This window comes from Quadrisphaera sp. INWT6, assembly GCF_015390235.1.
Classification (GTDB): Bacteria; Actinomycetota; Actinomycetes; order Actinomycetales; family Quadrisphaeraceae; genus Quadrisphaera.
In genome coordinates this window covers 1-115,343 of the sequence record NZ_VUOH01000001.1, presented here as the reverse complement: position 1 = coordinate 115,343, position 115,343 = coordinate 1, and the positions used below count along the sequence as shown (strand labels likewise).

At 74.7% G+C, this 115,343-nt stretch carries 86 protein-coding genes, 1 tRNA gene, 6 rRNA genes, 1 pseudogene and 1 riboswitch (1 of these 95 running past the window's edge); of the genes and pseudogenes, 32 read left to right on the top strand and 62 right to left on the bottom strand.

What is annotated here, in order from left to right:
* Positions 1–596: the 5' portion of a hypothetical protein gene (locus F1641_RS00465; protein WP_194902548.1), read on the bottom strand. Its footprint begins 133 nt before the window's first position; the window shows 596 of its 729 coding nt (coding positions 1–596); its start codon is at positions 594–596; its stop codon lies beyond the left edge, outside the window.
* Between the two features lie 201 nt (positions 597–797).
* Here F1641_RS00465 and F1641_RS00460 point away from each other — a divergent pair, with 201 nt between their 5' ends.
* Genes F1641_RS00460 through F1641_RS00440 form a run of 5 tightly spaced genes read left to right on the top strand, consistent with a single transcriptional unit; the run spans position 798 to position 5,491 of the window.
* Positions 798–1,754, top strand: coding sequence for a beta-propeller fold lactonase family protein (locus tag F1641_RS00460; RefSeq protein WP_194902547.1), 957 nt, complete (start codon positions 798–800; stop codon positions 1,752–1,754).
* Positions 1,661–1,960, top strand: coding sequence for a hypothetical protein (locus F1641_RS00455; protein ID WP_194902546.1), 300 nt, complete (start codon positions 1,661–1,663; stop codon positions 1,958–1,960). Before F1641_RS00460 ends, F1641_RS00455 begins: the two co-directional genes overlap by 94 nt.
* Positions 1,957–3,360 carry an amino acid deaminase gene (locus tag F1641_RS00450; RefSeq protein ID WP_194902545.1) on the top strand — a complete coding sequence of 468 codons (1,404 nt, stop codon included), beginning with the start codon at positions 1,957–1,959 and terminating at the stop codon, positions 3,358–3,360. The genes F1641_RS00455 and F1641_RS00450 overlap by 4 nt, the downstream gene beginning before the upstream one ends.
* A complete protein-coding gene (locus tag F1641_RS00445) occupies positions 3,357–5,027 on the top strand; it encodes a D-aminoacylase (protein ID WP_309225284.1) in 1,671 nt (556 codons plus the stop codon). The genes F1641_RS00450 and F1641_RS00445 overlap by 4 nt, the downstream gene beginning before the upstream one ends.
* A 59-nt stretch (positions 5,028–5,086) precedes the next feature.
* Positions 5,087–5,491: a RidA family protein gene (locus F1641_RS00440; protein WP_194902544.1), complete on the top strand. Its 405-nt coding sequence runs from the start codon at positions 5,087–5,089 to the stop codon at positions 5,489–5,491.
* 66 nt (positions 5,492–5,557) lie between these two features.
* Here the strand turns inward: F1641_RS00440 and F1641_RS00435 are convergent, their stop codons facing one another.
* Both F1641_RS00435 and F1641_RS00430 read right to left on the bottom strand, forming a co-directional pair.
* Positions 5,558–6,673 (bottom strand): Gfo/Idh/MocA family protein, encoded by a 1,116-nt coding sequence (locus tag F1641_RS00435; protein WP_194903250.1) that lies wholly within the window; start codon positions 6,671–6,673, stop codon positions 5,558–5,560.
* The gene (locus F1641_RS00430) at positions 6,673–7,578 is read right to left on the bottom strand and encodes a sugar phosphate isomerase/epimerase (RefSeq protein WP_194902543.1); all 906 of its coding nucleotides are present in this window, start codon (positions 7,576–7,578) and stop codon (positions 6,673–6,675) included. The genes F1641_RS00435 and F1641_RS00430 overlap by 1 nt, the downstream gene beginning before the upstream one ends.
* A 224-nt stretch (positions 7,579–7,802) precedes the next feature.
* Here F1641_RS00430 and F1641_RS00425 point away from each other — a divergent pair, with 224 nt between their 5' ends.
* The 7 genes from F1641_RS00425 (at position 7,803) to F1641_RS00395 (ending at position 16,079) form a co-directional block, all read left to right on the top strand.
* Positions 7,803–9,413, top strand: coding sequence for a M81 family metallopeptidase (locus tag F1641_RS00425; RefSeq protein ID WP_194902542.1), 1,611 nt, complete (start codon positions 7,803–7,805; stop codon positions 9,411–9,413).
* Between the two features lie 134 nt (positions 9,414–9,547).
* Positions 9,548–10,861, top strand: coding sequence for an extracellular solute-binding protein (locus F1641_RS00420; RefSeq protein WP_194902541.1), 1,314 nt, complete (start codon positions 9,548–9,550; stop codon positions 10,859–10,861).
* A 59-nt stretch (positions 10,862–10,920) separates the two neighbouring features.
* Positions 10,921–11,865 (top strand): carbohydrate ABC transporter permease, encoded by a 945-nt coding sequence (locus tag F1641_RS00415; RefSeq protein WP_206690350.1) that lies wholly within the window; start codon positions 10,921–10,923, stop codon positions 11,863–11,865.
* Positions 11,862–12,794, top strand: a complete 933-nt coding sequence (locus F1641_RS00410) for a carbohydrate ABC transporter permease (protein WP_194902540.1) — start codon at positions 11,862–11,864, stop codon at positions 12,792–12,794. Before F1641_RS00415 ends, F1641_RS00410 begins: the two co-directional genes overlap by 4 nt.
* A complete protein-coding gene (locus tag F1641_RS00405) occupies positions 12,791–13,876 on the top strand; it encodes an ROK family protein (protein WP_206690349.1) in 1,086 nt (361 codons plus the stop codon). Before F1641_RS00410 ends, F1641_RS00405 begins: the two co-directional genes overlap by 4 nt.
* 98 nt (positions 13,877–13,974) lie before the next feature.
* Positions 13,975–15,285 carry an ROK family transcriptional regulator gene (locus F1641_RS00400; protein ID WP_194902539.1) on the top strand — a complete coding sequence of 437 codons (1,311 nt, stop codon included), beginning with the start codon at positions 13,975–13,977 and terminating at the stop codon, positions 15,283–15,285.
* Positions 15,282–16,079 (top strand): copper homeostasis protein CutC, encoded by a 798-nt coding sequence (locus F1641_RS00395; protein WP_194902538.1) that lies wholly within the window; start codon positions 15,282–15,284, stop codon positions 16,077–16,079. Before F1641_RS00400 ends, F1641_RS00395 begins: the two co-directional genes overlap by 4 nt.
* A gap of 361 nt (positions 16,080–16,440) precedes the next feature.
* Here the strand turns inward: F1641_RS00395 and F1641_RS00390 are convergent, their stop codons facing one another.
* The 5 genes from F1641_RS00390 to galU are packed head-to-tail and all read right to left on the bottom strand — an operon-like array spanning position 16,441 to position 20,279.
* The gene (locus tag F1641_RS00390) at positions 16,441–17,037 is read right to left on the bottom strand and encodes a GNAT family N-acetyltransferase (protein ID WP_194902537.1); all 597 of its coding nucleotides are present in this window, start codon (positions 17,035–17,037) and stop codon (positions 16,441–16,443) included.
* Positions 17,034–17,558: a molybdenum cofactor biosynthesis protein B gene (locus F1641_RS00385; RefSeq protein ID WP_194902536.1), complete on the bottom strand. Its 525-nt coding sequence runs from the start codon at positions 17,556–17,558 to the stop codon at positions 17,034–17,036. Before F1641_RS00385 ends, F1641_RS00390 begins: the two co-directional genes overlap by 4 nt.
* On the bottom strand, positions 17,542–18,060 hold the full coding sequence (gene moaC, locus F1641_RS00380) for a cyclic pyranopterin monophosphate synthase MoaC (protein WP_194902535.1): 519 nt from the start codon (positions 18,058–18,060) through the stop codon (positions 17,542–17,544). The genes F1641_RS00385 and moaC overlap by 17 nt, the downstream gene beginning before the upstream one ends.
* Positions 18,057–19,292: a gephyrin-like molybdotransferase Glp gene (gene glp, locus F1641_RS00375; protein ID WP_194902534.1), complete on the bottom strand. Its 1,236-nt coding sequence runs from the start codon at positions 19,290–19,292 to the stop codon at positions 18,057–18,059. Before glp ends, moaC begins: the two co-directional genes overlap by 4 nt.
* Before the next feature lie 9 nt (positions 19,293–19,301).
* Positions 19,302–20,279 carry a UTP--glucose-1-phosphate uridylyltransferase GalU gene (gene galU, locus F1641_RS00370; protein WP_194902533.1) on the bottom strand — a complete coding sequence of 326 codons (978 nt, stop codon included), beginning with the start codon at positions 20,277–20,279 and terminating at the stop codon, positions 19,302–19,304.
* A gap of 63 nt (positions 20,280–20,342) precedes the next feature.
* Here galU and F1641_RS00365 point away from each other — a divergent pair, with 63 nt between their 5' ends.
* From F1641_RS00365 to F1641_RS00350, 4 genes are all read left to right on the top strand, one after another.
* A complete protein-coding gene (locus F1641_RS00365; protein WP_206690348.1) occupies positions 20,343–20,960 on the top strand; it encodes a 5-formyltetrahydrofolate cyclo-ligase in 618 nt (205 codons plus the stop codon).
* 95 nt (positions 20,961–21,055) lie between these two features.
* Entirely contained in the window at positions 21,056–22,621 is a 1,566-nt protein-coding gene (locus F1641_RS00360; RefSeq protein ID WP_194902532.1) for a potassium/proton antiporter, read from the top strand.
* Between the two features lie 144 nt (positions 22,622–22,765).
* The gene (locus F1641_RS00355) at positions 22,766–23,143 is read left to right on the top strand and encodes an FmdB family zinc ribbon protein (RefSeq protein ID WP_194902531.1); all 378 of its coding nucleotides are present in this window, start codon (positions 22,766–22,768) and stop codon (positions 23,141–23,143) included.
* 140 nt (positions 23,144–23,283) lie between these two features.
* Positions 23,284–24,051, top strand: coding sequence for an RcpC/CpaB family pilus assembly protein (locus F1641_RS00350; protein ID WP_194902530.1), 768 nt, complete (start codon positions 23,284–23,286; stop codon positions 24,049–24,051).
* A gap of 19 nt (positions 24,052–24,070) precedes the next feature.
* Here F1641_RS00350 and F1641_RS00345 read toward each other — a convergent pair whose 3' ends face one another.
* Together F1641_RS00345 and F1641_RS00340 are read right to left on the bottom strand one after the other, a co-directional pair.
* Complete coding sequence (locus tag F1641_RS00345; protein ID WP_194902529.1) at positions 24,071–24,373, bottom strand: hypothetical protein; 303 nt, start codon at positions 24,371–24,373, stop codon at positions 24,071–24,073.
* A complete protein-coding gene (locus F1641_RS00340) occupies positions 24,366–28,304 on the bottom strand; it encodes a hypothetical protein (RefSeq protein ID WP_194902528.1) in 3,939 nt (1,312 codons plus the stop codon). The genes F1641_RS00345 and F1641_RS00340 overlap by 8 nt, the downstream gene beginning before the upstream one ends.
* A gap of 169 nt (positions 28,305–28,473) precedes the next feature.
* Here F1641_RS00340 and F1641_RS00335 point away from each other — a divergent pair.
* Positions 28,474–28,548, top strand: a tRNA-Arg gene (locus F1641_RS00335).
* A gap of 76 nt (positions 28,549–28,624) precedes the next feature.
* Here the strand turns inward: F1641_RS00335 and F1641_RS20545 are convergent.
* The 6 genes and pseudogenes from F1641_RS20545 to F1641_RS00310 form a co-directional block, all read right to left on the bottom strand.
* Positions 28,625–28,750: a hypothetical protein gene (locus F1641_RS20545; RefSeq protein WP_255513823.1), complete on the bottom strand. Its 126-nt coding sequence runs from the start codon at positions 28,748–28,750 to the stop codon at positions 28,625–28,627.
* A gap of 109 nt (positions 28,751–28,859) precedes the next feature.
* The gene (locus F1641_RS00330; RefSeq protein WP_219729462.1) at positions 28,860–29,963 is read right to left on the bottom strand and encodes an FAD-dependent monooxygenase; all 1,104 of its coding nucleotides are present in this window, start codon (positions 29,961–29,963) and stop codon (positions 28,860–28,862) included.
* Between the two features lies 1 nt (position 29,964).
* Positions 29,965–30,510: an isoprenylcysteine carboxyl methyltransferase family protein gene (locus F1641_RS22665; RefSeq protein ID WP_194902527.1), complete on the bottom strand. Its 546-nt coding sequence runs from the start codon at positions 30,508–30,510 to the stop codon at positions 29,965–29,967.
* Positions 30,507–31,636 (bottom strand): annotated as a pseudogene (locus F1641_RS00320) (type III polyketide synthase). Before F1641_RS00320 ends, F1641_RS22665 begins: the two are co-directional and overlap by 4 nt.
* A 107-nt stretch (positions 31,637–31,743) precedes the next feature.
* Positions 31,744–32,106, bottom strand: coding sequence for a hypothetical protein (locus tag F1641_RS00315; RefSeq protein WP_194902526.1), 363 nt, complete (start codon positions 32,104–32,106; stop codon positions 31,744–31,746).
* 45 nt (positions 32,107–32,151) lie between these two features.
* A complete protein-coding gene (locus F1641_RS00310) occupies positions 32,152–33,090 on the bottom strand; it encodes a Ku protein (RefSeq protein WP_194902525.1) in 939 nt (312 codons plus the stop codon).
* Positions 33,091–33,172: 82 nt separating this feature from the next.
* Between F1641_RS00310 and F1641_RS00305 the strand changes: the two genes are divergently transcribed.
* From F1641_RS00305 to ligD, 3 genes are all read left to right on the top strand, one after another.
* On the top strand, positions 33,173–34,771 hold the full coding sequence (locus tag F1641_RS00305) for a molybdopterin-dependent oxidoreductase (protein WP_194902524.1): 1,599 nt from the start codon (positions 33,173–33,175) through the stop codon (positions 34,769–34,771).
* Between the two features lie 224 nt (positions 34,772–34,995).
* The gene (locus F1641_RS00300; protein WP_309225283.1) at positions 34,996–35,670 is read left to right on the top strand and encodes a fasciclin domain-containing protein; all 675 of its coding nucleotides are present in this window, start codon (positions 34,996–34,998) and stop codon (positions 35,668–35,670) included.
* Positions 35,671–35,783: 113 nt separating this feature from the next.
* A complete protein-coding gene (ligD, locus tag F1641_RS00295) occupies positions 35,784–36,752 on the top strand; it encodes a non-homologous end-joining DNA ligase (RefSeq protein WP_194902523.1) in 969 nt (322 codons plus the stop codon).
* Positions 36,753–36,799: 47 nt separating this feature from the next.
* Here ligD and F1641_RS00290 read toward each other — a convergent pair whose 3' ends face one another.
* The 16 genes from F1641_RS00290 to F1641_RS00215 form a co-directional block, all read right to left on the bottom strand.
* Entirely contained in the window at positions 36,800–38,734 is a 1,935-nt protein-coding gene (locus tag F1641_RS00290) for a gamma-glutamyltransferase (RefSeq protein WP_194903244.1), read from the bottom strand.
* Positions 38,735–38,795: 61 nt separating this feature from the next.
* Positions 38,796–39,752, bottom strand: coding sequence for an OmpA family protein (locus F1641_RS00285; RefSeq protein ID WP_194902522.1), 957 nt, complete (start codon positions 39,750–39,752; stop codon positions 38,796–38,798).
* A 23-nt stretch (positions 39,753–39,775) separates the two neighbouring features.
* Entirely contained in the window at positions 39,776–40,405 is a 630-nt protein-coding gene (locus F1641_RS00280; protein ID WP_194902521.1) for a hypothetical protein, read from the bottom strand.
* 108 nt (positions 40,406–40,513) lie between these two features.
* Positions 40,514–41,185, bottom strand: coding sequence for a hypothetical protein (locus tag F1641_RS00275; protein ID WP_194902520.1), 672 nt, complete (start codon positions 41,183–41,185; stop codon positions 40,514–40,516).
* Entirely contained in the window at positions 41,178–41,408 is a 231-nt protein-coding gene (locus tag F1641_RS00270) for a hypothetical protein (RefSeq protein WP_194902519.1), read from the bottom strand. The genes F1641_RS00275 and F1641_RS00270 overlap by 8 nt, the downstream gene beginning before the upstream one ends.
* Positions 41,409–41,532: 124 nt before the next feature.
* A complete protein-coding gene (locus tag F1641_RS22660; protein ID WP_194902518.1) occupies positions 41,533–42,228 on the bottom strand; it encodes a response regulator transcription factor in 696 nt (231 codons plus the stop codon).
* The gene (locus F1641_RS00260) at positions 42,225–43,496 is read right to left on the bottom strand and encodes a histidine kinase (protein WP_194902517.1); all 1,272 of its coding nucleotides are present in this window, start codon (positions 43,494–43,496) and stop codon (positions 42,225–42,227) included. The genes F1641_RS22660 and F1641_RS00260 overlap by 4 nt, the downstream gene beginning before the upstream one ends.
* Positions 43,493–44,395 (bottom strand): type II secretion system F family protein, encoded by a 903-nt coding sequence (locus tag F1641_RS00255; protein ID WP_194902516.1) that lies wholly within the window; start codon positions 44,393–44,395, stop codon positions 43,493–43,495. The genes F1641_RS00260 and F1641_RS00255 overlap by 4 nt, the downstream gene beginning before the upstream one ends.
* A gap of 1 nt (position 44,396) precedes the next feature.
* Positions 44,397–45,362 (bottom strand): type II secretion system F family protein, encoded by a 966-nt coding sequence (locus tag F1641_RS22655; protein WP_194902515.1) that lies wholly within the window; start codon positions 45,360–45,362, stop codon positions 44,397–44,399.
* Entirely contained in the window at positions 45,359–46,666 is a 1,308-nt protein-coding gene (locus tag F1641_RS00245) for a CpaF family protein (RefSeq protein ID WP_219729459.1), read from the bottom strand. The genes F1641_RS22655 and F1641_RS00245 overlap by 4 nt, the downstream gene beginning before the upstream one ends.
* Positions 46,667–46,742: 76 nt before the next feature.
* Positions 46,743–47,111: a TadE/TadG family type IV pilus assembly protein gene (locus F1641_RS00240; protein WP_194902514.1), complete on the bottom strand. Its 369-nt coding sequence runs from the start codon at positions 47,109–47,111 to the stop codon at positions 46,743–46,745.
* Entirely contained in the window at positions 47,108–47,464 is a 357-nt protein-coding gene (locus tag F1641_RS00235) for a hypothetical protein (RefSeq protein WP_194902513.1), read from the bottom strand. Before F1641_RS00235 ends, F1641_RS00240 begins: the two co-directional genes overlap by 4 nt.
* Positions 47,461–49,323: an AAA family ATPase gene (locus tag F1641_RS00230; RefSeq protein WP_194902512.1), complete on the bottom strand. Its 1,863-nt coding sequence runs from the start codon at positions 49,321–49,323 to the stop codon at positions 47,461–47,463. The genes F1641_RS00235 and F1641_RS00230 overlap by 4 nt, the downstream gene beginning before the upstream one ends.
* The gene (cpaB, locus tag F1641_RS00225) at positions 49,323–50,060 is read right to left on the bottom strand and encodes a Flp pilus assembly protein CpaB (RefSeq protein WP_194902511.1); all 738 of its coding nucleotides are present in this window, start codon (positions 50,058–50,060) and stop codon (positions 49,323–49,325) included. Before cpaB ends, F1641_RS00230 begins: the two co-directional genes overlap by 1 nt.
* Positions 50,057–50,869 (bottom strand): hypothetical protein, encoded by an 813-nt coding sequence (locus F1641_RS00220; protein WP_194902510.1) that lies wholly within the window; start codon positions 50,867–50,869, stop codon positions 50,057–50,059. The genes cpaB and F1641_RS00220 overlap by 4 nt, the downstream gene beginning before the upstream one ends.
* Before the next feature lie 194 nt (positions 50,870–51,063).
* A complete protein-coding gene (locus tag F1641_RS00215; protein ID WP_194902509.1) occupies positions 51,064–53,034 on the bottom strand; it encodes a hypothetical protein in 1,971 nt (656 codons plus the stop codon).
* A 152-nt stretch (positions 53,035–53,186) separates the two neighbouring features.
* Here F1641_RS00215 and F1641_RS00210 point away from each other — a divergent pair, with 152 nt between their 5' ends.
* On the top strand, positions 53,187–53,588 hold the full coding sequence (locus tag F1641_RS00210) for a DUF192 domain-containing protein (RefSeq protein WP_206690347.1): 402 nt from the start codon (positions 53,187–53,189) through the stop codon (positions 53,586–53,588).
* Between the two features lie 16 nt (positions 53,589–53,604).
* Here F1641_RS00210 and F1641_RS00205 read toward each other — a convergent pair whose 3' ends face one another.
* The 5 genes from F1641_RS00205 to F1641_RS00185 form a co-directional block, all read right to left on the bottom strand.
* A complete protein-coding gene (locus F1641_RS00205; protein ID WP_194902508.1) occupies positions 53,605–54,105 on the bottom strand; it encodes an HNH endonuclease in 501 nt (166 codons plus the stop codon).
* Between the two features lie 277 nt (positions 54,106–54,382).
* The gene (locus tag F1641_RS00200; RefSeq protein WP_194902507.1) at positions 54,383–55,204 is read right to left on the bottom strand and encodes a C40 family peptidase; all 822 of its coding nucleotides are present in this window, start codon (positions 55,202–55,204) and stop codon (positions 54,383–54,385) included.
* 53 nt (positions 55,205–55,257) lie between these two features.
* Positions 55,258–55,443, bottom strand: a riboswitch (cyclic di-AMP (ydaO/yuaA leader).
* A gap of 136 nt (positions 55,444–55,579) precedes the next feature.
* On the bottom strand, positions 55,580–56,260 hold the full coding sequence (locus F1641_RS22365; RefSeq protein ID WP_194902506.1) for a metal-dependent transcriptional regulator: 681 nt from the start codon (positions 56,258–56,260) through the stop codon (positions 55,580–55,582).
* A gap of 70 nt (positions 56,261–56,330) precedes the next feature.
* Positions 56,331–57,248, bottom strand: a complete 918-nt coding sequence (prpB, locus tag F1641_RS00190; protein WP_194902505.1) for a methylisocitrate lyase — start codon at positions 57,246–57,248, stop codon at positions 56,331–56,333.
* Positions 57,248–58,783, bottom strand: coding sequence for an MmgE/PrpD family protein (locus tag F1641_RS00185; RefSeq protein ID WP_194902504.1), 1,536 nt, complete (start codon positions 58,781–58,783; stop codon positions 57,248–57,250). Before F1641_RS00185 ends, prpB begins: the two co-directional genes overlap by 1 nt.
* Before the next feature lie 89 nt (positions 58,784–58,872).
* On the opposite strand from F1641_RS00185, the gene F1641_RS00180 reads away from it, so the two are divergent.
* Complete coding sequence (locus F1641_RS00180; protein ID WP_194902503.1) at positions 58,873–60,252, top strand: deoxyribodipyrimidine photo-lyase; 1,380 nt, start codon at positions 58,873–58,875, stop codon at positions 60,250–60,252.
* Positions 60,253–60,359: 107 nt separating this feature from the next.
* Here F1641_RS00180 and rrf (F1641_RS00175) read toward each other — a convergent pair.
* The 7 genes from rrf (F1641_RS00175) to F1641_RS00145 form a co-directional block, all read right to left on the bottom strand.
* Positions 60,360–60,476, bottom strand: a 5S ribosomal RNA gene (gene rrf / locus F1641_RS00175).
* 133 nt (positions 60,477–60,609) lie between these two features.
* Positions 60,610–63,723: ribosomal RNA gene (locus F1641_RS00170) — 23S ribosomal RNA — on the bottom strand.
* A gap of 560 nt (positions 63,724–64,283) precedes the next feature.
* Positions 64,284–65,796 (bottom strand): 16S ribosomal RNA (locus F1641_RS00165).
* A 1,604-nt stretch (positions 65,797–67,400) separates the two neighbouring features.
* Positions 67,401–67,517: ribosomal RNA gene (rrf, locus tag F1641_RS00160) — 5S ribosomal RNA — on the bottom strand.
* A 133-nt stretch (positions 67,518–67,650) separates the two neighbouring features.
* Positions 67,651–70,764: ribosomal RNA gene (locus F1641_RS00155) — 23S ribosomal RNA — on the bottom strand.
* Between the two features lie 560 nt (positions 70,765–71,324).
* Positions 71,325–72,837 (bottom strand): 16S ribosomal RNA (locus F1641_RS00150).
* Together the 16S, 23S and 5S rRNA genes form the textbook arrangement of a ribosomal RNA operon.
* 451 nt (positions 72,838–73,288) lie before the next feature.
* Positions 73,289–74,590, bottom strand: coding sequence for an MFS transporter (locus tag F1641_RS00145; RefSeq protein ID WP_194902502.1), 1,302 nt, complete (start codon positions 74,588–74,590; stop codon positions 73,289–73,291).
* Positions 74,591–74,877: 287 nt separating this feature from the next.
* On the opposite strand from F1641_RS00145, the gene F1641_RS00140 reads away from it, so the two are divergent.
* Entirely contained in the window at positions 74,878–75,636 is a 759-nt protein-coding gene (locus F1641_RS00140; RefSeq protein ID WP_194902501.1) for a PIG-L deacetylase family protein, read from the top strand.
* 42 nt (positions 75,637–75,678) lie between these two features.
* On the opposite strand, the gene pdxH is transcribed toward F1641_RS00140, so the two are convergent.
* On the bottom strand, positions 75,679–76,473 hold the full coding sequence (gene pdxH / locus F1641_RS00135; RefSeq protein WP_309225281.1) for a pyridoxamine 5'-phosphate oxidase: 795 nt from the start codon (positions 76,471–76,473) through the stop codon (positions 75,679–75,681).
* A 20-nt stretch (positions 76,474–76,493) separates the two neighbouring features.
* On the opposite strand from pdxH, the gene serC reads away from it, so the two are divergent.
* Entirely contained in the window at positions 76,494–77,654 is a 1,161-nt protein-coding gene (serC, locus tag F1641_RS00130) for a phosphoserine transaminase (RefSeq protein ID WP_309225280.1), read from the top strand.
* Positions 77,655–77,790: 136 nt separating this feature from the next.
* On the opposite strand, the gene F1641_RS00125 is transcribed toward serC, so the two are convergent.
* The 8 genes from F1641_RS00125 to F1641_RS00090 form a co-directional block, all read right to left on the bottom strand.
* Complete coding sequence (locus F1641_RS00125) at positions 77,791–81,399, bottom strand: ABC transporter ATP-binding protein (RefSeq protein WP_206690346.1); 3,609 nt, start codon at positions 81,397–81,399, stop codon at positions 77,791–77,793.
* Positions 81,400–81,595: 196 nt separating this feature from the next.
* Positions 81,596–82,891 (bottom strand): SAM-dependent methyltransferase, encoded by a 1,296-nt coding sequence (locus tag F1641_RS00120; protein ID WP_194902500.1) that lies wholly within the window; start codon positions 82,889–82,891, stop codon positions 81,596–81,598.
* On the bottom strand, positions 82,891–84,363 hold the full coding sequence (locus F1641_RS00115) for an MFS transporter (protein ID WP_194902499.1): 1,473 nt from the start codon (positions 84,361–84,363) through the stop codon (positions 82,891–82,893). Before F1641_RS00115 ends, F1641_RS00120 begins: the two co-directional genes overlap by 1 nt.
* Positions 84,360–84,824 (bottom strand): MarR family transcriptional regulator, encoded by a 465-nt coding sequence (locus F1641_RS00110; protein WP_194902498.1) that lies wholly within the window; start codon positions 84,822–84,824, stop codon positions 84,360–84,362. The genes F1641_RS00115 and F1641_RS00110 overlap by 4 nt, the downstream gene beginning before the upstream one ends.
* Positions 84,825–84,919: 95 nt before the next feature.
* A complete protein-coding gene (locus F1641_RS00105) occupies positions 84,920–86,212 on the bottom strand; it encodes a CapA family protein (protein WP_194902497.1) in 1,293 nt (430 codons plus the stop codon).
* Entirely contained in the window at positions 86,209–89,445 is a 3,237-nt protein-coding gene (locus F1641_RS00100; protein ID WP_206690345.1) for a sacsin N-terminal ATP-binding-like domain-containing protein, read from the bottom strand. Before F1641_RS00100 ends, F1641_RS00105 begins: the two co-directional genes overlap by 4 nt.
* 66 nt (positions 89,446–89,511) lie before the next feature.
* On the bottom strand, positions 89,512–90,321 hold the full coding sequence (locus tag F1641_RS00095; protein ID WP_194902495.1) for a DUF3027 domain-containing protein: 810 nt from the start codon (positions 90,319–90,321) through the stop codon (positions 89,512–89,514).
* 4 nt (positions 90,322–90,325) lie between these two features.
* The gene (locus tag F1641_RS00090; protein ID WP_194902494.1) at positions 90,326–90,709 is read right to left on the bottom strand and encodes a cold-shock protein; all 384 of its coding nucleotides are present in this window, start codon (positions 90,707–90,709) and stop codon (positions 90,326–90,328) included.
* Between the two features lie 192 nt (positions 90,710–90,901).
* On the opposite strand from F1641_RS00090, the gene F1641_RS22650 reads away from it, so the two are divergent.
* From F1641_RS22650 to F1641_RS00075, 3 genes are all read left to right on the top strand, one after another.
* Positions 90,902–93,322, top strand: a complete 2,421-nt coding sequence (locus tag F1641_RS22650; RefSeq protein ID WP_194902493.1) for a helicase-associated domain-containing protein — start codon at positions 90,902–90,904, stop codon at positions 93,320–93,322.
* A gap of 62 nt (positions 93,323–93,384) precedes the next feature.
* On the top strand, positions 93,385–94,071 hold the full coding sequence (locus F1641_RS00080; protein ID WP_194902492.1) for a hypothetical protein: 687 nt from the start codon (positions 93,385–93,387) through the stop codon (positions 94,069–94,071).
* Between the two features lie 55 nt (positions 94,072–94,126).
* Positions 94,127–95,788, top strand: a complete 1,662-nt coding sequence (locus tag F1641_RS00075) for a DNA repair helicase XPB (RefSeq protein ID WP_194902491.1) — start codon at positions 94,127–94,129, stop codon at positions 95,786–95,788.
* 42 nt (positions 95,789–95,830) lie between these two features.
* On the opposite strand, the gene F1641_RS00070 is transcribed toward F1641_RS00075, so the two are convergent.
* Complete coding sequence (locus F1641_RS00070; RefSeq protein WP_194902490.1) at positions 95,831–96,343, bottom strand: zf-TFIIB domain-containing protein; 513 nt, start codon at positions 96,341–96,343, stop codon at positions 95,831–95,833.
* A gap of 386 nt (positions 96,344–96,729) precedes the next feature.
* Here F1641_RS00070 and F1641_RS00065 point away from each other — a divergent pair, with 386 nt between their 5' ends.
* Both F1641_RS00065 and F1641_RS00060 read left to right on the top strand, forming a co-directional pair.
* Complete coding sequence (locus F1641_RS00065) at positions 96,730–98,601, top strand: thiamine pyrophosphate-requiring protein (RefSeq protein ID WP_194902489.1); 1,872 nt, start codon at positions 96,730–96,732, stop codon at positions 98,599–98,601.
* 115 nt (positions 98,602–98,716) lie between these two features.
* Positions 98,717–100,372 (top strand): S1C family serine protease, encoded by a 1,656-nt coding sequence (locus F1641_RS00060; RefSeq protein WP_206690344.1) that lies wholly within the window; start codon positions 98,717–98,719, stop codon positions 100,370–100,372.
* 89 nt (positions 100,373–100,461) lie between these two features.
* Here the strand turns inward: F1641_RS00060 and F1641_RS00055 are convergent, their stop codons facing one another.
* The 7 genes from F1641_RS00055 to F1641_RS00025 form a co-directional block, all read right to left on the bottom strand.
* Positions 100,462–102,903 carry a glycoside hydrolase family 3 N-terminal domain-containing protein gene (locus F1641_RS00055; protein WP_194902488.1) on the bottom strand — a complete coding sequence of 814 codons (2,442 nt, stop codon included), beginning with the start codon at positions 102,901–102,903 and terminating at the stop codon, positions 100,462–100,464.
* A 153-nt stretch (positions 102,904–103,056) separates the two neighbouring features.
* Positions 103,057–104,190, bottom strand: a complete 1,134-nt coding sequence (locus F1641_RS00050; RefSeq protein ID WP_194902487.1) for a Gfo/Idh/MocA family protein — start codon at positions 104,188–104,190, stop codon at positions 103,057–103,059.
* A complete protein-coding gene (locus F1641_RS00045) occupies positions 104,187–104,936 on the bottom strand; it encodes a ThuA domain-containing protein (RefSeq protein WP_194902486.1) in 750 nt (249 codons plus the stop codon). The genes F1641_RS00050 and F1641_RS00045 overlap by 4 nt, the downstream gene beginning before the upstream one ends.
* Before the next feature lie 11 nt (positions 104,937–104,947).
* Positions 104,948–105,733 (bottom strand): carbohydrate ABC transporter permease, encoded by a 786-nt coding sequence (locus tag F1641_RS00040; RefSeq protein WP_375541456.1) that lies wholly within the window; start codon positions 105,731–105,733, stop codon positions 104,948–104,950.
* A gap of 181 nt (positions 105,734–105,914) precedes the next feature.
* Positions 105,915–106,856: a carbohydrate ABC transporter permease gene (locus F1641_RS00035; protein ID WP_194902484.1), complete on the bottom strand. Its 942-nt coding sequence runs from the start codon at positions 106,854–106,856 to the stop codon at positions 105,915–105,917.
* A 9-nt stretch (positions 106,857–106,865) separates the two neighbouring features.
* A complete protein-coding gene (locus F1641_RS00030) occupies positions 106,866–108,206 on the bottom strand; it encodes an ABC transporter substrate-binding protein (protein ID WP_194902483.1) in 1,341 nt (446 codons plus the stop codon).
* Between the two features lie 145 nt (positions 108,207–108,351).
* Positions 108,352–109,713, bottom strand: coding sequence for an extracellular solute-binding protein (locus F1641_RS00025; RefSeq protein ID WP_194902482.1), 1,362 nt, complete (start codon positions 109,711–109,713; stop codon positions 108,352–108,354).
* 307 nt (positions 109,714–110,020) lie between these two features.
* On the opposite strand from F1641_RS00025, the gene F1641_RS00020 reads away from it, so the two are divergent.
* Positions 110,021–111,097 (top strand): LacI family DNA-binding transcriptional regulator, encoded by a 1,077-nt coding sequence (locus F1641_RS00020; protein ID WP_194902481.1) that lies wholly within the window; start codon positions 110,021–110,023, stop codon positions 111,095–111,097.
* 12 nt (positions 111,098–111,109) lie between these two features.
* On the opposite strand, the gene F1641_RS00015 is transcribed toward F1641_RS00020, so the two are convergent.
* Positions 111,110–112,342, bottom strand: a complete 1,233-nt coding sequence (locus F1641_RS00015) for an ROK family protein (protein WP_206690343.1) — start codon at positions 112,340–112,342, stop codon at positions 111,110–111,112.
* Positions 112,343–112,461: 119 nt separating this feature from the next.
* Between F1641_RS00015 and xylA the strand changes: the two genes are divergently transcribed.
* Both xylA and xylB read left to right on the top strand, forming a co-directional pair.
* Positions 112,462–113,667 carry a xylose isomerase gene (xylA, locus tag F1641_RS00010; RefSeq protein ID WP_194902479.1) on the top strand — a complete coding sequence of 402 codons (1,206 nt, stop codon included), beginning with the start codon at positions 112,462–112,464 and terminating at the stop codon, positions 113,665–113,667.
* A 1-nt stretch (position 113,668) separates the two neighbouring features.
* A complete protein-coding gene (xylB, locus tag F1641_RS00005) occupies positions 113,669–115,129 on the top strand; it encodes a xylulokinase (RefSeq protein ID WP_194902478.1) in 1,461 nt (486 codons plus the stop codon).
* Positions 115,130–115,343 lie beyond the last annotated feature (214 nt).

Here is a 115,343-nt window from a genome sequence, read left to right as displayed (position 1 = left end):
GCCGCCTGGGCGGCGACGGCGGCCCGGCTCTCGTCGGCGCGGCGGTGGGTGGCGCGGACCTGGGCGGCGCGGGTGCGGGCCTGGGCCGCGCGCAGCGAGGCGGTGCGGGCGCGGCGCTCCTCGACCACGGCGCGGCGGCGCAGCACGCCGACCGCGGCGACGAGGAGCAGCAGGCCGGCGGGGGCGGCGCTCAGCGGCAGCAGCCCGAGCACCGCGAGAACGGCGGGCGCGGCGGCCACCAGGCCGGTGGCGAGCAGCGCGGCGACGGCCGGCAGCGCGCCCGGGGCGCGGCGCGCGCGGTCGGCACGGCGGGGCTGGGCCACCGGTCGGCTCCCCTTCCCCGTGGAAGCCGGACCGGCGGCGGTCTGGGGGGCCACCGCTGCGGTGCGCGGCGCGGCGAGCAGGCGCCCGGCGCTGCTGGCCGGGACGGAAGAGCTGCGGGAGAGCTCGCGGCGCTCCAGCAGCCTCAGCTCGTCGTCGCTCGCCTCCGCGCGCCAGGCAGCCGCCAGCTGCTCGCGGCGCTGGACCCAGTGCGGGACCGCGCCGAACGCCCAGAGCGCGACGATCCCCAGGAGGAGGAATCCGCTGCCGCCCACGCCGATACTGTAGAGGTTCAGGGGACTCCCGTGAACCACGTTGCTGGCGTGTCTTGTGTGACTGGTGTGACTGGAGTCCGTTTCGCCCCACCCCCACGGGGTCGAGAGCGCTCCGTGACCCACCTGTGACCGGGTCGCGACCACCCCGTCAGCGGCCCACGCGGACCCGGCGGTGGTGCGGCGCCGTCCTAGGCTCCCGGGATGAGCGACCTCCTCGCCGTCGGCTCGTACACCCCGGCGACCGGCGGGAGGGGCGCCGGCATCGGCCTGGTGGCCCGCGACCCCGCCACCGGGCGCCTCGGCGCGGACGCCGTGGTGCTCCCCGCGGCGTCGCCGTCCCACCTCGCCCCCGCCGGCCCCGTCAGCCCCGTCAGCCCCGCCGGCGGCGCTGGCGGCGCTGGCGGCGCGGCCGCCGCGGAGGTGCTGGTCCACGCGGCGCACGAGCTGCCCGAGGGGCTGCTCTCGACCTGGCGCCTGCGGCGCGGCGACGCCTCCCGGCGCAGCGCCCCCGGCGGCGAGCAGCTGGCCGAGGTGCCCTCGGGCGGCGCCCACCCCTGCCACGTGGCGGTGCACCCGAGCGGCCGCCTCCTCGTGGTCAGCGACTACGGGGGCACCACCGGCGTGGTCGCCGCCGAGGGCGGGGTCGCCCGGCGGCTGGTGCAGGTGCTCGAGCCCCGCGGCTCCGGCCCGCGCAGCGACCGGCAGGAGGGTCCGCACCCGCACTCGGCGTCGTTCCTCGACGACGGGCACGTCGTCGTCGCCGACCTGGGCACCGACGAGCTGCGCGTCCACGCCGTCGTCCTCGGCGCCGGCGGCGCTCCCGCCCGGCTCGACCCCGACCCGGTGCAGGTGGTGGCCGCTCCCCCGGGCAGCGGGCCGCGCACCGCGCTCGTGCGCCGGCGCGGTGGAGGTGCGCGGCTGCACGTCACCGGTGAGCTCGACGCGACGCTGCTGGCCGCGGACGCCGTCGGCGGGCGCCTCGGTGAGCTGCACGCGGTGCCGCCCAGGCGGCCGCCCCCTCCCCCGGCGGGAGCTGGACGGGGTCGCCGCCCCAGCCCTCGGAGGTGGCGGCCCTCGACGACGCGCTGCTCGTGGCGGTGCGCGGCCTCGACGTGCTCGGGGTGCACCGCCACGGCCGGGTCGTCGACGTCCCGCTGACCGGCGGCTCGGACACGGCTGACCGCCCGGAGGCGCGCAACCCGCGGCACGTGGCCGTCGTCGGGCACCACGCGTACGTCAGCGCGCAGGACTCCGACCTGGTGCTCCACCTCGAGCTCGCGCTCGACGACGCCGGGGGCGGGCCGCGGGTGGTGGCGTGGAGCGCGCTGCGCACGGGCTCCCCGACCGTGGTGCTGCCGCTGTGAGCCCGGGGCTGCCCGAGTACGACGCCGCTGCCACCGGCCCCCTCGGTCCCTGGGCCAAGGGGGTCCCGGTCAGCGCCTGGGGGCGGGACGGCGCCGGGTGGGTCGCCTCGGGCCCGCACCTGGCGGACCTGCCGACCCCGGTGATGACGCTGGACGCCGCGGCGGTGGCCGCCAACCTGGCGGCGATGGCGGGCTGGGCCGCCGGTGCCGGCGTCGACCTGGCCCCCCACGGCAAGACGAGCATGGCGCCGGCGCTGTGGCGGGCCCAGCTGGCGGCGGGTGCCTGGGCCGTCACGGTGGCCACGCCCTGGCAGCTGGCCGTGGCGCTCGACGCCGGCGTGCCGCGGGTGCTCGTCGCGGGCCCGCTGCTGGACGCCGACGTGCACGGGCTGGTCGCCCGCACGACGGCGCCGGCAGCGACCTCGCCAGCGAGCTCGCCGGCGACCCCGGCGGCGCGCGTGCTGGCGTGGGTGGACGGCGAGGACGTCGTCGCCGCGACCGCGGCGGCGCGCGCCGAGGGACTGGCGCGCACGGATCAGGACCCGGCCGGGACCCGACCGCTCGACGTGCTGGTCGAGCTGGGCGCCCCGGGGGCCCGCACGGGGGCGCGGTCGGTGGCCGCGGCCCTGGCGGTGGCGCGCGCCACCGCCGCCGCCCCGGGCCTGCGGCTGGCCGGGGTGGCGGGCTACGAGGGGGCGCTGGCGCACGACGCCTCCCCCGCCTCGATGGCCGCCGTGCGCGCCTGGCTCCGCGACCTGCGCTCCCTGCACGAGCAGCTGCTGGGGCTCGGCCTGCTGGACACCGCGTCGGTCCCGGACGACGCGGCCGTCGTGTCCGCCGGGGGCAGCGCGTACTTCGACGTCGTCGCCGAGGAGCTGGCCGACCTGCACGACCCCGCCGGCCAGCACGGTCCCGGGGTGCGCGTGGTGGTCCGCGCCGGCGCGAGCGCCGCCCACGACGACGGCTTCTACGCCGGCATCACGCCCGCCACCCGGGGCACGGGCCCGGAGCTGCGGGCCGGTCTGCACGCGTGGGCGCGCGTCATCTCCCGGCCCGAGCCGGGGCTGGCGCTGCTCGACGCCGGGCGGCGCGACCTGCCCTTCGACGAGGGCCTGCCCGTGGTGCGCGCCCGGCGGCCCGGCGGCCGCGGCCCGGCGGAGCCGCTGGAGCCGGGTGCCGCCGTCGTCACCGCGGTGAACGACCAGCACGCCTTCGTGCGCCTGGCCGCTGGCCGTGCTGGTGGCGGAGGGGCCGAGCACCTCGCTGTCGGCGACGTGCTGCAGCTGGGGCTCTCCCACCCGTGCACCGCCTTCGACAAGTGGGGGCTCGTCCCGGTCGTCGACGACGCCTCGCTCCCCCAGCCGCGGGTGGTGGACCTGCTCCGGACGGTCTTCGGGTGACGCCCTCCGGGGGCGCGGGCAGCGGTGAGAGCCGCGACCTGCTGGTGCGGGGCGCGCTGCTGGTCGACGGCACCGGCGCACCGGGCCACCGCGGAGACGCCCTGGTCAGCGGAGGCGTGCTGCGTGCGCTCGGCGACGTGCCGCGCCACGCGGTGCCGGCCGGGGCGCGGGTGCTCGACGCCGACGGGCTGGTGCTCTGCCCGGGGTTCGTCGACCTGCACGCGCACTCCGACGTCGCCGTCCTCACCGACCCGGCGCACCTCTCGCGCGCGCTGCAGGGCGTCACGACCGAGGTGCTGGGGCAGGACGGCCTCTCGTACGCGCCGGTCGACGACGCCGCGCTCGCCGTCCTCGACGCCCAGCTCGCGGGGTGGAACGGGCGGCTGCCGGCGGGGCTGGTGACCTGGCGCGACGTCGGCGGCTACCTCGACCGGATCGACGCCGGGACCGCGGTGAACGCCTGCTACCTCGTGCCGCAGGGCACGGTCCGGCTGCTGGTGGTGGGCGTCGAGGACCGCCCGGCGACCCCCGCGGAGGTCGCGGCGATGCGGGCGCTCGTGCGCGCGGGGATGGCGCAGGGCGCGGTCGGGATGTCCAGCGGGCTCACCTACACCCCGGGCATGCACGCCTCCGCGGACGAGCTGGCGGCGCTGTGCGAGGAGGTCGCCGCAGCGGGCGGGTACTGGGCGCCGCACACCCGCTCCTACGGGGCGGGGGCGCTGGAGGCGTACGCCGAGGCCCTGGAGGTCGGGCGGCGCAGCGGGGCGGCGGTGCACCTGACGCACGCGACGATGAACTTCCCCGTGAACCGCGGGCGCGCCGGCGAGCTGCTGGCCCTGGTCGACGCCGCGGTGGCCGCCGGCCAGGACGTCACCCTCGACAGCTACCCCTACCTGCCCGGCTCGACGACGCTCGCGGCGCTGCTCCCCAGCTGGGCCGCGGCCGGCGGGCCGGAGGCGCTGCTCGCCCGGCTGAGCCAGCCGCACGACGGCGAGGAGCTGGCGCGGCTGCGCCACGACCTGGAGGTGCGGGGCGCCGACGGGTGCCACGGCGTGCCTGTCGACTGGGCGTCGGTGCAGGTCAGCGGGGTGGCGACGGCGGACGACCCGTGGCTGGCGGCGGCGGTGGGCTCGACGGTCGCGGAGCTGGCGCAGCGGGAGGGGCGCGCGCCGTTCGCCGTCGCCGTCGACCTGCTGGTCCGCGACCGGCTCGGCACCACGGTGCTGCAGCACGTCGGTGACGCGGCCAACGTGCGGGAGGTGGTCGCGTCGCGGCACCACAGCGTCGGCAGCGACGGGCTGCTCGTGGGCGCCCGGCCGCACCCGCGGGCGTGGGGGGCGTTCGCGCACCTGCTGGGGCCCTGCGTGCGCGAGGGGCTGCTGACCGTCGAGGAGGCGGTGGCGCGGATGACGCTGCGGCCGGCGCGGCGGCTGGGGCTGGCCGGGCCCGGCCCGGGGGCGCGGGGCGTGCTGCGGGTCGGGGCCGTGGCCGACCTGGTGCTGTTCGACCCGGAGACCGTGGAGGGCGCGACCTTCGACGAGCCGCGGCGACCGCCGTGCGGGGTCCCGCACGTCTGGGTGGCGGGCGTGCCGCTGGTCAGCGACGGGAGACGCACCGGGGCGACCCCCGGTCGCTCCCTGCGCCCCCTCCTCCCCTCCCCGCCGTGATCATGGGCGTCCGCCACCCCGGCGGTCGCGAAGACCGTCACGGGGCAGGATCGGTCGGCATGACGAAGCGCACCGCCCTCACCACCTCCGACGCCCCGGCCGCCGCCCACTCCTTCTCCCAGGGGGTGCGCGCCGGGAACGTCGTCCAGGTCTCCGGACAGGGCCCCGTCGACCCCGCCTCCGGCGAGTACCTGCACCCCGGCGACGTCGCCGCGCAGGTCGAGCGCACGCTCCTCAACGTCGAGGCCGTGCTGGCAGCGGGCGGCGCCACGTTCGACGACGTCGTGATGCTGCGCGTGTACCTGACCACCCGCGCCCACTTCGCCGCGATGAACGACGCCTACGAGGCGTTCGTGACCCGCCGGGTGCGCGGCGGCGTGCTACCGGCGCGCACCACGGTGATGGTCGAGCTGCCGCGCGAGGAGATGCTCGTCGAGATCGACGCCCTCGCCGTCGTCGCCTGAACCCGCCGCGGGTGGCGGACGCCCATGATCACCGTGATCATGGGCGTCCGCCGCCCTCTCGCAGGGTCAGAGGGTGATCTCGGCGCCCCGTGCGGCGGACTCGTAGACCGCGGTCACGATCTTCGTCATCTCCAGGCCGTGCGACGCCGGCGCCACCGACGGCTCCAGGCCGCGGGCGGCCCGCACGAACCCGTCGATCTCGTTCTGGAACGCCGGCACGATGTCGAAGCTGCGGCTGTCGACGTGCGGCACCACCTCGGTGATCGTGTCGTGCTGCTCGGTGAACAGCGTCAGCGCCGGCTCGAGCTCCGCCCCGCCCCGCTCCCCGAACAGCGCGAGCCCGATCTGCGGGCGCCCGTGCAGGGAGTACGAGACGTCGAGGTGCAGCACCGCGCCGCCCTCGAAGCGGACCACCGCACCGGCGAGGTCCTCCACGGAGTTCTTCGAGACGTCGTAGTCCGCCGACTTCCACCGCGTCAGCGACTCGATGTTGCCGCGGTTGCCGAGCCGGTCGGAGGTGTAGCCGCTGACCGCCACGGCCCTCGGCGCGCCCATGAACCACCAGGCCAGGTCGAGGAAGTGCACGCCGACGTCGATGAGCGGGCCCCCGCCGGAGATCGAGCGGTCGGCGAACCAGCCGCCGGGGTTGCCGGCCTGGCGCAGGCAGGTCGCCTTCGCGTAGTAGACGGCGCCCAGGTCACCGGCGTCGGCGAAGGTCTTGAGCACCTGCGCGTTGGGCGACCAGCGCCGGACGTACCCGACCTGCACCACGCCGTCCGAGGCCGCCTCGGCGGCCACGATCGCCTCGGCCTCGGCCACGGTGCGCGCCATCGGCTTCTCCACCAGCGCGCTGCGGCCGGAGGCGAGCACGTCGACGGCGATCGGCGAGTGCGTGTCGTTGCGGGTGCAGACCGACACGGCCTGCACGTCGGCGTCGTCCAGCAGGTCGGTGTGCGAGGCGTAGGCCCGCACCGGCTCGTGCTGCCGGCCCGACGCCGCCGCGAGAGCGGTGTGCTCCGCGGCGCGAGCCGTCGCCCGCGCCAGGTCGACGTCGGCGACCGCGACGACGCGCACGTCGGGGTTGCGCACGTACGAGCTCAGGTGCCACTCGGCGATGGACCCGCCGCCGACGACGCCGACGCCGAGAGGTGCGCCGCCAGCGGGCGGCTGAGCGGCAGCCATCACGCGGCCTCCGCCCAGAGCTGGCGCGCGTGCGCCAGGCCGGCGGCCACGGCGGCGTCGTCGTCCTCGGGGCCCTCGAACTCGATGGTGACCGGGCCGTCGAAGCCGGACGCGCGCACCTCGCGGACGATCGCGGCCAGCGGCAGGTCGCCCTCGCCGACGACCGAGCCGAGCAGGCCCGCGCCGCCCACCGTGCGCAGCCAGCCCTCGGCCGCCGGGTCGCCCGGCGGCTCCAGCTGCGGCCTGACGCGGAAGTCCTTCAGGTGCACCACCGACGCCGTCGGCAGGCTCGTGCGCACGGCGGCGAGCGGGTCGGCGTCGACGCAGAGGAAGTTGCCGACGTCGACCAGCGTGGAGAAGTTCGGCCTGTCGACGGCCGCCACCAGGGCCTGCACGCGGGCCGGGTCGTTCATGAAGAAGCCGTGGTTCTCGACCATGGTGGCCAGCCCCAGCTCGGCGGCGCGGTCGGCGACGCGCTGGCACGGGCCCACCACCAGCTCGGCCACCTCGCGGGCCTCGGCCTCGGAGCCCTCGCGCCACGCCCACGCGACGACGTCGTGCCGCACGCGCTGCACGCCCAGGCGCCGGGCCGCCTCGAGGTGGCCGAAGACGCGCTGCACCTCGGCCTCCAGGTCTCCGGCGGCGTGCGCGGAGCGGAAGTCGGCGGCGATGACGTAGCTGGTCAGCGGCAGGCCGCGCTCCGCGGCGCGGGCGGCGATCGCGTCGGTGAGGGCGGGGTCGTCGGGCAGGTCGGGCCCCCCGGCGCCGGCCTGCGCGATCTCGAGGTGGTCCGCCCCGGTGGCGGCGACCCTGTCGACGACGCCGAGCAGGTCGAGCCCTCCGGCGGCGATGGTCGAGGCATAGCTGTAGGAGCTGACGCCGAGCTGCACGGTGCGGTCCTCCATCGGATCGGGGTGTGGCGTGCCGCGACGCTAGGCGCGGTCGGGCGCCTCGCGCCAAGGGGCGGCGATCGGCCAGCCGCGAATTAACCGAAGCGCAACCTTCGGCCGTGGCGCCGCGCCGCCGGGACGTGCGTGGATGACGCCCACACCGCGGCAGGCGGACCTCGGGGCGTGCAGCGCAGCGCGCCCGCGGCTGCCCCGCGACCCGCCCCGTCGAAGGAAGCCCCGTGCCCGACAGCACCACCCCCACCACCTCACCCGCCGCACCCCCGCAGACCCGCAGGCCCCGCGTCGCCGTCCTCGGCGCGAGCCTGGAGGCCAGCACCCACTCCCCCGGGGCGACCCTCGTCGGCGACTTCGTGCGCCGCGACGGCGAGGACCTGCTCGCGGCACGCCCCTGGCTGGCGGCAGGGACGCCGCTGCGCGAGGCCGCCGACTGGGTCGGGCTGACGCACTACCGCACCTTCGCCGGAGCCCCCGTGCCCGCCGCGGACTGGGCGGAGATGACGGAGGTGCTGCTCGGCGGGCTGCGCAGCGCCCTCGAGGACGGCGCGCTCGACGGCGTCCTCTTCGACGTCCACGGAGCCATGAGCGTGGTCGGCACCGACGACCCGGAGGGAGAGCTCGCCGCCGCCGTCCGCGCCCTCGTGGGGCCGGACACCCTCGTCAGCACCGGGATGGACCTGCACGGCAACGTCTCGCCGCTGCTCGCCCGCGCCTGCGACCTGCTCACCTGCTACCGGATGGCCCCCCACGAGGACGCCGAGGAGACCAAGGAGCGGGCCGCCGCCAACCTCGTCGAGCGGCTGCTCGCGGCGCGGCGGGGCGAGGTGCCGCTGCGCCCGCTGAAGGCGCGCATCCAGGTGCCGGTGCTGCTGCCCGGGGAGAAGACCAGCACCCGCGTGGAGCCGGCGGCGTCGCTGTACGCGCTGGTCCCGCAGGTGGAGGCCCGCGACGGCGTGCTCGACGCCGGCATCTGGATCGGCTACGCCTGGGCCGACCTGCCCCGCAGCTCGGCGTGCGTGGTCGTCACCGGCGACGACGCCGCCGCCGTCACCGCGGGCGCCGAGGAGCTGGCCCGGGCGATGTGGGCGGTCCGCGACGACTTCGCGTTCGTGGCCCCCACGGGCAGCCTCGACGAGTGCCTCGACGCCGCCGCGGCGAGCGCGGCCGCCGGCGTCCGCCCCTTCGTCGTCTCCGACTCCGGCGACAACCCCACCGCGGGCGGCACCGGCGACGCCACCTGGACGCTGGCGCGCCTGCTGGAGCGGCCCGAGGTCGCCTCCGGGCGGCTCGAGGTCGTGTACGCGTCGATCCCCGACGCGGAGGGCGCCCGGGCCGCAGCCGCCGCGGGGGTCGGCGCCCGGGTGCAGCTGGAGGTCGGGGCGCGGGTCGACGACGTGCACCAGCCCCCGGTGCCCGTCGACGCCGTGGTGGAGCACGTCTGCACCGACGACCCGGTGGCCCGCACCGAGGTGGTGCTGCGCACCGGAGGGCTGCGGCTCCTGCTCACCGAGCGCCGCAAGCCGTACCACCTGGAGGGCGACTTCACCCGCAACGGGATCGACGCGCGGGCGGCCGACGTCGTCGTCGTCAAGATCGGCTACCTCGAGCCGGAGCTCTACGCCATGGCCGCCGACTGGCGCCTGGCGCTGACGCCCGGCGGGGTCGACCAGGACCTGCTTCGCCTCCCCCACGACCGGATCTCCCGCCCGATGCACCCCTACGACGCGTTCGGCGGGCCCGGCGGGGCCCCCGAGCCGGCGCTCGTGGCCGAGCTCGTCGGGCAGCTGGACGAGCAGCTCGACGGCGCCGTCGAAAGTTCGTGGCCGAAGTAAGTCGAAGGTTCTTTCGCACCCGCTCAGAACCTGCTCTCCTCTCCCCTCACCAGCACCGACGAGCACGACACCGGCGTCAGCTCGACAGCACCACCCCGCCGTCCCACCCGCCTTCGCGACCCCAGGAGCACCCCGTGGCCTCTCCGTTCCCGACCCCGTCCCGCCGCGCCGTCCTCGGTGCGGGGGGTGCCCTCGGCCTGGCCGGCCTGCTCGCCGCGTGCGGCGGCTCCTCCGGCTCGGGCAGCTCCTCCGGCGGCGGAGGCGCCTCCAGCGGCGACCTGCGCGTCTGGTTCATGAAGGACTCCGTCAGCGACACCGCCATGGAGTGGCTCAAGACCACCTTCGAGCAGCAGAACCCCGGCTCCACGCTGACCTACGAGATCCAGGTGTGGGACGGCATCGTCCCCAAGCTGCAGACGTCCCTGGCCAGCGCCGACTCCACCCCGGACATCATCGAGCTGGGCAACACCCAGGCCCCCACGTTCTGCGCCGTCGGCGCGCTGGAGGACCTGTCCGACCTCAAGGCCGACCTGGGCGGGGACCAGCTCACGCAGTCGCTGGTCGACCTGGGCTCCTTCGAGGACAAGATGTACGCCGCGCCGTTCTACGCCGGCAGCCGGATCTTCTTCTACCGCAAGGACATGTTCGAGGCCGCGGGCGTCGCCGTCCCGACCACCATCGACGAGCTGACCGCCGCCGCGACCACCCTGCAGCAGGCCAACGCCGCCACCACGGGCTTCTCGGGCCTGTACCTGCCGGGCATCAGCTGGCAGAGCTGCATCGCGTGGCTGTTCACCAACGGCGCGCTGCTCGCCTCGCAGGACGGCGACACCTGGAAGGGCGGGCTGTCGACGCCCGAGGGGCAGGCCTCGCTGACCCAGCTGCAGCAGCTGTGGAAGACCGGCTCGACGTCGGGCACCGTCACCGACTCCACCACCGCCAGCCAGCCGTTCGTGCCGTTCAACACCGGTGAGACCGCGATGTTCTTCGGCTTCAACTGGCACCTGAGCTCCATCGACAAGGCCCTGGTCGACGCCGGCAAGGTCGGGTACTTCGGCTTCCCGCCCGTGACCGCGGGCGGCGTGGGCAAGCCCTTCGCCGGCGGCTCCAACGTGGCCATCTCCGCCAGCTCCTCGAAGAAGGACCTCGCCAAGAAGGCGATGCAGCTCATCTTCGCCAAGGAGTTCCAGGAGTACTTCGCCACCGAGGGCGGCTGGGTGCCCGGCAACCTGCAGTACGCCTCCGCGCTCGGCTCCGACGAGCTCTCCACGCTGACCACCGAGGCCGTGAAGAACTCCGTCGGCACCCCGGCCGCCAAGAACTGGGCCCTGGTCGAGGGCGCCAAGACCGTCGACGACTTCTACGTCGCGATGGGCGCCGGCAAGGACCCGGTCTCGCTGGCCGCCGCGGCCGACGCCGCGATGGAGAAGGTCCTGAACGCGTCCTGACGCCGGCCTGCCACCCTCCCCCGCCACCCCCTCGCCCCCCGCCGCAGAGGAGCCCGACCGTGTCCCTCGCCCTGAGGCGACGACCGCCCGCCCGCCGCGCGGCGGTCCCCCTGAGCAGCCGCTCGGACCGGCGGCTCGCGCTCCTCCTGCTGGTCCCGGCGACGGCGACCGTGCTGCTGGCCCTCGGCTACCCGCTCGTGCGGCAGCTGGGCATGTCCTTCCAGCGCTTCGGCCTGGAGCAGCAGTTCGGTCGCCCGCCGGAGTTCGTGGGCCTGGCCAACTACCAGGCGATGCTCACCGACCCGACCTTCTGGGCGGTGCTCGGCCGCTCGGTCGGGTTCTGCCTGCTGGTCGCGGCCATCACGATGGCGGTGGGGACGGCGGGCGCGCTGCTGCTGACGGCGTGCTCGCGCCCCGTCGCCGTCGCCGTCCAGGTGGTGATGCTCCTGGCCTGGGCGATGCCGGTGCTCAGCTCGCTGCAGGTGTTCCAGTGGATGTTCGACTCGCGCTCCGGCGTCGTCGACCACACCCTGGCGGCGCTCGGCTTCGACCAGATGCTCGGGTTCAACTGGTTCGCGCAGCCCTCGACGTTCTTCGCCGTCGCAGGGCTGCTGGTCACGTGGATGAGCGTGCCGCTGGTGGTCTTCATGGTCTACGCGGCGGTCACGCAGATCGACTCCTCCGTGCTCGAGGCCGCCGCCCTCGACGGCGCCGGCCCGGCGCAGACCTTCCGGCACGTGGTGGCCCCCTCCATCGCCCCCGTGCTGGCGCTGGTGACGCTGCTGCAGATCATCTGGGACCTGCGGGTGTTCACGCAGTTCCACGTCCTGCAGTCCAACGGCGGCATCACCGAGCAGACCAACGTGCTCGGCACCTTCATCTACCAGGTGGGCCTGGCCGGCGGCGACTACGGCTCGGCGTCGGCCGCGGCCATGCTCCTGCTGCTGCTGACCCTGCTGATCGCCGCCCGCTACATCGCGCTGCTGCTCAAGGAGCCGGCATGACCACCGTCGCCCCCCCGCCCACCCCGCCCGCCGCCGGCCCGGCCACGGGCGTGCGCGCCCCCGGCCTGCGCACCGCCCCGCCCCGGCTGGGAGCCCGCCGCCCCGGCCGCCGCGGCCTGTCGGTGGTGGCCAACGCCGTCGCCGTCGTCTTCGGCCTCGCGTGGCTCTTCCCGGTGTACTGGATGCTCAACACGGCGTTCCTCACCGACCGCCAGATCCAGCAGCGCGTGCCCGTGCTCTTCCCCGTCGGGGGCACCGGCTCGCACTTCGCGCAGGTGCTCTCCTCGCCCGCGTTCTGGTCGGCGATGCGAATGAGCCTCGCCATCGCGCTGGTCGTGGTGCTGGGCGCGATGGTCTTCGGCTTCTTCGCCTCCCTCGCCCTCAGCCGCTTCCGGTTCCGCGGGCGCACCCAGCTCATCGTCGCCGTGCTGGTGGTGCAGATGATCCCGGCCGAGGCGCTGTTCATCTCGCAGTACCGGATGCTCGACGGCTGGGGCCTGCTGAACTCCGTGGCCGGCATGAGCCTGCTCTACCTCGGCGCGAGCATCCCCTTCACCATCTGGATGCTCAAGGGCTTCGTCGACGGCGTGCCCGTCGAGCTGGAGGAGGCCGCGATGCTCGACGGCTGCTCCCGCATGGGCGCGTTCCTGCGCATCACCTTCCCGCTGCTGGGCTCGGGGCTGGTGGCCTCCTCGATCTTCGCCTTCCTGGCCTCCTGGAACGAGTACACCCTCGCCCTGGTGGCCCTGACCAGCGACGACTCCCGCACCCTGCCGCTGTGGCTGACCAGCTTCAGCGGGCAGAACCAGGTCACCGACTGGGGCGCGATCATGGCCGGCTCCACGCTGATGGCCGTGCCCGTCGTCATCCTGTTCATGACGGTGCAGAAGCGCATGGCCTCCGGCCTCACGGCGGGCGCCGTCAAGTGAGCGCGGGCAGCACGGCCGCACCGGCGCGGACCGGCCGGGAGCGCTTCCCCCGCCTGGAGCTGCGCGCCGGCCGTCCGGTGGTGGCCGTCGACGTCGGCGGCACCCTCACCAAGACCGCGCTGGTCGACGCCGACGGCGAGGTCCGCGCGGTGCGCTCCGAGCCGACGGCGCTGGGCTCGGCGGACGCGCTGCTCGACCAGATCGCGCGCGCCGTCGCCGAGGCCGGCGCGGGCTCCCCCGACGCACCGCTCGACGGGCCGGTCGCGCCTGCCGCGGTCGGGGTGCACGTCCCGGGCCTGGTCGACGACACCCGCGGCGTGGTGCTCCTGGCGGAGAACCTCGGCCTGCGCGACGTGCCCCTGCGGGAGGAGCTGCGCGCCCGCACCGGCCTGCCGGTCTCCCTCGGCAACGACGCCCGCGGCGCGGGGTTCGCGGAGTTCCGCATGGGCGCGGCCCGCGGCGCGCGCACCGCCGTCGTCATCAGCATCGGCACCGGCATCGGGGCCGCCGTCGTGGTCGACGGCCACCTCCACGACGGTGACGGCTTCGGCTGCGAGCTGGGGCACATGCCGCTGCTGCTGCCCGGCCGCGACGGTCCGGCGCGCTGCGCGTGCGGCGGTGCCTCCTGCCTGGAGCAGTGGGCCTCCGCGGGGGGCGTGGCGCGCAACTACGCGCGGGCCACCGGCGTGCCCGTCACCGGGGCGCGCGAGGTCTTCGAGGCCGCCGCAGCCGGTGACGCGACCGCAGCGGCCGTGGTGGACGACGGCGTCGACGCCCTCGCCCTGGCGGTCGCGCAGCTGGCCACCGTGCTGGCGCCGGAGGTCGTGGTGGTCGCGGGCGGCCTCTCCCGCGCCGGTGACGCGCTGTTCGTGCCGCTGCGGGAGCGGGTCGAGGCGATGCTCACCTTCCACCGCCGTCCCCGCGTGGAGCCCGCCCGCTTCGGCGACGGGGCCGGCGTCATCGCCTCCGCGCTGCGCGCCGACGAGCTGCTCGAGCGCCACCGCCTCGAGGCCGCCGCGCTGGCCGGCTCCCCGGTGGACGGCGTGGACGGCGTGGACGGCGTGGACGGCGGCGGCTGGTGAGCCCGCTCTCCCCCGCGCGGTCGGTCGCCCCGCGGGCGCAGACGGCTCCGGTGCGGCCGGTGCCGACGCGCTGGGCGGCACCGGGCACCATCACCCCCGTGGGAACGGGCACGGGCGCCGGCGCGACCTCGAGGCCGGCCGGGCGCGCCGGTCAGAGCCACTCCGCGGGCGGCTCGGGCGGCACCGGCGGCTCGGGGCACCACGGCCCCCAGCGCGACGCCGAGCAGGCCGGCGGCACGTCGTCGGCCATCCTCGCGGCGGTGGCCAGCGGCGTCGCCACCGACCGCGCCACCCTCGCCCGCCGTCTCGGCCTGGCGCCGTCCACCGTCACGGTCAAGGTCGGCGAGCTCATCGCGGCGGGGGTGCTGGCCGAGGCCGGGGCCGCCTCCGCCACCGGCGGCCGCCCGGCCCGCGTGCTGCGGCTGACCCCGGGGGGCGGCTGCATCCTGGCCGCGGAGCTGGGCCGCCACCACGCCCGCATCGCCCTGCTCGACATGTCCGGCGCCCTGGTGCGCTCGGCCGACCTGGCCCTCGACGTCGCGGCCGGCCCCGAGCCGGTGCTGGAGGAGCTGGTCACCGCGTGGACCGAGCTGCGCGGGGCGATCCCCGCCGACGCCGTCCGCGCCGTGGGGGTGGCGCTGCCCGGACCGGTCTCCAGCCGGTCCGGCGCCGTCGACTCCCCCGCCGCGATGCCCGGGTGGCACCGCTTCCCCGTCGGCGCGCACCTGTCGCAGCGCCTGGGGCTGCCGGCCGTGGTGGAGAACGACGCCAACGCGATGGCGCTCGGCGAGTGCACGGCCCTGGCCACCGCCCCGCCGGCCGCCGAGGCCGACGGGACCGCCGGCGCGGGTGCACCAGCGACCGGGGGCCCGGCCAACCTGCTCTTCGTCAAGGCGGGCTCGTCGGTCGGGTGCGGCCTCGTCCTGGACGGACGGCTCTACCGCGGGGCCACGGCGCTGGCCGGTGACCTCGCGCACGTCGTCGTCGGCGCCACCGGCGACGCCCCCTGCAACTGCGGCAACCGCGGCTGCCTCGACACGGTGGTGGGCGGCTCGTACATCCTCGCCGACCTGCGCGCCCGCGGCATCGAGGCCCACCAGCCGCTCGACATCGCCCGGCTCGTCGGAGACGGCGACGCCCAGGCCACCACCCGGGTGCGGGCCGCGGGCCGCCTGCTGGGGCAGACGCTCTCGGCGGTCGTGAACTTCGTCAACCCCGACGCCGTGGTGCTGGGCGGGCTGCTGTCGACGCTGGAGCCGTTCGTGGCGGCGGTCCGCTCCCAGCTGTACGAGAACTGCCACCCGCTGGCCACCCGCGACCTGCGCATCGAGCAGAGCGCGGCGGGCGCCGACGCGGGGGTCCTGGGTGTGGGGCAGCTGGCGCTGCGCCAGGCGATCGTCGCGCTGTGACGGCCGGGCACGGAGACGGTCACCGCGTCCAGCTCGAGGTCACCGTCGACTCCCCCGCCGGGGTGCTGGCTGCGGCGGCGGGCGGGGCCGACCGCGTCGAGCTGTGCGCGGCGCTGGAGCTGGGCGGGCTGACGCCCTCGCCCGGTGCGCTGGCGCGCTGCCTGGAGGCCGCGGACGGAGCGCTCGGGGTGCACGTGCTGGTCAGGCCCCGGCCCGGGGGCTTCGTCTACGACGCCGACGAGCTGCTCACCGGCCTGCGCGACGTCGAGGCCGCTGCCGCGGCGGGGGCCGCCGGCGTGGTGGTCGGGGCGCTGCGCGACGACGGCGGCCGCCTCGCCCTCGACGGGGCGTTCCTCGCCGAGGCGGCGCAGCGGGCCCGGGCCGCGAGCCCCCTGGGCGCCGCGCTGCAGGTGGTGCTGCACCGCGCCGTCGACCAGCTGCCCTCCGTCGCCGCTGCGGTGGCGGGGCTCGCGGCGCTCGGCGTCGACAGGGTGCTGACCTCGGGTGGGGCGCCGCGCGCCGTCGACGGGCTGGCCGAGCTGGGTCGCGCGTCCGCCGCGGGCCGGGCGTGCGGGGTCGAGGTGATGGCCGGCGCCGGGGTGCGGCCGGGGCAGGTCGCGGCGCTGGTGGGGGCGGGGGTGCACGCGGTGCACCTCTCGGCCCGTCGTCCGGCTCCTCCGAGCGCCGGTGGTGGTCGGCGGGTCTCCGTCGGCACCGCCGACGACGGCGGTCACGCCGTCACCGACCCCGCCCTGGTGGCCCGGGTGCGCGCCGCCCTCGACGCCCTCCCCTGACTCCCAGGCCTCCCAGCCCCCCTCAGAACCGCAACCAGGCGCCCGACTGCGCTTCCAAGCCCCCTCAGAACCGCAACCGAGCGCCCGGCTGCGCTCCCAGGCCCCCTCAGAACCGCAACCAGGCGCCCGGCTGCGCTCCCAGACCCTGGGCCATCACCGCGCCCTCCCGACCCACGCGACGATCACGCACCTGAGCGCCACATCCCTACCGCCGCGGCTGGCGGCGTGATGTGTCGCATCCCTGGCGCGACGTGTCGGAACGGAGGTCGGGTTCCGACAGGTCGTGGCGGGGTTCCGGCACCTCGGGCCAGCAGGTGGCGCTCAGGTGCGTGATCGTCGCGGGAGGCGGCGGAGGGGCGGGTCAGCGGGGGGAGGAGGTGCGGTACCGGGCCAGCAGGCCGTGGGGCAGCTCGTCACGGGTCAGCGCGAAGGTGAGGTGGTCGCACCAGGCGCCGTCGATGTGCAGGAACCGCTCGCGCAGCCCCTCGGGCCGGAACCCCAGCTTCTCGACCACCCGCAGGCTCGCGGCGTTCTCGGGGCGGATGTTCACCTCGAGGCGGTGCAGCCCGGTGCGCAGGCAGTGGTCGGTGACCAGCGCGACCGCCGTCGGGACGTGCCCGCGCCCCGCGAGCCGCCCGTCGATCCAGTAGCCGATGTGCGCCGAGCGCATCGCGCCCCAGGTGATCCCGCCGACCGTGACCTGCCCGGCGAGCGCGCCGTCGACCTCGAGCGCGAACGGCATCGCCGTCCCCGACCCGCCCTGGCGCGAGAGCTCGCGCACCAGGCCGCCGAAGGTGCGGACCGGCGGGGTGCCGTCGGGGTCGGTGGCCTCCCAGGGGCGCAGCCAGGTGGCGTTCGCGGCGCGCACCGACCGCCACGCGGTAGCGTCGCCGCGGCGCAGGGGGCGGAGGACCAGGTCGCCGTCGCGCAGGACGGCAGGCCACCCGGGAGCGCTCACGTGCGGGGGTGGTCGCCGCCGCGGCGCTGGTCGACGGCGTGCGGGAGCACCGCGGCGAGCAGGCCGACGGCGTCGCGGCAGGCGCCCGGCGAGCCGGCGACGTTGACGACCAGCGTGCGCCCGGCCATCCCCGCCAGGCCCCGCGAGAGGACGGCGGTGGGCACGCCCCCGGCGAGACCGGTGGCGCGCAGGGCCTCGGCGATGCCGGGCACCTGGCGGTCGAGGAGCGGCGCGGTCTGCTCGGGGGTGGCGTCGTGCGGGTTGAGGCCCGTGCCGCCGGTGGTCACGACGACGTCGTACCCGGCGGCGACGGCCGCACGCAGCGCGGCGCCCACCGGGTCGCCGTCGCGGACGACCTGGGGGCCGTCGACGTCCAGCCCGGCCTCCCGCAGGCCTGCGACCAGCACCGGACCGGCGGTGTCCTCGTAGACGCCGGCCGCCGCGCGGTTGCTGACGGTGACCACCAGCGCCCTCGGCGCCGCCCCGCCCGCGGCGGGGGCGGGGTCAGCGGTGCCAGTCACCGGAGCGCCCCCCGCTCTTCGCGACCACGCGCACGCCCGTGATCTCCGCGCGCCTGTCGAGGCCCTTCACCATGTCGACCAGCGCCAGCCCGGCGACGGCGACGGCGGTGAGCGCCTCCATCTCGACGCCCGTGCGGTCGGCGGTGCGGACCGTCGCCATCAGCGCCACGCCGGGCCGTGCGGCGTCGGCGCTGACCTCGGCGACGACGTCGACGGCGTGCACCGCCACCGGGTGCGCCAGCGGCACCAGCTCGGGGGTGCGCTTGGCCGCCTGGATGCCCGCGATGCGGGCGACGGCGAGCGCGTCGCCCTTGGGCACCGTGCGGTCGAGCAGGGCCGCGACGACCTCGGCGGAGCAGACCACGAACCCCTCGGCGCGGGCCTCGCGGACCGTCACGTCCTTGGCGCTGACGTCGACCATGCGGGCGTTCCCGCCGACGTCGAGGTGCGGGAACCCCTTCTGGCTGGGCTGCTGGCCCTGCGGGCCGGGCTGGTGGCTCACGGCCGGCCCCGCTCCAGCAGGATGCAGCGCACCACGCCACCGGGCTCCACGGCGGTCGTGTCCTCGCCGGTCACGGCGAGGGCGTTGGCGCCGGCCATGCCGGCCACCAGGTGCGACCCGGGTCCGCCGGCGGGCCGCACGCGGGGGCGGCCGTCGTCGTCGCTGGTGACGACGGCGCGTGTGAACTGGCGCTTCCCCGGCGGGGACGCCCAGCCCTGGGTGGCGGTGGCCACCACCGTCGGCCGGTGCAGCTGCGACTCCCCCATGACCTTCCGCAGCGCGGGCCGCACGAAGACCTCGAAGGACACGTACGCGCTGACGGGGTTGCCCGGCAGCGTGAAGATCGGCACCGACCCGTTGGTCGACGACGTGATGCGCCCGAGCCCCTGCGGCATGCCCGGCTGCATCGCGACCTTGGTGAACTCGACGGTGCCCATCCGCGTGAGCACCTCCTTCACCACGTCGTACGCGCCGGCGCTGACGCCGCCGGAGGTGATGACCAGGTCGGCCTGGCCCAGCTGCCCCTCCAGCACGCGCAGGAGGCGCTGCGGGTCGTCGTCGACGATCCCGACCCGCGTCGCCCGCGCGCCCGCGTCGAGCGCTGCGGCCGTGAGCATCGTGGAGTTGGCGTCGACGACCTGCCCGAAGCCGGCGGGGCGTCCGGGCTCGACCAGCTCGCTGCCGGTGCTCAGCACGGCCACGCGGGGCTTCGGGAGGACCTTCACCCGCTCGCGGCCGGCGGCCGCCAGCAGTGCGACGTGGCGGACGGTGAGCCGGGTGCCCGAGGGCACCAGGGTGGCGCCGGGGCGCACGTCCTCGCCGGCGCGGCGCACGTGCTGGCCGTCGCGTGCGGCGCGGCGCACGAGCACCGTGGCCACGCCGCCGTCGGTGTCCTCGACGGCGACGACGGCGGTGGCCCCCGGCGGCACCGGGGCGCCGGTCATGATGCGCGCCGCGGCGCCGGCGGCCAGCGGGGTGACCTCGCGGACGCCGGCGGGCAGGTCGGCCACGACCGGCAGCGAGACCGGCGCCTCCGGGGAGGCGCCGGCCACGTCAGCCGCGCGGAGCGCGTACCCGTCCATGGCGGAGCCGTCGAAGGCCGGCAGGGACGACGTCGCGACGACGTCCTCGGCCAGGACGCAGTCGACGGCGTCGAGCAGGGCGGTCTCGACGGGGGCGAGGGGGGAGACGGCAGCCAGGCACGCAGCCAGGTGCTCCTCGACCGTGCGCATCGGCTCTGCTCAGGCCTTCGCTGACGGGGCGTCGGGGCGGGCGTGGGTCGGCTGCTCGGTGTCGAAGCCCGAGGCCACCCACTCGCCCAGCCAGGCGTTGAACTCGGCGCCGACGTCCTCGCGGCCCGACGCCAGGCGCACGACCGTCTTGAGGTAGTCGAGCTTGTCGCCGGTGTCGTAGCGGCGGCCGCGGAACACGACGCCGCGCAACCCGCCGCCGGCCTCCGCCGGCATGCCCGCGAGGGTCTCGAGGGCGTCGGTCAGCTGGATCTCGCCGCCCTTGCCGGGGGCGGTGTTCTCGAGCACCTCGAAGACGGCCGGGCTGAGCACGTAGCGGCCGATGACGGCGAGGTTGCTGGGCGCGTCGGCCGGGTCCGGCTTCTCGACCATGCCCTTCAGGCGCACCACGTCGTCGTCGCCCTCGCTGGCCTCGTCGGGGGCCAGGTCCGCGCAGCCGTACATGTTGACGGTCTCCTGCGGCACCTCCAGCAGCGCCACGACGGAGCCGCCGTAGGTCTGCTGCACCTCGACCAGGCGGGCGAGCAGCGCGTCGCGCTCGTCGATGAGGTCGTCGCCGAGCAGGACGGCGAAGGGCTCGTCGCCCACGTGGTGCTTGCCGGCCAGGACGGCGTGCCCGAGGCCCTTGGCCTCGTGCTGGCGCACGTAGTGGACGTCGGCGAGCTCGGTGCTCCGGTGGACGAGCGCGAGCTTCGTGGAGTCGCCCTTGGCCGCGAGGTTGGCCTCCAGCTCGGGGACGACGTCGAAGTGGTCCTCCAGCGGGCGCTTGGTGCGGCCCACGACCATGAGCACGTCGGTGATGCCGGCGGACACGGCCTCCTCCACCACGTACTGGATGGCGGGCTTGTCGACGACCGGGAGCATCTCCTTCGGCGTCGACTTGGTGAAGGGCAGGAAGCGCGTGCCGAGTCCCGCTGCGGGGACGACGGCCTTGCGGACTGCGCGGGACTGCGGACCAGCAGGGCTCATGGGCCACGAGGCTATCGGGCGGGCGCTGCGCCGCACGGCTCGCGCGCAGGGGACCATCAGCCGGTGGGAGCAGCCGGATCGCCGTCGACCACCGGACCGGACGCCAAGCGAGGGCTGCGCGCCGGGGTGCGCGCCGCCCGCCGGGCGCTGGACGACGACGAGCGCGCCGCCCTCGACGCCGACCTGGCCGCGGCGGCGCTGGGTCCGGGGTCCCCGCTCGCGGCGCTGACGGCGGGGTCGGTGGTGGCGCTGTACGACGCGACGCCGACCGAGCCCGGCACGCGAGGGCTGCGCGCGGCGCTGGCGGCGCGGGGCGTCGTCGTCGTCCTGCCGGTGGTGGTCGGGCCCGACGCTCCCCTGGCCTGGCGGCTGGACGTCGCCGCCGCCGACGGGCCCGGCGCCGCCGGCGGCGAGACCCACCGGCCCGAGGGGGTCGACGACGCCGCGGTGGTGCTGCTCCCGGCGCTGGCGGTCGACGGCGCCGGCACGCGCCTGGGCCAGGGCGGCGGGCACTACGACCGGACCCTGGCCCTCCTGCCCCCCACCCGCCCGGGGCGGCCGGTGCTGGCGGCGGTGGTCCGCGACCCCGAGCTCCTGCCCGCCGGGTCGCTGCCGCGTGAGGCCCACGACGTCCCGGTCGACGCGGCCCTCACGCCGTCGGGGTGGCACGACCTGCGGTGATCCACACCCCGCGGGTGACCTCGCGCCGGTAGCGTGCGGAGCCCATCACCTCGCGCGCCCCAGGGTCGCCGCCGGAACCTCGACGGGAGGGCCCCTTGACGGTCGACGACCTCAACACCGCCGTCCTGCTGGGCGCCCTCGTGCTGGTGGCCGCGGTGTTCGCCGTCCGCCTCTCGGTCGGCACCGGCACCCCGTCGCTGCTGCTCTACCTGGCCCTGGGCGTCGCCATCGGCGAGGACGGGCTGGGCATCCAGTTCGACGACTACGACCTCACCCAGGTGCTCGGCTACGCCGCGCTGGTGCTGATCCTCGCCGAGGGCGGGCTGACCACGCGGTGGTCGTCCATCCGGGGGGCCATCGCCCCGGCGGCCCTGCTCGCGACGCTGGGGACGGTCATCTCGATCGTCGTCATCGGCACGGTGGCGCACCTGCTCCTCGACGTCGGGTGGGCCACCGGGATGCTGCTCGGCGCGGTGGTCTCCTCCACCGACGCCGCCGCGGTGTTCTCCGTGCTGCGCCGCGCCCCGCTGCCCAGCCGCCTGGGCGGCCTGCTGGAGGCGGAGTCGGGCTTCAACGACGCCCCCGTCGTCATCGCGGTCGTCTCCCTCACCACCGTGCTCGGCGGTGGGGGCGGTGAGCACTCCTGGTGGTTCCTCGGGGTCGAGGCGGCCGGTGAGCTGCTGGGCGGGGCCGCGATCGGCCTGGCCCTCGGGGTGCTCGGGGCGATGGGCCTGCGGCGCGTGGCGCTGCCCGCCTCCGGCCTGTACCCGATCACCGTGCTGGGCGTCTGCGCGCTCGCGTACGGGCTGTCGGCCGAGCTGCACACGTCGGGGTTCATCGCCGTGTACCTGGCCGGGCTGGTGCTCGGCAACGCCGAGCTGCCCCACCGCCCGGCCACCCGCGGGTTCGCCGAGGGCGTCGGCTGGCTGGCGCAGATCGGCCTCTTCGTGCTGCTGGGGCTCCTGGTCTCGCCCCAGGACATCCCGTCCCAGGTGGTGCCGGCGCTCGTCGTCGGCTTCGCGCTGCTGCTGGTGGCGCGGCCGCTGTCGGTGCTGCTCTCGGTCTCGTGGTTCCGGGTGCCCCTGCGCGACCAGGTCATCCTCAGCTGGGGCGGGCTGCGCGGCGCGGTGCCCATCGTGCTGGCCACGGTCCCGGCGGCGGCGGGGGTGCCGGGCACCGAGGGCGTGGTCGAGATGGTGTTCGTGCTGGTCGTGGCGTTCACGCTGGTGCAGGCCCCGACCCTGCCGTGGCTGGCGCGGCGCCTGGGCATCAGCGAGCCCGCGGTGCGCGACCTGGAGGTCGAGTCCAGCCCGCTGGAGGAGATCGGCGCCGACGTCCTGCAGGTCAAGGTGGGGCCCACCTCGCACCTGCACGGCCTGGAGGTGTTCGAGCTGCGCCTGCCGGAGGGCGCCGAGGTCTCCCTGGTGGTCCGCGACGGCCGCGCCCGGGTGCCCGACCGCTCGACCACGCTGCGCCACGGCGACGACCTGCTCGTGGTGGCGGTGGCCGGCGTCCGCGAGGCCACCGAGGACCGGCTGCACGCGCTGTCGCAGCGCGGTCGCCTGGCCGGGTGGACGACGCCGGGCGCCACCCGCCTGCCGGAGCTGCGCCCCGCGCCGGGGCGCGACCGCAACGGGCTGCAGCACCAGCCGCCCCGCTGACGCCGCGCTGTGCGCCCGCGCGGTGGAACCGGCCGCCACCAGGCGGGCGGTCCGTGCGACGGCGGTAGCATTGGCACTCGGATCGCGCGAGTGCCAACCGGCCGCGCGGACCGACGCCGCCGTGACCTGCTCGAGGAGCCTGCCGTGCCCACGTACGCCTACACCTGCACCGCCTGCGCCCACAGCCTCGAGGCGAAGCAGTCCTTCACCGACGCCGCGCTGACCGAGTGCCCGGAGTGCGGCGGCCGCCTGCGCAAGCGCTTCGACGCCGTGGGCGTCGTCTTCAAGGGCAGCGGCTTCTACCGCACCGACTCCCGCAGCGACGGCAAGAGCGGCGGCTCGTCCAGCGGCTCGAGCGCCTCGGGCTCGTCGTCCAGCGGCTCCAGCTCCAGCAGCTCGGGGTCCAGCGACAGCTCGTCCAGCAGCTCGACCTCCTCGACGGGCGGCTCGTCGAGCTCGGGCTCGTCGTCCAGCGGCTCGGGCTCGTCCAGCGCGCCGTCGACGTCCAGCTCCTCCAGCTGACCCGCTGCTGGTCTCGTGACCGGCTGACCGGTCGCCCGAGCGCCCGCCGCTCCGCCCCCGGGCGGGCCGGCGGGCGCCTCTGTCCACAGACCCGCGCCCGCCACCAGCGGCGACCCGCCCCGCCGCGGCACGCTGCGGCGATGACCTCCGCTCCGTGGCGCCCGGCGCCCCCCTGGTCTCCTCCTCAGCCCCGGCGCCCTGGCACCGGAGCCGTCGGCCGCTCCCCGGGCAGCACCGGTGACCGGGCCGCCGCGGCGTGGCGGCGCCTGAGGCGCACCGCCCGGCGCGCGCGGCGCCCGGTGGCGGCCCTGCTGCTCGCCTCGGCCACGGCGCTCGTGGTCCACGCCGCCGTGCGCCCGCCCGCGGTCTCCGGTGCCGCGACGGTGGTCGTCGCCACCCGCGACCTGCCTGCGGGCGCCTCCCCCGCCTCCGGCACCCAGGTGGTCCGGCTGCCGGCCGAGGCGGTGCCCGAGGGGGCGCTGACCCCGTCGAGCCCGGCGCTGGCCGACGGGTCGCGGCTGGCCGCCCCGGTGCGCCGCGGCGAGGTGCTCACCGACGTCCGCCTCACCGGGGCCGCGGGCCTGCTGGCGTCCCTGGGGCCCGGTGAGGTCGCGCTGCCGGTGCCGGTGGCCTCTCCCCTCCCGGAGGGGCTGGTCTCCCCCGGTCAGCGCGTCGCGGTGCTGGCCGGCGAGGCGTCCGGCGGGTGGGCTGCCGACGGGGTGGCCCCGCCGGAGCCGCTGGTCGGCAGCGCCCTGGTGCTCGCCGTGAACCGCGACCCCGTCGCCTCGGGGCTGCTGACGCGCAGTGGCGGGTCCACCGCGGTGGTGCTGGCGCTGGCGCAGGACGACGCCGCGCGCGTCGCCTCGGCGGCGGCCGGCGGCGGCGTGGTGCTGGCCGTCACCGGCTGACCGGCACGACCCGGCGGCGTCAGCCCCAGTGCGGCGGGCGGTCGGCCAGGAGCCGCTCGGCCTCGGCGGCCCAGGCCCGCTCGTCCGCCACCCCGCCACCCCGCGCCACCGTCCCGCTGTCGCTCCCGGTCACCGGGCCGGGGGCCGGGGCGGCGGCGGGCACGCCCTCGTCGTCGGACCCGCCGGCCCAGGTGGGCAGCCGGTCCTCGAAGGCGTCCCCGGGCGCTCCCGTGGGCGCCGCGACGACGCGGCGCGGGCGCGACCCGGGCTGCCGGGAGCCGCGCGCCCCCGCCGGCCGGTGGGGGTCGCGCGGCTCAGCCACGGGTCGACAGCTCCCGCAGCACCGCGGCGACGGGACCGGTCGGGTCGTCGAACAGCTCGCGGGCGCTCACCCGCACCGTGCGCCACCCCAGGTGGCCGAGCTGCTCGGGGACCACCAGCTCGCGCTGCACCAGGTCGCCGACGGGGTCGTCGTCGGTGGCGGTGGGCAGGTCGGTCAGGACGGCGACGGCGGGGCCGTCGGCGTCCGCGGGGAGCACGACCAGCTCGGGCACGGACCCGGTGGTGAGCGGCCGGGCCCCGCGCGCGGCGAGGCGCTCGGCCAGGCGCGCCAGCAGCGGGTCGACGGCGGGTGCCCCGTCCCCGCTGGGCACGGCTGCTGCGGCCCGGCGAGCCGCGGCCCGCCCGCCGGGAGCGGCGGAGCCGCGACGCCCCGGACCGCCGTCACCGGGCGCTGCGGTGGTGGGCGAGCCCGCCGGCAGCGCCGTGCGGGCGCGCGCGGCCCGCAGGGCGTCGAGCGCGTCGGCCGAGGGCGGCTCCTCCAGGGCCAGGAGCAGCTCGCGCAGCGCCACCGCTCCCGGGGACGTCAGCTTGGCCGGCTCCAGCACCTCGCCGGCGACGCAGCTGACCACCGTCAGGCGGCGCCGGGCGCGGGTGAGGGCCGCCGCCAGGGCGCGGTGGCCGTCGGCGTCGTCCAGGGGTCCGAAGCGGTGCACGAACTGCCCCAGCGGGGAGACGCCCAGCCCGACGGAGAGCACGACGGCGTCGCGCACGGTGTCGGCGCAGCGCTCGACGTCGGTGACCACGAAGCTCTCGCGGCGCCGCTGGCGCAGGAACGCCGCGAGCTCGGGCCGGTGGGGCAGGGCCGCGCGGACGGCGTCGGCGATGCGGCGGGCGTGGGGGCGGGTCAGGGCCACGACGGCCAGCGACTCGTGGGGGTGCTCGCGCACGTGCGCGAGCACCAGGTCGACCACGGCCGCGACCTCGCCGTCGGGGCTCTCCACCACGCCCTGGGAGTCGGGGCGGCCCGTGACGTCGCTGACGCGCCGCAGGCGCACCGGCGGCCGGCCGGGCGGGCAGGGCACCGCGTGCTCACCGGTGGTGGTGCCCGGCACCACGCGCGAGAGCGCCGCCAGCTGCAGGGGCATCCGGTGCTGCCAGGCGAGGCGGACGGTGGGGAGCACCTGCTCGAGGGCGTCGAAGACGCTGCGGCGCGAGCCGCGGGGCAGGGGGGCCTCGTCGGAGCGCCGGGGCGCCACGCGCACCGGCGTCGGGCCGCCGGGGTCGCCGACCACCACGAGCTGCGCGCCGGCGGAGGCCGCCAGCACCGCCTCGGGCACGCCGACGCGGTGGGCGGCGAGCACGAGCACGACGTCGTAGGTGCGGCCCGAGGCGAGCTCGGCGGACAGCGCCAGCGGGCCCGTCACGCGGCAGGGGGCCTCGGCGGCCAGCGCGGTGGTGCCCCGCACCCGGTGCACGGCGGTGGCGCGGCGGCGCTTCTCCTGCGCGGCGAGGGCCTGGGCGGCGGCCGCGTGCCCGACGGTGTCGAGGCCGGCCAGCGCGCTGTCGGCGGCGGTGAGGGTGTCGAGCACCGAGCGCCACCACGAGCGCTCCAGCTCGACGACGGCCTGGTCGGGGTCCAGGCCGCGGCGGCGGGCCTCCTCGAGCAGCGGCACCAGGCCGCGCCGCTCCAGGGCGGCGAGCAGGGAGGCGCGCTGGGGCAGGTCCTCGAGGGCGCCGGAGTCGGCGGCGAGCGCGCCGAGCCGCTCGCCGAGGACGTGCCAGGGCTCGTCCGCCAGGCCTCCCCCGCCGGTGGTGGGTGCGAGCACGGCGGACAGGGCCGTGACCTGGGCGACCACCTGCTGGAGCACGACCTCAGCGGCCGGCACCCCCTGCGGGACGCGCGGCGGGGCGCCGGCGGCGTCCTCGGCGCGCCACGACTCCCAGTCGAGGCGGGCCCGCTCGGCCCGCACCAGGGCGCCGTGCAGGTCGTCGACGAGGACGCCGGGGCGCAGCAGCTCGCGCGCGGCGCGCTCGAGGCGCCGGCGCTCGAACATGCCGTACCGCGGACCGGCCGCGCGGGCGCCCGGAGGCGCCGTCGCGTCGATGAGCTGGCCCAGGGGCCGCTCGAAGACGGCGGGGAGGAAGGAGTCGAGGCAGTCGCGCACCCGGGCGAGCAGGTCGAGCTGGGCCTGCACGTCGGCGACGCAGCCGGGCACGCGCAGCCCGCTGCCGCCGGCGAGGGCGGTGGCCTGGCGGCGCAGGGCCGGGAGCAGGTCGTCGCGCAGGGCGGTGACCTCGTCGAGGGCCTCCACCGCCTCGGCGCGGCTGCCGAGGGCGGCCCCCGACCAGGCGGTGTCGCCGGCGCGGGCGGCCAGCGCCCCGAGCTCGACGGCCTCGCGCAGCTCGACGGCCGCGGCGTCGCGGGCGGAGGGGTCCATGGCGCGCAGCGCGGCCGGCGCCAGGCGCACGGGGTCGGGGCCGGGGGGCAGCACGGCGAGGGCGGCCATCGCCTGCAGGGCGGAGACCCCCCACGGGCCGCGCCGCAGGTGCAGCGCCGCGCGGTGGCGCCCGAGGGCGGCGACGACGTCGTCCTGACCCGCTGCGGCGCTCGCACCGGGGGTCGTGCCGCCGGTGGGGACGACGGGCGGCTCGACCGGGACCACCGGCAGCGGCCCGGTGGCGTTGTGGTCGACGGCGCCGGTGGCGTCGGCGAGGAGGTCGCCCAGGCCGCGGGCGGCGAGGCGGCGGGCGACGTCCTCGGCCTCCTGCTGCTGGCCGGCGACGAGGAGCACGCTGCGCCCGGTGGCGGCCAGCGCCGCGACCGTCGTGGCCGCGACCTGGGTGGCTCCCGTGCCGGGGCCGGCCTCCACCCGCACCGAGCGGCCGGAGAGCACGGTGTCGAGCACGCGGCGCTGGGAGGCGTCCAGCGGGAGCACCTGCACGTCGTCCGGGTCGACGCCGCGCGCACCGGCGGGCAGCGCCGTGGTGGCCGAGGGCTGCTGGAGGCGCGCGCGGGCGGCGGTGTCACCGGACAGGGCGAGCACCACGTCGGAGGACCCGAGCCGCTCGGAGACCCTGTCGAGGTCGGCGACCAGCGACCTGGCGACGTCGACGAGCACCGTGACCAGCAGACCGGGCTTGACCTGCACGTCGGGCGCGGAGACGCGGGTGAGGGAGCGCAGGCGCTCCAGGGCGGGCGCCGGGTCGAAGCCGTGCGTGTGCACCGACAGGGCGGCGAGCGCCACCGGGTCGACGGGCACGCCGCGGCGCTCCAGCTCGCGCACGAGGGCGGGGTTGGTGCGGACCGGCCCGCCGAGCCCGATCTCGTAGTCGACGGGGCCCGCGCCGCGCGCGTGGAGCTCGGCGGGGCGCAGGAGCAGCGGGGTGCTGACGGTGGCGCCCGTGGCCTCGTCGCGCCAGGACGCGAGGCCCACGGCGAGCACGCAGGCCTGCAGCCCGTGCTCGTCGGCGAGGGCGGCGGCCTCGCCGCGGATGGCGCGGGCCCGGCGGCGGGCCTCGTCGAGGGCCCCGGGCTCGCGGAACAGGTGCGACAGGCGGGTGGGGCGGCCGGCGAGCAGCATCGCGCCGCCGGAGGGGTGGGCGGCGCCGAGGTCGAGGGAGCCCTCGCGCAGGTCCTCGGCGTCCATGAGGGGCTCGGGGCCGCCCAGGGAGGCCAGCTCGTTGCGCCAGCCGGCCACGGCCCCGGCCAGGCCGCGCACGGGGGCGCGACGCGCCGCGGGCCTCGGCTCGTCGCGCGGCTGGCGGTCCTGGGGCGCAGGGGACTCCTGCGGACGCCGGACGTCGACCGCGTCGTCGTCACCGGGCGTGCCGGGTGTGCCGGGCGCCGCGGAGGCGGCTCCGGGGGCTCGGTCGGGCTGCTGCCCGCCGGCGGCCCCGGCGCGGGGACCGCCGCCCGCGGCGCCAGCAGCACCAGCAGCGTCGCCAGCCACGCCCATCAGCCCTTGAGTCACCCGGAAAGGCTAGTGCGCCGCGCCGGTGGTCAGCACGGCCGCGCCGGTCGCCGCGCCGGGTCGGGCGCCGGGGCGTCTGCCGGGGGTGGGACGGGCCCGCACCGGCGGGCTCACCGGCCCGGCTGCGGCCGCCGCGCCCCGCGGCTGCTCCCGGCTACCCTGGACCCGCGCCCTGGTAGCTCAGCGGAAGAGCAACCGCCTCCTAAGCGGTAGGTCGCGGGTTCGAGTCCCGCCTGGGGCACCACGTGCCGCCCACCGCCCCGCCAGCCCCTCCCGGGGCGCGGGGCGGGGTCGGGGCCCCCAGCCGCGCAGCCGGTCGCTCAGTCGGCCGCTGCGGCGGCGCGCTCGGCGCGGGGCGACGCCGTCAGCATCTTCGCCTCGTACCGGGAGAAGCCCAGCAGCGCGGGGAGCAGCAGCGGGGGGAGCACGAGGGCCAGCCACATCATGACCGTGAGGGTGCCCACGTCCGCCGGAGCCGAACCTCGCCGTGTCCGTTTCGTGACCCTTGCAACACAATCGTTACACCAGCCCCACCCGTCACACGAGTCACACGCGTCACTGCGCGAGGCGGTCGACGACCGCCCCGAAGACCGGCGGGGCCGCCACCGCCAGCGGTACGAGCCCGGCGCGCAGGGGCGCTGGGCGCGACGCCGCCAGCAGGGCCGCCGTCACCACCCGGAACGAGCGCGTCTCCCGGCGCCAGGCGCACTCGTAGGCGTCGGCGACCCAGCGCGAGCGGCCGGTCGTGAGCGCCCGCACGGCAGCCTCCGCCGCCGCCAGCCCGACCCGCAGCCCCTCCCCCGTCAGGGCGTCGACGTAGCCGGCGGCGTCACCCGCCAGCAGCACCCGGCCGCTCGCCACGCCGCGGGCGCGCTGGCGCAGGGGGCCCGCCCCGCGCGCCGCCGTCGTCCAGCCAGCCCCCTGCAGCCGCTCGACCAGGCCGGGCAGCTGCGCGAGCCCCGCCTCGAAGGAGGTGCCGCGCGGACCGAGCACGGCCACCCCGACCTCCTGCGGCCCGACGGGCGTGACGTAGCCCTCGACGTCTCGCCCCCAGTGCACCTCGACGCGGGAGCTCCACGGCGCCACCGCCGCGTGCCTCCTGACCCCGAACCGCGCTGACCAGCGCGCTCCGGGGCGCCCGGCGGCCACCTCCAGGCCCGCCGCGCGGCGCACCGCCGAGTGCAGCCCGTCGCAGCCCAGCACCCAGCGCCCCCGCACCGGCCCGTCGTCGGTGGCCAGCTGCACCCGCGCGCCGTCCTGGGCGAGGTCGAGCACCCGGGAGCGCCTGACCGGCACCCCGACCTCGAGGACCCGCGCCGCCAGCGCGGCGTGGAGCGCGGTGCGGCGCACGCCCCGCCCGGGCCCCGCGGCGAAGTCGTGCTCGGCGCGCCAGGCGCGGCCCCCCGGCCCCTGCGAGGAGTAGGCGATGCCCGTCAGGAGCGCCCCCGGCGGGTCCACGCCCAGGTCCCGCACGGCAGCGAGCGCTCCGGGCAGCAGGCCCTCGCCGCACGCCTTGTCCACCGGTGCCGCCGGGTCGACGCCCCGCGGCTCGAGGACGACGACGTCCAGACCCGCCGCGGCGGCCCGCAGCGCGCCCGCCAGGCCCACCGGCCCGCCGCCGACCACCACGAGGTCGTGCACGGGACCGCCGGGAGGCACCTCAGGCCCCGGCGCGGGCGTCGCGCAGCCGCGCGAGGGCCGCGTCCTCCGCGGGGATCCGGTAGCGCAGCAGCAGGACCCCGTTGAGCACCGTGAAGACGACGGCGGTGACCCACGCGCCGTGCACCAGCGGCAGCGCGACGCCCTCGACGGCCACCACCAGGTAGTTCGGGTGCGGCAGCCACCGGTGGCGGTAGGGGCCGCCCGTGACCCGGGGCAGCCCGGGGACCACGACCACCCGGGTGTTCCACTGCCGGCCCAGCGCGTGCATGCACCACATCCGCAGCGCCTGGGTGAGCACGAGCACCACCAGCATCGTCCAGCCGAGCGCCGGCACGAACGGCCTGTCGAGGGCCACCACCTCGACCAGGCACCCGGCCAGGAAGGCGGTGTGCAGCGCGACCATCGCCGGGAAGTGCCCCTGGCCGCTCTCGACGCCGCCGCGCTCCAGCGCCCAGGCGAGGTTGCGGCGGCTGACCGCCAGCTCGACGAGCCGCCACAGCCCCACCGCGAGGAGGAGGAGGGCGTACCACCCGGTGCTGCTCACGCGACGTCCTCCTGGTCGGTCGAGGGTCCGGTCCACTCCAGCAGCACCAGCTCGGCGCTGAACCCCGGGCCGAGCGCGAACAGCACGCCGCGCTCCCCCGCTCCGGGCGGCTGCGCCCCGTCGCGTCCGGCCAGGACGTCGGCGAGCACGTGCAGCACCGACGCCGACGACATGTTGCCCGCCCTCGCGAGCGACGCCCAGGAGGCGCCGAGCGCGCCGTCGTCCAGCGCGAGCGCCCGCTGCGCCGACTCGAGGACCTTGGGGCCGCCGGGGTGGGCGAACCAGCGGGTGACGCCGCCGGGGTCGAGGCCGTGCGGGGCGAGCAGCGCCTTCACGTCGTCGGCGAGGTGCGCCTCGACCACGTCGGCCAGCGACGCCGACAGCACGATGCGGAAGCCCGTGCCCCGACGTCCCAGCCGAGCAGGTCGGTGGTGCCCGGGTAGAGGTGGCTGCGGGTGCCGGCCACGCGGGGGTGCGACGGCCCGTCCAGGCCCAGCGCCGCGGCCCGGCGGTCGCCCAGCAGGACGGCGGCGGCCGCGCCGTCGCCGAAGAGCCCCGAGGCGACCAGGTTGGCGGTGGAGGCGTCGTCGCCCTGGACCGTCAGGGAGCAGAGCTCGACGCTGAGGAGCAGGGCGACGTCGTCGGGGTGGCCGACGAGGTGGTCGTGCAGGCGGGCCAGGCCCGAGGCCCCCGCGACGCACCCCAGGCCGAACAGCGGCAGGCGCTTGACGTCCTCGCGCAGCCCCAGCGGACCCACCAGGCGGGCGTCGAGGGAGGGCGCCGCGACGCCCGTGACCGTGGTGAACAGCACGACGTCGACGTCGTGCGGCTCCAGCCCGCACTGCGCGAGGGCGTCGCGGACGGCCCGCTCACCGAGGGCAGCCCCCTCGCGGAGCCAGGCGCCGTTGGCGAGCGTGAAGCCGCCCAGGTCCCCGTAGGCCTCCAGGGGCAGGGCCAGGTGGCGGCGCTCGACGCCGCCGTTGCGGTGCAGGCGGCGCAGCAGGGGCGCCCGGGCGCCGGCGGCGGTGCCGGGCGGGCAGACCAGGTCGACGAGCGCCTCGGTGATCTCCGCCTGCGGGTAGGACCGCTCGGGCAGCACCGGCGCCACCGCCACCACCCGCGTCACCGCTTCGCCCCCACCGCCTCACCCTCCCCGCAGGGGCGGCCTCCCGCCACCCACCCCACCCCACCTCCCCCGTGATCATGGACCTCCGGGGCACTCTCCGGTCGTGATCATGGGCGTCCGGAGCAGGCGCCGACGAGGGCGTCGGTCGCCACCGCCCGGGTCTCCCGCGGCACCCGCACCCGGACGGGGACGGCGGGGGCTCCGTCGAGGGAGAGCTGCAGCTGCGGGCTCGAGCCGCGCTCGTCGTCGGCCAGGGCGTGCGCGTCGCAGCGGGCGGGCTCGAGCACCACGGTGACGTCGGCGCACTGCTGCACGAGGTCGGCGCTCAGCCCCGGGACGCCCGACGACGACGTGGCCGGCGCTGACGCACTGCCCTCAGCGCAGCACCCCGAGCAAGGACGACCCTGCGCACCCCGACCACCGCTGCACCACAGCACGCCGCCCACGGTGCTCGAGACGCCCATGATCACGAGGGGATGGTGCTCCGGACTCCCATGATCACGCGGGGAGGCGGGTCAGGCGGACTTCGGGGACTTCGCCGACGTCGACGAGCGCTTCGCGGGGGCCTTGGCCGCGGCCTTGGTGGGGGCGCCGCGCTCGCGCGACGTCGAGCGCGTGGGCACCGGCTCGGCCGGGGCCTCCTGGCCCGAGGAGGCGGCCTCCCCGCGGCGGGCCTTGGCCCGCTCCACGCTGCGCTGCAGCGCGGCCATGAGGTCGACCACCTCGCCGTCGCCGTCCGCGCCGCCCTCGGAGGCCGCCGCGGGCGCCCGGCGCACCTCGCCGGAGGCGATCTTCTCCTCGACCAGCGCCTGCACCGCCTGGCGGTAGCCGTCGGCGTACTGCGACGGGTCGAAGTCCGCGGCGAGCGACTCCACCAGCGACGACGCCATCTTCAGCTCGGCGGGCTTGAGCTCGGCGCCGGAGCCGACCTCGAAGTCGGGCTCGCGGACCTCGTCGGGCCACAGCACGGTCTGCAGGCAGATGACGCCACCGCGCACCCGCAGCACCGCGAGGGTCTCGCGCTGGCGCAGGGCCACCTTGACGACGGCGACGCGCTCGGTCGCCACCAGCGCCTCGCGCAGCAGCGCGTACGGCTTGGCGGCGGACTTCTCGGGCTCGAGGTAGTACGCCTTGTCGTACAGCAGCGGGTCGACCTGCGCCTCGGGCACGAACTCGACGACCTCGATCTCGCGGCCGGTGGTCAGCGGCAGCTGCGCGAGGTCGGCGTCGGACAGGACGACGAGGTCGCCGTCCTCGGTCTCGTAGCCCTTGGCGATGTCGCCGTAGGCCACGGGCTCGCCGTCGACGCTGCAGGTGCGCTGGTAGCGGATGCGCCCGCCGTCAGCGGCGTGCACCTGGTGGAAGGAGACGTCCTTGGTGCCGGTGGCGGCGTAGAGGCGCACGGGCACGTTGACGAGCCCGAACGACACCGCTCCCTTCCAGATCGCGCGCATGCTGGTCAGCGTGCGCGCGCCGATCGGGCGATGACCACACCTGCTCACCCATCCGAGTCACCCCCGGGGACGAACACACGACATGGCCCAGACCACCTCCCCACCAGCGACGACGCCGCCCCCCAGCCGGCGCCGCCGGGGACCCGCGCGCGCCTCGGCGGCCCTGGCCGCCGTCATCGGCCTCGCCTCCGCCGGGCTGGCCCTCGGGGTGGCCCAGCTGGTCGCCGCTGCGGTCCGCCCGGAGTCCGCGCCGGTGCTGGCGATCGGGTCGGCGTTCATCGACAGGGTGCCGCCGTGGCTGAAGGACACGGCCATCCGGCTGTTCGGGACGAACGACAAGCTGGTGCTGCTGGGCTCGATGGCCCTCGTCATCGCGCTGCTCGCGGCGCTCGCCGGCGTCGCCGAGCGGTGGCGCCGCAGCGCGGGCCTGGTGCTGGTCGTCCTGTTCGGCGCGGTGGCCGTGGGCGCCGCGGTGACCCGCTCGGGCTCGGGCCCCTGGGACGCCGCGCCCGGCGTCGTCGGGTTCGCCGTCGGCGGTGTGGCGCTGCGGCTGCTGGTGGAGCGCCTTCGCGAGGCCGACGCCGCGGCCCCCGGGTCCGGCCCGAGCCGTCGCTCGGTCCTGGCGGTCACCGCGTGGGTGGCCGCCGCGGCCGCGGCCACCGGCGCTGCGGGCCGCGCGCTGGGGACGGCGGCCCGCGACGCCGTCGCCGCTCGCGCCGGGCTGCGCCTGCCGTCCCCCGCCTCGCCCGCGAGCGCGGTCCCGGCCGGTGTGGAGAACGGCGTGGCGGGCACCACGCCGTACATCACGCCGAACGCCGACTTCTACCGGATCGACACCGCCCTCACCGTTCCCGCGATCGACCCGGCGACGTGGTCGCTGCGCATCCGGGGCATGGTCGAGCAGGAGGTCGAGGTCAGCTTCGAGGAGCTGCTCGCCATGGACCTGGTCGAGGAGCGCGTGACGCTGACCTGCGTCTCCAACGAGGTCGGCGGCGGCCTGGCGGGCAACGCGACGTGGCTGGGCCTGCCGGTGGCGACCCTGCTGGAGCGCGCGCGCCCGCTGGCCGGCGCCGACATGGTGCTGTCGAAGAGCAGCGACGGCTTCAGCGCCTCCACGCCGATCGAGGCCCTGACCGACCCCGCCCGCGGCGCCCTGTTCGCGGTCGGCATGAACGGGGAGCCGCTGCCGCTGGAGCACGGGTTCCCCGTGCGGATGGTGGTGCCCGGCCTGTACGGCTTCGTGTCGGCCACCAAGTGGGTCGTGGAGCTGGAGGTCACGCGCTTCGCCGACGCGACGGCGTACTGGACCACGCGCGGCTGGTCGGACCACGGGCCCATCAAGACCGCCTCGCGCATCGACGTGCCGCGCGGCTTCGCGCAGGTGCCTCAGGGCACCGTGGCCGTCGGCGGGGTGGCCTGGGCGCAGACCCGGGGCATCACCGCCGTGGAGGTGCAGGTCGACGACGGCGAGTGGCAGCAGGCGACCCTCGCCGCGGAGGACGGGCTCGACACGTGGCGGCAGTGGTCGTACGCGTGGGACGCCGCCGCCGCGGGCGCGGGTCCGCACACGCTGCGGGTCCGGGCCACGGACGGCACCGGCGCGGTGCAGACCTCCGAGCGGGCCCGGCCGGCTCCCGACGGCTCCTCCGGGTGGCACTCGAGCACGGTCACCGTGGTCTGAGACCAGTCCGCCGCCGCCTCAGCTCCGAACCACCGGCGTCACCCCGCAGGTGACCCGACGCCCGCCCCGACCGGTTCCGACCGGACGGGGCGGGCGTTGCTGCATGCGGGGGTTGAACCACTCGTGACCCGATCGTGACCAATCCCCGTCCCACCCCGCGGCGAACCCGTCGTGTCAGCAAGCACGCACCGCCGCAGGGCGGTGCACCAGCAAGGGAGACCACCGTGAAGCGCTCGCTCGCCACCACCCTGTCCGTCGGTTCCAGCGCCCTCCTGGTCCTCGGCCTCGCCGCGTGCGGCGGCGGCACCTCCGACACCGGCTCGATGGACGACTCCGCGTCGATGACGCCGTCCGAGTCCTCCTCGATGACCCCCTCGGACACCATGACCTCCGACGCCGCGATGGCCTCCGGCCCGGTGGGCCCGGGCTGCGCCGCCTACGCCGCGCAGGTCCCCAGCGGTGCCGGCTCCGTCGAGGGCATGGCCGCCGACCCGGTGGCGACCGCCGCCAGCAACAACCCGCTGCTGACCACGCTGGTCTCCGCGGTCTCCGGCCAGCTGAACCCGAACGTGAACCTGGTCGACACCCTGAACGGCTCCGAGTTCACCGTCTTCGCGCCGGTCGACGACGCCTTCGCCAAGGTCGACCCGGCCACCATCGACACCCTGAAGACCGACTCGGCGCTGCTGACCAAGGTCCTCACGTACCACGTGGTCCCCGGCCAGCTCGACCCCGAGCAGGTCATCGGCACCCAGACCACCGTCGAGGGCCAGACCGTCGAGGTCGCCGGCACCCCCGACGCGCTGACCGTCAACGGCGCCAACGTCATCTGCGGCGGCGTGAAGACCGCCAACGCCACGGTGTACCTGATCGACGGCGTGCTCATGCCCCCGGCCTGACAGCTCTCCTGACGCACGGCCCCGTCGCCCCTGGTGGGCGGCGGGGCCGTCGTCGTCCCCCGTGCGGGCGCTCCCCGCGCGTCGCGCGACCGGGGTGCGGGCAGGCTGGGGCCGTGGACCCGACGCCGCAGGTCATCGAGATCGCCGGACGGCGCGTGCGGCTCACCCACCTCGACCGCGAGCTGTGGCCCGGTGGGCCCGCCACCCGCGCCACCACCAAGGCCGAGCTGGTCGGCTACGTCCTCGACGTCGCCCCCGCCCAGCTCCCCCAGCTCGCCGGGCGGCCGGTCACCAGGGTGCGCTGGCCGCAGGGGGTCACCGGGCCGCGCTTCTTCGAGAAGAACGCCCCCTCCGGCACGCCCCGGTGGGTGCGGACGGTCGAGGTCGAGGGGTCCGGCGGCGGCCGGTGGGGCTCGTCGCAGGACGACGACGCGGGCCCGGTGAGCTACCCGCTGGTCGACGACGAGGCCGGGCTCGTGTGGCTCGCCAACCTCTCGGCGCTGGAGCTGCACACGCCGCAGTGGCGCCTCCCGAGCGGCGTCGACGGCCCGGCCCACAGCCGCCAGCAGCACCCCGACCGGCTGGTGGTCGACCTCGACCCCGGTCCCGGCACGGGGCTCGCGGAGTGCTCCGAGCTGGCGGTGCTCGTCGCGGAGCGCCTCGCCGACGACGGCCTGACCGCCGTCCCCGTCACCTCCGGGAGCAAGGGGATGCAGCTGTACGCGCCGATCAGCGGCGCTCAGGGCGCCGACGTGGTGTCGGCCTACGCCAAGCGCCTCGCGGAGGGGCTGGCGAAGGACGTCGCGTGGGTCACCGCCGTGATGGCCAAGGACGTGCGGCGCGGCAGGGTGCTGCTCGACTGGAGCCAGAACAACGGCGCGAAGACCACCATCACGCCGTGGTCGCCGCGGGGCCGCGACCACCCGCAGGCCGCGGTGCCGCGCCGGTGGGACGAGCTCGGCGACGACCTGTTCCAGCTGTCGCTGTCCGAGGCCGCCGAGCGCTTCGCCACCGAGGGCGACCCCCTGGCCGGCGTCCTGACCCCCGACGCCCCGCCCGGCCCCCGCCTGCCCGAGCCCTGACCGGCCCCTGGCCCTGGCCCTGGCCCTGGCCCTGGCCCTGGAGGGGGTCAGCGGCCGACGGCGTACCCCTGCGAGCCCCGGGGGTTCGCCGCGGCGCGGATCCAGCCGCCGTCCAGGGCGACGGCGGACAGCCGCCCGAGCGACCAGCCGTCGACGGCGCGCACGTCCCACCCCCGCGCGGCCAGGCCGCGCGCCACCGACGGGTCGAACCGGTCCTCCAGGACGAGCCGGCCGGGCACGGCCTGCCGCGGCCAGAACGAGCTCGGAGCGGTCTCGGGGTGGAAGGTCGGGGCGTCGACGGCGGCCTGCAGCGCCGTCTCCACCGGGGCACCGCCGGCGCGCGCCCGCTCCGCGGCGTGGACGAGGCGCATCACGAACGGCAGCTGCCACGCGTCCTGCTGGTCACCGCCGGGCGTGCCGAGGGCCATCCACGGCTCGCCGTCGCGCATCAGCAGGGTCGGCGAGAGCGTGGTCCGGGGCCGGCGGCCCGGGCGCAGCGTGGAGCCGAGCCGCGAGCCCCACCGCGGGCCCGCCGAGCGCGGCGAGCCCCCGGCGGCACCGCCGTTCGGGAGCCAGCACATCTGCGCCCTGGTCCCGAGCGCGAAGCCCAGCTCGGGCACCACCGGGGAGCTCTGCAGCCACCCGCCGCTGGGGGTCGCGGAGACGAGGTTGCCCCAGCGGTCGGCCACGTCGACGTGGCAGGTGTCACCGCGCCCCTGCTCCTCCGCCGTGGTCCGCCGGTCGACGGTGGGCTCCCCCACCGCGGCGGCGTCGACGACCTCCGGCGGCGCGGGCGGCGTCGGCAGCTGCGGCAGCCGCCGGCGCGCGCCCCCCGGCCAGCCGGGCTGCAGCTCTCCTCCGGCCCGCTCGCCGATGAACGGGCGGCGCGCGGCGGTGTAGACCGGGTCGAGCAGGTCGACGACGGCGGGGACGTCCACGCCGTCCTCCTCGGCGCCGACCGGGTCGCCGTACCAGGCCTCGCGGTCGGCGCTGGCCAGCTCGAACGCCTCGGCGGTGACGTGCACCCACGACTCGTCGTCGTCGCGCAGCGGGTCGGGGTCGCCGTCGGCGCCGAGCTCGCCGTCGAGCAGCGCCAGCGCCTGGAGCAGCACCGGGCCCTGCCCCCAGGTGCCGGTCTTGGCCACCTGCACCCCGCGGTAGGAGCCGGTGGCCGGCTCCTCGACGGTCGGCTCCCAGGCGGCGAGGTCGGACCCGCGCAGCAGGCCGCCGTCGACCCGGCCGGTGACGTCGCGCCAGCGGGTGTCGGCGAAGAACCTGTCGACGGCCTCGGCCACCTCCCCGCGGTACCAGTGCTCACGGGCGGCCTCGTACTGCGCCTCGCGGCTCGACCCGGCGGCCTCCGCGGCGGCGAGCACCCGCTCGTAGGTGTCCGCGAGCGCGGTCAGCCGCAGCCGCGACCAGGGCTGCGGCGCTCGTCCGGCGCCGTCGGACCCCGTGAGGTAGGTGGCCGCCGACGTCGTCCAGGCGCCGTCGCCGTGCGTGAACAGCGGGATGACGGCCTCGATCGTCGCGGAGACCCGCGGCAGCACGGGGGCGCCGTGGCGGGCGTAGCCGATGGCGGGCTCGAGCACGTCGCGCAGCCGCCAGGTGCCCCAGCGCTGCAGCAGCAGGGTCCACGCCCCGAAGACCCCCGGCACCGTGGCAGGCAGCAGTCCGGACCCCGGGACGGCCTCCAGCCCCAGGTCGGCGAAGGCCTGCGGGGTCGCGGCCGCCGGCACGGGGCCCTGGCCGCAGACCACGTGGGCCGCGCGGTCCTGCGCCGACCACAGCACCAGGGGCATGTCGCCGCCGGGCCCGTTGAGGTGCGGCTCGACGACCTGGAGCACGAACCCGGCGGCCGCCGCGGCGTCGAAGGCGTTGCCGCCGCGCTCCAGCACGCCCATGCCGGTCTGGCTGGCCAGCCAGTGGGTGGACGTGACGGCCCCGAAGGTGCCGGTGATCTCGGGGCGGGTGGTGGTCAGGGGCACGGTTCCACCCTGTCTCCCCCCGCCCCGAGCGGCGAGCCGGTGCGCCTGCAGGCCCTCAGCCGGGGACGACGGCGACGCGCCGGTCCACCCGCTGCGCCTCCGCGACGGCGGCGTCCGCCTCGGCCTTGCTGACGCCGGCCGGCGGGGTCTCGTCGGCCACCGGGTCGGACTCCCCGACGCCGGAGGCGTTCAGGGTCCACCCCGCCCCGAGCTGCACGGCCAGCGCGGCGCGCACCGCTTCGGCCCGGCGCTGGGACAGCCCCAGGTCGTACGCGGTGTCGCCCTGGGAGTCGGTGTGCCCGGTGATCGCCACCGTGCGGGAGGGCTGCGCCTGCAGCTGCTGGGCAGCCACCTGTACCGCTGCACCGGCACCAGGGCCGAGCACGTCGGAGTCGTAGGCGAAGAGCACGTCGGTGGACAGGTCGACCGTCTGCCCCGTCACCGCGGCACCGGACCTGGTGAACCTCGGCTGCGGTCGGGTGGATCGGGGGTGGAGCGTCCAGACGCCCCCGGCGGCAGGCGCCGACGAGGCGGCGCTGCCGGTGACGGGGACGTCGGTGGCCACGAGCACGTCGTCGACCACCACGTCGAGGCGCTGGCCGCCGGGGTCTGCGACGACGACGGTCACGGTCGCGGGGCCACCCCCGGCCTTCGCCCCGTCGGCCCTCGTCGTGGCGCAGCCGCTGCCCGTCCCAGAGGGCGCGGCCAGCCCCACGGCCCCTGTGGTCGGGTCCACGACGTGCACCTGCCTGCACCACCCCACCCCTGCCTGCTGGAGCCACATCGGGAGGGACGCCGTGGAGCCGTCCGGCTGGAGGGCGAGAGCCGTCACGACCAAGCCCTCGGCGCCGCGGTCGAGTCCCGTCAGCTCCCAGGTGATCTCGTCCTCCTGACCCGCGGGGACGGGAGCGGAGGACGGAGCAGCGGACGGAGTGCTGCTGCGCGCCGCCGCGCCGGTGGCGCCGATGACCGTCGTGGTGAGCAGCGCGGCGGTGAGGACAGCGGACGCCATGACCCGCCTGAGGTGCCCCGCCCTCACGAGAGGTGCACGTCCTTCCACGGTCCGAGGGAGCCGACCACGACATCGACCGCAGTGGCTGTGGGCGGCAGCGTCACGTAGGCGTAGGCCGAGATGGTCCCGCCGGCCTCGATCGTCCCCGGCAGCCGGGTGCACAGGCACTCGTCGTCAGCTGTGGTGGCGGTCTGGTAGACGGTCGGGTCACCTGCGGCGGTGATGGTCACTCCCGAGAGGTCGTAGTGCTTGGCGACCTCTGCGACCTGGTAGGGAGAGTGCGACAGGCTCGGGTCGTCCCAGGCGCCCGGCGGGGAGACCGGACCGTCCTGGGCGTGCATGGTGACGGTGACGAGGCCGAGGTCCGGGGAGATGCGACGCACCCCGGTCAGGGTCACCACGGTGATGCCGTCCTCCGCCCACGTGAAGGAGCCGAGGTCCTGCTGTTCGACAGGAGTGCCTACCCGAGGCGCCTGGCCCTCCGCCGAGCCGGCCGCGGCGCTGGGGCCCGGCGAGGCTGCTGGCGCGGCGCCAGAGGGCTGCCCGGCGGTCTGCCCGGCCAGCGGCAGCAAGGAGCAGCCGGAGCTCAGAGCGACGGCGGCCAGCGCGGCAAGGGTTGCTCCGGTGCGCCGGGTGGTGGGCTTCAGAGACACGGAGGGCCTTCCGGTGGGCGGGTCGGGGGGGGCACCACCGCGAGAGTGGGGTGGTCGAGGAGCGTGGCGGGGCGCAGCGGCGAAGATCATCCAGTCGCTGCCGCCGGTTCACCCGACTAGTCGGACGGTGGAGCGGAGGTGCCCCAGGTGCAGGTCGCCGAGGCCCGGGGGCGCCGCCGGTGCGGCGACGGCAGGCGCAGCGGCGGGGGTCGCCGGGTCTGCGGCTGTGGGCGCAGGAGGAGCCGGAGGCTCGGGGAGCGTGGTGAGGCAGCCGTGCGCCGTCCGCAGCCCGAAGCTCCCGCCGGCCAGGCAGAGGCCGGACTCGAGCCGGACCTCGGCCGTCGACGTCGCCTCGGTGCGCTCCTGGGTGCCGGTGACCGCGTGCCGCGAGCGCGTCGTGGCGCGGAACCCGATCGCGCTGTCGGGGCGGGCGACCACGCTCAGGGCGACGAGGTCCTCGCCGTTGGCGTCGGCGTACTGCTGGGCCGCGGCGCGGACGCTCGCCAGCGCGTGGGAGTGCGGGGGCAGGGCGAGCAGGCTCGTCGCCGCGGTGCGGTCACCGGACGCGACCGGCGCCCACAGGGGGTGCAGGCCGTCGTCCCAGGCGTGGGCAGCAGCCAGCGCGGCGGCGTCGGCGGCGGTGCGGGAGGTGGTCCGTGACGCGGCGGCGTCGCCCCAGGGGATGAGCACCGCCAGCGCCAGGGCCACCAGGCAGGCGACCAGCACCGGGAGGGCGACGAGGGTGGAGCCCTCGTCACCCCGCTCCGGTGCGTCAGGCACCGATGCTGTCGATCTGCTCGGTGATCTTCTGGACGAGCGTGTTGCCCCAGCCGTCAGCGGCTCCGACCACGGCGGCGATGATCGCCACGATGACGAAGATGATGCCGGCGTACTCGGCCGAGGCCTGGCCGCGGTCGCTGGAGCTGACGCGCTCGACCAGCCCCGTGACGTGGGCGGTGACGAGGAGCTGGGCGCTGACGAGGGAGCGGGTGACGGCGTTCACGGGGTCCTCCGGGAGGTGGTGGCGGGGTGAGGAGCTGATCTCCTCGTGCAGCTGACGCTAGGAGCCGGCAGGGCCCTGGCCCGAGGGCCCGAGGGCCCCCTCCAGGGCCCGCCCACGGCCCGGCTCACCAGCCGCGACCTGCGCTGACGGGGGCGACGGCGCGCCGGTGCCACGCCGCCACCAGCTCGACCCGGTTGCCGAGGCCGACCTTCGCGTAGACGCGGTTGAGGTTGTTCTTGACGGTCTTCTCGGACAGGTACAGCCGCTGGCCGATGGCCGCGTTGGACAGGCCCTGGAGCACCCCGTCGACGATCTCCGCCTCGCGGTCGGTGAGCAGGTCGCGCATGCGGTCACCGTCGGTGGAGGCGTCCTCGGGCAGGTCCGCGGGAGCGCCCGACGACGGCGGACGCGCCGCCCCGCCGGTCAGGACGGCCGCCGCGGCGACCCTCCCCAGGACCAGCCCGCCGGCGCGGCAGGTGTGGAGCGCCGCGAGGAGCTCGGGCACCTCGAAGGTGCCGTGCACCAGGTAGCCGCGGGCTCCGCGGGCGAGTGCGTCGGCCACGACCTCGGACTCCTCGGAGTGCGTGAGCATGAGGCAGGGGGTGCTGGCGGCCACCTCGTCGAGCACCCCCAGGCCGCCGAGCCGCGGCATCCGGACGTCGAGGCAGACGACGTCGACGTCGGGGTGCTCGGCGAGCAGCGCCAGCGCCTGCTCGCCGTCGGACGCGGTCAGCACCCCGGAGACCGCGCCGCTGTCGCCGAGCAGCACCTCCATGCCCCTGAGCACGACCGGGTTGTCATCGGCGACGAGCACCTTCACGAGGCGGCTCCTCTCGGGGAGGGGGTGGCGCGCGTGCGCGGCGCGGGGAGCAGACGGGCCACCCGCACCCGGTGAGGAGCCACCGGGGGCTGCTGGTCGCGGTCGAGGGGGACGGTCAGCACGGCGCGCAGCCCCCCGCAGGCGGGCCGCTCGAAGGCAGCGGTCCCCCCGAGGGCCTCCAGCCGCTCGTGCACCCCCACCAGCCCGAAGCGGCCGGCGCGACGCAGAGCGGCGAGGTCCAGCGGGCCGGGGAGCCCCGGACCGCCGTCGGTGACGGTGCACCGCAGGACGCGCGGACCACCAGAGCACCCCGCCTCGAGCGCGACGACGACGTCGCTGCCCCCGCCGTGGCGCACCGCGTTCTCGACCAGCTCACCCAGGGCGCCGGACAGCTCGTGGACGGCCGCGGTGGCGAGCGCCAGCGGCGCGTCGCAGCTCACCCGGACGCGCACCCCGCGCGCCGCGGCGGCCGCGACGACGTCGTCGAGCGCTCCGAGCAGGTCGGGCGCAGATCGCTCGCGGAGGTCGGTGAGCAGCGCGCGGGCCTCGCCACGAGCGCGCGCGGCGGCGGTGGCCACCTCTCCGGCGCGCTGCGCCGCTTCGGGCAGGGGCGCTCCGGCGAGCAGACGGCTCTCGAGGGCGCCGGCGAGCAGGTGGACGCCGTGCAGGGTGCTGGCGAGGGAGTCGTGGAGGTCGCGGGCGAGGCGCGAACGCTCGCTGTGGCGCACCGCGGCGACGCGGGCGTCCTCGACCTCGCGACGCAGCACGGCGCGGTCGACGAGCAGCTGGCGCAGGTGGAGCGCCGCCCAGGCGAGACCCGCGAGGACGGCGGTGTGCGCCGAGGCGTCGACGAGCGTCGCGGTGCCGCGCCCCACCTTGAGCACCTGGGCGGCGACGACGAACCCGAGCGCCGCCAGGCCCCCCACCCCGCCGCGCAGCAGGGTGGCGAGGAAGACGGTCGCGCCCGCGAGGACCTGCACCGCGTCCGAGGAGACGAGCGCGAGCAGCGCCCCCGACAGCGCGCTGTCGGCGAGCACGGGCTCCCACCGGCGCAGCAGCACGCGGGCCACCCGTCGCCAGGCGAGCACCGGCACCAGGGAGACGGGCAGCGCCAGGGCGAGCAGCCCCGCCTGCCCCAGCGCCTCGGGCCGCTGGGCGACGACCAGCATCGCTGCCGCGACGCAGGCGAGGCGCAGGTCCAGCACGGTGCGCGCGGTGCTGGCGAGGGCGGCGGCCTCCTCGCCACGGGGCTCCACGACGGCGCTCACGAGAACAGCGCCTGCATCTTCGGCAGGTTCGCCAGCACCATCGCCGCCACGATCAGCAGCACCGAGCCGGGGACGATGAACGTCGTCACCACGAGGGAGACCTTCGGCGCCGCCTTCGCGGCCTGCTGGCGCACGCGCTGCGCGGTCTCGCGCCGCACCTCGGCCGCGATGTCGCCCAGCGCGCCGGCGATGGGCGTGCCGAGCTCCTCGGCCTGCAGCATCGCGGTGACGAAGGTGACCACCGACGGTGCGGGGTTGCGCTCGCGCAGCCGCTCCAGGGCGCGCCGGCGGCTCTCGCCGTAGCGCATGTCGTCGAGCACCTTCGCGACCTCCTCGCCCAGCGGGCCGCCGTCGGCGGCGGAGACGCGCTCCATGGCGGCCTTGAGGCTCAGCCCGGCGCTCACGGTGACGGCGAGCACGTCGAGGAAGTCCGGCAGCTGGGCCGCGACCTGCGCCTGGCGGCGCCGCGCCGCCGTCCACAGCCACGCGGGCATCCAGCCGGCCGCGAGGAGCACCGTGACGACGGCGAGCGCCGAGCGGCCGCCGAGCAGCAGGAACGCCGCGCACAGCAGGCCCAGCGCCAGGAAGCCGGCCTCGCGCCGGACGAGGGAGGCCGTCGTCAGCGCCTCCGGCCGGCCCGCGGCGTCGAGCAGGTGGTCGATGCGGCTCAGGCGCGCGTCGCCGATGAGGCGCAGCAGGCTCCGCTGGCCGGCGAGGCCGAGCCCGTCGACCACGCGGATCATCAGGCGGGGCCGCTCGGTCGCCGTGCCCGCCGCGACGGCGAGGCCGCGCTCCACCTGCTCCAGGCCGGTGGCGCGCAGCAGGCGCCACCCCAGCACGAGGGTGCCCAGGCTGGCCACGGCGGCGAGGGAGAAGACGAGCGGGAGCAGCGGGGCCACGTCAGACCTCCAGGTCGGTGAGGCGGCGGATGAGCAGCCCGCCGACGGCGAACAGCACGGCCGAGGCGAGCAGCACGAGGCGGCCGGGCCCGGAGGTCGCCAGCGCGTCGAGCGCTCCGGGCGAGATGAGGTTCATGACGAAGACGGAGACGACGCCGAGCAGCGCCACCACGACACCGCTGAAGCGCGCGCCCGAGACGGCGGTGATGACCTCGCGCCGCAGCTCCTTGCGCTGCTCGAGCGTCCCGGCCAGCCCCGCGAGCGCGGTGGACAGCGCCCCGCCGGACCGCCGCTGGATCACCAGGGTGCGGACCAGCACGCGCAGCTCGCGGGAGGGCAGGCGGCGGTCGAGGTCGAGCAGGGCGGTGTCGAGGCTGGCGCCGAGCGCCATCTGCTCGGAGACCACGCGGAACTCCGTCCCCGCCGGGTCGGCGACCTCGCGGGCCACCATGCCGACGGCGGTCGGCATCGACAGGCCTGCGGCGGAGGCGTTCGACATCACGCGGGCGACCTCTGGGAGCTGCCCGACGAAGGCCTCGACGCGCTTGCCGCGGCGGCGCTGCAGCCACCGCGAGGCGCCGACCACGGCGAGCGCCACCACGAGCAGGCCCCCGACGACGCCGAGGAGCGGCCGGACGACGAGGGCCGCCAGCACCCCGGCCCCCAGCACGAGGGCCGCGAAGTCGAGCGGCGCCAGGCGCACCGAGCCGCCCGCGAGGCGGTCGGCGAGGCCCCGGCCGAGGCGCGTGCGGGCGAAGCCGCGGCGGCTGCTCGCGAGGAGGCGGGCCAGCGGGTCCGCCGACGCGCCGCCCGCCACGGCGACCACGGCCCGGCTGCGGGCGCGGGCCCCGTCGACGACCGCGGCGGCGACGACGGCCACCACCAGGGTCAGCAGGGTGAGGACGGCGATCTCGACGGGCCCGGCGGGCCACACCGCTGCCAGCGCGCTGCCCGGCGGGGTGGTCACGACCGGCCCCAGCTCGCCGGGACGGCCTCGCCCGCGGCGAGCAGCCGGCGGACCACGGCCTGGGGCAGCTCGTGGTGCACCCACCGACCGGCCACGACGCGGTCGGGTCCGGGCGGTGCCGCCTCGAAGGTGGCCAGCGGCGCCAGCGCGTACGGCTCCCGGTGCCGGGAGACCAGGGCGGCCACCTCCACCACGCGCCGCGAGCCGTCCGCGCCGCGGGAGAGCTGCACCACGACGTCGACGGCGGTGTTGACCTGGTCGCGGAGCACGTCGACCGGCAGCGCCAGCTCGCTCATCGCGGCGAGGGTCTCGATGCGGCCGAGGGCGTCCTCGGCGGCGTTGGCGTGCACGGTGACCAGCGAGCCCTCGTGACCGGTGTTCATCGCCTGGAGCATGTCCAGGGCCTCGCCGCCGCGGACCTCGCCGACGATGATGCGGTCGGGCCGCATGCGCAGGCTGTTGCGGACCAGGTCGCGGATGCTGACCTGGCCGCGGCCCTCGACGTTGGCGGGCCGCGACTCCAGCCGCACCACGTGCTCCTGCTGCAGCGACAGCTCGGCGGCGTCCTCGATGGTGACGATGCGCTCGTGGCCGGGCACCAGGCCCGAGAGGGCGTTGAGGAAGGTCGTCTTGCCGGTGCCGGTGCCGCCGGAGACCACGACGCTCAGCCGGGCCCGCACGAGCGCGCCGAACAGGTCGACCAGGGCCGCGTCGAGGCTGCCGCGCCCGACCAGCTCGTCGAGGCGGAACGGCCGCGGGAAGCGGCGGATGGTCAGCGACGGGCCGTCCAGCGCCAGCGGGGGGATGACGACGTTGACGCGCTCACCGGTGGCCAGGCGCGCGTCGACCATGGGGCTGGACTCGTCGACCCGGCGGTTCACCGCCGAGACGATCCTGTCGATGGTCTGCAGCAGGTGCTCGTCCGAGCTGAAGCTCATCGGGTGGCGCTGCAGGCGCCCGTCGCGCTCGACGAACACGTCGCGCGGACCGTTGACCATGATCTCGGTGATGCTCGGGTCGGCGAGCAGTGGCTCGAGCACGCCCAGCCCGAGGGCGTCGTCGACGACGCGGCGGATGATCGCGGCGCGGTCCCGGTCTCCCAGCACCGGCCCCTCGAGGCTGAGCACGTCGCCCATGCGGCGCTCCAGGCGCAGCCGGCGCTGGTCGTGCGAGAGGGCCGCGAGCTCAGAGCGGTCGAGCTCGGCGAGCAGCCGCTCGCGGTAGACGGCGATCGCGTCGGCGTCGTCGGCGTCGCGGCTGCGGCCGTTCGGGGTGCGCACGGGCACCCGGTCCTTGAGCGCCACGGCGCCCCCTTCCGCTGGACTGGGATGGGTCTGGCTGGTCTTGTCGGTGCTGGTGCTGGTGCTGTGCTGGTGCGGGTCAGCCGGCCGGCATGGCCGCGGTGCGGCTCACCGGCAGCCGCACTAGGGTCACGAACCCCGGGACGCCGAGCGGCACCTCGACGTCGACCCGGACGCAGACGTCACCGCAGCCGCCGCCGGTGCTCACGCGCCGCAGCTCGCCGGCCAGGGGCAGGTCGGCGCGCGCGGCGGCGACCGGGTCCTCCCCCAGCGAGGCGGCGCGCGCGGCGTCGCGCGCCGCGCGCTGGGTCGCCTCCACCGCCGAGACGGCGCCGAAGCCCTGGACGCACAGGAGCGTCACGACCAGCAGCACGGGGACCACGGCCACGAGCTCGACGGCGAGCGACCCGGCGTCCGTCCGCGCGCGGCGCACCGCTCGAGCCCTCACCGGGGCTCCGCGACCACGGGGGCGGACGCCGTGATGGTCAGCACGTCGGTCAGGCCCGGCACGAGCACGGGCCCGACGACGTCGACGGCGACGGCCCCGCCGGCGTCGCGGACGCCGCTGGCGGACCACCCAGCGGGCAGCACCGCGCGGGCAGCAGCTGCGACGTCGAGGGGGCTGGTGGCCGCGACGCGGGCCCCCTCGAAGGCCGCGTGGCGCGCCAGCAGCGCCGTCGTCGCCCACAGGACGCCCTGCAGGCACAGGAGCAGCACGACCAGGACGAGCGCGAACACCACCGGCGCCTCGGCGAGCAGCTGACCGCCGTCACCGCGGGGACGGCGATCGCGCGGGCTCACCGGCCCGCCCCGGGCCCGGCCGGCGGCTCAGCCGCCGGGTCGGCTGCCGGACCGACTGCCGGGTCGACGGAGGGTGCGACCAGCGGGTGCGACCGCCGGGGAGAGGAGCCGCGGGGGTCGCCCATGCGGGCGATGAGGTCGCCCGAGCCGTCGACGCGGTTCCACACCGGCGGGGTCGCCCCCGGGCTCGGAGCCACCGGCGGTCGCACCGCGGCCGACGGGGTCGGCGGGGCCCACGGGTCCACCACCCGGACCGGTGCCGGCGGCGGGGGCGTCCGCTGCGCGGGCGGCGCCGGGGGCGCTGAGCGGCGGGGCGCTCGGGCCCTCGCCGGCGCGGGGGTCGGGGGCGCCCAGACGTCGTCCTGCGGCACGGCCGGCGCAGGCGCCGCGGTGGGTGCCGGGATGGGTGCCACCGGAGCAGCGACCGGAGCAGCGACGGGAGCAGCGACCGGAGCAGCGACCGGGACCGCGACCGGAGCCGGCGGGACCGGCGCGGCGGCCACCAGGAGGGGGGTCTCCTCGAGGAGGTACCCGGTCACCGGCGCCGCGACCTCCGCCGGAGCGGTGGCCCCGGGGCGGCGAGCGCTCCGGGACCGCCGCGGGGCGCGCCCGGGGCCGGCCTCGCCCGGACCGGCCTCGTCCGGCCCCGACGACGGTCGCGGGTCGCGCAGGGGGCGCGCGCGCCGTCGCGCCGGGACCGCCGCGGGAGCGGCCAGGCCCGTCGCGGCGCTGAGCGCGGCGACCGCGGGCGCCAGGGCGGCCGGCGGGGCGTGCAGCAGGCGCCCGGCGTTCAGGGGTGCCTCCAGCGCGGAGAAGGCCGCGGGCAGGGCCGCGGTGACGGGCAGCCCGAGGACGCGGCTGACCAGGTCGGGCTGCACCTCGACCTTCCGGCTGACGCGGTTGAGCACGAGCCGGACCCCCTCGGGGGTGCGCACCGAGAGCCGCTCCCACGTGGCCAGCGCGGCGCGGGCGGCGCGCAGCGCCACCACGTCGGTGCTGGTGACGAGCACCACCTCGTCGGCGAGCTCGATCACCATGGCGCGGGCCTCGTCGAGGTCGGAGCCGCAGTCGACGACCACGACGTCGAAGTGCGAGCGCAGGTGGCTGAAGACGGCGCGGGCGACGTCGGCGGTCAGGTCCTCCGCGCGCTCGACCTCCTCGGGCGCGAGCACGAGCACCAGCCCGCACTCGTGCTCGACGGCGACCTCGCGGATGCTGCGACCGGTCAGGTCGGAGGCCACCTCGGCGAGGTCGGCGAGGGTGCGCCGCGCGGTGACGTCGGCGTAGAAGCCGAGGGTGCCGCCCCGCAGGTCGGCGTCCACCAGGCACACCGACGGCGCGGAGCTCAGCGCCTCGCGGGCCAGGAGCGTGGCGATGACGCTCGTGCCGACGCCCCCCTTGGCCCCGGCGAGGGCCACCAGGCGCCCCCGGGTGCCGGCGCGCCGCTGGTCGCCGCCGACGTGGGCGCGCAGCGAGCGGCCCCAGTCGGCGGCCTGCTGCACCCGGGTGCGCAGGTCGTCCAGGGACGAGGGGAAGGCGATGGTCGACCGGGCCCCGGCCTCCAGGGCCGCGGCGTACCGCTCCGCGGAGGTGCGCTCGGAGGTCTCCGGCGTCAGCACCACGACGCCGGCGAAGGGGTTGGCGGTGGAGGCGTCGCGCACGGTGTCGCGCAGCGAGACGCGCGCCATGCGCTCGTCCAGGAGCAGCACGTCGACGTCGGCGGCGCCGAGGGCCTCCGCGAGCCGGTCGAGGTCGGGCACCACGGCGGCCAGGACGAGGTCGGCGCTCTCGTCGACCACGAGCTCGACGTGCTCGCGCAGGGCCTCGTCATCGGTGGCCAGGACGATGCTGGTGGCCATCAGCGGCTCCCCTCGGTGAAGACCTGCTGGTCGGTGGCGATCGGTGCGTCGTCGCCGCCGCCGCGCAGCGCGAGGCGGACCTTGACGGCGAAGCTCTCGGCGTAGGCGAGGCGCAGCGCGTCGGCCACGGGGAGCGCGAAGGTGACGGGAACGGCCTTGCCCTCGGTGAGGCCCCCGGTGGTGTCGGCCTGCACGTCCTGGACGACGCCCACGTTGAGCACCAGCGCGTCCTGGACCCACACCTGCGCGGTGGCCGGTGCCGCGGGCGCGTCCGCGGTGGCGGTGCCGGTGCCGCCCGAGGGCCCGTCCGCCGCGGTGGTGGCGATGACGTCGACCCTGTCCCCGGCGCTGACCTTGCCCGCCACGCCCGTCTCGGCGTCGACCAGGATCGCGACCTCGCGGTACCCGTCGGCGACGCCCGGTGAGGTCTCGAACATCCCCGTCTGGGCGTAGGTGCCGGCCGGCAGCGCGCTCGGCGAGACGAGGCCGACCACGGAGGCGGCGTCGAGGACGGCGCCGGCCGGAGCCCACTGGCGGGGCACGTCGACGACGGTGACGTCAGCGGGGGTGAGGGCGGTGAACGCGGGGACGTCGTGGCTGAGGGCGACGACGCCGACGAGCGGCCCGACCTTGGCGCTCACCGAGGAGACGAAGGACAGGACGGAGGCGAAGACCGCGACCGCGCCCACCAGGGCGACGACGACGAGCAGCGCACCGCGGCGCTGGCGGGGGTTCATGCGGGGTGCTCCTCGGAGGTGGTGCCGGCGGCCCGGTGGTGGCCGCAGAACGGGCAGGTGCCGGTGGGGGTGGGTCGGTGGCAGCCGCGGCACGGCTCGACGGCGGCGACCGCCGGGTCGGCGAGCAGCTGCTCCAGCGGAGCGGTCAGCACGCTGACCTCGGCGAGGGGCCGGGCCGCGCGGTCGGGCCGGCCGCAGGCGCTCACGTCCAGGGCGCGGACGCCGGCGCGGGCCAGCAGCTCCTCGCCCCAGGTCCTCCCGGCGGCGCCGGTGTGAGCGGCCCAGGCCGGCCCGATCGGACGGCGGGAGGCGGTCGGGCGCGGTGACACGCCGCGGGTCACGGACCCTCCCGCGAGGTCGACCGTGAACCGCGTGCCGGGGACCCACGAGAGGGCGTGCTGCCACAGCGACGGCGCGGGGCGGCCCAGGGCGGCGACCGTCCCGACCACGCGCCAGGACTGCAGCGCTGCCGCCGCTGCCCGCGCCAGGGGCACGAGGGCCGCCAGGGGCACGTCGGCGCCGGTGCTGCGCAGGACGGCGGCGACCGCGACGGCGGCGGTCAGGGGTGCCTCGTCGGCGTGCTCCGGCGCGTCCACCACCTCGACCACGAGGTCGCGCCGGCCCGCGAGCGCCCTCGCGGTGGCCAGGCCGCGGGCTCCGCCGGCGATCCCGGGGAGCCAGGCGAGCACCAGGTGGTCGCCGGCGGGGTGCGAGACCAGCGCCTCGAAGGGGTCCACGGGCGCGGGAGGCGTCGCGAGGGCGGAGCGAGGGTCGGCGGCGAAGCCGAGGGTGGTGATGTCAGCGCGCACGGAGCTCCTCACGGAGAGAGACGACGAGGCGCTGGTGATCACGCCGGGACGATCACGGACTGTGCACGACTGCGACCTCTCGGCACGGCAGGAGCTCGCTCCGCCCACGGATCGGGTGCATCCGCCCGGCCGACAAGATCACTAAGGGTGACAGTCGAGGGTGACACCCGTGATCACTCAGGGTCACAAACCGGTCAGGGGCTGACGCAGCCCGCCAGGGGGTGGACCGCCTCGCCGGCGGCCAGGTCCTGGCCCGTCGCGCCGACGAGCGTCCGCGCGGTGCGCTGCTGGTCGTACTGCAGCCCGGTCCCCTCGACCTTGCCCGCCAGCTCGAGGTCGCCGCTCGCGCGGCCGCCGGCGCCGTCGGTCCCGCTGGAGGTGGCGTAGACCAGCTCCTGGTGCCGGGAGCGGGTGAGCAGCCGGGCCGCGAGCCGTGCCGTCGCCTCCCGGTCGAGGGTCGGCACCGGCGCGGTGACGCTGAGACCGGCCACGGGGACCGTGGACGTCGTGAAGGCGCGGTCGAACGCGGCCCGGTCCGCCGGTCGGGTGAGGTCGAGGCTCCAGCTCTCCACGGTGGCCGTGCCCTCCCCGCCCGCTGACGAGGCGCGCTCCGTCGTCACGACGAGCTCCAGGGGGTTCCCCTGCGAGTCGAAGGTCGTGCTCCACTCGCCCGAGGCCGCCGCCGCGCCTCCCGCGCCCCCGGCAGCGGTCACCCCCTCCCCGAAGGGCGCCCACGAGGCACCGGCCGACGCACCACCTCCCAGGGCTCCGGTGACCGTGGAGGCGGGCCGGCCGGGGCCGTCGTCGTGGAGCGAGACCGTCGCCGTCAGCCGCTGCTCGGCGCTCAGACCCGCCTCGACGCCACCCCCGGGCACCTCACCCGACGCCGTCGCCGCAGCCTCCGCCACCAGGGAGACCTCGACGGCGTCGGCACCGCCGTTGCGGAAGGCGAGGTCCTCGGCGGCGCGCTGCTCGTCGGTCGGCCCCGCGCCCCAGCGGGTGGTCAGGTCCCACCACCGCTCCTGCGCGCTGTGGCGCGCCTCGTGGAAGCCCTGGGCGTAGAGCTGGCGCCCCGAGACCACGGCGTCCGCGGCCTGTCCGAGGGCGCCCCGCTGGTGGTCCACGAAGTCCTGGGCGGCGACCGCCCCGCCGTCGGCCTCGCGGAAGTCGAACAGCAGGGCGACGTCACCCCCCGCGCGGACGCTCGCCTCCGCCGTCACCTCCGCGCCCCCCAGCTCCTCGCCCCCACCTCCTCCCCCGGCCCCTCCCCCGGTCCCTCCCCCTCGCTCGCCCCCTGCCCCGGCCCCTCCCCCGGTCCCTCCCCCTGCCCCGGTCTTGCTCGGGCCGGACCTGAACGCGAGCTTCCCCGCCGTCGCGTCGACGCCAGCGGTGGCGCTCTGCACGAGGCGCACCTGGGCGGAGCCGTCGCTCTGGACCGTCAACCGGTCGCCGTCCTCGCGGCGCACGCCCAGGTACGCGGCCGACACCTCGTAGCCGTTCGTGTGCTCGGACTGGAACACGGGGCACACCACGTCGGGGCCGTCCGCCCTGTCCACGAGGGCGCAGACGGCGTCGAGCGCGGCGCAGATCCGCTCGACGACGCTGCGGCCGATCCCCGTCCTCGCCGCCGCGAGGGCCACCACGAGCGCTGCGGCGACGAAGACCACGCCGGCGTACTCGACGCTGGCAGCCCCCCGGTCTCCGCTGAGCGCGGGACGTCGGGTCCGGGTCCGGGCCCGGCCCGGGGGGACGGCGAGGGCGCCGAGAGACCCCTCCACCAGCCACCGGGGCAGCTCCCACCAGAGCTCGGAGGGCAGGGCGGGGCCGCCGGCGAGGTTCCAGAGCACCAGCGGTGCCACGTACAGGGCCCACCCGGCACCGACGCCCAGGAGCGCGGACGGCAGCGCCTGCCGCCGGGCGTCCGTGCCGCGGAACCGGCGCGCGAGCAGCGCCGCGAGCGCCCCCGCCGCCAGGCGGACCGGGCTGGAGACGACCACCGACAGCCCCAGCACCGCGGCCCGCAGGGAGTCGTCGAGCTGGCGGGTCCCGGGCGGGATGACCTGCTCCACCGCCCACGGGGCGACGAGGAGGCCCGCGACCAGCGTTCCGGTCAGGGCGAGGAGGGCGGCGGCGGCGACGGCGCGCCAGGAGGTGGTGGAGAGCACGGGGGGAGCGTGGAGGGCGCACCCCCGCCCGACCGAGGGCCTGAGGGCCCCGTGCGGGGCCCCGCACCGGACGAGCCGGTGCTGCCCGACCGCTCCTCAGCAGGGCCCCAGGGCCCTCGCGGGCGGTCCCCCGCGGGAGACACGATGGCGCGGTGACCCCCGCACCGATCACCTCGCTGGCCGCCCCGCCGGCCACGCCCCGGGCCGCCCCGGTCTTCGGACCCGGCCCGCAGACGCTCGTCGTCGACGGGCTGGCCGTGGCCGCCGTCGCCGTGGCCCGCTCGCGCAGCGAGCGCCGGACGGGCCTGCTCGGCAGCAGCGGGGTCGACGGGGCCCTCTGGATCACCCGCTGCGGCGCGGTGCACACCGTCGGGATGACCTACCCGCTGGAGGTGGCCTTCCTCGACCGGCGCGGCCGGTGCACGGCGGTCCGCACCCTGGCCCCGGGCCGCTGGTCGCGCCCGCGCCTGCGCGCCCGGTCGACGCTCGAGGCCGAGGTCGGCAGCTTCGCGGCGTGGGGCCTGGGCCCGGGCTCGGTGGTGGGCACCGCCTGAGCCACCTCGGGGCGGCTCAGGCGGCGTCGAGCTCGGGCAGGTACCCGCCCCACAGCGGGCTGCGGTGCTCGCTGCCCCGCAGCAGCCACGCCGCCCCGTGCGGCGCCCGCAGCCGCGAGCGCAGCTGCCAGCCCATCTCCTCGGGGGTGCGGTCGCCCTTCACGCCGTTGCAGCGCAGGCAGCAGGCCACGAGGTTCTCCCAGGTGTCCCGGCCGCCCCGGCTGCGGGGCATGACGTGGTCGACGGTGCTGGCGGGGCGCGAGCAGTACCCGCAGCGGTGCCCGTCGCGTCGCAGCACCCCGCGCCGGGAGACCGGGACGGCCCGCCCGAAGGGCACGCGCACGTAGCGGTTCAGGACGATGACGGCGGGTCGCGGCAGCACGACCGTCGTCGAGGCGACGGGCACCTCGTCGGCGACCACCACGCTCGCCTTGCCCGCCAGCACGAGGACGAGCGCGCGGCGCAGGGGCACCACCGCGAGCGGCTCGTAGCCGGCGTTCAGCACCAGGGTCCTCATCGGACGACCCCCTCCAGAACGGCGACAGGCGCCGTCCCCAGGGGGACGGCGCCTGTCGGCACGGTGGTCGGGCTGCTCGCGGAGGGAGACAACCAGCGACCGCGAGGACTGCTGGGACTACTCGGACTGCGGTGGTGCCGGTCGCTGCGCAGCGCGGAGCCCGTCTCGGCGGGCACCCGCTGCGGCGGGTGTGGCGGTACCACGTGCGCACTGTACGACGCGCAGGCGCTCCGGGGCCTCCCCCTTCACGCGGTGTTCGCCTGCTGGTCGCGCGACCTCAGGCCACGCGGGTGAAGACGACCGACGACGACCACACGTCGCGCACGTCGATGGACTTGCCGGTGCGCGGGGAGTCGATCATCTTCCCGTTCCCGAGGTAGATGCCGTTGTGGTAGACGCCGCCCTTGCCGGTGAAGGAGACGATGTCGCCGGCCTTGGCCTCCGAGGCGGACACGCGGGTGCCGGCGGCGGCCTGCGAGGAGGCGGTGCGGGGCAGGTCGACGCCGACCTGGGCGTACACGTAGCGCACGAAGCCGGAGCAGTCGAAGCCGGCGGGGGTGGTGCCGCCGAAGCGGTACTTGATGCCGGTGTAGCGCTTGGCGACGTCGATGACGGACGTGCCGGCGGGGGCGACGGTCGGCGTGGGGGCCGGGTCGCTGTCCGAGCCGCCGCCGTCGGGGGTCTCGTCGGGGGCGTCGGCCGTGCCGGCGGTGGTCGCGGACCGGGCGCTGGCCGCGCGCGCCTCCTGGACGGCGGCGAAGCGGGCGCTGGCGCGGGAGGCGCGCTCGGCGACGGCGGCGCGCTCACCGGCGGCGGCCTGGTCGTCCTGGCGGTACTGACCGGCGTCGACCGTGGTCAGGGAGGTGAGCGCGAAGCTGACCTGCGCCTTGGCCGGGGCGCTGACCCCGGAGCCCGACGCCGGCTGCGAGGCGGTCGCGTCAGGGGCGTCGGCGGCCAGCGCGGGGGACGCGATGACGGGCAGGCCCATGGTGACCAGGAGACCGCTGCTGACGGCGATGACGGCGGAGCGGCGGACGCTGCTCGAGGCGCCGCTGCCGACGGCGTCGCCGATGAGGGCGAGCGGCGTGCGGGTGCGCACGGGGCGACGGTGGCGGGCTGCGGGCCTGCTGCTCACGGTCATGGCGTCTGGGCCTCTCCGACGCCTGCGGGGTGAGCTGTCGGGTTCAGGCGGAGGTCATCGCCTGGCGCGCACCACCGGGGTCGCCGGCCGGGTGCGCGCTGCACCCCGAGGAGCTCCACCGGGAGCCCCGTGGTTCATGGGTCCCCCGCCCCTGCCAGCGGTGTCCGTCCGACCGCATCCGGTGGCAGGGTTCGGCGCCCGGTGCGTCCCCCGCGAGCTCGCTCTCGAGGTAAGACAGACAGTAATGACGCGTGACTCTCAGTCTTGGGATCTCGAAGATGTGGCTAAACGTGACCTGGGTCACACACCTGTGGGCCGGGTGGGGCCGACGGGTCAGGCGGTGCGCACCACGAAGACGTGGACGGCGACGTCGTCGGTCAGCACCTCGCGCGACTCCCCGACCAGCACCCCGCCGGCGACGCGGGTGACGGTCGCGGTGCCCCCCGGCCGCAGCCCGAGGGCGGAGAGCCGGTGCATCCCGGCGGTGTCGGCCTGCGCCGGCTCGCCGACGCGGCGCACCTGGACCTCGATCGGCGTCGCCGTGGCGGCGGCCACCAGCGTCTGGAGCCCGTCGAGGGTGTCCGGCACGTCGGTGCCGCCGATCTGGGCCAGCCCCGGGATGGGGTTGCCGTACGGGTCCTCCTTGGGGGCCTCGAGCAGGTCGAGCAGGCGGCGCTCGACCCGCTCGCTCATGACGTGCTCCCAGCGGCAGGCCTCGTCGTGGACGTACTCCCACTCCAGCCCGATGACGTCGATCAGCAGCCGCTCCGCGAGGCGGTGCTTGCGCATGACCTGCGTGGCGCGGTCGCGGCCGAGGGCGGTGAACTCGAGGTGGCGGTCGCCGCTGACGACGACGAGGCCGTCGCGCTCCATCCGCGCGACGGTCTGCGAGACGGTGGGCCCGCTCTGCTGCAGGCGCTGGGCGATCCGCGCGCGCAGCGGGACCGTGCCCTCCTCCTCCAGCTCGAAGATCGTCTTGAGGTACATCTCGGTGGTGTCGATGAGGTCGCTCACGCCAGCCCCTTGCCTCTTCCTGAACGCGTCCAGCCTGGTGCCAGCCTAGTCGCGGGCGAGGGACCCCTCCTCAGGGCTCCACCCGGTGGACGTCCGGCACCTCGAAGGTGAAGACGTCGGCGTCGAAGTCGGAGTAGCCGGCGTAGTCGACGAGCTCGTACAGCCGCGCGCGGGTCAGCATCGCGGGCACCTCCTGCTCGAGGGTCCCCCCGGCCGCGAGCGCACCCAGGGCCCGCTCGACGGCGCCCATCGCCGTCCGCAGCAGGCTCACGGGGTGCAGGGCGATGGTCACCCCGACCTCGGCCAGCTGGGCGTGCGTGAACAGCGGCGCCTTGCCGAACTCGGTGAGGTTGGCCAGCACGGGCACGTCCACGGCGGCGACGACGCGCTCGTAGTCCGCGAGCGAGAGCATCGCCTCGGGGAAGACGGCGTCCGCGCCGGCGTCGACGTAGGCCCTGAGCCGGTCGACGGCGGCGTCCAGGCCCTCCACGGCGCGCGCGTCGGAGCGGGCCATGACCACCAGGTCGGGGTCGCGCCGGGCGCGCACCGCGGCGGCGACCCGCTGGGCGGCGGTGGCGCGGTCGACCACCTGCTTGCCGTCGAGGTGACCGCAGCGCTTGGGGTTGACCTGGTCCTCGAGGTGCAGGCCCGCCACCCCGGCGTCCTCCATCACCTGCACGGTGCGGGCGACGTTCATCGGCTCGCCGAAGCCGGTGTCGGCGTCGACCAGCACGGGCAGGTCGGTGGTGCGAGCCACCTGCGCGGCGCGCTGGGCCACCTCCGTCAGCGTGGTGAGGCCGATGTCGGGCAGGCCCAGCTCGGCGGAGACGACGGCGCCGGAGACGTAGACGCCCTCGAAGCCGTGCTGGGCCACCAGCGCGGTCGACAGCGGGGTGAAGGCCCCGACGAAGCGCTGCAGCTGCCCGCTCGCCAGGCCCTCGCGCAGGGCCCGGCGCTTCTCGGACGCGGTGCGCGCGGCGTGCAGCATCAGAGGATCCCGCCGGCCGGCGTCGCGACGCGCGCCCTCACCGTGAGGCCGCTCAGCTCGCCGGGGCCCAGCTCCGGCAGGCGCTGGGCGACGTCGAGGAAGCGCTCCACCTCGGCCTCGTCGAGCACCCCCTCGGCGAGGGTGCGGAACTTGGCGACGTAGTCGGCGCGGGCGAAGGGCCGCGCCCCCGCGGGGTGGGCGTCGGCGACGGCGATCTCCTCGACCACCCGGCTGCCGTCGGCGAGCTCGGCCTCCAGCCGCCCGCCGAAGGCCCTCCTCATCGGGTCGGGGTCGTGGTAGCGGCGGGTCCACTCCGGGTCCTCGACCGTGGACACCTTCGACCACAGGGCCGTGGTGTCCGGGCGGCCGGCGCGCTCGGGGGTGTAGCTGCGCTCGTGGTGCCAGCCGCCGTCCTGGAGGGCCACCGCCACGACGTACGGGATCGAGTGGTCGAGCGTCTCGCGGCTCGCGGTGGGGTCGTACTTCTGCGGGTCGTTGGCACCGGAGCCGATGACGTGGTGGGTGTGGTGGCTGGTGTGCAGGACGATGCTCCGCACCTGCTCCGGGTCGCGCAGCGCCGGGTGCTGCGCGCCGAGGCGGCGTGCGAGGTCGATCCACGCCTGCGCCTGGTACTCCGCGGAGTGCTCCTTGGTGTAGCTGTCGAGGATCCCGCGCCGCTGCTCCCCCCGTTCCGGCAGGGGTACCTCGTAGGTGTGGCCGAAACCGGAGAGCAGGCGCGCGATGACGCCGTCCTCCCCCTCGTAGATCGGGGTGGGGCTGGTCTGCCCCCGGACGGCGCGGTCCACGGCCTCGACGGCGGCCTTGCCGGCGAAGGCGGGGGCGTGCGCCTTCCAGGTGCTGATCTCGCCCTTGCGCGACTGCCGCGTGGCGGTGGTGGTGTGCAGCGCCTGGCCGATGGCGTGGAAGACCTGCTCGGTGGGCAGGCGCAGCAGCGTCCCCAGGCCCGCGGCGGCGGACGGCCCGAGGTGGGCGACGTGGTCGATCTTGTGCTCGTGCAGGCAAATGCCCCGCACGAGGTCGATCTGCACCTCGTAGGCGGTGACGATGGCCCTCACGACGTCGTCCCCCGTGGTGCCCTGCGTGACGGCGAGGTGCTGCGCGACCGCGACGACGGGCGGGACGTTGTCACCGGGGTGGGAGTAGTCGGCGGCGAGGAAGGTGTCGTGGAAGTCGAGCTCGCGCACGGCCACGCCGTTGGCCCACGCGGCCCACTCGGGCCCGTAGCGGCCGGGGGCGCCGTGCACGGTGGCCCCGGTGCCCTGGCTGGGGGCGGCGCCGCTGGCGGGGTGGGCCATCGCCTGCGCCCGCGCGGCGACGACGGGCGCGCGCGTCAGCGAGGCGGTGGCCACGGCGGCGTCGTCGATGACGCGGTTGACCACCATGTCGACGACGTCCTCGTCGATGCTCGGCAGCGCGGTGGTGTCCGCGGCCAGCTGCGCGAGCTTCCACGCCAGCTGCTCGGTGCGGGGCAGGGCCTCGTCGCTGCGGTGGGCCCGGACCTGGTGCGCCTTCATCGGTGCGTCCTCACCCCGCCACGCTAGCCGCCGCTGCGCGGGGTGGCCGAGGCGTGCGGGGTGCGCGACCCTCGCCTGGTGATGCTGGGATGACCTCGACCGTCCTGTGGCTGCGCCGAGACCTGCGCCTGCACGACCACCCGGCCCTCCTGGCCGCTGCGGAGGACGCCGGCGGGTCCGGCGTCGTGCCCCTGTTCGTGCTCGACCCCGCGCTGCTCGACCCCGCGGGGCCGACCCGGACCGCCTGGCTGTTCCGCTCCCTGCGCGCGTGGTCGGACAGCACCGGCGGAGCGCTCGTCGTCCGCACCGGGAGGCCCGAGGACGTCGTGCGGCAGGTGGCTCAGGAGGTCGGCGCCGAGCGCGTCCACGTCACCGCCGACTCGGGCCCGTACGGCCGCGGTCGCGACGAGCGCGTGGAGGCCGCGCTGGCCGGTGACGACGTGGCCCTCGTGCGCACCGGCACCCCGTACGCCGTGGGCCCCGGGACCGTCGTGAAGCAGGACGGCACCCCGTTCCAGGTGTTCACCCCGTTCTCCCGGGCGTGGACGGCGCACGGGCACCCCGCACCGGCGCAGACACCCCCCACGGACCTGCGCTGGGTGCGCCGCCTCGACAGCGAGGACGTCCCCCACGACCCCGACCTGGGCGACCTCCACCTCCCCGAGGTGGGAGAGCAGGCGGCGCTGGCGCGGTGGGAGGAGTTCCAAGACCGCCTCGACGGCTACGACAGCGACCGGGAGCGACCCGACCGCGACGGCACCTCCCAGCTGAGCGCGCACCTGAAGTACGGGGAGGTGCATCCCCGCACGCTCCTGGCCGACCTCGCCGCGGGCCCGCACGGCGGCACCAGGGGCGGGCAGACCTTCCGCACCGAGCTCATCTGGCGTGAGTTCTACGCCGACGTGCTGTGGCACCGACCGGAGTCGGCCCGGGAGTACTACCGCCCCCAGCTCGCGGGGATGCGCTACGAGTCCCCGACCCGGGGAGAGGGCAAGGCCCACCTCGAGGCCTGGCAGGAGGGCCGCACCGGCTTCCCGTTCGTCGACGCCGGCATGCGGCAGCTCCGCGCCGAGGGGTGGATCCACAACCGCGTGCGGATGGTCGTGTCCAGCTTCCTGGTGAAAGACCTCCACCTGGAGTGGCAGCTCGGGGCACGTCACTTCATGCGCTGGCTCCGCGACGGCGACCTCGCCTCGAACAACCACGGGTGGCAGTGGGTCGCCGGCTCCGGGACGGACGCCGCCCCGTTCTTCCGCGTGTTCAACCCCGTCACGCAGGGCGAGAAGTTCGACCCCGACGGCGCGTACGTCAGGAAGTACGTGCCCGAGCTGAGGCACGTGCAGGGCAAGAAGGCCCACTCACCGTGGGACGTCGCCGACGGGTACGAGCAGGGGTATCCCGAGCGGATCGTCGACCACAAGGAGGAGCGGGAAGAGGCGCTGGCCCGGTACAGCGAAGTGCGCTCCTGACACGGGGAAGGCCGGGGCACCGGCCCCGGCTTTCTCCGCCGGGCGTTTCCGGGCATGGGAAAGGGGCCGGACCCACACGAATGTGGATCCGGCCCCTTCCAAAGGATGTCCGGCGGTGACCTACTCTCCCACCCAGCTCCCCGGGCAGTACCATCGGCGCAGGTAGGCTTAGCTTCCGGGTTCGGAATGGGACCGGGCGTTTCCCCACCGCTATGACCGCCGTAACACTATCGAGTTCTCGAGCACCACCCACCACACCGAAGCGCAAAGGTGATGGCCGCCCGTGACTCGGGAACCGCACAGTGGACGCGAACAACAGTTCTTCACTCTTTGACACCCACCCCAAGGGTGGAAGTGTTGAGCAAGTCATCGGCTTATTAGTACCGGTCAGCTACAACCATTACTGGTCGTCCACATCCGGCCTATCAACCCAGTAGTCTTCTGGGAGCCTCTCACCCCGAAGGGCATGGAGACCTCATCTCGAAGCAGGCTTCCCGCTTAGATGCTTTCAGCGGTTATCCCTCCCGAACGTAGCCAACCAGCCGTGCTCCTGGCGGAACAACTGGCACACCAGAGGTTCGTCCGTCCCGGTCCTCTCGTACTAGGGACAGCCCTTCTCAAGTCTCCAACGCGCGCAGCGGATAGGGACCGAACTGTCTCACGACGTTCTAAACCCAGCTCGCGTACCGCTTTAATGGGCGAACAGCCCAACCCTTGGGACCTACTCCAGCCCCAGGATGCGACGAGCCGACATCGAGGTGCCAAACCATGCCGTCGATATGGACTCTTGGGCAAGATCAGCCTGTTATCCCCGGGGTACCTTTTATCCGTTGAGCGACCGCGTTTCCACAAACCACGGCCGGATCACTAGTTCCGACTTTCGTCCCTGCTCGACCTGTCAGTCTCACAGTCAAGCTCCCTTGTGCACTTACACTCGACACCTGATTGCCAACCAGGATGAGGGAACCTTTGAGCGCCTCCGTTACTCTTTAGGAGGCAACCGCCCCAGTTAAACTACCCACCAGGCACTGTCCCTGATCCGGATTACGGACCGAAGTTAGATGTCCAGAACGACCAGAGTGGTATTTCAACGATGACTCCACCGACACTGGCGTGCCGACTTCACAGTCTCCCACCTATCCTACACAAGCCGTACCGAACACCAATACCAAGCTATAGTGAAGGTCCCGGGGTCTTTCCGTCCTGCTGCGCGTAACGAGCATCTTTACTCGTAGTGCAATTTCGCCGAGTTCGCGGTTGAGACAGCGGAGAAGTCGTTACGCCATTCGTGCAGGTCGGAACTTACCCGACAAGGAATTTCGCTACCTTAGGATGGTTATAGTTACCACCGCCGTTTACTGGCGCTTAAGTTCTGAGCTTCGCTGGCAAAACCAGCTGACCCGTCCCCTTAACGTTCCAGCACCGGGCAGGCGTCAGTCCGTATACATCGTCTTGCGACTTAGCACGGACCTGTGTTTTTAGTAAACAGTCGCTTCTCCCTGGTCTCTGCGGCCGTCGCGCCTAACCCGCAAGGGTTTCAACGCTAGGGCCCCCCTTCTCCCGAAGTTACGGGGGCATTTTGCCGAGTTCCTTAACCACGATTCTCTCGTCGCCTTGGTATTCTCTACCTGACCACCTGAGTCGGTTTGGGGTACGGGCGGCTTGAACCTCACGCCGAGGCTTTTCTAGGCAGCATAGGATCACCCTGCTTCCCGCTATCGCGGTCACCATCAGGTCTCAGGCATCATGAGGTGCGGATTTACCTACACCTCGCCCTACACCCTTGGACGTGGACTACCATCGCCACGCGGTGGCTACCTTCCTGCGTCACCCCTGTTAATGCGCTTACCTACTACCGGATCGGGCCGTGCGCTCCCCCAACATCTCCCGAAGGATCCGCTGGCTTTGGGCACTTAGCATCCCCGGGCTCGGTATGGGCGGTTCTTCGCCGGTACGGGAATATCAACCCGTTGTCCATCGACTACGCCTGTCGGCCTCGCCTTAGGTCCCGACTTACCCAGGGCGGATGAGCCTGGCCCTGGAACCCTTGGTCATTCGGCGGACGGGATTCTCACCCGTCTTTCGCTACTCATGCCTGCATTCTCACTCGTGTAGCGTCCACGGCTGGATCACTCCGCCGCTTCACCCGCCACACGACGCTCCCCTACCCATCCATACGACTGGACCCACTACAAGAGTGAGCCGATCAAAGTATGAATGCCACAGCTTCGGCGGTGTGCTTGAGCCCCGCTACATTGTCGGCGCGGAATCACTTGACCAGTGAGCTATTACGCACTCTTTCAAGGGTGGCTGCTTCTAAGCCAACCTCCTGGTTGTCTGTGCAACTCCACATCCTTTCCCACTTAGCACACGCTTAGGGGCCTTAGCTGGTGGTCTGGGCTGTTTCCCTCTCGACTACGAAGCTTATCCCCCGCAGTCTCACTGCCACGCTCTCACTTACCGGCATTCGGAGTTTGGCTGACGTCAGTAACCTTGTGGGGCCCATTAGCCATCCAGTAGCTCTACCTCCGGCAAGAAACACGTGACGCTGCACCTAAATGCATTTCGGGGAGAACCAGCTATCACGAAGTTTGATTGGCCTTTCACCCCTACCCACAGGTCATCCCCCAGGTTTTCAACCCTGGTGGGTTCGGTCCTCCACGCGGTCTTACCCGCGCTTCAACCTGCCCATGGGTAGATCACTTCGCTTCGGGTCTAGAGCACGCGACTGATTCGCCCTGTTCGGACTCGCTTTCGCTACGGCTTCCCCACACGGGTTAACCTCGCCACGTACCACTAACTCGCAGGCTCATTCTTCAAAAGGCACGCCGTCACCCCTGCTAAGGAGGCTCCGACGGATTGTAGGCACACGGTTTCAGGTACTATTTCACTCCCCTCCCGGGGTACTTTTCACCATTCCCTCACGGTACTGTCCGCTATCGGTCACCAGGGAGTATTCAGGCTTAGGGGGTGGTCCCCCCAGATTCACACGGGATTTCTCGGGCCCCGTGCTACTTGGGATCCCTCAAAGGAGGCAACGTCATTTCGTCTACGGGGGTCCCACCCTCTGTGCCGGGCCTTTCAATGCCCTTCGACTATGACGGAGCTTTCTTACTCCTTGACCGGGTGGTAGCCCGATCCATGAGGTCCCACGACCCCGACCATGCAACGCCTACCAGCTATCACACATGACCGGTTTAGCCTCTTCCGCTTTCGCTCGCCACTACTCACGGAATCGCGGTTGCTTTCTCTTCCTGTGGGTACTGAGATGTTTCACTTCCCCACGTTCCCTCCACACACCCTATGTGTTCAGGTGCGGGTCACTGGACATGACTCCAGCGGGGTTTCCCCATTCGGAAATCCTCGGATCAAAGTTCGGTTGCCAACTCCCCGAGGCTTATCGCAGGCTCCTACGTCCTTCTTCGGCTCCTGGTGCCAAGGCATCCACCGTGTGCCCTTAAAAACTTGACTCAACATCCGCACACACACCACCAGCTGACCCACCCGAAGGCGAACCCACCGGGGCACATGCGCGATGCAAAGACTAAAGATGCTCGCGTCCACTGTGCAGTTCTCAAGCAACGGGTGAACCCGCGACCGCGATTCCAGCGCCTACCCCCACCACCCACAAAGGCAGCAGAAGCGGTTCGACCGACCGGTCACGGCCCATCAAGGAAAACCAACCCAGCAACCCCACCCACACCGACCGCAGACGCAGACCGTGCAGACAAGACCACCGAGGTTCGTTCCCTCAGGACCCAACAGCGTGCCCAGCCCCACTCCCCCACACCCACCGTTCCCACCACCACACCACCTGCGAACAGGTCACCCCTTGCGGGATGCGTCCCCGAGAAGACCCAGGAACAGGAGTGCCGGCGTACTGAGTGAGCGCGAGCTCATGAAGCCATGTCGATGTTCCACCCGTGAGCTCCACCTGCGGGGCGTTCGCCCGCAGCATGGGCCTGAGCCACCCGCGCCCCCACCCCACGAAGGAGGTGATGAGCCTGTGCAGATGACCAGATGCTCCTTAGAAAGGAGGTGATCCAGCCGCACCTTCCGGTACGGCTACCTTGTTACGACTTCGTCCCAATCGCCAGTCCCACCTTCGACGGCTCCCTCCCAAGGGTTAGGCCACCGGCTTCGGGTGTTACCAACTTTCGTGACGTGACGGGCGGTGTGTACAAGCCCCGGGAACGTATTCACCGCAGCGTTGCTGATCTGCGATTACTAGCGACTCCGACTTCACGGGGTCGAGTTGCAGACCCCGATCCGAACTGAGACCAGCTTTTTGGGATTCGCTCCACCTCACGGTCTCGCAGCCCTTTGTACTGGCCATTGTAGCATGCGTGAAGCCCAAGACATAAGGGGCATGATGATTTGACGTCATCCCCACCTTCCTCCGAGTTGACCCCGGCAGTCTCCTATGAGTCCCCACCATGACGTGCTGGCAACATAGGACGAGGGTTGCGCTCGTTGCGGGACTTAACCCAACATCTCACGACACGAGCTGACGACAACCATGCACCACCTGTGCAGGATCCCTTGCGGACCCGACATCTCTGCCGGATTACCCTGCATGTCAAGCCTTGGTAAGGTTCTTCGCGTTGCATCGAATTAATCCGCATGCTCCGCCGCTTGTGCGGGGCCCCGTCAATTCCTTTGAGTTTTAGCCTTGCGGCCGTACTCCCCAGGCGGGGCGCTTAATGCGTTAGCTGCGGCACGGACCTCGTGGAATGAGGCCCACACCTAGCGCCCAACGTTTACGGCGTGGACTACCAGGGTATCTAATCCTGTTCGCTACCCACGCTTTCGCTCCTCAGCGTCAGTTACAGCCCAGAGACCCGCCTTCGCCACCGGTGTTCCTCCTGATATCTGCGCATTCCACCGCTACACCAGGAATTCCAGTCTCCCCTACTGCACTCTAGTCTGCCCGTACCCACTGCAGGCGCGGAGTTGAGCCCCGCGTTTTCACAGCAGACGCGACAAACCGCCTACGAGCTCTTTACGCCCAATAATTCCGGACAACGCTTGCACCCTACGTATTACCGCGGCTGCTGGCACGTAGTTAGCCGGTGCTTCTTCTGCAGGTACCGTCACTTGCGCTTCTTCCCTGCTGAAAGAGGTTTACAACCCGAAGGCCTTCATCCCTCACGCGGCGTCGCTGCGTCAGGCTTTCGCCCATTGCGCAATATTCCCCACTGCTGCCTCCCGTAGGAGTCTGGGCCGTGTCTCAGTCCCAGTGTGGCCGGTCACCCTCTCAGGCCGGCTACCCGTCGTCGCCTTGGTAGGCCATCACCCCACCAACAAGCTGATAGGCCGCGAGCCCATCCCTGACCGAAAAACTTTCCACACCACCCCATGCGAGGAGGTGTCATATCCGGTATTAATCCCGGTTTCCCGAGGCTATCCCAGAGTCAGGGGCAGGTTGCTCACGTGTTACTCACCCGTTCGCCGCTGATCCCCCCGAAGGGTTCACCGCTCGACTTGCATGTGTTAAGCACGCCGCCAGCGTTCGTCCTGAGCCAGGATCAAACTCTCCGTTGATGCGTTAGCCACCAGCAACCCACCCGAAGGCGAGAAACCGACAGCATAAGCCGACCCCCACCGAAACCGGTGAGAGCGGAGAAAGATGCTGACCCGAATGAATCCGCTGACATCAACAACTGACATCAGTCAAAATCTCATCGAGCCAACCGCTGGTTCAACCAGCAATGGCATCGACATTCGGCACGCTGTTGAGTTCTCAAGAAACGAACACACACCACTTACTGGGCCTTTCGGCCGGTTCAGCGGGATGTCTCCATCCTACCCGATCCGATCCGGTGCTTCCGCACCCGATCCGCTACCAGGCAACTTTCCGACAGTAACTACGACCTGGACCAGGGTCAAGACCCTGAGGCGTTTTCACCCCCGGAAGCGAGATGGAACATTACCCCAACCCCACCTGGACACCAAAACCCCTGCTCACAGCCCCGGAGGTGCGCCAGCGCCTGCGGCGCTGGTCCCCCTCGTGCGCCCGTAGACGAGCTCGCTGGGGCACCAGGACGGGATCCGGAGCGCACGCCGGTCTGCCCACGGCTGCAGCTGCGAGCTCAAGGCTCCCGGTGTCCCGGTGTCCCGGTGTCCCGGTGTCCCGGTGTCCCGGTGTCCCGGTGTCCCGGTGTCCCGGTGTCCCGGTGTCCCGGTGTCCCGGTGTCCCGGTGTCCCGGTGTCCCGGTGTCCCGGTGTCCCGGTGTCCCGGTGTCCCGGTGTCCCGGTGTCCCGGTGTCCCGGTGTCCCGGTGTCCCGGTGTCCCGGTGTCCCGGTGTCCCGGTGTCCCGGTGTCCCGGTGTCCCGGTGTCCCGGTGTCCCGGTGTCCCGGTGTCCCGGAAGGCAGCGTGCACCCGGCGCCGTGTCGACGCGTGAGCGGCCGCGGTGCGCCGGCATCTGTGCGCGAGCATCGTCCGCTCGGAACCGGCGGCCTCGACTGGCTGTGCCCCGGACCGTCGCGGAAGCTCCGCCAGACCGGTGCTGGCGCTACATGCCGTTCTGCATCGATCGGACCGTCCGCTGGCCCGTCCGTCACCGGCCACGGCTGTGGCGTCTGTGGTGCGTCGCCCGCTGGCGATCGCCCCGACAGCACCGGACGGCCTGGCCGTTCACGAAGCACATGCACCGACCCTCAGCGGTTGGCGCAGCTGCTCCCCCGTCACACGAGCGAGCAGCGCGGGGTCGGCCCCGGACCCTCCGAGGTGTTGGTCAGCCCGGAGCACTGCAAGTCGTCTTCTGTCAGACGCGGCCAAAGGTTCTGTGAGGAGTGCCCGCCGTGCTGCTCGAGCTCGAGCAGCGTCTCGTTGCGCGGTGGTTCGGGTGCCAGGCCCAGGATGGCCGGCGACAGGACGGCTGAGGGTCGTCCCCTCCCGGCGCGGTCACATGAACCGCTCAGAGCATGTTGGCGATATCGATGAGGAGGCAGAAACCTCATGGCTGGAGAGACTGACGCTCTCGGTCCCTGCATCGAGCAGACGCAGTTGGAGCGGTCGACATCGGATCGGTCAACGCGCGCCCTTCCCAGCCACCCACCGTCGTTGGTGGTGTTGTTGGGCGTTTCCGGGCATGGGAAAGGGGCCGGACCCACACGAATGTGGATCCGGCCCCTTCCAAAGGATGTCCGGCGGTGACCTACTCTCCCACCCAGCTCCCCGGGCAGTACCATCGGCGCAGGTAGGCTTAGCTTCCGGGTTCGGAATGGGACCGGGCGTTTCCCCACCGCTATGACCGCCGTAACACTATCGAGTTCTCGAGCACCACCCACCACACCGAAGCGCAAAGGTGATGGCCGCCCGTGACTCGGGAACCGCACAGTGGACGCGAACAACAGTTCTTCACTCTTTGACACCCACCCCAAGGGTGGAAGTGTTGAGCAAGTCATCGGCTTATTAGTACCGGTCAGCTACAACCATTACTGGTCGTCCACATCCGGCCTATCAACCCAGTAGTCTTCTGGGAGCCTCTCACCCCGAAGGGCATGGAGACCTCATCTCGAAGCAGGCTTCCCGCTTAGATGCTTTCAGCGGTTATCCCTCCCGAACGTAGCCAACCAGCCGTGCTCCTGGCGGAACAACTGGCACACCAGAGGTTCGTCCGTCCCGGTCCTCTCGTACTAGGGACAGCCCTTCTCAAGTCTCCAACGCGCGCAGCGGATAGGGACCGAACTGTCTCACGACGTTCTAAACCCAGCTCGCGTACCGCTTTAATGGGCGAACAGCCCAACCCTTGGGACCTACTCCAGCCCCAGGATGCGACGAGCCGACATCGAGGTGCCAAACCATGCCGTCGATATGGACTCTTGGGCAAGATCAGCCTGTTATCCCCGGGGTACCTTTTATCCGTTGAGCGACCGCGTTTCCACAAACCACGGCCGGATCACTAGTTCCGACTTTCGTCCCTGCTCGACCTGTCAGTCTCACAGTCAAGCTCCCTTGTGCACTTACACTCGACACCTGATTGCCAACCAGGATGAGGGAACCTTTGAGCGCCTCCGTTACTCTTTAGGAGGCAACCGCCCCAGTTAAACTACCCACCAGGCACTGTCCCTGATCCGGATTACGGACCGAAGTTAGATGTCCAGAACGACCAGAGTGGTATTTCAACGATGACTCCACCGACACTGGCGTGCCGACTTCACAGTCTCCCACCTATCCTACACAAGCCGTACCGAACACCAATACCAAGCTATAGTGAAGGTCCCGGGGTCTTTCCGTCCTGCTGCGCGTAACGAGCATCTTTACTCGTAGTGCAATTTCGCCGAGTTCGCGGTTGAGACAGCGGAGAAGTCGTTACGCCATTCGTGCAGGTCGGAACTTACCCGACAAGGAATTTCGCTACCTTAGGATGGTTATAGTTACCACCGCCGTTTACTGGCGCTTAAGTTCTGAGCTTCGCTGGCAAAACCAGCTGACCCGTCCCCTTAACGTTCCAGCACCGGGCAGGCGTCAGTCCGTATACATCGTCTTGCGACTTAGCACGGACCTGTGTTTTTAGTAAACAGTCGCTTCTCCCTGGTCTCTGCGGCCGTCGCGCCTAACCCGCAAGGGTTTCAACGCTAGGGCCCCCCTTCTCCCGAAGTTACGGGGGCATTTTGCCGAGTTCCTTAACCACGATTCTCTCGTCGCCTTGGTATTCTCTACCTGACCACCTGAGTCGGTTTGGGGTACGGGCGGCTTGAACCTCACGCCGAGGCTTTTCTAGGCAGCATAGGATCACCCTGCTTCCCGCTATCGCGGTCACCATCAGGTCTCAGGCATCATGAGGTGCGGATTTACCTACACCTCGCCCTACACCCTTGGACGTGGACTACCATCGCCACGCGGTGGCTACCTTCCTGCGTCACCCCTGTTAATGCGCTTACCTACTACCGGATCGGGCCGTGCGCTCCCCCAACATCTCCCGAAGGATCCGCTGGCTTTGGGCACTTAGCATCCCCGGGCTCGGTATGGGCGGTTCTTCGCCGGTACGGGAATATCAACCCGTTGTCCATCGACTACGCCTGTCGGCCTCGCCTTAGGTCCCGACTTACCCAGGGCGGATGAGCCTGGCCCTGGAACCCTTGGTCATTCGGCGGACGGGATTCTCACCCGTCTTTCGCTACTCATGCCTGCATTCTCACTCGTGTAGCGTCCACGGCTGGATCACTCCGCCGCTTCACCCGCCACACGACGCTCCCCTACCCATCCATACGACTGGACCCACTACAAGAGTGAGCCGATCAAAGTATGAATGCCACAGCTTCGGCGGTGTGCTTGAGCCCCGCTACATTGTCGGCGCGGAATCACTTGACCAGTGAGCTATTACGCACTCTTTCAAGGGTGGCTGCTTCTAAGCCAACCTCCTGGTTGTCTGTGCAACTCCACATCCTTTCCCACTTAGCACACGCTTAGGGGCCTTAGCTGGTGGTCTGGGCTGTTTCCCTCTCGACTACGAAGCTTATCCCCCGCAGTCTCACTGCCACGCTCTCACTTACCGGCATTCGGAGTTTGGCTGACGTCAGTAACCTTGTGGGGCCCATTAGCCATCCAGTAGCTCTACCTCCGGCAAGAAACACGTGACGCTGCACCTAAATGCATTTCGGGGAGAACCAGCTATCACGAAGTTTGATTGGCCTTTCACCCCTACCCACAGGTCATCCCCCAGGTTTTCAACCCTGGTGGGTTCGGTCCTCCACGCGGTCTTACCCGCGCTTCAACCTGCCCATGGGTAGATCACTTCGCTTCGGGTCTAGAGCACGCGACTGATTCGCCCTGTTCGGACTCGCTTTCGCTACGGCTTCCCCACACGGGTTAACCTCGCCACGTACCACTAACTCGCAGGCTCATTCTTCAAAAGGCACGCCGTCACCCCTGCTAAGGAGGCTCCGACGGATTGTAGGCACACGGTTTCAGGTACTATTTCACTCCCCTCCCGGGGTACTTTTCACCATTCCCTCACGGTACTGTCCGCTATCGGTCACCAGGGAGTATTCAGGCTTAGGGGGTGGTCCCCCCAGATTCACACGGGATTTCTCGGGCCCCGTGCTACTTGGGATCCCTCAAAGGAGGCAACGTCATTTCGTCTACGGGGGTCCCACCCTCTGTGCCGGGCCTTTCAATGCCCTTCGACTATGACGGAGCTTTCTTACTCCTTGACCGGGTGGTAGCCCGATCCATGAGGTCCCACGACCCCGACCATGCAACGCCTACCAGCTATCACACATGACCGGTTTAGCCTCTTCCGCTTTCGCTCGCCACTACTCACGGAATCGCGGTTGCTTTCTCTTCCTGTGGGTACTGAGATGTTTCACTTCCCCACGTTCCCTCCACACACCCTATGTGTTCAGGTGCGGGTCACTGGACATGACTCCAGCGGGGTTTCCCCATTCGGAAATCCTCGGATCAAAGTTCGGTTGCCAACTCCCCGAGGCTTATCGCAGGCTCCTACGTCCTTCTTCGGCTCCTGGTGCCAAGGCATCCACCGTGTGCCCTTAAAAACTTGACTCAACATCCGCACACACACCACCAGCTGACCCACCCGAAGGCGAACCCACCGGGGCACATGCGCGATGCAAAGACTAAAGATGCTCGCGTCCACTGTGCAGTTCTCAAGCAACGGGTGAACCCGCGACCGCGATTCCAGCGCCTACCCCCACCACCCACAAAGGCAGCAGAAGCGGTTCGACCGACCGGTCACGGCCCATCAAGGAAAACCAACCCAGCAACCCCACCCACACCGACCGCAGACGCAGACCGTGCAGACAAGACCACCGAGGTTCGTTCCCTCAGGACCCAACAGCGTGCCCAGCCCCACTCCCCCACACCCACCGTTCCCACCACCACACCACCTGCGAACAGGTCACCCCTTGCGGGATGCGTCCCCGAGAAGACCCAGGAACAGGAGTGCCGGCGTACTGAGTGAGCGCGAGCTCATGAAGCCATGTCGATGTTCCACCCGTGAGCTCCACCTGCGGGGCGTTCGCCCGCAGCATGGGCCTGAGCCACCCGCGCCCCCACCCCACGAAGGAGGTGATGAGCCTGTGCAGATGACCAGATGCTCCTTAGAAAGGAGGTGATCCAGCCGCACCTTCCGGTACGGCTACCTTGTTACGACTTCGTCCCAATCGCCAGTCCCACCTTCGACGGCTCCCTCCCAAGGGTTAGGCCACCGGCTTCGGGTGTTACCAACTTTCGTGACGTGACGGGCGGTGTGTACAAGCCCCGGGAACGTATTCACCGCAGCGTTGCTGATCTGCGATTACTAGCGACTCCGACTTCACGGGGTCGAGTTGCAGACCCCGATCCGAACTGAGACCAGCTTTTTGGGATTCGCTCCACCTCACGGTCTCGCAGCCCTTTGTACTGGCCATTGTAGCATGCGTGAAGCCCAAGACATAAGGGGCATGATGATTTGACGTCATCCCCACCTTCCTCCGAGTTGACCCCGGCAGTCTCCTATGAGTCCCCACCATGACGTGCTGGCAACATAGGACGAGGGTTGCGCTCGTTGCGGGACTTAACCCAACATCTCACGACACGAGCTGACGACAACCATGCACCACCTGTGCAGGATCCCTTGCGGACCCGACATCTCTGCCGGATTACCCTGCATGTCAAGCCTTGGTAAGGTTCTTCGCGTTGCATCGAATTAATCCGCATGCTCCGCCGCTTGTGCGGGGCCCCGTCAATTCCTTTGAGTTTTAGCCTTGCGGCCGTACTCCCCAGGCGGGGCGCTTAATGCGTTAGCTGCGGCACGGACCTCGTGGAATGAGGCCCACACCTAGCGCCCAACGTTTACGGCGTGGACTACCAGGGTATCTAATCCTGTTCGCTACCCACGCTTTCGCTCCTCAGCGTCAGTTACAGCCCAGAGACCCGCCTTCGCCACCGGTGTTCCTCCTGATATCTGCGCATTCCACCGCTACACCAGGAATTCCAGTCTCCCCTACTGCACTCTAGTCTGCCCGTACCCACTGCAGGCGCGGAGTTGAGCCCCGCGTTTTCACAGCAGACGCGACAAACCGCCTACGAGCTCTTTACGCCCAATAATTCCGGACAACGCTTGCACCCTACGTATTACCGCGGCTGCTGGCACGTAGTTAGCCGGTGCTTCTTCTGCAGGTACCGTCACTTGCGCTTCTTCCCTGCTGAAAGAGGTTTACAACCCGAAGGCCTTCATCCCTCACGCGGCGTCGCTGCGTCAGGCTTTCGCCCATTGCGCAATATTCCCCACTGCTGCCTCCCGTAGGAGTCTGGGCCGTGTCTCAGTCCCAGTGTGGCCGGTCACCCTCTCAGGCCGGCTACCCGTCGTCGCCTTGGTAGGCCATCACCCCACCAACAAGCTGATAGGCCGCGAGCCCATCCCTGACCGAAAAACTTTCCACACCACCCCATGCGAGGAGGTGTCATATCCGGTATTAATCCCGGTTTCCCGAGGCTATCCCAGAGTCAGGGGCAGGTTGCTCACGTGTTACTCACCCGTTCGCCGCTGATCCCCCCGAAGGGTTCACCGCTCGACTTGCATGTGTTAAGCACGCCGCCAGCGTTCGTCCTGAGCCAGGATCAAACTCTCCGTTGATGCGTTAGCCACCAGCAACCCACCCGAAGGCGAGAAACCGACAGCATAAGCCGACCCCCACCGAAACCGGTGAGAGCGGAGAAAGATGCTGACCCGAATGAATCCGCTGACATCAACAACTGACATCAGTCAAAATCTCATCGAGCCAACCGCTGGTTCAACCAGCAATGGCATCGACATTCGGCACGCTGTTGAGTTCTCAAGAAACGAACACACACCACTTACTGGGCCTTTCGGCCGGTTCAGCGGGATGTCTCCATCCTACCCGATCCGATCCGGTGCTTCCGCACCCGATCCGCTACCAGGCAACTTTCCGACAGTAACTACGACCTGGACCAGGGTCAAGACCCTGAGGCGTTTTCACCCCCGGAAGCGAGATGGAACATTACCCCAACCCCACCTGGACACCAAAACCCCTGCTCACAGCCCCGGACGGCTCCGTCACCCACCGTCAGGGCACGGGATGCCGTGCGTCGTAGCGCCAGAACGCCCGCTGCCAGCGCGCCAGCAGGAGCACGGCGAGCACGCAGAGGACCCCGCCCAGCACCGCGGCCAGGGGCTCACCGAGCAGGTCCGCGTCGGTGCCGGCCACCAGGTCCCCGAGACGGGGGCCACCGGCCACCACCACGATGAAGACGCCCTGGAGCCGGCCCCGTGCGTGGTCGGGGGCTGCGGACTGCAGCACCGTCTGCCGGAAGACCGAGCTCACCGCGTCCGCTGCGCCCGCGACCGCGAGCGCCCCGCAGGCCGCCCAGAGGGGCCAGTGGCCCCAGGGGACGGCCGTGCTCGTGACCGACCCGACGTGCTGCTCCCCCGGCGAGGCGGCCAGGAGCACCAGTCCGAAGGCCGACACCGCGGCTCCCCAGACGAGGATCGACACCACGATCGCGACGCCGTGACGGTGCACCGCGCTGAGCGGGCCGGACAGCAGGCTCGCCAGCACGGAGCCCACCGCCACGGAGGAGGCCAGCACCCCCGCCGTCGTCGCCCCTCCCCCGATGAGGACGGCCCCCACCGCGGGGAAGAGCGCGCGCGGCTGGCTGAGCACCATCGCGCAGATGTCGAGGAGGAAGGTCATCCGCACGTTGCGCCAGCCCCGCAGGAGGCTCAGCCCCTCCAGCACGCTGGCCAGCCCCGCGCGGCGCGCGCCGCCCAGCGGCGGCAGGGGCGGGAGGCTGGCGACGGTGACGAGCGCGACCAGCAGGGTGACGACGTCGATCGTGTAGGCGGGCCCGAACCCGACGGCGCCGACGAGCACTCCCCCGAGCACCGGGCCGACCGTCACGCCGAGGTTCATCGACAGGGTGCCCAGCGCGTTGGCGGCCGGGAGCTGCTCGGGCCTCACGAGCATCGGGATGACGGCCGTCCTCGCCGGGGAGTTGACCGCGAAGGCGGCGCTCTGCAGGGCGACGAGCACGAGCAGCAGCACCACGGATCCGACGTCGAGCCACGCCTGGAGGGCGATGAGGACGGACACGGCGAAGAGGGCCGCGGCGGACAGGAGGGTCACGCGCCGGCGGTCGAAGGCGTCGACGAGCGCGCCGCCGTACAGGCCCAGCACCACCAGGGGGACGAAGGACACCAGCCCCACGAGCCCGACGGCGAAGGACGAGCGGGTCTCGTCGTAGACCTGGAGCGCGACCGCGGTGACGCCGAGCTGGCTGCCGACCCCGGCGAGGGTCAGCCCCACCCACAGGCGCCGGTAGGCCGGGGAGGTGCGCAGCGGGGCCACGTCGAGGAGCAGGCGGGGCACCACCCCATGGTGCGCCCGTCGTCCGCCGGGCGTGGAAGAGCCCGCGGGCTCCCCTCCGACCTGGAGGGGGCGTCGCGCTGGACGAGGGCGCGACTCCCGCGGGCTCCGGTGACTGCCTGGTCTTCGCAGGCCGTCCGGGTGGCTCACGCTGCCGAACGGCTAGCGGGCAGTCACCTCACGCGTCCGAAGATCAACCACTTCTCGGACCACCTCCTCTCCCGTGTGGCTCCACGCTACGTCCAGCTCGCGCCGTCGTCGAGGGGTTTTCGTGCTGCCACGATGGCGGCGTGAGCGACGCCGCCCCGAGCACCGCAGCACCCCTGCCCGCACTCCCCGAGGACGGCGACCGCGTGCTCGTCGTGGTGGCGCACCCGGACGACGCCGAGTACGGCACCGCCGCCGCCGTGGCCCGCTGGACGGCGGAGGGCAAGCAGGTCGTCTACGTCATGGCCACCTCGGGCGAGGCCGGCATCGACACCGTCGCCCCGGCCCAGGCGGGGCCGCTGCGCGAGCGCGAGGAGCTGGCGAGCGCTGAGGCGGTCGGCGTCGACGTCGTGGAGTTCCTGCGGCACCGCGACGGGCGGCTCACCGAGGGCGTCGACCTGCGCCGCGACGTCGCGCGCGCCGTCCGCCAGCACCGGCCGCACCTCGTGGTCACCATCAACCACCACGACACGTGGGGCCCCGGGACCTGGAACACCCCCGACCACCGCGCGCTCGGGCGCACCGTGCTCGACGCCGTCGCCGACGCCGCCAACCGTTGGATCTTCCCCGAGCTCGGTCACGAGGGCTTCGCCCCCTGGGACGGGGTGCGCCGCGTCGTCGTCGCGAACAGCACCTCCCCGACGCACGTCGTCGACATCACCGACACGGTGGAGGCCGGGATCGCCGCGCTGGCCCTGCACGTGGAGTACTTCCGCGCGCTCGACCCCGAGGTCCCGGTCCGCCAGCAGGCCGAGGACGTCTACCGGCAGGTCGTGCGCCGTGACGAGCCCGGGTGGCCGGGCCGCGCCGTGCTCGCCGTGGAGCTCGCGCTCGGCAGCTGAGGCGCTGCCCGAGCGGGCGGCTCCCGCTGGCCCAGGGCCGGCTCAGGGCTGGCGGCGCTCCACGCGCCAGGCGGCCGGGTCGTCGAGCGGAGCCGGCCCGCCGGTCGCGGAGACGTAGGCGAGGCGGTCGTGCAGCCGCGAGGGGCGGCCCACCCACAGCTCCAGCTCGACCGGGCGCACCAGGTAGCCGCCCCAGTGGTCAGGCAGCGGCACCTCGACGCCCTCGGGCCAGCGCGCCGCGGCCTCGTCGAGCGCCCGCTGCAGCTCGGCGCGACCGGCCACCGGGCGGCTCTGGGCCGAGGCGTGGGCCCCGAGCTGGGAGCCGCGGGGCCGGGTGGCGAAGTAGGCGGCGCTCTCGGCGCGGGAGACCTGCTCCACGGCGCCGCGCACCCGCACCTGGCGCTGCACCGCGTGCCACGGCAGCACGAGGGCCGCGTGCGGCACGGCCGCCAGCTGCTGGGCCTTGGCCGACCGCAGGTTGGTGTAGATGACGAAGCCGCGGGCGTCGACGTCCTTCAGGAGGACCGTGCGCGCGTCGGGCAGGCCGTCGGCGTCGGCGGTGGCGAGGACGACGGCGTTGGGCTCGACCACGCGGGGGGCTCCCGCCGCGGCGTCGTCACCCGCCACCTCGGCCCACCAGCGCCGGAACTGCTCCAGCGGCGAGGGCGCCAGGTCGGCCGCGTCGAGGCCGCCCTCGGCGTCGGCGAGGCGGTAGTCGACGCGCAGGTCGTGCATCGCGTCGAGGTCTGCCCGGTCGGCGGCGGGGTCGTCGGCGAGGTCGTCGGCGGGGTCGTCGGCGAGGTGGTCGTGGGCGGGGCGGTCCGAGGAGGCGCTCACATGGGCGAGGATGCACGACCGTGAGCGCGCGCGACCTGTCCGCCCCGGTGAACGTCTCCGGGGCGCAGACCCCCTCGATCCCGCAGTCGCTGCTGCCCAAGGACGGGCGCTTCGGCTCCGGGCCGTCCAAGGTCCGCGACGACCAGGTCGCTGCGATCGCCGGCGCCGGGCGCTCCGTGCTCGGCACGTCGCACCGGCAGCTGCCCGTGCGGTCGCTGGTCGCGCGGGTCCGGGCGGGGATGGGCGACCTGTTCTCCCTGCCCGACGGCTACGAGGTGGTCCTCGGCAACGGCGGCTCCACCGCCTTCTGGGACGTCGCCACCACCTGCCTGGTCCGCGAGCGCGCGCAGCACCTGGTGCTGGGGGCGTTCAGCGACAAGTTCGCGAAGGCGACCGCAGCGGCGACGTTCCTGGCGACACCCGACGTCCGGCGCGCGGAGCCGTTCAGCGCTCCCTCCCCCGGTGCGGAGCCCGGTGTCGACGCGTACGCCTGGCCGCACAACGAGACGTCCACGGGCGTCGTGCTGCCGGTGGTGCGCCCGCAGGGGGTGGACGACGGCGCGCTGGTGCTCGTCGACGCGACCTCGGCCGCCGGCGGGGTGGGCGTCGACGTCGCCCAGGCCGACGCGTACTACTTCGCGCCGCAGAAGTCCTTCGGGTCCGACGGCGGGCTGTGGCTGGCGCTGCTCTCCCCCGCGGCGGTGGCGCGCGCGGAGGAGCTGCAGCCCGGGCGGTGGGTGCCCGGCTCGCTCGACCTGCTGGCGGCGCTCGCGGAGAGCCGGCGCGAGCAGACGGTCAACACCCCCGCCGTCGCCACGCTGCTGATGCTGGCCGAGCAGGTGGAGTGGATGCTCGACCGCGGGGGCCTGGCCTGGGCGGCCGCGCGGTCGGCGGAGTCGGCGTCGCGGCTGTACGAGTGGGCCGAGGCCAGCCAGTACGCGCGGCCCGCGGTGCGCGACAGGTCGCTGCGCTCCCCCGTGGTGGGGACCATCGACCTGGACCCGTCGGTCGACGCGGCCGCGGTGCGCACGGTGCTGCGGGCGAACGGGGTCGTCGACGTCGAGCCCTACCGGGGGCTCGGGGGCAACCAGCTGCGCGTGGGCATGTTCCCCGCCGTCGACCCGCACGACGTCTCCGCGCTGACGGCGTGCGTCGACCACGTGGTGTCCGCCCTCTCCTGACCCCTCCCCTTCTTCGCAGCCGAGCGCCCGGCTGCGCTTCGGAAGGCCCCCGGAACCGCAGCCGGGCGCCTGCTTGCGGTCCGGAAAGCCCCCGAAACCGCAGCCGGGCGCTCGGTTGCGGTTCCGGGGGTGGGGGTCAGCCGGCGAGGTGGCCCCACTCCTCGGAGAGCTCCGACCAGGGGCCGGTCGCCGCGACCTCGCCGTCCTCCAGCACGACGACGACGTCGGCCAGCGCCAGCGCGCTCCGCTTGGCGCTGCAGCCGACCACCGTGGCCCCCCGCTCCCGCAGCGCCGACCAGAGCTCGAGCTCGGTGCGGGCGTCGAGGGCTGAGGAGACGTCGTCGGCGACGACGAGCTCGGCCTCGGTGGCCAGCGCGCGGGCCAGGGCGAGGCGCTGGACCTGCCCGCCCGAGAGGCGGACCCCGCGGTGGCCCACGAGCGCACCCGTGCCGCCGGCCTCGCGGACGTCCCGGTCGAGGCGGGCGTCGCTGAGGGCGCTGCCGAGCGTGCTGGAGCCCCGCGAGCCGTGGCCGAGGGTGACGTTGTCGGTGAAGGTGCCCGACAGCACCCGCGGGACCTGCGCCACGTGCGCGACCTGGCCGGGCCGGAGGAAGAGCTGCGGGTCGCCGACCTCGGTGTCGTTCCAGCGGATGGCGCCCTCGTGGTCGACCAGACCGACCAGCGACGACAGCAGGCTCGACTTGCCCGAGCCGACGCGCCCGACCAGCAGCACCAGCGAGCCCGCCTCGACGTCGAGGGAGACGTCGCGCACGCCGACGGTGCCGTCGTCGTGCACGGCCGTGACCCCGTCGAGCCGCAGGCGCTGCAGGGGCACGCGGCCCGCGGGCACCGGAGCGGGGGCCGCGCCGGAGACCAGGTCGACCGAGGGGGGCAGGGCCACGAGGTCGGCGCGGCCCGACAGCTCGCTGGCCGCGCGCAGCCAGGTGCGGGCGATGGGCATCTCGACGACCGCCGCCCCCGCGACGATGCCGAACCAGCCGAAGCCGGCGACCGCCGTCGAGACCGCGAGCGCGGTGCCCAGGCCCCAGGTGCCGGTGAGGAAGAGCACCCAGGCGGTGACGACGCCGACCTGCACCAGCACGCCCGGCACGCCCTCGAGGAGGCTGCGGATGCGCTGCTCGCGCACGCTGGCCTCGACGCGGCGCGCGTCGACGGCCTGCAGGTGCCCCTGCACGGCGCCGACCGCGGCGGCCAGCTTCACGGTGCGGACCGCCTCGAGGGTGCTGACCAGCTCCTTGCCGAACCGGGCGCGCTCGTCACCGGCCGCGCGGCCGGCGCGGCCGGCGGCGGGCGCACCGACCGCGGCGGTCAGCGCCGACAGCGCCAGCACCCCGCCGGCCACGAGGGAAGCCGTGGCGCTCGCGTTGAATAGGCCGGTGGCCAGCACCGCCGCGGCGCCGATGAAGACGTCGACCCACCGGTCGACGTAGATGACCAGGCGGTCGCTGTCGAGGGCGCGGGCCGCCACCTCGCCCGGGGGCGTGCGGCGCAGGCGCCGCTGCTCGGTCTGGCCGCGCAGCACGGCCAGCCGCAGGCGCAGCGTGGCCGCCGACCACCACATCGGGTAGACGCGGAAGGCGAGCGCGATGCCCACGGGGGTGAGCATCAGGCAGGTGGCCACGAGCGCGGCGAGCCCCCAGGGCGGCCCGCCACCCTCCGCGTCGAGGGACTCCACCAGCTGGCCCCACGCCCAGCCGGTGAGCGCGCCGTAGGCGCCGAGCAGGGTGACCGCGAGGAAGGCGAACGTCCCGACGAGGCCCCACCGGGGGTGCACCACGAGCAGCTTGGCCACGGACCGCGCCAGGCTCGGCCGCGGTGCCGGGGGCGCCGGGCGCGGGTCGCGCCGCTCGCGCCGGGTCACCAGCGCCGAGGACGCCGACGACGCCGTGGCGGTGGCCTCCCGCACGCCGACCGCCGCCGGCGCGCTGCCCGGACCGGTGGCGGAGGGCTCGGCCGGAGCAGACGTGCGCGCAGGACCCCCGCCGCGCGAGGACGCCGCCGTCGTCGTCCCGGGCCCACCGGGCGCGGGGCGGTCGGCGCCGGAGGCCACCAGGAGGTCGCGGAAGGGCCCGAGCGTCGTGGCCAGCGCGGCGCGCGGCCCGTGCTGCACCAGGCGGCCGGCGTCGAGGACGGCGACCGCGTCGCACCAGCGGGTGGTGGACAGGCGGTGGGCGATGACCACGCCGGTGCGCCCGGTGAGGAGGCGCTGGGACGCGCGGGTCACCAGCAGCTCGGTCTGCGGGTCCATGCGGGCGGTGGCCTCGTCGAGGACGACGACGCGCACGTCGCGCACGAGGAGGCGCGCGAAGGCGACGAGCTGCTCCTCCCCCGCGCTCAGCGCCGCCCCGGAGGCGCCGAGGCGGGTGTCGAGGCCGTCGGGCAGGGAGGCGACCCACTCGGCGATGCCGAGGTCGGCCAGGGCGCGCTCCACCCGCTCGCGCGGGACCGGTGCGAAGAGGGTGATGTTCTCCTCGAGGGTGGCGCTGAGCACCTCGGTGCGCTGGGTGACCACGCCGACGGCGCGGCGCAGCGAGGCCAGCTCGGTGGAGAGCACGTCCTGCCCGGAGACCAGCACCGTGCCCGGCGGCGGCTCGACGGCGCGGGACAGCAGCTTGGCGAAGGTCGACTTGCCGGCGCCGCTGCGCCCGACCACCGCGCAGGAGGTGCCGGCGGGCACCACCAGGGAGTCGATGGCGAGGGTGAAGCCCTCTCCGTAGGTGAAGCGCAGACCGGCGACCTCGACGCCGTCGCGCACCGGGTCACCGCTGGGCGCGGGCACGGGGGCGCCGTCGGACGGCTCGCGCTCAGCGGCCACCAGGGAGCGGATGCGGGTCAGCGCGCCGAGGCCCTCCTGCACCTCCGGCAGGTGGTTGGCGACCTCGCCCAGGCGCCCCACGAAGGTGGTGACGAGCAGCCACTGGGTGATGAGGAGCGGCAGGCCCAGCTCACCGCCGGTGACGAGCCACACCCCGGCGAGCGCCAGCGCGGCGAGGAGGGCGTGCAGCACCAGGCCGGTGCGCAGGCCCACGGTGGTGGCGGCGCGGCAGGTGAGCGCGCAGCGGCGCAGCACCTCCGCGGAGCGCTCGGAGAACTGCGCCAGCACGTGGGCCTGCCCGAGCGAGGTGCGGACGTCGTCGCGGCCGGCGACGGACTCCTCCAGCTGCGTGGCGGACTCCGACCACGCGAGCTCCTCCTCGGTCTTGCGGGCGGCCACCACCGGGGTCAGCTTGCGCACCCAGAGGTAGGCCACGCCCGCGACCAGCGGGAAGGCGATCCACGCCGGCCAGAAGGTCAGGCCGGCCACCACCCAGGCGAGCACGGAGCGCAGCACCGCGCGGCCCATCTGCCAGCCGGTCTGGCGGACCAGCTGGGCGAGCTGGCGGGTGTCGTCGTCGACCCTGTCGAGCAGCTCGCCGACGCCCTGGGACTCCAGCTCGGTGAGCGGCTGGCGGAGGGCGGCGTCGAGCAGGTCCGAGCGCAGCACGCCCTCGGCGCGCCCGACGACCGTGGAGAAGCCGGTGCGGCCGACCATGTCGAGCACCGCCGAGCCGACGAGCAGCACCGCGAGGAGGGTGACCGCTCCCGTGCTGGGACCGTCGGCCAGGCGCCCGGCGACCACCGTGCCGATGGTCTCGGCGACGGCGGCGACCACCGCGAGCGCCAGGGCGGCGGTGCTGCCGCGGCCGGACAGCCGTCGCCACGTCAGCGGCGCGTGCTCGCGCACGGGAGACCTCCTGGGGTCGCGGATCGGGAGACGGCCCCGGCGGACGCGCCGGTGTGACGCTACAACCGGCCTGCGACAGCCCGCCCCTCCTTTTCCGCCGTGGTCATGGACCTCCCGAACAGGTGCCGGCGGCACTGTTCCGGAATCCCATGATCACGGCCCGGAGGTGCTCCGGAAGGCCATGCTCACGGCCGGGTCAGAGGGTGAGGCGGTCGACGAGGGCGGGGGCCACGCCCCAGGCGGCGGACAGCTCGCGGAGCTCGGCGGCGGCGCGCTCGCGGTCGGCGGAGGGCACGGGGCGCTCGGGGCGCACCGCGCGCAGCAGCGCGTTGCGGGGCGTGTGCTTCGAGTCGACGAACTCGACCACGTCGACCCGGTAGCCGGCCGCCCGGAGCGCAGCGGCGCGCAGGGAGTCGGTGAGGACGTCGGCGAAGCGCTCGCGCAGGATCGGCGAGGCCACCAGCGCGGCCCGCTCGGCCGGGAGCTCCGTGCGCGCCGTCCCCGCACCGGCCGCCACCAGCTGGCGCTGCACGTCGCGGTGGCAGCACGGCGCCGCGAGCACCACGGGCGCCTCCCACTCCACGGCGCGGGCGAGGGCGTCGTCGGTGGCGGTGTCGCAGGCGTGCAGGGCCAGCACGACGTCGGGCGGGCCGCCCAGCTCGGCCAGGGGGTCGGCGTCGGCGATGGTGCCGGCGGTGAAGGCGATCCCCTCGACCCCCGCCTGCTCGGCGCGGGCGGAGGAGCGGGCGACGAGGTCGTCGCGGAGCTCGACGCCGACGGTGCGGGCCCCGGCCGGACGCCCCGCCAGCCAGCGCTGCGCGGCGAGGGTGAGGTAGGCGTTGCCGCAGCCCAGGTCGACGGCGCGCAGCGGGCGGTCGGCCGCGACGCCCTCGGGCAGGGCGGCGGAGAGCTGGCGGAGGAAGGCGTCGACCTGGCGGCGCTTGTCGCCCCCGGCGCCCAGGACGGCGAAGAGCGGGTCGTCGGGGTCGAGCAGGTGCTGCTTGGCGCGGTCGTGCGCTGCACGCGCGCCCCCTCCACCGGCTCCGGCCCCGCCGGGAGCGCCGTCCCCGGCGGCGAGGGCCGAGGTCCCGGCGGTCGCCATGCCCTTCTTGGTGACGCGGACCTGCAGGGCCGTCCGCGCCCCGGCGCCGCCGGGCTCGGCCGAGCTCTCGACGTGCCAGCTGGTGAACGGCAGGGCGAGCAGCGCGTCGAGCGCCTCGAGGGTCGGCCCACCGGCGCTCGTGGCGGCGGCCTCGAGGGGGTGGTTGTGCGTGCGGACCACCGGTCCGGTGCGCTCGGTCACCTGCAGGTGCAGCACCCCGCGCAGCGGTACGGCGCGCAGCTCCAGGCGCTCCAGGCGCTCCGGGCTGCCGGGGCCGGGCGTCTCGGCACCGCGGCGGCGCCCCGAGGCGGTGGCGCGGACGAGGTGCTCGCCGTCCAGCAGGGCGGTGCGGACGCGCCCCAGGGCGTCGTCGAGGGCGAGGAGGGCCATCAGGCCATCCTCCGGGGCCCGGCCGCGACGGGGGCGTCGGGCACCTGCACGGGGTCGAGCACCTCGCGGCGGTCGGCCTCGCGCTCGGCGGCGCGCGCCTCGCCGCCGCCGTCGTGCCCACCGCCGACGTCGTGCCCGCCGTCGTGCCCGTCGTCGTGCTCGTCGTGGCGGGCCAGGGTGACCTGCCCGCCGACCTCGACCACCAGGTGCGGCCGCGAGTGCAGCCGGTAGTGGACCTGCACCTCCTGGCGGCGGCCCACGACCACCACCACGACGGCGACGACGAGCAGCGCCGCGATGCCGCCGACCGCGATGGACCAGCGGGGTCCCCACGCCTCGCCGACCCAGCCGATGAGCGGCGCGCCGATCGGCGTCGTCCCGGCGAAGACCGCCATGTAGAGCGCCATGACGCGGCCGCGGAGCTCGGGCGCGGTGGTCATCTGCACGGTCGCGTTGGCGGCGGTCATCAGCGTCAGCGACGCCAGGCCCACGGGGATGAGGGCGACGGCGAAGGTCCAGTACCCCGGCATCAGCGACGCGACGACCGAGAAGACGCCGAAGGCCGTCGCCGCGCCCACCACGAGGCGCAGCCGCGGGTGCTCGCGGCGCGCGGCCAGCAGGGCCCCGGTGAGGGAGCCGATCGCCATGATCGAGCCGAGCAGTCCGTAGCTGTCGGCGCCGAGGCCGAACTCGACCCTCGCCATGAGCGCGGTGGTCAGCTGGAAGTTCAGGCCGAAGGCGCCGACCACGCCCACCACCAGCAGGATCAGCACGATGTCCGGGCGGCTGCGCACGTAGGCGAGCCCTTCGCGGGTGGCTCCGCGGCCCCGCCTGCGCCGGGGCGCGGGCTGCATCTCGCTGCGGCGCATGAGCGCGAGCGAGGCGACGGTGGCGGCGAACGTCACCGCGTTGATGAGGAAGACCCAGCCGGTGCCCACGGCGGCGATGAGCAGGCCCGCGACGGCGGGCCCGACGAGCCGCGCCCCGTGGAAGGAGGCGCTGTTGAGGCCCACCGCGTTGGGGAGCATCGCGCTGGGCACCAGCGAGGTGACGAAGGTCTGGCGGACCGGGGCGTCGAAGGCGCTCGTGACGCCCAGCAGCCCGGCGAGGGCGTAGACCTGCCAGAGCTGCGGGTCGCCGAGGACGACGAGCAGGCCCAGCACCAGCGCCCACGTGCCCATCAGGGCCTGGGTGACCGCCAGGACGGCGCGCTGGGGGAACCTGTCGGCGACGGCTCCGGTCAGCGGCCCGAGCAGCAGCTGCGGCCCGAACTGCAGGGCCGTGGTGATGCCGACGGCGACGGCGCTGTTGGCGGTGAGCACGGTGAGGACGAGCCAGTCCTGCGCGACGCGCTGCATCCAGGTGCCGACGTTGGACACGATCGCGCCCGCGGCCCACACCCGGTAGTTGCGGACCGACAGGGAGCGGAAGGTGGGGCCGAGGGCCCGGGTGGCGGTGGCGAGGGCGGTCATCGGGTGGCGATCTCCTGCAGGAGGGCGGCGGCGCGGGCGAGGGTCGCGCGGTCGTCGGGACCGAGGGCGGCCAGCTGGCCGGCGAGCCAGGCGTCGCGGCGGCGCCGCGTCTCGAGGACGTGGGTGGCGCCGGCGTCGGTGAGCACGACCAGGAGCTGGCGGCCGTCGTCGGGGTGGGGGGTGCGCCGCGCGAGGCCGGCGTCCTCGAGCGCCGTGACCGTGCGCGTCATCGACGGGGGCTGCACGTTCTCGTGGTCGGCCAGGGAGCGCAGCGTCTGCGGGCCGCGCCGGTCGAGGCAGGCGAGCACCGAGTACTGGCCGTCGGTGATGTCCGTGCTGCTGCGCTCGCGGCGCAGGCGGCGGGCCATGCGCATGGCCCCCACGCGGAGCTCCGCGGCCAGCGGCGCGGGGCGGCTGCCCGGGGGGTCGACCCGCTGCGCGGGAGCGGCGGTCGGGGTCATGTGATGAGCATAGGTCATTACTTCCGCTAACGGTAGCCGCAGGCCACCACCCCTCGGGGTGGTCGAGGGGGTGCCCGGGGAGCCGCGCGGACGCGTCAGGCGGGTGCGGCGGACGGCGCGGGCGAGCCACCACCGGCCGTCGCGGTGGGCGCCGTGCTGCTGGGCTCCGGGCTCGCGCCCGGATCCGCCGAGGGCACCGCGTCGCTGGGCGCACCGGTCGGCGTCCGCGTGGGGACCTGCTCGTCCGCGGGGTCTCCCGCAGACCCGTCGTCACCGCCGTCGGCCTCGTCGGCGCCGCGCGCCGGCGCCTTCGGGGACGGCGTCGCGACGGCGCCCGCCGCGCACCGCTCGCCGAGCTCGGCCAGCTCGTCGGGCCCGCGGGAGGAGCCCTCGAGCTGCTCGGCCGTCAGCAGCTCGGGCCTGCCGTCGCGGATGGTCGCGGGGTGCCACTCGCTGCCCACGACGCCGTCGTGGCCCACCTCGACGGTCATCACGCCCGTCTGCGTGCCGAGGGTGTTGCCCGGCTTGGCGTAGAAGTGGAAGTTGCCCAGGCCGTAGGCCACGAAGGCCCCGTCGACGGTGTCCGTGGGCTCCAGCACGTGCGCGTGGCTGCCCACCACGACCGCCGCGCCCGCCTCGGCGAGGTCGGCGGCCAGCTGCTGCTGGCGCTGCGTCGGGCACTGCACCCGCTCGGTGCCCCAGTGCAGGACGACGACGACCACGCGCCCGTCGGCGGCCTCCCCGCGCACGTCGGCGAGGAGGCGGTCGGAGTCCTTGGCGGAGGCCAGCCCGGCGGAGGTGGCGGTGGCCGTCCACGCGGTCTCGACGGAGGAGTCGATGACGTCGGTGGCGGCGATCACCGAGACCGGCACGCCGCCCGGCTCCGCGCGCAGCGGGGTGAAGGCGGCGTCGACGTCGTCGCCCGCGCCCAGGACCGGCAGGCCCGCCTCCCGGCCCGCGGCCAGGGTGTCGCGCAGGCCGCTCGCACCGAAGTCCATGCCGTGGTTGTTGGCCAGCGAGACGGCGTCGACGCCCGCGTCGCGCAGCGCGGTCATGGCCGCAGGAGGCGCGCGGAAGGCGAACTGCTTGTCGGCCCTCGTGCCGCCCGTGGTGACGGCCGTCTCCAGGTTGACCACCGCGAGGTCGGCGCCGGCCAGGACGCCGAAGGCGTCACCCAGGTCGGTGGTGGAGGCGGAGGTCCCCTCGAAGTGCACGTCACCGGCGAAGGCGAGCACGGCGGTGCCCGACGGGTGGGAGCTCGCGACGGGCGGGGCGCCGTCGCCGCTGGCCGTCGGGTCGGCCGCCGCCGGACCACCCGAGGTGCAGCCGGTGGCGCCGACCAGCACAGCGGCCGCGAGCGCGGCGGCCCCCAGCGCGCGGCCCCTCACGGCCGGTCCCCGGCGGCGTCCTCGACCAGCGCCCGGACGGCCCGGGCGGGGTCGGCGAGCACGCCCTCGACGGCCGCGCGGGCGTCCCAGCGGCCGGCGGCGAGCGCGAGGCCGCGGGCGAGGCCGGCGGGGCCGGTGGCGTGCACGCGCGCGGTCGGCCCCCGGCCGTCCACCCACCAGCTCACGGCCGCGCCGTCGACGCGCAGCTCCGCGTGGCGCGACCAGGCCGCCGGGCAGCCCGGCAGCAGGGCCCGCACCCCGGCGGCGACGTCGACGTCCACACCCACGCCCCCCACTCTGCCCGGTGCGGCCTCCGAGGCGAGGGACATCCGCAGCGCGGCGGCCAGCGCGGTCGCGGCGGCGCTCCCCCCGACCACGCGCGCGCCCAGGTCGGCGCGCTGGGCCCAGCACGGGTCGTCGACGACGACGGCCTCCTCGGCGGGCACCCTGACGACGCCGCCGGAGGCGTCGAGGGCGAGCACGTGGGACGGCGGGAGGAGCGCACCCGCCAGACCGCTCGCCGCCGGGTCTGCGAGCAGCGCGCGGCCGAGCTCGCGCCACAGCGGCAGCAGGGCGGCCGCCCCGAGCGGGCTGTCCAGCGCCTCCGGCACCCCGGGGGCGTCGAGGACGCGCTGCCAGCCGTCGGCGTCGAGCTCGCCCAGGTCGGCCACCAGCCCGAGGGCGGCCGCGAGGGCCGGGTCGAGCGCGGCGGCCCAGGCGGGGGCCGGGGGCAGCACGGCGGTCGCGGCCGCGGCGGCCGCCGGGGAGGCGCGCCCCGCCAGGCCGAGCTCGTGGGCGAGCCAGGCCGCGCTCGGGGAGCGGACCGCGGTCCAGGAGCCGTCGGGCCGCAGCAGGCGCACCGGCTCGGCCAGCGCGGCGCGCAGCGCGGGGTCGGTGCTCAGGTGGGCCGCCAGCTCGGCCTCCGCCCCCGGGCGCACCAGGTCGAGGTCGCGGACCGCGACGACGGCGGCGGCCGTGGCGGCCCGGCCGGCGGCCCGCACCGCGTCGTCCAGCCAGTCGTCGGCGCCGGCGAGGTCGAGCAGCTCCTCCGGCGGGGCCAGCAGGTCGACGTCCTCCCACCGCACCAGGGCGAGCGAGCTCGCCACCCCCACCGCGGTCAGGGCCGGGGCGCCCCACCGCTCGACCAGGCGCGGGTGGGCGGGGGCGACCTCGTCGGGGTCGAGCAGCGCGGCGGCGGGCGATCCGGGCAGCACGAGCGCCGCGGCGGGCAGCACCTCGCCCTCGTCCGACGGCAGCAGCAGCTCCGCGAGCTCGGGGAGGTCGCCCGGGGCGAGGTCACCGGACGCCGCGGCCGCCGCGGCCAGGTCGAGGACGGCGGCGGCCAGGGGGTCGACCTCGCCGTCCTCGACCCAGCGCGCGCCGTCGTCGTCCTCGGCGCCGGCGGCGTCACCGTCGGGGAGGTCGAGGACGGCGGCCAGCACGGCGGGGTCGGCGAGGAGCTCGCGCGCGCCGGCGGGCCGGGCGCCCAGGGCCAGGAGGAGGTGCTCGGCGCCGGGGTCGGCGGCGACGCGCGGGTCGGCCAACCGCAGCCCGCACCCCGCCAGGGCGGTGACGGCCCCGGCGAGCGCCGGGTCCGGCGAGGGCAGCAGCAGACCGCGGGCGCCGACGGCGCTGCGGCCCCCGGCGAGGGGCACGCGGAGGGCCGCGAGCTGCTCGCGGGCCGCGGGGTCGACGGCGGCGGGCGCCAGCGCCGCGGCAGCGGCGACCCAGCGCTCGGGGTCGGCGGGGAGTGCGTCGGCGACGTCTCCTAGGCCCACCCGGCGCACCTCGAGCACGGCCAGCGCGGCGCGGGCGGAGCGGGGCGCCGCCACGAGCCCGGCGACCAGCGGGGCGAGGGCCCGCAGGGCGCGGGGGTCGTCGGCCAGGGGTCCGTCGTCGAGGGCGAGCGCCTGGTCGGGGCGCAGCGGCTCCCCCGCGGCGGCCCCCTCGGGCACCACGGGGAGCAGCACCGGCGCGCTGCGCAGCGCGGCGGTCGCGGCGGCGCGCACGGCGTCGTCGACCCACCCGGCGCCGAGGCCCACGGGCACCAGCGGCAGCACGTCCTCACCGGCGCGAGCGCGCTCGGCGAGCAGCTCCGCGTAGGCGGTGCCGGCGGCCGCCAGGACGGCGCGGGCGGCGGGGGTCTCCGGGACGCGGCGGCGGCCGGGGTCCAGGGGCAGGTCGGCCACGAGGAGCGCGGGCAGGGTGAGCGGCTCGTCGGTGGGCGTGGGCGCGTGCAGGACGCCGCCCGCGGAGCTGCCGGTGGGGCCGGGCGGTGGGTCCTCGAGGAGGTCCAGCGCGAAGAGGTCGACCGCGGCGGGCTCGGCGGGGCGGTGCCGCGGGAGCGCCCAGGTGAGCGACCAGCCGGTGCGCTCGGCGCGGGCGCGCTCCTCCACCCCGAGGCCGGCGAGGACGTGCGGGGGCAGCGGGCCCGAGCGGCGGAGCAGGTGCCACCGCTCGGCGGCGCTGGCTAGGACGCGCGGCCCGGCGCCGCCTCCCTCCGCCTCGACCTCCACCTCGACCTCCACCCGGACCTCCGCCAGCGCGGGGAGGGCCAGCAGCAGCGCGTCGTCGACGGCGTCGAGGGCGCGCTCGACGGCAGCGGCCGCGGCGGCGTCGCGCAGCCGCACGACGACGGCGGTGTCGTACCCCTGCGGCAGCACCCCGACGACCCGCTCGTCAGCGGCGGGGAACGGCAGGCGGAGCACCGGGACGGCGCCCCCGCGGGCCGCGACCTCGGCGTCGAGGTCGGTGCTGCCGAGCGCGGCGACGGCCTCCCGGGTGGCCGCGGCGCTGAAGCGGACCCCGCGGACACCGGAGGCGGTGCGCGTGACCCAGGTGGCGTCGTCACCGGCGGACAGCACCGCTGCGGCACCGACGCCGAAGCGCCCGACACCGCCCGCTCCACCGCGCTTGGCCGAGGCGCGCAGCGACGCCAGGGCGCGCACGCCGGCGGCGTCGAGCGGCGCCCCGGTGTTCGCGACGACGAGGTGCCCGCCGTCGTCGTCCTGCTCCAGGCGGAGCAGGAGGCGCCCGGCACCTCCCTCCCGTCCGGCCACCCGGGCCGCGGCGTCGGCGGCGTTCTGCGCCAGCTCGACGACGACGCGGTCGCGGTACGCGCCGAGCGCGGCGTCCTCCTCGGCGTTCGCGTCCTCGCGGAAGCGGTCGGGCGAGGCGCGCCAGGCGTCGAGGACGGCGCGGCGCAGGCCCGCCGTGCCGAAGGGATCTCCCACGTCGTCCGTGATCATGGGCGCTGGCCACCCCCGAGGTGGCGGACGCCCATGATCACGGCCGGCGGGTCAGGCCGGGTCGACGCCGCGCTCGTCGAGCACCAGCTCGGCGACGGGCTCCGGCTCCAGCACGACGTCGGTCTCGCTGTGCGCGCCGCAGCCGTGGTCGACCGAGACGACGCGGCCGTCCGAGGGCGACCACTCGTTGGCGCACACGCCGAAGACCGTGCTCAACGGGCCCGACAGGCGCAGGTAGAACCCGCACGAGGCGCACGCCGCCGACGCCGCCTTGGCGTGCTCGGCGGTGGGGCCGTGCGAGCCGGTGTACCAGCGGGTGGCGGCGTCGTCGCGACCCTCGGGCGAGAGCACGCGGGGGCGGCCGAGGCCGAGCTCCCACAGGGCCACCCGGTCGGCCTCGTCGGCGTGGCCGGGCAGGTCGTCGGCCTCGGGGGCCACCGCGGCGTACCCCGGCTGCAGGCGCGGGTCCTCGACGACGCGCGGCAGCACGTCGCCGGGGCCCACGTCGCCCGGGCGCAGGCGCTCGTCCCACGGCAGCCACGCGGGCGCCAGGACGGCGTCGGCGTCGGGGAGCAGCTCCACCTCGCTGACGGTCGCCGTCTTGGCGCGGGGCGCGCGGGCGAGCACCACGGTCCAGGCCCAGCCCCGGTAGCCGGGGTCGGTGCTGGCGAAGCGGTGGACGACGACGCGGTCGCCGTCGGGCGCGACGCCGAGGTGGTCACCGACGGTGGTCGGGCCGGACACGGGGCCGAGCGCCGACGACGCCTGGCGGCAGACCTCCTCCGCCGCCGCGCGGGCGACGTCGACGGCGGCGGCGCCCACGGCGTCGAGCACCGGGCGGCGGGTGCGGGTGGCGGGCACGGCCTCAGGCCTCGAGGTCGTCGGCGACCTTGCGCAGCACGGCTGCGACCTTGCGGGAGCCGTCGCGCTCCGGGTAGCGGCCGCGCCGCAGCTGGCCGGACAGCCCCTCGAGCACCTTGATCAGGTCCTCGACGATGCCGACCATGTCCTCCGCGGGCTTGCGGTGCGCGGCGGCGACGGAGTGGGAGGGCTCGAGCAGCTTCACCGACAGCGCCTGCTTGCCGCGGCGGCCGTCGGCGACGCCGAACTCCATGCGCGCGCCCTGCTTGACGGTGGCCAGCCCGGCGGGCAGCGCCGAGGCGTGCAGGAAGACCTCCTCGCCCTCGTCGGTGGCGAGGAAGCCGAAACCGCGGTCGGCGTCGAACCACTTGACCTTGCCAGTGGGCACGGTGGGACCTCAGGACTCTCGTGTCGGTGGGGCGGGCGTCAGACGGGGTGCTGTGCTGGGTTCGCGTCGGGCTGTCGCGGGCGCAGAGCCGATCCGCCGGAGGGGGTCGGGCGCGGCGTCGCGAGCCGACGTCCCAGCGTACCGACGCGGTCAACGAGGTACCCGTCGCTCCCTCCCGCGTACGGTGTCCCGGTGCCGGCCCCCCGCTCCCTGGCCGACGACCTGCGCGCGCGCAGCGACGACGCGCTCGCCGCGCTCCTGGCCTCCCGCCCCGACCTGGCCTCGCCGGTCCCGGGCGACACCGCCTCCCTGGCCGCCCGCGCCAGCACCCGGGTGAGCACCCAGCGCGCCGTCGACCGGCTCAGCACCCCCGAGCTCGACGTCCTCGAGGTCCTCGTGGCGCTCGCGGGCCCGTCGGGAACGGCGTCGCTGGCCGACGTGGTCCGCGCCTGCAGCGCACCCCGCACACGGGTGCTCCCCCACCTGCGGCGGCTCCTGGAACTGGCGCTGGCCTGGGGGCCCGACGCCGCGCTGCGGCCCACCCGCTCCGCCGTCGACGTCCTCGGCGCCCACCCCGCCGGCCTCGGCGCGCCCCTCGCGGAGGCCCTGGGCACCCGCTCGCCGGCGCGGACCCGCGACCTCGCCGAGGACCTCGGACTCGAGGCCTCCGGAGACCCGGTGGCCGACCTGGAGGCCGTCGCCGCCCACCTCGGCGACCCCGAGCGCCTGCAGCAGCTGCTCGGTGCTGCGCCGGCACCCGCCCGCGAGCTGCTCGACCGCCTGACCTGGGGCCCCCCGACGGGGGCCGTGGCCGGGGCCGACCGCAGCGTGCGCGTCGAGCAGGCGACCTCGCCGCTCGACTGGCTGCTCGCGCGCGGCCTCCTCGCCCCCGCCGGCCCGGGGCACGTGGTGCTCCCCCGGGAGGTGGCGCTCGCGCTGCGCGGCGGCCGGGTGCTGCAGGGCCTCGACGACGCACCGCCCGCCCTGGTCGACGCGCCCGGGACGTCGGCGGCGGGGACCTCGGCGGGGTCGGCGGCCCGGCGCCCGGAGCTGCTCGACGGCGCGGCCGCGGGGCAGGCCGCCGAGGCCGTGCGCCTGGTCGAGGAGCTGCTGGACGGCTGGAGCACCGCGCCTCCCCCGGTGCTGCGCGCCGGCGGCCTCGGCGTGCGCGAGCTCAAGCGCCTCACCGACCGCCTCGACGTCGACGCCGAGCAGGCCGCCTTCTGGGCCGAGCTGGCCCGCGCGGCGGGGCTGGTGGCCGACGACGGCGAGGCCGACGCCGCCTGGGCCCCGACGCCCGCCGCCGACGGCTGGCTCGACGCCGCCACCCCCGAGCGGTGGGCGGTGCTGGCGCAGGCGTGGCTGCGCACCTCGCGGGTGCCGGCGCTCGTCGGGGAGAAGGACGCCCGCGGCACCGCCCGCACCGCCCTCTCGGACGACCTCGACCGCACCGCCGCCGCCCCCGTGCGCCGCGCCGTGCTGGAGGCGCTGGCCGACCTGCCCCCCGGCACCCCCGCCACCGCTGAGCGCCTGGAGGCGCGGGTGCGCTGGCAGGCCCCCCGACGAGCCGGCGCCCTCACCGGCCGGCTCGTCGGGTGGACGGTCCGCGAGGCCACCTGGCTCGGCGCCACGTGGCTGGGCGCCCTGGCCAGCCACGGGCGGGTGCTCGTCGACGCCTCCGCCGACCCCGGGGCGCTGGCCGGCGCCCTCGAGGCCCGGCTGCCCGCGCCCGTCGAGCAGGTGCTGCTGCAGGCCGACCTCACCGCCGTCGCCCCCGGCCCGCTGGTGCGGGCGGTGGCGGTCGAGCTGTCGCTGCTGGCCGACGTCGACTCCCGCGGCGGCGCCACCGTCTACCGCTTCAGCGCCGCCTCCGTGCGCCGGGCGATGGACCTCGGCCGCTCCGCCGACGAGGCCCTGACCTTCTTGCGCGGCGCCTCGGCGACGCCCGTGCCGCAGGCGCTGGAGGTGCTGGTCCGCGACGTGGCCCGGCGCCACGGCCGGCTCCGCGTCGGCGTCGCCTCCTCCTACCTGCGCAGCGACGACGAGGCCGCCCTGGCCGAGGTCCTGGCCTCGCGCGCCGCGGCGCCCCTGCGGCTGCGGCGCCTGGCCCCGACCGTCGCCGCCGCGCAGGCCGACCCCGCCACGGTGCTGCACGTGCTGCGCGGCATGGGCCTGGCGCCGGCGGTCGAGGGCGCGGACGACGACGTCGTGCTCAGCGCGCCGGTGGTGCGGCGCACCCCGCCGCGCACCCCGCCCCGGCCGGTGACCGGGGAGCCGCCGCCGGTGGCGCCCGGCGCCGTGGCGACCGTGGTCGCCGGGCTGCGCGCCGGGGACGCCGAGCAGGTGCGCCGGGCGTCCGCCGCGCCGGGCACCCCCGGCACCCCGCCGCCGCTGTCGGCGACGGACCCGGCGCTCGCCCTCGCCGCGCTGCGCGAGGCGGCGTCCGCGGGGCGCGCGGTGTGGCTCGGCCTCGCCGACGCCGCCGGCCGCACGGTGGTCCGGCAGTACTCCCCCGTGCACGTCGACGGCGGGCTGGTGACCGCGCTCGACGCCGAGTCGGGTGCCGTCCGCACCTTCTCCGTGCACCGGATCAGCGGAGTCGCACCCGTCTGAGCGGTCCCGCCCCGGCTACCGTGGTCCGTCCAGCAGCTCGACGGACGGAAGAAGGCCCCAGGGTGACCCAGGACCCGCAGCACGCCCCGTGGGACCGGTCCGACCGGTCCGAGCAGCCCGGCGGCGCAGAGGCGTCTGCGGGCGGCGCGGGCCAGCAGCACGGCGCCGACCCGTCGTGGTCGGCGCCCCAGCCCCCGACCGCGCAGCAGCCCGTCGAGCCGACCGCCGCGTCGGGCCCGCCGTCCTACGGCCCGCCGTCGTACGAGCAGCCCTCGTACGGCCAGCCCTCGTACGGGCAGCCGCCCTCCGAGCAGCCCTCGTACGGGCAGCCGCCCTCCGAGCAGCCCTCGTACGGCCAGCCGTCGTACGGGCAGCCCGGCGGCTACGCGGGCGGCCCGGCCCAGCCCCCGGCCGGCTACGGCTACGGGTACGGCGGCGCGCCGGTCGCACCGGCCCCGCCCGCGCCGGTCTCGACGATCGTGCTGCTGGTGCTGTCGGGCCTGGCGACGCTGTTCACGATCACCTTCCTCGTGGGCGCGGTCTACATCGCCCCCCTGGTCCTGTCGATCATGGCGCTGAACCGGCGCCACGACCCCGAGGGCGCGCGCCGCCTCACCAAGACCGGCTGGATCATCTTCGCCGTCGCGACGGGGCTGTTCGTGCTGCTCGTGGTCCTGTTCTTCGGCGTCCTCGCGGCCGGGATCTTCTCGGGCTTCTCCGAGGGCGGCAGCTACGGGTCGTCGGTCTGAGCGCGCCGGCCCCCACCGCGGGAAGCACTGCGGCGCCTCGCGGGTTGACGCTCCGGTGACCGACGGCCCCCTGATCGTCCAGAGCGACAAGACGCTCCTCCTCGAGGTCGACCACCCGGCCTCCGCGGCGGCCCGCAAGGCCGTGGCCCCCTTCGCCGAGCTCGAGCGCGCCCCCGAGCACGTGCACACCTACCGCATCACCCCGCTCGGGCTGTGGAACGCGCGCGCCGCGGGGCACGACGCCGAGCAGGTGGTCGACGCCCTCATCGAGCACTCCCGCTACCCCGTGCCTCACGCCCTGCTGGTGGACGTCGCCGAGACGATGGACCGGTACGGCCGCCTGCGCCTGGAGAAGGACGGCGACCGCCTCGTGCTGCACGCCACCGACGTGCCGGTGCTCGAGGAGGTGCTGCGCTCCAAGAAGGTCGCGCCGCTGGTCGGCGAGCGCCTCGATCGGGAGACGGTGCTGGTGCACCCCTCCGAGCGCGGCAACCTCAAGCAGGTGCTGCTCAAGCTCGGCTGGCCCGCGGAGGACCTCGCCGGGTACGTCGACGGCGAGGCCCACCCCATCGAGCTCGCCGAGGACGGCTGGGCGATCCGGCCGTACCAGCAGCAGGCCGTCGACGGGTTCTGGGACGGCGGCTCCGGCGTCGTCGTCCTGCCCTGCGGCGCCGGCAAGACGATCGTGGGCGCCGGGGCGATGGCCAAGGCGAAGGCGACGACGCTCATCCTCGTCACCAACACCGTCAGCGCCCGCCAGTGGCGCGAGGAGCTGCTCAAGCGCACCTCGCTGACGGAGGAGGAGATCGGCGAGTACACGGGCTCCAAGAAGGAGGTCCGGCCGGTCACGATCGCCACCTACCAGGTGCTGACGACCAAGCGGAAGGGCGTCTACCCGCACCTGGAGCTGCTCGACGCGCGCGACTGGGGCCTGGTCGTCTACGACGAGGTGCACCTGCTGCCCGCGCCGATCTTCCGCATGACGGCCGACCTGCAGGCCCGCCGCCGCCTCGGCCTCACCGCCACGCTGGTGCGCGAGGACGGCCGCGAGGGCGAGGTGTTCTCCCTCATCGGCCCCAAGCGCTTCGACGCGCCGTGGAAGGACATCGAGGCCCAGGGCTGGATCGCCCCCGCCGACTGCGTCGAGGTCCGCGTGACGCTGCCCGACGGCGAGCGCCTCACCTACGCGACGGCGGAGCCGGAGGAGAAGTACCGCCTCTGCGCGACGTCGTCGTCCAAGACGAAGGTGGTCGAGCAGCTGCTGCGCCAGCACCCGGGCGAGCAGACGCTGGTCATCGGCCAGTACCTCGACCAGCTCGCAGAGATCGGCGACCGCCTCGACGCGCCCGTCATCACCGGCGAGACGTCCGTGGCCGAGCGCCAGCGGCTGTTCCAGGCCTTCCGCACCGGCGAGATCCACGTGCTCGTGGTGTCCAAGGTCGCCAACTTCTCGATCGACCTGCCCGAGGCGGCGCTCGCGGTGCAGGTGTCGGGCTCGTTCGGCTCGCGGCAGGAGGAGGCGCAGCGCCTCGGCCGCCTGCTGCGCCCCAAGGCCGACGGGCGCACGGCTCGCTTCTACACGGTGGTGGCGCGCGACACGGTGGACGCCGACTTCGCCGCCCACCGCCAGCGGTTCCTGGCCGAGCAGGGGTACGCCTACTCGATCGTCGACGCGGGCGACCTGCCCCACGCCGGCACGGCGGCCGCCGGCGCCTGACCGGGGTGGGCGCCCGTGATCACGGGCGCCCACCCCCAGGGGTCAGCCGAGCAGCTGGTCGAGGAAGGACTTCTTCCGCTTGCCGCCGTACTGCCCCTGCGACGAGGACGACGACGAGCGCGCGGCGCTGACCTGCCGGAAGACCTCGCTGGCGAGCTTGCCCAGGTCGCTGCCCGACGACGGCGCGCCGTGGGCGCTGGACCCGCTGCGCTGCTGACCGGCGTCGTGGCTGCTGCCGTACCCGGCGCCGCTGGCACCGGCCGTGGCGCCCGTGGCGCCCGTGGCGCCGTACGCGGGCTGGGCGTAGCTGGGCGCCTGCTGCCCGTGGCCCTGCGGCTGGGGCGCGGTCTGCGGAGCGGGCTGGTGCTGCGGCGCCGACGGGCGGTCGTCGTAGTAGGCGGCCTCGGCGTCGATCAGGCGCTCCAGCTCGCCGCGGTCGAGGAAGATCCCGCGGCACTCGGTGCACTGGTCGAGGACGACGCCGTTGCGCTCGTAGCTGCGCATGGCGCCGTGGCACTTGGGGCAGGTCAGCGTCGGGGACGTCGGCGTGCTCATGTCGAGGTCAACGGGCGTCCTGCTCGCGGCGTTCCCGCGCCCGCCGTCGTCCCTCCCTCCCTCTCGGCAGCCGAGCGCCTGGCTGCGCTTCCCACTCCCTCCCGAACCGCAACCGAGCGCCTGCCTGCGGTTCCCACCCCCTCCCGAACCGCAACCGAGCGCCTGCCTGCGGTTCCCACCCCCTCCCGAACCGCAACCGAGCGCCTGCCTGCGGTTCCCACCCCCTCCCGAACCGCAACCGAGCGCCTGCCTGCGGTTCCCACCCCCTCCCGAACCGCAACCGAGCGCCTGCCTGCGGTTCCCACCCCCTCCCGAACCGCAACCGAGCGCTCGGCTGCGGAACGGTCGGCGTGATCGGGAGCTCTCGGGGTGGGTAGGGGGCCCGTGTGAGCGAGCGCCCCCGGCAGAGCACCGGCGAGTGGAACGACGTCCCGGAGCCGACGACCGTCGGCGAGCACGTGGTGGAGCGCCTCGCACGCTGGGGCGTGCGCCGCTACTACGGCTACCCCGGTGACGGCGTCGGCGGCGTCATGGCCGGCATCTCCCGGGCTCGGAGGGCGGGCGCCGCGCAGCTCGTCCAGGTGCGCCACGAGGAGACCGCCGCCTTCGCGGCCGTGGCCGACGTCAAGTACGGCGGCTCCCCCATCGGCGCGTGCGTCGTGACGAGCGGGCCGGGCGCCGTCCACGCGCTGAACGGGTTGTACGACGCCAAGCTGGACCGCGTCCCCGTGGTCGCGCTCGTCGGGCAGAGCGCCACCCCGGCGCTGGGCACGAGCTTCTACCAGGAGGTCGACGCCAAGGCCCTGTACGAGGACGTCGCCGACTACGTCATCCAGCTGTCCAGCGCGGACCAGGTCATCCACGCCGTCGACCAGGCCTGCCGCACCGCCCTGGCCCACCGGACGGTGTGCGCGGTCATCGTGCCGAGCGACCTCGGGAGCGCCGACGCGGTGCTCGAGACCCCGGTGGCGCACGGCTACAGCCACACCTCGAGCGTGCCCAGCACCGACCCGGGCGCCCCGCCGGCCGCTGCGCTGCGCGAGGCCGCCGCCGTCCTCAACGCGGGCGAGCGGGTCGCGGTCCTCGCCGGGGTGGGTGCTGCCGGTGCCACCGCCGAGCTCACCGCCGTGGCCGACGCCCTCGGCGCGGGGGTGGCCAAGGCGCTGCTCGGCAAGCACGTCCTCGACGACCGCCTGCCGTGGGTCACCGGCGCCATCGGCCTGCTCGGCACCCGCGCGTCCTACGAGCTGATGCAGCACTGCGACACGCTGCTCGTGGTCGGCTCGACGATGCCGTACGGCGAGTACTACCCGCCGCCCGGCCAGGCCCGCAGCGTGCAGGTCGACCTCGACGGCGCCAAGTGCGGCCTGCGCACCCCCACCGAGGTGAACCTCGTCGGCGACGCCGCCGAGACGCTGGCGGCGCTGCTGCCCCTGCTGCGCCCCCGCGGCGACGGCGCCTGGCGCGAGCGCATCGCCACCTGGAAGGGCGACGACGACGCGGTCCGCGACGCCCGGTGCTCCGCAGCAGCGGACCCGGTGAACCCCGAGGCCGTGGTGCGCGGGCTGCAGGCGCACCTGCCCGACGACGCGCTGCTCGCCGTCGACTGCGGCACGGCCACCGCCTGGTACGCCCGCGACGTCGACCTGCGGCCCGGCCAGCTCGGCTCGCTCTCCGGCCTGCTGCTGAGCATGGGCGGGGCGCTGCCGTACGCCCTGGCCGCCAAGACCGCGCACCCGGGCCGCCCGGTCATCGCGCTGGTGGGCGACGGCGCGATGCAGATGAACGGCGTCAACGAGCTCATCACCGTGGCGAAGGAGTGGCAGAGCTGGGACGACCCGCGGCTCGCGATCCTCGTGCTGAACAACCGCGACCTGAGCTTCGAGACGTGGGAGGTCCGGGCCGAGCTCGGCGAGGTGCCCGACCCGGCGTCGCAGTCGCTGCCCGACGTCCCCTACGCGCAGTGGGCGCAGCTGCTGGGGCTCGACGGCGTGCGCGTGGAGCGCCCGGAGGACGTCGACGCCGCGTGGGCGGCGGCGCTCGCGGCGGACCGGCCGTTCGTCATCGACGCCGTGGTCGACCCCTCCACGCCGATCATCCCGCCGCACGTGTCGACGGAGCAGGCGCTGCTGACCGTGAAGAGCGGCCTGCGGAGCGCGCTGCACGGCGACGAGCAGGTCCCGGGCCTGGTCAGGCAGGGCCTGCGGCAGGTCGTGGCGCCGGTGCTGCAGGCGGTGCGCCACCGCGCCAAGGAGTGACCGCTCCGCACGACGGGCCTCCCAGCAGGCTCCCAGGGGACGTCCACGGTGCGTGCAGTGCCGTCCTGTTGTCTCCTACCTGAAGCCACACCCCACTCCTGACGGAGAGACGACGATGAGCAACGACACCCAGTCCACCGGCAGCTCGAACGGCTCCACCCCCAACGGCCGCACGCCGTCCTGGGCCCCGCCGGGCGAGGGCTGGGTCGGCAGCGGAGCCGCTGGTCAGCAGCACCGCGACGCTCACGGCTCGCACGACCCGTACCGCGCCGCGCCGACCGGTCAGCAGACGGCCCAGCAGCCGGGCGCCCAGCAGACGGCCCCCCAGGTGCCGGTCGGCCCGTACGCGGGCGGCCAGCAGGGACAGGGCGGCCAGCACGGGCAGCCCGCCCAGCACTCGGCGTACGCCGGGACCCCCTACGGCGGCACCGCCCCCTACGCGGGCACCCCCTACGGAGGAGGCACCGCGACCGCCGACCGCCCGGGCGAGACGCCCTGGTACGGCACGCCGACCGGTCCCGACGGCGGTGGGGACGGCACCGGCTCGACGCCGGGCGGTCGCAAGCACCGCAAGGGCCCGGGGTGGGGCGGCGTGGTCGCCGTCGCGGCGATCGCCGCGCTCCTGGCCGGCGGGACCGCCTTCGCGGCCGCCCGCGGCATGGACCAGACGGCGCCCGCGCTGGCCGCCACCACCAGCGGTGGGTCCGGTGGCTCGGGCGGGTCGAGCGCCTCCGGCTCGACGGGCTCGGTGCCGGTCGGCACCCCCGTCGACTGGGGCACCGTGGCCCAGCGGGTGGAGCCGTCGGTCGTGACCATCCAGGTCTCCGACGGGCAGACCGGCGGCGAGGGCACCGGCGTCATCTTCGACACCGAGGGCCACGTGGTGACCAACAACCACGTCGCCACCGCGGCCACCGGCTCGAACGCCCAGATCCGCATCATCCTGAGCGACGGGCGCGTCTACCAGGGCGAGATCACCGGCACCGACCCGGCCACCGACCTCGCGGTCATCCAGATCAAGGACGCCCCGAACGACCTGACGCCGGCGACCTTCGGGGACTCCGACGGCGTCAAGGTCGGCGAGAACGTCATGGCCATCGGCAACCCGCTGGGGCTGTCGGACACGGTCACCACCGGCATCATCTCCGCCACCGACCGCCCGGTCACCACGCAGTCGAGCGAGTCGGAGCAGTCCCAGGCCGACCCCTTCGGCTTCAACCGCGGCCAGCAGACCGAGCCCGAGACCGTCGTCACCAACGCGCTGCAGACGGACGCCGCGATCAACCCCGGCAACTCCGGCGGTCCGCTGGTCAACGCCGAGGGCCAGGTGCTCGGCATCAACTCCTCGATCGCCTCGACCTCCACCGGCAGCGGCCAGGCCGGCAGCATCGGCCTCGGCTTCGCCATCCCCGGCAACGAGGTCAAGCGCGTGGCCAGCGAGCTGGTGCAGGACGGCTCCGCCGAGCACGCCCTCCTCGGCGTGCAGCTGGACAGCCAGGACGGGACCGCCACGGTCGACGGCACCACGCGCCAGGCGGCGGTCGTCGCCGACGTCACCAGCGGCGGAGCCGCGGCGCAGGCCGGGATCCAGAAGGGCGACGCGATCACCGCGGTCGACAGCGACCCCGTCACCGGGGCCGAGTCGCTGACCGCGCAGATCCGCAGCCGCGCCCCCGGCCAGCAGGTGGTGCTGACCGTGGTCCGCGGCGGCCAGGAGCAGAAGATCACGGCGACGCTCGGCACCGCTCCCAGCAGCAGCAGCCAGGGCTGACCCACCTCGGCGGGGCCGGTCCCCGCGACGCACGAGGAGCCCCGCACCACCTCCCGGTGGTGCGGGGCTCCTCGTGCGTCGGTGGGGCGTCAGGCGGGGCTGAGCACCGTCCTCACCGTGCGGCGGTCACCGGTGGTCACCTCGTGGGGCGCTCCCACCAGCTCGACCTCGGTGCTGAGCTCGACGGTCGCGGCGTCGGGGCCGACCCGCAGCTCGACGGTGCCGGGCTCGACCACCTGCACGCCGCGGCGGTCGGTGAGGGCCAGGCGGCGGGTGGGCACGTCGAGCAGCACCCGCACCGACTCCCCCGGCTCCAGCTGCACCCGCGCGTGGGCGAGCAGCTGGGTCACCGGGCGCGTCACGGAGGCCACCGGGTCGTGCCCGTAGAGCTGGACGACGTCGGCGCCGGCGCGGTCGCCGGTGTTCGTGACCACCACGGAGGCGACGAGCGACCCGCCGGTGGGCACCTCGGCGTCGGCGACCTGCAGGTCGGAGCGCTCGAAGGTGGTGAACGACAGGCCGTGCCCGAAGGGCCGGACGGGCGCCGTGGCGATGTTCGACACCGACGACGCCCCCCCGAGGACCGGGTGCAGGTAGGAGTACGGCTGCGCCCCGACGGAGCGCGGCAGCGTCACGGGCAGGCGGCCCGAGGGGTTGACCCGGCCCGAGAGCACCCCCGCGACCGCACCCGCGCCCTCCTGGCCCGGGAAGAACGCCTGGACCACGGCCGAGCAGCGCTCGAGGGCGCTGGCGACGGCGTAGGGCCGCCCGGTGAGCAGCACCGCCACGACGGGGCGCACCAGCTCGCCGTCGTGGCCCGTGGAGGCGTCGAGCACCGCGTCGAGCAGCTGCTGCTGCACGCCGGGCAGGTCGAGCGACTCGGCGTCGCACCCCTCCCCCGACGTCCCGCGGCCGAAGAGCCCGGCGCGGTCTCCGAGCACGACGACGACGGCGTCCGCGCCGTCCGCCGCCTCGAGCGCAGCGCCGAAGCCGGACGTGTCGGCGGTGTCGACGTCGCAGCCCCGGGCGTGCACGACCTCGGCGCCGTCCAGCTCGCCGCGCAGCGCGTCGAGGACCGACGGGACGGACAGGCCCAGCGGGACGTCGGGGTGCTGGGCGAGCACGTGGTTGGCGAAGGAGTAGCAGCCGAAGAGGGCCGAGGGGTCGTCGGCGTTGGGACCGACGACCGCCACGCGCCGCGCCGCCGTCGTCGCGCCCGGGCCGGTCGCCAGGGGCAGGGCCCCGTCGTTGGCGAGGAGCACCACCGACTCCTCCGCCAGGCGGCGGGCCAGGTCGCGGTGGGCGGGCGGGTCGAGGTCGACGGCGTCGACGTCGCCGTCGCCGGCCGGGCCGAGGGTCGCGGCGGGGTCGTAGCCGTCGTCGAGGAGCCCGAGGGCCGCCTTCTGGACCAGCACGCGGCGCAGCGCCCTGTCGACCAGGGCCTCGTCGAGGGCGCCGTCGCGGACGGCCTGCGCGAGCGCGAGGTAGGCCACCCCGGTGGGCAGCTCGACGTCGATGCCCGCGGCCAGGGCCTGCGCCCCGGCGTCGGCGACGTCGGCGGCGACGCCGTGGAGGGTCTGGAGGAAGGCGACGGAGAAGTAGTCGGCGACGACGGTGCCCTCGAACCCCCAGCGGTCACGGAGCAGGTCGGTCAGCAGCGAGGCGTCGGCGGCGACCGGCACGCCGTCGACCTCGGCGTAGCTGTTCATCACCGAGCCGACGCGGCCGTCGAGCAGCGCCATCTCGAACGGGACCAGCAGCACGTCGGCGACCTCGCGGGGACCGGCGTGGACCGGCGCGAGGTTGCGGCCCGCGCGGCTGTTGGAGTACCCCACGAAGTGCTTGAGGGTGGCGACGACGCCGGCGGACTGGACCCCGCGCACGTACGCGGTGGCCACCTCGCCGACGAGCCAGGGGTCCTCGGAGACGCACTCCTCCACGCGGCCCCAGCGGGCGTCGCGGACGACGTCGAGCACGGGGGCGAGGCCCTGGTGCACGCCGAGGGAGCGCATCGAGGCGCCGATGGCCGCCCCGACCTCCTCGACGAGCTCCGGGTCGAAGCTCGCGCCCCAGCTCAGGGGCGCGGGGAAGGTGGTGGCGCGCCAGGCGGCCAGGCCGGTGAGGCACTCCTCGTGCACGAGGGCGGGGACGCCGTGGCGCGTGTGCTCCTGCAGCCAGCGCTGCTTGGCCACGAGGCCCTTGGCACCCTCGACCGGGTCGACGGGGGTGGTCCCGAAGACGCGGGTGAGCTGGCCGAGCCCGAGGCCCTGCGCGGCGTACCCCTCGAGGGAGTCGGGTGCGTCTCCCTGCATCGCGTCGGCCATGGGGGCGACGTCGCCGCCCTCGCCGGTGCCGCCGCGGCCCTCCCAGAGGCCGACGAGCTGGAAGAGCTTCTCCTCGAGCACCATGTCGGCCAGCAGGTGCTCGACGCGGGCGGCGCGCTCGGCAACCAGCGGCGAGGACGGGTCGACGTCGGCGACGGCTGGGGTCGCGCCCGGGGCGGAGGGACGGACGGGCAGGTCGGTGCTCATGGTCTCAGCTCCAGGCTCTCCGTCCGTGATCATGGACCTCCCGAGCACCTTCGCGCCGTGATCGTGGACCTCCCGGGCGACGAGCGTTCGGGAAGCCCATGATCACGGTCGGAAGGTGCTCCTGAACCCCATGACCACGGTGGGTGGGGTGTGTCAGGCGGTCAGGTCGACGAGCCCGGCCACGGGCTCGGGGCGCTCGCACGTCGAGGCCACGTCCAGCGGGGTGCCGCCCTCGCGCGCCGACGACAGCACGGACTCCATGACGTCGAGGACGTGCAGCGCCACGTCGCCGGAGGCGCGGTGGGCGGTGCCGGCGCCGAGGGCGAGGGCCAGGTCGGCCAGGCCCTCACCGCGGCCCGCGCCGAGGTAGCCGGCGCTCGGGTCGAGCTCCTTCCACTGCGCACGGCCCCACTGGTCGAGCCCGGCGACCTCGGGGCTGCAGATCTCGACGGGGCCCTCGAAGTAGTTCGGGTCCGGCACCGAGAGCGAGCCCTGCGGTCCGTGGACCTCCAGGCGAGGGGCGCGCGAGCCCCACACGTCGAAGCTCATCACCACGGTGGTGAGCGCGCCGTCGCGGTGCTGCAGCAGCCCGGTGACGTGCGACGGCGTGGTGACCGGGAACTCCAGCCCGGCCTTCGGCCCGCTCGCCACGGTGCGCGTGGAGCGCGGCGCGGACGCCAGGCCCGTCACGCGCGTGACCGGGCCGAGCAGGTGCACCAGCGAGGTCATGTAGTACGGGCCCATGTCGAGCAGCGGACCGCCGCCGGGGGCGTAGTAGAACTCCGGCGACGGGTGCCAGAGCTCGTGCCCGGGGGCCACGAAGGTCGCGGTCGCGGCGTGCGGGGTGCCGATGAGGCCCGCCTCGACGGCGGCGCGGGCGGTCTGCACCCCGGTGCCGAGCACCGTGTCGGGCGCCGACCCGACGCGCACGCCGGCGGCGCGCGCGGCCTCGAGGACCGCCCGCCCCTCGGCGGTGGTGGCGGTCAGGGGCTTCTCGCCGTAGACGTGCTTGCCGGCGGCCACCGCGGCCAGCGCGACCTCGGCGTGGGCCGCGGGGATGGTCAGGTTGAGCACGACGTCGACGTCGTCGGCCTCGAGCAGCTGCTGCAGCGGCAGGGCGCGGGCGCCCTCGTGCTGGGCGGCCAGGGCCTCGGCGCGGCCGGTGTCGAGGTCGGCGACGGCGGTCAGCGCCAGCTGGGGCAGCCGCGCCAGGTTGAGGCTGTACTGCTCGCTGATCTTGCCGGCGCCGACGACGCCGACGCGCAGCCGTCCGCTCGGGGCGCTCACGCGGCGCTCCCGGCGGTCTCGGGCAGCGCGCGACCGGCCCACAGCAGGCCGCGCTCCACCACGGTGCGGACATTCGGGTCCTGCAGCACGTCGACCTGGTGGCCGGGCGTCGCCACGAACACGCGGCCCTGCCCCCACGCGCGGGTCCACACCGCGGGGCAGGTGACCGGGCGGTGCCACGGCTCCCACTCGCGGGTCTTGGTCGTCGTGGTGGCGAGCACGTCGTTGAGGTCGTCCGAGAGGATCCAGTACTGCTCGGTGACCAGGTCGAAGTCGTCCAGCCCCGCGGTGATCGGGTGCTGGCGGCCGGCCTCGGTGATCTCGACGCGGTGGGGGACGTAGTTGTCGTCCATCTCCCCCTTGCGCTCGGCCGGCGGGTGCAGCGCGGCGTGGGTGGCGAACTGCCCGCCCACGAGCTGCAGGTAGTCGGAGCTGTTGCGGTAGGAGTCGGCGATGCCGCCGTGCCACCCGCCGAAGCCGGTGCCGGCCGCGACGGCGGCCAGCAGGCCCTTCAGCGCCTCCGGGGAGATCTCCGACATGGTCACGCTCTGGACCACGAGGTCGAGGCCCTCCATGTACGCGGCGTCGGCGTACACGTCCGGGGACTCCTCCACGCGGACGTGGAACCCGCTCTCCTCGAGGAAGGGCAGGAACAGCTCGGTGGCCTCGACGGGCTGGTGCCCGTCCCACCCGCCGCGCACCACGAGGGCGCGCCGCTGGGAGGTGGGGCTCTGGGTGGTGCTCAAGGGTTCTCCGCTCACTTGCTGAAGCCTGCCGTCAGCCCCGAGACGAGCTGGCGGCGGCCCACGACGTAGAAGACGAGGATCGGCAGCGTCGACAGGACGACGGCGGCGAGGACGGCCGGGACGTTGACCGAGTACTGGCCCTGGAACGACCACAGCGCCAGCGGCAGCACCCTCAGGTCCTGGGACTGGGTGAGCACCAGCGGCAGCAGGAACCCGTTCCAGACCTGCAGGCCCGTGTAGATGGCGACCGTGACCACGGCGGGCCGCGTCAGGGGGAAGGCGAGGCGCCAGGCGGTGCCCCACTCCGAGGTGCCGTCGAGGCGCATGGACTCGAACAGCTCGTTGGGGACGTCGCGCACGAAGTTGCTCAGCACGAGCACCGCCAGCGGGATGGAGAACGCGATGCTGGGCAGGATCAGCGCGAGCAGCGAGTCGTAGAGGTTCAGCCTGATGATGATCAGGTAGACGGGGATGATCGTCGCCTGGAGCGGGATCGCCAGCCCCATGAGCAGGAAGCCCGAGGAGAACCTCAGGAACCTGCCGGAGCCGCGCACGATGGCGAAGGCGGCCATGAACGAGATCAGCACCGCGGGGACGACCGTGCCGAGCGTGACGATGACGCTGTTGAAGAAGTAGCGGACGAAGTCGGCCTCCAGGACCAGCTGGTAGGCCGAGAACGTCGGGCTGGTCGAGGGCAGCAGCGGGTTGGTCGTGAAGTACTCGCTGCTCGGCTTCAGGCTGGTGATGACGATCCAGTAGATCGGGATGATGATCACCGCGAGCCAGATCCAGCCCATGAGGCCGCCCAGCCAGTTGGGGCGGTGCGCGGCGCCGCGGCCGCGGCGTCGGCTGAGCGGGGACGCCGCCGGCGGTCCGCCGGCCTCCCCCGCGTCCAGGGTCGGGGTCGCCAGCGGTCCGGCGGGGGTGGGGGTGGCCACCGGGTGCGTTCCGCCCGGCGTGCGGGTCGTCTCGGTCATCTCAGAGGCCTTCCATCTGGCTGGAGTTCGCGTCCTTGCCGCCCAGGCGGCGCAGGAACAGCGCCAGGCCGAGACCGATCAGCACGATGAGGACGGCGATGGCGCTGGCCGGACCCATCTGGTTGGCGCGGAACCCGCGCAGGTACATGTCCAGCGCGAGGACCCGGGTGGAGTTGCCCGGCCCGCCGCCGGTGAGCACGAAGATGAGGTCGAAGGCCGTCATCGACCCGACCACCATCAGCGTCGACGACGTGATGATCGTGTACTTCAGCTGCGGCAGCGTGATGGAGAAGAACTGCCGGACGGTGCCCGCGCCGTCGATGCTGGCCGCCTCGTACATGGAGCGCGGGATCTGCTGCACGCCGCCCTGGTAGAGCAGTGAGTGGAAGGGGACGTACATCCAGCTCAGCACGAAGATGACGACGAACAGCACCAGGGTGGGGTCACCCAGCCAGTTCTGGATCAGGAAGGGGATCCCCAGGCTCGCCGCCAGGCCGAAGTTGGGGTCGAGCAGCGCCTTGTAGGCGATGGAGATCGCCGCCGCGCTCATGAGCAGCGGCAGGAAGTAGAGGACGGCGAGGAACGCGCGGTACTTCTGCGTGCCGGCGGTGAAGACGCCCAGCAGCAGCGAGATCGGCGTCTGCACCAGCCACGAGAAGATCATGATGCCGAAGGTGAGGCCGAGGGCCTTGTACATGACCGGGTCCGTCATGATCGAGACCCAGTTGCCGCCCCCCAGCCACTGGATGGCGCCGATGCCGTCCCACTGGGTGAAGCTCAGCACGAGCGTGCCGATGAGCGGGACCGCTCCGAAGAGCACGAAGAAGGCGACGGCGGGGATCGCCATCCACGCCACGGACCCGGTCTTGACGCTGCGGTGCTCGGAGGCACCCCCCGCGGGGGCCCGGGAGGCCGCCGTCCTCGTCGCTGCTGTCGTCGTCATCTCAGCGCCTCACTTCTCGAGGGTCGCGTTCATCGCGGTGGCGAACTGCTCCGGGCTGATCGCCCGGCTGAAGAGCTGCTCGATGTTGGTGAGGAGGGCCTCGGCGGTGGACGGCGAGAGCGCCTGGTCCCACGACTGCGTGAACGTCTGCGCGCCGCTGGCGGTGGTGTAGACGAACTGCAGCCACTCGGCGTCGTCGGAGGCCGCGAGGCGGTCCTCGATGCCGTTGGCGATCGGGACGTTGCCGGCGTCGATGTAGGCCTGCAGGACGTCGTCGGCCATGATCCCGTCGGCGAAGTACTGCAGCGCCGCGTCCTTGGCCGTCTGCTCTGCCGGCGTGAAGATCGACATGTACTGGCCGGGGTTGCCGACGGCGTTGCTCGGGTCGCCCGTGCCACCGGCGACGGTCGGGAACGGCAGCCAGCCGAGCGAGCCGCCGCTGACGAAGTCGCCGCCGTCGGCCTTCATGGAGCCGTAGGTCCACGCGCCGTGGAGCATCATCGCCGCGCGGCCCGTGTAGAGCAGCGCCTGGTCGGCGTTGCTGTCAGCGGTGATCGACTCGAAGCCGGTGATGAAGCCCCCGGCCGCCACCAGCTCCTGGACCTTGCCGAGAGCCTCGAGCGAGGCCGGGGCCGACCAGGCGTCGGGCTCGCCGTCGTAGATGGAGGTGAAGAGCTCCGGGCCGCCGATGCGGTCGTAGAGGTACTCGAGCCACATCATCGAGGTCCAGCGCGACTGCCCGCCGAGGGCCAGCGGCGCGATGCCGGCGTCGTTGAAGACGGGCACCAGCGCCAGCAGGTCGTCCCAGGTCTGCGGGGGCTGTGCGCCCACCTGCTCGAAGAGGGCCTTGTTGTAGAAGAAGACGATCGGGGTGACCGTCTCGTTGGGCAGGGCGTAGATCTTGCCGTCGACCGTGGCGGGGCCGAACGACGACTCGAGCAGCCGGCTGCGGACGTCGGGGTTGGCGTCGAACCAGCCGGTGAGGTCGTCGACCTGGCCCGCCTCGACGTAGGAGCGCAGCGTGCCGCCGCCCCAGCCGTAGATGATCGTGGGCGCCTGGCCGGCGCCGATGGCCGTCTTGATCTTCGTCTTGTAGGCGTCGTTCTGGAAGAACGTCAGCCCGATGGTCTGGTCGGGGTTGGCCTCGTTGAAGGCCGCGACGCCGTTCTTGGTGATGGTCTCGCTCGGGTCACCCGAGAGGTACCACTCCGTGGCCACGGCGTCGGCCGCGGACGAACCGGGGCCCGAGGTGCCGCAGGCCGAGAGGGCGGCGCCCGCGAAGGGCGCGAGGACCACGGCACCGAGGAAGGAGCGGCGGGAGGGGGCGGACCGGGTGGAGGTGGTGCTCATGGGAGGTCTCCGTCCTGGGGCCGCGTCGTCGCGGCGGTGCGGGGTGGAGCTCGTGCGGCCGTCCGCTGGACCGCGGTGCGACGGGCGCGAGGCGACCGCCGCCGTCCTGAGCGGGTGGGTGGCCCACCCGCTCAGGACGCTGACGTCACTGGCCGATCGTCGCGTTCATGTTGTCGGCGAACTGCTGCGGCGTGATCGACAGGCTGAACAGCTGGTCGATGTTCGACAGGAGCGCCTCGGCGGTGCTCGGGGAGAGCGCCTGGTCCCAGGACTGCACGAAGCTGGGGGCGTCCTGCACGGCCGAGTACGCGAACTGCAGGAAGTCCTTGTCCTCGCTGGCCGCGATCTTGTCCTCGATGCCGGAGGCGATGCAGACCTGGCCGGAGGCCACGTACGCGTCGATGACGGTCTCGCTCATGATCCCGTTGGTGGTGTCGGTGAAGTACGCCTTGGCGATGTCCTGCTGGGCCTGGGTGGCCTTGGAGGAGACCGACATGTACTGGGCCGGGTTGCCGGCGACGTTCTTCGGGTCGCCCTTGCCGCCCGTGATCGGCGGGAAGGCGAACCACCCCAGGTTGCCGTCGGCGACGAAGTCGGCGGCGTCGTTCTTGATGCCCGAGTAGACCCACGAGCCGTGCAGCATCATCGCGGTCTTGTCGGTGTAGAGCAGGGCCTGGTCGGCGTTGCTGTCGGCCGTGATCGACTCGAAGCCGGTGATGAAGCCGCCCGCCTTCACGAGGTCCTGCACCATCTGCAGGGCCTTCAGCGCGTCGGGGTTCGACCAGGCGTCGGCGGTCCCGGCGAAGATGGCGTCGAAGACCTCCGGGCCGCCCACGCGGTCGAAGAAGTACTCCAGCCACATCATCGAGGTCCAGCGCGACTGCCCGGCCAGCGCGATCGGGGCGATGCCCGCGCCCTTGAAGGTGTCGACCAGCGCGAGCAGCTCGTCGTAGGTGGTGGGCGGCTCGGCGCCGACCTGCTTGAAGAGCTTCTTGTTGTAGTAGAAGAGGATCAGCGCGGCGTTCTCGTTGGGGTAGGCGTAGATCTTGCCGTCGACGGTGCCGGCCTTGTAGGTGGACTCCAGCACGCTGCCCTTGAGGGTGGCGTCGTCGAACCAGCTCGTCAGGTCGAGCACCTGGCCGGCGGCCGCGTAGCTGGCGAGGGTGCCGCCGCCCCAGCTGTAGATGAAGGTCGGGGCCTGGCCGGCGCCGATCGCCGTCTTGATCTTCGTCTTGTAGGCGTCGTTCTGGAAGAAGTCGACCGAGATCGTGGAGTCGGGGTTCGCGTCGCCCCAGGCCTTGAGGTTGTCCGTCTTGATCTTCTCGTTGGGCTGGCCCGAGAGGTACCACATGCTCGCGGCACCGTCGCCGCCCCCGCCGCCGCCCGAGCTGGACGGGCCCGAGGTGCCGCAGGCGGACAGCGCCGCGCCGGCGAGGGGGGCCATGGCGAGCATGGTCAGGAAGCCGCGGCGGGAGGTGCCCTGCGCGGACGTCGTCGAAGCGTCCATGTGAACTCCGTCGTTCGAGCCGCTCCAGCGCGGCTTGATGGATGTCGCGAGCGCCCGAAAGTTTCCGACCGTTGCGCTCGTCCCGTGGACAGTAGGAGCGCCCCCTCGGACCGGTCAAGCGAAACCGGTCACCAGAAGCGGTCTCCCGGGGTCACGGTTCGATCACGAAGATCGACGATCTCCAGCACGACCGGGCGCAGATCGGGCTCCCGTCGGCCGTCCGGGAGGATGGATCTTGGCGCGGTTCCCCAGCGCCCGAAACTTTCGATACCCTCCACCGCCAGAGCATCGACGCCAGGAGTTCGGCATGAGCAGCACCACCGGCCGGGCCGAGAGCCGGGTCACCATCGCCGACGTGGCGCGCCAGGCCGGGGTCTCCGTGCCGACGGTCTCCAAGGTGCTCAACAACCGCGACGACGTCTCCCCCGACACCCGCGACCTCGTCAGCGGGGTGCTGGCCTCCTCGGGCTACCGGCCCCGGCGCCGGCAGCGCGAGGCCCCCGCCGGGCCGCTGCTCGTCGAGCTGGTCATCACCGACCTCACCAGCGCCTACGCGCTGGAGGTGCTGGCCGGGGCCGAGGCGGGTGCGGCGCGCAGCGGCGCCGGCCTGGTGGTCAGCGCCGCGCACGACCGCGACGGCGAGGACAGGTCGTGGCTCTCGGCGCTGCGCGCCCGCCGGCCCCGCGGGGTCGTCCTGGTGGTCAACCGGTTCGGCGGCGGCAGCGTCGAGGAGGTCGCCTCGCTCGGGGCCCCCGTCGTGCTCCTCGACCCCGCCGGCAGCAGCGACCCCGCCCTGCCGACGGTCGGCGCCACCAACTTCGCCGGAGGCGTCGCCGCCACGGAGCACCTGCTCGGGCTGGGGCACCGGCGCGTCGCCGTCATCACCGGCGCGCCGTTCCTGCTGTGCAGCCAGGAGCGCCTGGAGGGCTACCGGGCCGCGATGGCGCGCGCCGGGGCCCCGGTCGACGAGGCACTGGTCCAGCCGGGTGACTTCACCGCCGAGGGCGGGCAGCGGGCCGCCGCCACCCTGCTCGACCTGCCCGAGCCGCCCACGGCCGTGTTCGCGGGCTCGGACCTCATGGCCAGCGGCGTGTACCAGGAGGCGCGGCGCCGCGGCCTGCGCGTCCCCGACGACCTGTCGGTGGTGGGCTTCGACGACGTCGCGATGGTGCGCTACATGTCGCCGCCGCTCACCACGGTGCGCCAGCCGCTGGGCGAGATGGCGAGCGAGTCGGTGCGCATGGTGGTCGACGACGTGCGCTCCCGCGACGGCGGCGCACCGCGGCGACCGCAGGTGGGCGGGGTGTCCTCCCGCGGGGTCGCCCCCCACGTGCAGCTGGCCACCCGGCTCGTGGTGCGGGAGAGCACCGCTCCCCCGCGCTGAGCCGGAACGCCGTCAGGCGCCGAGCAGCGGCGCCGGAGCGTCGAGCACCCCCTGCAGCACCAGGGCGGCGGCCCCCATGACGGCGGCGTCCGCACCCGTCGCCGAGACCCGCACGGGCACCTCGAGCAGGCGCGCCCGCAGCACGCGGGCCGCCAGCTCGCGCTGCAGGGGCGGGGCCAGCCACGGGGCGAGCGGGGCGCAGGAGCCGCCCAGCACCACGGCGTCGACGTCGAGCAGGTTCACCGCCGCGGCGAGCGCGGTGCCGAGGGCGGCGCCGGCGTCGTCCAGCGCGGCGAGCGCGGCGGGGTCCTCGCCCTCGGCGGCGCGGCGCAGGTCGTCGGCGGCACCTCCGGCCAGCCCGGCGCGCGCGAGGAGCGCCTCCTGGCCGGCGTAGGCCTCCAGGCAGCCGCTGGCCCCGCAGCCGCAGCGCGGCCCCGACGGGTCGACCGTGACGTGCCCGAGCTCGCCGCTCCAGCCGCGCTCGCCGCGCAGCGGGCGACCGCCGAGCACCACCCCGGACCCGATGCCGACCTCGCCCGTGACCAGCACGAACGAGGCTCCGCGCCGGCCGCCCGCGGCGTCGTCGGGCTCCCCGGGGTGCCACAGCTCGGCGAGCGCCGCGAGCGCCGCCTCGTTGTCGACGGCGAGCGGCAGGCCCTGCAGCGCGGGGTGCTCGCCGAGCAGGGCGAGGACGTCGACGTCGCGCCAGCCCAGGTTGGGGGCCAGGCGCAGGGTCCCGGCGCCGGTGTCGACCAGGCCGGGCAGCGCCCAGGCCCCGCCGACGACGTCCAGGCCCTGGGCGCGGGCGTCCGCCAGGACCCGGCCGGCGAGCTCGGCGGAGGCGGCGAGCACCTGCGCGGGCGGGCCGGTCCTGTCGATGGTGGGCACCGCCTCGCGGGCGCGGACGGCGCCGGTGAGGTCGCGGACGCAGGCCACGGCGTGGCTGGCGCCCAGCTCGACGCCGAGCGCCGCCACCCGACGCCCCGACAGGCGCAGCCCGTGCGCGGGGCGGCCCGCGCCGGTGCGCGGCGGCGGGGGCACCTCCTCGAGCAGGCGGCCGGCGAGGAGGGCGTCGACCAGAGCCGAGACCGTGCCGCGGGCCATGCCGGTGGCGGCCGCGAGGCCCGCGCGCGAGGGGGCCGGGTCACCGCCCGCCCCGGCGGTGCGGTCGGCGACGAGCGCGAGGACCGCGGCGAGGTTGCGCTCGCGCAGGTCGCTCTGCCGTGCTCGCTCGACGGTGGCCACCCGTTGACACTCCCACGCCCACGGCATAAGTTCAACGACAGAACAAATCAGTTCCGGGTCGCGTGCAGCAGCTGGCGCACCCGTCCACCCGATCCACCTCGACGGAGAGGAGCGCCCCCGTGGCCGCTCAGCACCTCACCCCCACCCCCGAGGACAAGTTCTCCTTCGGCCTCTGGACCGTCGGATGGGCCGCTGCCGACCCCTTCGGCGACGCGACCCGCCCCGACGTGGACGTCATCGACGCCGCCCGCCGCCTGGCCGACCTCGGTGCCTACGGCATCACCTTCCACGACGACGACGTCGTCCCCTTCGAGGTGGGCCACAAGGACCCGGCCGGCCGCGACGAGATCCTCGGCCGCCTCAAGAAGGTCGTCTCCGAGACCGGCCTCGCCGTGCCGATGGTGACCACCAACCTCTTCGGCCACCCGGTCTTCAAGGAGGGCGCGTTCACGGCGAACGACCGCGACGTCCGCCGCTTCGCGCTGCGCAAGGCCTTCCGCCAGCTGCAGCTGGGCGCCGAGCTCGGCGCGCAGACGTTCGTCATGTGGGGCGGCCGCGAGGGCTCCGAGGTCGACGGCGCCAAGGACGTCAAGGCCGCGCTGGACCGCTACGCCGAGGCCGTCAACCTGCTGACGACCTACATCACCGAGCAGGGCCTCGACATGCGCATCGCGATCGAGCCCAAGCCGAACGAGCCCCGCGGCGACATCCTGCTGCCCACGGTCGGCCACGCGATCGCCTTCTCGTACACCCTTGAGCACCCCCACCTGGTGGGCGTGAACCCCGAGGTCGGCCACGAGCAGATGTCCAACCTGAACTTCACCGCCGGCATCGCCCAGGCGCTCGCCGCCGACAAGCTGTTCCACATCGACCTGAACGGCCAGCACGGCCCGAAGTTCGACCAGGACCTCGTCTTCGGCCACGGCGACCTGCTGTCCGCCTTCTGGACCGTCGACCTGCTGGAGAACGGCTTCCCGGGCGGCGGCCCCACCTACACGGGCCCGAAGCACTTCGACTACAAGCCGAACCGCACCGAGGACTTCGACGGCATCTGGCAGTCGGCCGCGGCCAACATGCGCACCTACCTGCTCCTCAAGGAGCGCGCGCTGGCCTTCCGCGCCGACCCCGAGGTCCAGGCCGCGCTCGAGACCGCGAGCGTCACCGAGCTCGCCGTCCCGACGCTGGACGAGGGCGAGACCCTCGCCGACATCGTCGCCGACCGCTCCGCGTTCGAGGACTTCGACGCCGACGCCAAGGGCAAGCGCGGCTACGGCATCGGCAACCTCGACCAGCTGGCCATCGAGCACCTCATGGGCGCTCGCTGACATGACGCAGCAGCTGGTCGCCGGCGTCGACACGTCGACGCAGTCGTGCAAGGTCGTCATCCGCGACGCCGCCACGGGTGAGCTCGTCCGGGAGGGCCGCGCGGCCCACCCGGACGGCACGGAGGTGCACCCCCGCGAGTGGGAGCGCGCCCTGCGCGAGGCCGTGGACGCCGCGGGCGGCCTGGACGACGTCGACGCCGTCGCCGTCGGCGGCCAGCAGCACGGCATGGTCTGCCTCGACGCCTCGGGAGAGGTGGTCAGGCCGGCCCTGCTGTGGAACGACACCCGCTCGGCGCCCGCCGCGCGGGACCTGATCTCCGAGCTCGGCGGCGGTGACGCGGAGGCGGGCGGTCAGGCGTGGGCCGACGCCGTCGGCGTGGTGCCGGTGGCCTCGTTCACCGGCTCCAAGCTGCGCTGGCTGGCCGACGCCGAGCCGGAGAACGCCGACCGCACCGCGGCGGTGTGCCTCCCCCACGACTGGCTGACCTGGCGCCTGGCGGGCGGCTTCGAGGCCGTCGGCCTCGAGGGCCTGTTCACCGACGCCGGCGACGCGTCGGGCACGGCGTACTTCTCGGCCTCGACCGGGGAGTACCGCCGCGACCTGCTCGAGCTGGCGCTGCGCGGGCGCTCCCCGCGGGTGCCCCGCGTGGTGGGCCCGTCCGAGGCGGGCGGTCGCCTCTCGGCGGCCTGGGGCCGCGAGGGCGCCCTGCTGGGCCCGGGGACCGGCGACAACGCCGCCGCGGCGCTCGGCCTGGCCGCGCGCGAGGGAGACGTCGTCCTGTCGCTGGGCACGTCCGGCGTGGTGGGGGCGGTCACCGAGACCGCCGTCCACGACGCCTCCGGCACCATCGCGGGCTTCGCCGACGCCACCGGCGAGCACCTGCCGCTGGTGGTGACGCTGAACGCCGCGCAGGTGCTCGACGCCACCGCGAAGCTGCTCGGGGTCGACCACGCCGGGCTGGCCGAGCTGGCCCTGTCGGCGCCGAGCGGGGCCGACGGGCTGGTGCTCGTGCCCTACCTGCAGGGCGAGCGGACCCCCAACCGCCCCGAGGCCACGGGCGCGATGCACGGCCTGACCCTGAAGACGATGACGCCCGCCCACGTGGCGCGCGCCGCCGTCGAGGGCCTGCTGTGCGGCCTGGCCGACGGCATCGCGGCACTGGAGGCGCAGGGCGTCTCCGTGCGCCGCGTGCTGCTGGTCGGCGGCGGGGCCCGCTCGTCGGCGGTCCAGCAGCTGGCGCCGTCGGTGCTGGGCCGCCAGGTCGTCGTCCCGCAGCCCGGGGAGTACGTGGCCGACGGCGCGGCGCGCCAGGCGGCCTGGGTGCTGTCGGGCGCGGAGGCGCCGCCGGAGTGGTCGCTCGCCCCGGCGCAGGTGTTCGACGCCGACGACGAGGCGCTGGCCGCCGGCGAGCGGGTCCGCGCCCGCTACGCCGCCGTCCGCGACCTCACCGACGGGGTCTGACCACCCCTCCCCCGTTCGTGATCATGGGCGCCCGCCACCCTTCGTAGGTGGCGGATGCCCATGATCACGATCAGGGGTGGGGTCAGCGGAAGTCGGCGGGGGCGAAGCGGCCCTCGCGCAGGTGCCCCTCGATCGACTCCAGGCTCCTGCCGGTGAGCTCGGGCATCTTCTTCCACACGAAGAGCCACGCCGCGACGTTGAACGCGGCGTAGAC

Coding starts and splice junctions, on each gene's coding strand:
- F1641_RS20545 (WP_255513823.1), bottom strand. CDS start 28,750: ATGATGTGGCTGGCCCTCGTGCTCCCCCCGCTGCTGCTCCCCGCGCTG.
- F1641_RS00435 (WP_194903250.1), bottom strand. CDS start 6,673: ATGGCTGCCGCTCAGCCGCCCGCTGGCGGCGCACCTCTCGGCGTCGGC.
- F1641_RS00285 (WP_194902522.1), bottom strand. CDS start 39,752: ATGGCGTCCGCTGTCCTCACCGCCGCGCTGCTCACCACGACGGTCATC.
- F1641_RS00180 (WP_194902503.1), top strand. CDS start 58,873: ATGACCTCGACCGTCCTGTGGCTGCGCCGAGACCTGCGCCTGCACGAC.
- F1641_RS00230 (WP_194902512.1), bottom strand. CDS start 49,323: ATGGCCACCAGCATCGTCCTGGCCACCGATGACGAGGCCCTGCGCGAG.
- F1641_RS00185 (WP_194902504.1), bottom strand. CDS start 58,783: ATGAAGGCGCACCAGGTCCGGGCCCACCGCAGCGACGAGGCCCTGCCC.
- prpB (WP_194902505.1), bottom strand. CDS start 57,248: ATGCTGCACGCCGCGCGCACCGCGTCCGAGAAGCGCCGGGCCCTGCGC.
- F1641_RS00060 (WP_206690344.1), top strand. CDS start 98,717: ATGAGCAACGACACCCAGTCCACCGGCAGCTCGAACGGCTCCACCCCC.
- F1641_RS00020 (WP_194902481.1), top strand. CDS start 110,021: ATGAGCAGCACCACCGGCCGGGCCGAGAGCCGGGTCACCATCGCCGAC.
- galU (WP_194902533.1), bottom strand. CDS start 20,279: ATGAGCCCTGCTGGTCCGCAGTCCCGCGCAGTCCGCAAGGCCGTCGTC.
- F1641_RS00110 (WP_194902498.1), bottom strand. CDS start 84,824: ATGACCCCGACCGCCGCTCCCGCGCAGCGGGTCGACCCCCCGGGCAGC.
- F1641_RS00040 (WP_375541456.1), bottom strand. CDS start 105,733: ATGGGCTGGATCTGGCTCGCGGTGATCATCATCCCGATCTACTGGATC.
- F1641_RS00460 (WP_194902547.1), top strand. CDS start 798: ATGAGCGACCTCCTCGCCGTCGGCTCGTACACCCCGGCGACCGGCGGG.
- F1641_RS00055 (WP_194902488.1), bottom strand. CDS start 102,903: ATGAGCACCGACCTGCCCGTCCGTCCCTCCGCCCCGGGCGCGACCCCA.
- F1641_RS00350 (WP_194902530.1), top strand. CDS start 23,284: ATGACCTCCGCTCCGTGGCGCCCGGCGCCCCCCTGGTCTCCTCCTCAG.
- F1641_RS00430 (WP_194902543.1), bottom strand. CDS start 7,578: ATGGAGGACCGCACCGTGCAGCTCGGCGTCAGCTCCTACAGCTATGCC.
- F1641_RS00410 (WP_194902540.1), top strand. CDS start 11,862: ATGACCACCGTCGCCCCCCCGCCCACCCCGCCCGCCGCCGGCCCGGCC.
- F1641_RS00035 (WP_194902484.1), bottom strand. CDS start 106,856: ATGACGACGACAGCAGCGACGAGGACGGCGGCCTCCCGGGCCCCCGCG.
- F1641_RS00305 (WP_194902524.1), top strand. CDS start 33,173: ATGGCCCAGACCACCTCCCCACCAGCGACGACGCCGCCCCCCAGCCGG.
- F1641_RS00030 (WP_194902483.1), bottom strand. CDS start 108,206: ATGAGCACCACCTCCACCCGGTCCGCCCCCTCCCGCCGCTCCTTCCTC.
- F1641_RS00310 (WP_194902525.1), bottom strand. CDS start 33,090: ATGCGCGCGATCTGGAAGGGAGCGGTGTCGTTCGGGCTCGTCAACGTG.
- cpaB (WP_194902511.1), bottom strand. CDS start 50,060: ATGAACCCCCGCCAGCGCCGCGGTGCGCTGCTCGTCGTCGTCGCCCTG.
- F1641_RS00070 (WP_194902490.1), bottom strand. CDS start 96,343: ATGAGCACGCCGACGTCCCCGACGCTGACCTGCCCCAAGTGCCACGGC.
- F1641_RS00115 (WP_194902499.1), bottom strand. CDS start 84,363: ATGACCGCCCTCGCCACCGCCACCCGGGCCCTCGGCCCCACCTTCCGC.
- glp (WP_194902534.1), bottom strand. CDS start 19,292: ATGCGCACGGTCGAGGAGCACCTGGCTGCGTGCCTGGCTGCCGTCTCC.
- F1641_RS00120 (WP_194902500.1), bottom strand. CDS start 82,891: ATGGCCCTCCTCGCCCTCGACGACGCCCTGGGGCGCGTCCGCACCGCC.
- xylB (WP_194902478.1), top strand. CDS start 113,669: ATGACGCAGCAGCTGGTCGCCGGCGTCGACACGTCGACGCAGTCGTGC.
- F1641_RS00440 (WP_194902544.1), top strand. CDS start 5,087: ATGACGAAGCGCACCGCCCTCACCACCTCCGACGCCCCGGCCGCCGCC.
- F1641_RS00025 (WP_194902482.1), bottom strand. CDS start 109,713: ATGGACGCTTCGACGACGTCCGCGCAGGGCACCTCCCGCCGCGGCTTC.
- F1641_RS00205 (WP_194902508.1), bottom strand. CDS start 54,105: ATGAGGACCCTGGTGCTGAACGCCGGCTACGAGCCGCTCGCGGTGGTG.